The organism is Undibacterium sp. Ren11W, from assembly GCF_049340485.1.
Lineage (GTDB): Bacteria > Pseudomonadota > Gammaproteobacteria > Burkholderiales > Burkholderiaceae_D > Undibacterium.
In genome coordinates this window covers 1-113,523 of the sequence record NZ_JBMPPB010000003.1, presented here as the reverse complement: position 1 = coordinate 113,523, position 113,523 = coordinate 1, and the positions used below count along the sequence as shown (strand labels likewise).

Annotated in this window: 118 protein-coding genes, 2 tRNA genes and 1 pseudogene (1 of these 121 only partly in view); 79 read left to right on the top strand and 42 right to left on the bottom strand. The window is 50.4% G+C overall.

Features of this window, described 5'->3' with window-relative positions; all coding sequences use genetic code 11:
• The 5 genes in view from ACO0K8_RS09280 to ACO0K8_RS09260 are tightly spaced (at most 9 nt apart) and all read left to right on the top strand, a layout consistent with a single transcriptional unit that may run on beyond the window.
• A protein-coding gene (locus tag ACO0K8_RS09280; RefSeq protein WP_422946367.1) for an SURF1 family protein crosses the window boundary here: on the top strand, positions 1-220 show its final stretch. Its footprint begins 464 nt before the window's first position; the window shows 220 of its 684 coding nt (coding positions 465-684); its start codon lies off the left edge, out of view; the stop codon is at positions 218-220.
• Complete coding sequence (locus ACO0K8_RS09275; RefSeq protein WP_422946632.1) at positions 213-797, top strand: SCO family protein; 585 nt, start codon at positions 213-215, stop codon at positions 795-797. Before ACO0K8_RS09280 ends, ACO0K8_RS09275 begins: the two co-directional genes overlap by 8 nt.
• A 9-nt stretch (positions 798-806) precedes the next feature.
• Positions 807-1,868: a COX15/CtaA family protein gene (locus ACO0K8_RS09270; protein ID WP_422946366.1), complete on the top strand. Its 1,062-nt coding sequence runs from the start codon at positions 807-809 to the stop codon at positions 1,866-1,868.
• 6 nt (positions 1,869-1,874) lie between these two features.
• Positions 1,875-2,759: a heme o synthase gene (cyoE, locus tag ACO0K8_RS09265; protein WP_422946365.1), complete on the top strand. Its 885-nt coding sequence runs from the start codon at positions 1,875-1,877 to the stop codon at positions 2,757-2,759.
• 8 nt (positions 2,760-2,767) lie between these two features.
• Positions 2,768-3,355: an SCO family protein gene (locus ACO0K8_RS09260; protein WP_422946631.1), complete on the top strand. Its 588-nt coding sequence runs from the start codon at positions 2,768-2,770 to the stop codon at positions 3,353-3,355.
• 64 nt (positions 3,356-3,419) lie between these two features.
• Here the strand turns inward: ACO0K8_RS09260 and rpoH are convergent, their stop codons facing one another.
• From rpoH to ftsY, 4 genes are all read right to left on the bottom strand, one after another.
• Positions 3,420-4,319 carry an RNA polymerase sigma factor RpoH gene (gene rpoH / locus ACO0K8_RS09255; protein WP_422946364.1) on the bottom strand — a complete coding sequence of 300 codons (900 nt, stop codon included), beginning with the start codon at positions 4,317-4,319 and terminating at the stop codon, positions 3,420-3,422.
• Between the two features lie 261 nt (positions 4,320-4,580).
• Positions 4,581-5,501: a cell division protein FtsX gene (locus ACO0K8_RS09250; protein WP_422946363.1), complete on the bottom strand. Its 921-nt coding sequence runs from the start codon at positions 5,499-5,501 to the stop codon at positions 4,581-4,583.
• Between the two features lie 17 nt (positions 5,502-5,518).
• The gene (locus ACO0K8_RS09245; RefSeq protein WP_422946362.1) at positions 5,519-6,193 is read right to left on the bottom strand and encodes a cell division ATP-binding protein FtsE; all 675 of its coding nucleotides are present in this window, start codon (positions 6,191-6,193) and stop codon (positions 5,519-5,521) included.
• Positions 6,194-6,211: 18 nt separating this feature from the next.
• The gene (ftsY, locus tag ACO0K8_RS09240) at positions 6,212-7,225 is read right to left on the bottom strand and encodes a signal recognition particle-docking protein FtsY (RefSeq protein WP_422946361.1); all 1,014 of its coding nucleotides are present in this window, start codon (positions 7,223-7,225) and stop codon (positions 6,212-6,214) included.
• A 102-nt stretch (positions 7,226-7,327) separates the two neighbouring features.
• Here ftsY and rsmD point away from each other — a divergent pair, with 102 nt between their 5' ends.
• The 3 genes from rsmD to ACO0K8_RS09225 all read left to right on the top strand — a co-directional run bounded on the left by rsmD (position 7,328) and on the right by ACO0K8_RS09225 (position 8,865).
• The gene (rsmD, locus tag ACO0K8_RS09235) at positions 7,328-7,987 is read left to right on the top strand and encodes a 16S rRNA (guanine(966)-N(2))-methyltransferase RsmD (RefSeq protein WP_422946360.1); all 660 of its coding nucleotides are present in this window, start codon (positions 7,328-7,330) and stop codon (positions 7,985-7,987) included.
• Between the two features lie 54 nt (positions 7,988-8,041).
• Complete coding sequence (gene coaD / locus ACO0K8_RS09230; RefSeq protein ID WP_126128040.1) at positions 8,042-8,533, top strand: pantetheine-phosphate adenylyltransferase; 492 nt, start codon at positions 8,042-8,044, stop codon at positions 8,531-8,533.
• Positions 8,534-8,601: 68 nt separating this feature from the next.
• Positions 8,602-8,865, top strand: coding sequence for a YfhL family 4Fe-4S dicluster ferredoxin (locus ACO0K8_RS09225; protein ID WP_422946359.1), 264 nt, complete (start codon positions 8,602-8,604; stop codon positions 8,863-8,865).
• A gap of 3 nt (positions 8,866-8,868) precedes the next feature.
• On the opposite strand, the gene ACO0K8_RS09220 is transcribed toward ACO0K8_RS09225, so the two are convergent.
• Both ACO0K8_RS09220 and ACO0K8_RS09215 read right to left on the bottom strand, forming a co-directional pair.
• Positions 8,869-10,023 (bottom strand): DUF484 family protein, encoded by a 1,155-nt coding sequence (locus tag ACO0K8_RS09220; protein ID WP_422946358.1) that lies wholly within the window; start codon positions 10,021-10,023, stop codon positions 8,869-8,871.
• A gap of 55 nt (positions 10,024-10,078) precedes the next feature.
• Complete coding sequence (locus ACO0K8_RS09215; protein WP_422946357.1) at positions 10,079-10,945, bottom strand: MOSC domain-containing protein; 867 nt, start codon at positions 10,943-10,945, stop codon at positions 10,079-10,081.
• Between the two features lie 562 nt (positions 10,946-11,507).
• Between ACO0K8_RS09215 and ACO0K8_RS09210 the strand changes: the two genes are divergently transcribed.
• From ACO0K8_RS09210 to ACO0K8_RS09175, 8 genes are all read left to right on the top strand, one after another.
• The gene (locus ACO0K8_RS09210) at positions 11,508-12,281 is read left to right on the top strand and encodes an enoyl-CoA hydratase/isomerase family protein (protein ID WP_422946356.1); all 774 of its coding nucleotides are present in this window, start codon (positions 11,508-11,510) and stop codon (positions 12,279-12,281) included.
• A 10-nt stretch (positions 12,282-12,291) separates the two neighbouring features.
• The gene (locus ACO0K8_RS09205; protein ID WP_422946355.1) at positions 12,292-14,103 is read left to right on the top strand and encodes an acyclic terpene utilization AtuA family protein; all 1,812 of its coding nucleotides are present in this window, start codon (positions 12,292-12,294) and stop codon (positions 14,101-14,103) included.
• Positions 14,103-15,272, top strand: coding sequence for an acyl-CoA dehydrogenase family protein (locus ACO0K8_RS09200; RefSeq protein ID WP_422946354.1), 1,170 nt, complete (start codon positions 14,103-14,105; stop codon positions 15,270-15,272). The genes ACO0K8_RS09205 and ACO0K8_RS09200 overlap by 1 nt, the downstream gene beginning before the upstream one ends.
• 57 nt (positions 15,273-15,329) lie before the next feature.
• Positions 15,330-16,205, top strand: coding sequence for an SDR family oxidoreductase (locus tag ACO0K8_RS09195; RefSeq protein WP_422946353.1), 876 nt, complete (start codon positions 15,330-15,332; stop codon positions 16,203-16,205).
• Positions 16,205-17,842 carry an acyl-CoA carboxylase subunit beta gene (locus ACO0K8_RS09190; protein WP_422946352.1) on the top strand — a complete coding sequence of 546 codons (1,638 nt, stop codon included), beginning with the start codon at positions 16,205-16,207 and terminating at the stop codon, positions 17,840-17,842. Before ACO0K8_RS09195 ends, ACO0K8_RS09190 begins: the two co-directional genes overlap by 1 nt.
• Before the next feature lie 50 nt (positions 17,843-17,892).
• Positions 17,893-19,050, top strand: a complete 1,158-nt coding sequence (locus ACO0K8_RS09185; RefSeq protein ID WP_422946351.1) for an acyl-CoA dehydrogenase family protein — start codon at positions 17,893-17,895, stop codon at positions 19,048-19,050.
• Between the two features lie 2 nt (positions 19,051-19,052).
• Positions 19,053-21,068, top strand: coding sequence for an acetyl/propionyl/methylcrotonyl-CoA carboxylase subunit alpha (locus tag ACO0K8_RS09180; RefSeq protein WP_422946350.1), 2,016 nt, complete (start codon positions 19,053-19,055; stop codon positions 21,066-21,068).
• Positions 21,069-21,151: 83 nt separating this feature from the next.
• Positions 21,152-22,768 carry a class I adenylate-forming enzyme family protein gene (locus ACO0K8_RS09175; RefSeq protein ID WP_422946349.1) on the top strand — a complete coding sequence of 539 codons (1,617 nt, stop codon included), beginning with the start codon at positions 21,152-21,154 and terminating at the stop codon, positions 22,766-22,768.
• A 6-nt stretch (positions 22,769-22,774) separates the two neighbouring features.
• Here ACO0K8_RS09175 and ACO0K8_RS09170 read toward each other — a convergent pair whose 3' ends face one another.
• The 4 genes from ACO0K8_RS09170 to ACO0K8_RS09155 all read right to left on the bottom strand — a co-directional run bounded on the left by ACO0K8_RS09170 (position 22,775) and on the right by ACO0K8_RS09155 (position 27,187).
• Entirely contained in the window at positions 22,775-23,455 is a 681-nt protein-coding gene (locus ACO0K8_RS09170; protein WP_422946348.1) for a TetR/AcrR family transcriptional regulator, read from the bottom strand.
• Positions 23,456-23,775: 320 nt separating this feature from the next.
• Entirely contained in the window at positions 23,776-24,312 is a 537-nt protein-coding gene (locus ACO0K8_RS09165) for an RcnB family protein (RefSeq protein ID WP_422946347.1), read from the bottom strand.
• 341 nt (positions 24,313-24,653) lie between these two features.
• A complete protein-coding gene (gene ychF, locus ACO0K8_RS09160; RefSeq protein WP_422946346.1) occupies positions 24,654-25,745 on the bottom strand; it encodes a redox-regulated ATPase YchF in 1,092 nt (363 codons plus the stop codon).
• A 41-nt stretch (positions 25,746-25,786) separates the two neighbouring features.
• Positions 25,787-27,187: an MATE family efflux transporter gene (locus tag ACO0K8_RS09155; RefSeq protein ID WP_422946345.1), complete on the bottom strand. Its 1,401-nt coding sequence runs from the start codon at positions 27,185-27,187 to the stop codon at positions 25,787-25,789.
• A 160-nt stretch (positions 27,188-27,347) separates the two neighbouring features.
• Here ACO0K8_RS09155 and ACO0K8_RS09150 point away from each other — a divergent pair, with 160 nt between their 5' ends.
• From ACO0K8_RS09150 to ACO0K8_RS09130, 5 genes are all read left to right on the top strand, one after another.
• A complete protein-coding gene (locus ACO0K8_RS09150) occupies positions 27,348-28,178 on the top strand; it encodes a type IV pili methyl-accepting chemotaxis transducer N-terminal domain-containing protein (protein ID WP_422946344.1) in 831 nt (276 codons plus the stop codon).
• 176 nt (positions 28,179-28,354) lie between these two features.
• Positions 28,355-29,275: an SPFH domain-containing protein gene (locus ACO0K8_RS09145; protein ID WP_422946343.1), complete on the top strand. Its 921-nt coding sequence runs from the start codon at positions 28,355-28,357 to the stop codon at positions 29,273-29,275.
• A 59-nt stretch (positions 29,276-29,334) separates the two neighbouring features.
• Positions 29,335-29,532 (top strand): hypothetical protein, encoded by a 198-nt coding sequence (locus tag ACO0K8_RS09140; protein ID WP_422946342.1) that lies wholly within the window; start codon positions 29,335-29,337, stop codon positions 29,530-29,532.
• A 56-nt stretch (positions 29,533-29,588) separates the two neighbouring features.
• On the top strand, positions 29,589-29,789 hold the full coding sequence (locus ACO0K8_RS09135) for a hypothetical protein (RefSeq protein WP_422946341.1): 201 nt from the start codon (positions 29,589-29,591) through the stop codon (positions 29,787-29,789).
• A 491-nt stretch (positions 29,790-30,280) separates the two neighbouring features.
• Positions 30,281-30,910, top strand: coding sequence for a PEP-CTERM sorting domain-containing protein (locus ACO0K8_RS09130; protein ID WP_422946340.1), 630 nt, complete (start codon positions 30,281-30,283; stop codon positions 30,908-30,910).
• Positions 30,911-31,133: 223 nt separating this feature from the next.
• On the opposite strand, the gene ACO0K8_RS09125 is transcribed toward ACO0K8_RS09130, so the two are convergent.
• The 4 genes from ACO0K8_RS09125 to uvrA form a co-directional block, all read right to left on the bottom strand.
• The gene (locus ACO0K8_RS09125) at positions 31,134-32,237 is read right to left on the bottom strand and encodes a patatin-like phospholipase family protein (protein ID WP_422946339.1); all 1,104 of its coding nucleotides are present in this window, start codon (positions 32,235-32,237) and stop codon (positions 31,134-31,136) included.
• 21 nt (positions 32,238-32,258) lie between these two features.
• Positions 32,259-32,834: an aminoacyl-tRNA hydrolase gene (pth, locus tag ACO0K8_RS09120; protein WP_422946338.1), complete on the bottom strand. Its 576-nt coding sequence runs from the start codon at positions 32,832-32,834 to the stop codon at positions 32,259-32,261.
• An 11-nt stretch (positions 32,835-32,845) separates the two neighbouring features.
• Positions 32,846-33,055, bottom strand: coding sequence for a hypothetical protein (locus tag ACO0K8_RS09115; protein ID WP_422946337.1), 210 nt, complete (start codon positions 33,053-33,055; stop codon positions 32,846-32,848).
• A 285-nt stretch (positions 33,056-33,340) separates the two neighbouring features.
• Positions 33,341-36,283 carry an excinuclease ABC subunit UvrA gene (uvrA, locus tag ACO0K8_RS09110; RefSeq protein ID WP_422946336.1) on the bottom strand — a complete coding sequence of 981 codons (2,943 nt, stop codon included), beginning with the start codon at positions 36,281-36,283 and terminating at the stop codon, positions 33,341-33,343.
• 237 nt (positions 36,284-36,520) lie between these two features.
• Here uvrA and ACO0K8_RS09105 point away from each other — a divergent pair, with 237 nt between their 5' ends.
• The 30 genes from ACO0K8_RS09105 (at position 36,521) to tatC (ending at position 64,196) form a co-directional block, all read left to right on the top strand.
• On the top strand, positions 36,521-37,702 hold the full coding sequence (locus tag ACO0K8_RS09105) for an MFS transporter (RefSeq protein WP_422946630.1): 1,182 nt from the start codon (positions 36,521-36,523) through the stop codon (positions 37,700-37,702).
• A gap of 49 nt (positions 37,703-37,751) precedes the next feature.
• Positions 37,752-38,240, top strand: coding sequence for a single-stranded DNA-binding protein (ssb, locus tag ACO0K8_RS09100; RefSeq protein WP_304773052.1), 489 nt, complete (start codon positions 37,752-37,754; stop codon positions 38,238-38,240).
• Between the two features lie 327 nt (positions 38,241-38,567).
• Positions 38,568-38,882, top strand: coding sequence for a hypothetical protein (locus ACO0K8_RS09095; RefSeq protein WP_422946335.1), 315 nt, complete (start codon positions 38,568-38,570; stop codon positions 38,880-38,882).
• 435 nt (positions 38,883-39,317) lie between these two features.
• The gene (locus ACO0K8_RS09090; RefSeq protein WP_422946334.1) at positions 39,318-40,010 is read left to right on the top strand and encodes a transposase; all 693 of its coding nucleotides are present in this window, start codon (positions 39,318-39,320) and stop codon (positions 40,008-40,010) included.
• Positions 40,011-40,196: 186 nt separating this feature from the next.
• Entirely contained in the window at positions 40,197-44,885 is a 4,689-nt protein-coding gene (locus tag ACO0K8_RS09085; protein ID WP_422946629.1) for a glutamate synthase-related protein, read from the top strand.
• Positions 44,886-44,983: 98 nt separating this feature from the next.
• Complete coding sequence (locus ACO0K8_RS09080) at positions 44,984-46,447, top strand: glutamate synthase subunit beta (RefSeq protein ID WP_422946333.1); 1,464 nt, start codon at positions 44,984-44,986, stop codon at positions 46,445-46,447.
• Between the two features lie 396 nt (positions 46,448-46,843).
• Positions 46,844-47,647, top strand: coding sequence for an ABC transporter ATP-binding protein (locus ACO0K8_RS09075; protein WP_422946332.1), 804 nt, complete (start codon positions 46,844-46,846; stop codon positions 47,645-47,647).
• On the top strand, positions 47,644-48,414 hold the full coding sequence (mlaE, locus tag ACO0K8_RS09070; protein ID WP_422946331.1) for a lipid asymmetry maintenance ABC transporter permease subunit MlaE: 771 nt from the start codon (positions 47,644-47,646) through the stop codon (positions 48,412-48,414). Before ACO0K8_RS09075 ends, mlaE begins: the two co-directional genes overlap by 4 nt.
• 90 nt (positions 48,415-48,504) lie before the next feature.
• A complete protein-coding gene (mlaD, locus tag ACO0K8_RS09065; protein WP_422946330.1) occupies positions 48,505-48,978 on the top strand; it encodes an outer membrane lipid asymmetry maintenance protein MlaD in 474 nt (157 codons plus the stop codon).
• Positions 48,975-49,787 carry an MlaA family lipoprotein gene (locus tag ACO0K8_RS09060; protein ID WP_422946329.1) on the top strand — a complete coding sequence of 271 codons (813 nt, stop codon included), beginning with the start codon at positions 48,975-48,977 and terminating at the stop codon, positions 49,785-49,787. The genes mlaD and ACO0K8_RS09060 overlap by 4 nt, the downstream gene beginning before the upstream one ends.
• 107 nt (positions 49,788-49,894) lie before the next feature.
• The gene (locus ACO0K8_RS09055; RefSeq protein ID WP_422946328.1) at positions 49,895-50,536 is read left to right on the top strand and encodes an MlaC/ttg2D family ABC transporter substrate-binding protein; all 642 of its coding nucleotides are present in this window, start codon (positions 49,895-49,897) and stop codon (positions 50,534-50,536) included.
• Between the two features lie 12 nt (positions 50,537-50,548).
• On the top strand, positions 50,549-50,824 hold the full coding sequence (locus tag ACO0K8_RS09050) for an STAS domain-containing protein (RefSeq protein WP_422946327.1): 276 nt from the start codon (positions 50,549-50,551) through the stop codon (positions 50,822-50,824).
• A gap of 155 nt (positions 50,825-50,979) precedes the next feature.
• Positions 50,980-51,891, top strand: a complete 912-nt coding sequence (locus ACO0K8_RS09045; RefSeq protein ID WP_422946326.1) for an ABC transporter ATP-binding protein — start codon at positions 50,980-50,982, stop codon at positions 51,889-51,891.
• Positions 51,888-52,643 carry an ABC transporter permease gene (locus ACO0K8_RS09040; protein WP_422946325.1) on the top strand — a complete coding sequence of 252 codons (756 nt, stop codon included), beginning with the start codon at positions 51,888-51,890 and terminating at the stop codon, positions 52,641-52,643. The genes ACO0K8_RS09045 and ACO0K8_RS09040 overlap by 4 nt, the downstream gene beginning before the upstream one ends.
• 61 nt (positions 52,644-52,704) lie before the next feature.
• Entirely contained in the window at positions 52,705-52,938 is a 234-nt protein-coding gene (locus ACO0K8_RS09035; RefSeq protein ID WP_422946324.1) for a BolA family protein, read from the top strand.
• 2 nt (positions 52,939-52,940) lie between these two features.
• A complete protein-coding gene (gene murA, locus ACO0K8_RS09030; protein ID WP_422946323.1) occupies positions 52,941-54,191 on the top strand; it encodes a UDP-N-acetylglucosamine 1-carboxyvinyltransferase in 1,251 nt (416 codons plus the stop codon).
• 6 nt (positions 54,192-54,197) lie between these two features.
• The gene (gene hisG, locus ACO0K8_RS09025) at positions 54,198-54,863 is read left to right on the top strand and encodes an ATP phosphoribosyltransferase (protein ID WP_422946322.1); all 666 of its coding nucleotides are present in this window, start codon (positions 54,198-54,200) and stop codon (positions 54,861-54,863) included.
• On the top strand, positions 54,863-56,212 hold the full coding sequence (gene hisD / locus ACO0K8_RS09020; RefSeq protein WP_422946321.1) for a histidinol dehydrogenase: 1,350 nt from the start codon (positions 54,863-54,865) through the stop codon (positions 56,210-56,212). The genes hisG and hisD overlap by 1 nt, the downstream gene beginning before the upstream one ends.
• Before the next feature lie 171 nt (positions 56,213-56,383).
• Complete coding sequence (locus ACO0K8_RS09015) at positions 56,384-57,400, top strand: DNA-methyltransferase (RefSeq protein ID WP_422946320.1); 1,017 nt, start codon at positions 56,384-56,386, stop codon at positions 57,398-57,400.
• A 23-nt stretch (positions 57,401-57,423) separates the two neighbouring features.
• Entirely contained in the window at positions 57,424-58,494 is a 1,071-nt protein-coding gene (gene hisC / locus ACO0K8_RS09010; RefSeq protein WP_422946319.1) for a histidinol-phosphate transaminase, read from the top strand.
• 47 nt (positions 58,495-58,541) lie between these two features.
• The gene (hisB, locus tag ACO0K8_RS09005) at positions 58,542-59,138 is read left to right on the top strand and encodes an imidazoleglycerol-phosphate dehydratase HisB (RefSeq protein WP_422946318.1); all 597 of its coding nucleotides are present in this window, start codon (positions 58,542-58,544) and stop codon (positions 59,136-59,138) included.
• Positions 59,139-59,171: 33 nt separating this feature from the next.
• Positions 59,172-59,810 carry an imidazole glycerol phosphate synthase subunit HisH gene (gene hisH / locus ACO0K8_RS09000; RefSeq protein WP_422946317.1) on the top strand — a complete coding sequence of 213 codons (639 nt, stop codon included), beginning with the start codon at positions 59,172-59,174 and terminating at the stop codon, positions 59,808-59,810.
• A gap of 61 nt (positions 59,811-59,871) precedes the next feature.
• Positions 59,872-60,663 (top strand): 1-(5-phosphoribosyl)-5-[(5-phosphoribosylamino)methylideneamino]imidazole-4-carboxamide isomerase, encoded by a 792-nt coding sequence (gene hisA / locus ACO0K8_RS08995; protein ID WP_422946316.1) that lies wholly within the window; start codon positions 59,872-59,874, stop codon positions 60,661-60,663.
• A complete protein-coding gene (gene hisF / locus ACO0K8_RS08990) occupies positions 60,660-61,424 on the top strand; it encodes an imidazole glycerol phosphate synthase subunit HisF (protein WP_422946315.1) in 765 nt (254 codons plus the stop codon). Before hisA ends, hisF begins: the two co-directional genes overlap by 4 nt.
• Positions 61,421-61,819: a phosphoribosyl-AMP cyclohydrolase gene (gene hisI / locus ACO0K8_RS08985; RefSeq protein ID WP_422946314.1), complete on the top strand. Its 399-nt coding sequence runs from the start codon at positions 61,421-61,423 to the stop codon at positions 61,817-61,819. The genes hisF and hisI overlap by 4 nt, the downstream gene beginning before the upstream one ends.
• Positions 61,820-61,830: 11 nt before the next feature.
• On the top strand, positions 61,831-62,184 hold the full coding sequence (locus ACO0K8_RS08980; protein WP_422946313.1) for a phosphoribosyl-ATP diphosphatase: 354 nt from the start codon (positions 61,831-61,833) through the stop codon (positions 62,182-62,184).
• A gap of 39 nt (positions 62,185-62,223) precedes the next feature.
• Complete coding sequence (locus ACO0K8_RS08975; RefSeq protein ID WP_422946628.1) at positions 62,224-62,589, top strand: histidine triad nucleotide-binding protein; 366 nt, start codon at positions 62,224-62,226, stop codon at positions 62,587-62,589.
• A 66-nt stretch (positions 62,590-62,655) separates the two neighbouring features.
• Positions 62,656-62,877: a Sec-independent protein translocase subunit TatA gene (tatA, locus tag ACO0K8_RS08970; RefSeq protein WP_422946312.1), complete on the top strand. Its 222-nt coding sequence runs from the start codon at positions 62,656-62,658 to the stop codon at positions 62,875-62,877.
• Positions 62,878-62,898: 21 nt separating this feature from the next.
• The gene (gene tatB, locus ACO0K8_RS08965) at positions 62,899-63,390 is read left to right on the top strand and encodes a Sec-independent protein translocase protein TatB (protein WP_422946311.1); all 492 of its coding nucleotides are present in this window, start codon (positions 62,899-62,901) and stop codon (positions 63,388-63,390) included.
• Between the two features lie 41 nt (positions 63,391-63,431).
• Positions 63,432-64,196: a twin-arginine translocase subunit TatC gene (gene tatC / locus ACO0K8_RS08960; RefSeq protein ID WP_422946310.1), complete on the top strand. Its 765-nt coding sequence runs from the start codon at positions 63,432-63,434 to the stop codon at positions 64,194-64,196.
• Here tatC and ACO0K8_RS08955 read toward each other — a convergent pair.
• A complete protein-coding gene (locus tag ACO0K8_RS08955) occupies positions 64,193-64,867 on the bottom strand; it encodes a DUF2461 domain-containing protein (protein WP_422946309.1) in 675 nt (224 codons plus the stop codon). The genes tatC and ACO0K8_RS08955 overlap by 4 nt on opposite strands.
• A 22-nt stretch (positions 64,868-64,889) precedes the next feature.
• Positions 64,890-66,056 (bottom strand): trypsin-like peptidase domain-containing protein, encoded by a 1,167-nt coding sequence (locus tag ACO0K8_RS08950; protein ID WP_422946308.1) that lies wholly within the window; start codon positions 66,054-66,056, stop codon positions 64,890-64,892.
• Positions 66,057-66,070: 14 nt separating this feature from the next.
• On the opposite strand from ACO0K8_RS08950, the gene ACO0K8_RS08945 reads away from it, so the two are divergent.
• Positions 66,071-66,838 carry a Nif3-like dinuclear metal center hexameric protein gene (locus ACO0K8_RS08945; RefSeq protein WP_422946307.1) on the top strand — a complete coding sequence of 256 codons (768 nt, stop codon included), beginning with the start codon at positions 66,071-66,073 and terminating at the stop codon, positions 66,836-66,838.
• Between the two features lie 46 nt (positions 66,839-66,884).
• Here ACO0K8_RS08945 and mscL read toward each other — a convergent pair whose 3' ends face one another.
• A complete protein-coding gene (gene mscL / locus ACO0K8_RS08940) occupies positions 66,885-67,304 on the bottom strand; it encodes a large conductance mechanosensitive channel protein MscL (RefSeq protein ID WP_422946306.1) in 420 nt (139 codons plus the stop codon).
• 315 nt (positions 67,305-67,619) lie between these two features.
• Here mscL and petA point away from each other — a divergent pair, with 315 nt between their 5' ends.
• From petA to ACO0K8_RS08910, 6 genes are all read left to right on the top strand, one after another.
• Entirely contained in the window at positions 67,620-68,234 is a 615-nt protein-coding gene (petA, locus tag ACO0K8_RS08935; protein WP_422946305.1) for a ubiquinol-cytochrome c reductase iron-sulfur subunit, read from the top strand.
• Positions 68,234-69,646, top strand: a complete 1,413-nt coding sequence (locus ACO0K8_RS08930) for a cytochrome b (protein ID WP_422946627.1) — start codon at positions 68,234-68,236, stop codon at positions 69,644-69,646. The genes petA and ACO0K8_RS08930 overlap by 1 nt, the downstream gene beginning before the upstream one ends.
• 21 nt (positions 69,647-69,667) lie before the next feature.
• Complete coding sequence (locus tag ACO0K8_RS08925; RefSeq protein ID WP_422946304.1) at positions 69,668-70,432, top strand: cytochrome c1; 765 nt, start codon at positions 69,668-69,670, stop codon at positions 70,430-70,432.
• A 96-nt stretch (positions 70,433-70,528) separates the two neighbouring features.
• The gene (locus ACO0K8_RS08920) at positions 70,529-71,140 is read left to right on the top strand and encodes a glutathione S-transferase N-terminal domain-containing protein (RefSeq protein WP_126128087.1); all 612 of its coding nucleotides are present in this window, start codon (positions 70,529-70,531) and stop codon (positions 71,138-71,140) included.
• A 107-nt stretch (positions 71,141-71,247) separates the two neighbouring features.
• Entirely contained in the window at positions 71,248-71,742 is a 495-nt protein-coding gene (locus tag ACO0K8_RS08915) for a ClpXP protease specificity-enhancing factor (protein WP_422946303.1), read from the top strand.
• A 60-nt stretch (positions 71,743-71,802) separates the two neighbouring features.
• Positions 71,803-71,878 (top strand) — tRNA-Thr (locus ACO0K8_RS08910).
• A 509-nt stretch (positions 71,879-72,387) separates the two neighbouring features.
• Here ACO0K8_RS08910 and ACO0K8_RS08905 read toward each other — a convergent pair.
• The 3 genes from ACO0K8_RS08905 to ACO0K8_RS08895 form a co-directional block, all read right to left on the bottom strand.
• Positions 72,388-72,978, bottom strand: coding sequence for a UbiX family flavin prenyltransferase (locus tag ACO0K8_RS08905; RefSeq protein ID WP_422946302.1), 591 nt, complete (start codon positions 72,976-72,978; stop codon positions 72,388-72,390).
• 7 nt (positions 72,979-72,985) lie between these two features.
• The gene (gene grxD / locus ACO0K8_RS08900; RefSeq protein WP_422946301.1) at positions 72,986-73,297 is read right to left on the bottom strand and encodes a Grx4 family monothiol glutaredoxin; all 312 of its coding nucleotides are present in this window, start codon (positions 73,295-73,297) and stop codon (positions 72,986-72,988) included.
• A 339-nt stretch (positions 73,298-73,636) separates the two neighbouring features.
• Positions 73,637-75,997, bottom strand: coding sequence for a Tex family protein (locus ACO0K8_RS08895; protein WP_422946626.1), 2,361 nt, complete (start codon positions 75,995-75,997; stop codon positions 73,637-73,639).
• Between the two features lie 327 nt (positions 75,998-76,324).
• On the opposite strand from ACO0K8_RS08895, the gene ACO0K8_RS08890 reads away from it, so the two are divergent.
• Positions 76,325-76,831, top strand: coding sequence for a hypothetical protein (locus ACO0K8_RS08890; RefSeq protein ID WP_422946300.1), 507 nt, complete (start codon positions 76,325-76,327; stop codon positions 76,829-76,831).
• Positions 76,832-77,730: 899 nt separating this feature from the next.
• Here the strand turns inward: ACO0K8_RS08890 and ACO0K8_RS08885 are convergent.
• From ACO0K8_RS08885 to ACO0K8_RS08830, 12 genes are all read right to left on the bottom strand, one after another.
• Positions 77,731-77,991 (bottom strand): hypothetical protein, encoded by a 261-nt coding sequence (locus ACO0K8_RS08885; RefSeq protein ID WP_422946299.1) that lies wholly within the window; start codon positions 77,989-77,991, stop codon positions 77,731-77,733.
• A gap of 13 nt (positions 77,992-78,004) precedes the next feature.
• Positions 78,005-78,853: a peptide chain release factor N(5)-glutamine methyltransferase gene (gene prmC, locus ACO0K8_RS08880; protein ID WP_422946298.1), complete on the bottom strand. Its 849-nt coding sequence runs from the start codon at positions 78,851-78,853 to the stop codon at positions 78,005-78,007.
• A gap of 8 nt (positions 78,854-78,861) precedes the next feature.
• A complete protein-coding gene (locus ACO0K8_RS08875; protein WP_422946297.1) occupies positions 78,862-79,365 on the bottom strand; it encodes a disulfide bond formation protein B in 504 nt (167 codons plus the stop codon).
• A 248-nt stretch (positions 79,366-79,613) separates the two neighbouring features.
• On the bottom strand, positions 79,614-80,699 hold the full coding sequence (prfA, locus tag ACO0K8_RS08870; protein ID WP_126128100.1) for a peptide chain release factor 1: 1,086 nt from the start codon (positions 80,697-80,699) through the stop codon (positions 79,614-79,616).
• Between the two features lie 169 nt (positions 80,700-80,868).
• On the bottom strand, positions 80,869-82,155 hold the full coding sequence (hemA, locus tag ACO0K8_RS08865) for a glutamyl-tRNA reductase (protein WP_422946296.1): 1,287 nt from the start codon (positions 82,153-82,155) through the stop codon (positions 80,869-80,871).
• A 91-nt stretch (positions 82,156-82,246) separates the two neighbouring features.
• Positions 82,247-84,703, bottom strand: a complete 2,457-nt coding sequence (locus ACO0K8_RS08860; protein ID WP_422946295.1) for a CHASE2 domain-containing protein — start codon at positions 84,701-84,703, stop codon at positions 82,247-82,249.
• Positions 84,704-84,714: 11 nt separating this feature from the next.
• Entirely contained in the window at positions 84,715-86,409 is a 1,695-nt protein-coding gene (locus ACO0K8_RS08855) for a FecR domain-containing protein (protein WP_422946294.1), read from the bottom strand.
• 74 nt (positions 86,410-86,483) lie between these two features.
• A complete protein-coding gene (locus ACO0K8_RS08850; protein WP_422946293.1) occupies positions 86,484-87,176 on the bottom strand; it encodes a response regulator transcription factor in 693 nt (230 codons plus the stop codon).
• A 208-nt stretch (positions 87,177-87,384) separates the two neighbouring features.
• On the bottom strand, positions 87,385-87,648 hold the full coding sequence (gene minE, locus ACO0K8_RS08845) for a cell division topological specificity factor MinE (RefSeq protein ID WP_422946292.1): 264 nt from the start codon (positions 87,646-87,648) through the stop codon (positions 87,385-87,387).
• 1 nt (position 87,649) lies between these two features.
• Complete coding sequence (gene minD / locus ACO0K8_RS08840; protein WP_126128106.1) at positions 87,650-88,465, bottom strand: septum site-determining protein MinD; 816 nt, start codon at positions 88,463-88,465, stop codon at positions 87,650-87,652.
• Positions 88,466-88,529: 64 nt separating this feature from the next.
• Positions 88,530-89,279 carry a septum site-determining protein MinC gene (gene minC / locus ACO0K8_RS08835; protein ID WP_422946291.1) on the bottom strand — a complete coding sequence of 250 codons (750 nt, stop codon included), beginning with the start codon at positions 89,277-89,279 and terminating at the stop codon, positions 88,530-88,532.
• 538 nt (positions 89,280-89,817) lie between these two features.
• Positions 89,818-89,893, bottom strand: a tRNA-Phe gene (locus tag ACO0K8_RS08830).
• Positions 89,894-90,047: 154 nt separating this feature from the next.
• On the opposite strand from ACO0K8_RS08830, the gene ACO0K8_RS08825 reads away from it, so the two are divergent.
• The 5 genes from ACO0K8_RS08825 to ACO0K8_RS08805 all read left to right on the top strand — a co-directional run bounded on the left by ACO0K8_RS08825 (position 90,048) and on the right by ACO0K8_RS08805 (position 95,202).
• Positions 90,048-91,247: an FAD-dependent monooxygenase gene (locus ACO0K8_RS08825; RefSeq protein WP_422946290.1), complete on the top strand. Its 1,200-nt coding sequence runs from the start codon at positions 90,048-90,050 to the stop codon at positions 91,245-91,247.
• A 47-nt stretch (positions 91,248-91,294) separates the two neighbouring features.
• Positions 91,295-92,011, top strand: a complete 717-nt coding sequence (locus ACO0K8_RS08820) for a DsbC family protein (protein WP_422946625.1) — start codon at positions 91,295-91,297, stop codon at positions 92,009-92,011.
• A gap of 21 nt (positions 92,012-92,032) precedes the next feature.
• Positions 92,033-92,644 carry a nucleotidyltransferase family protein gene (locus ACO0K8_RS08815; RefSeq protein ID WP_422946289.1) on the top strand — a complete coding sequence of 204 codons (612 nt, stop codon included), beginning with the start codon at positions 92,033-92,035 and terminating at the stop codon, positions 92,642-92,644.
• A 59-nt stretch (positions 92,645-92,703) separates the two neighbouring features.
• Entirely contained in the window at positions 92,704-93,162 is a 459-nt protein-coding gene (locus ACO0K8_RS08810; RefSeq protein ID WP_422946288.1) for a DUF3429 domain-containing protein, read from the top strand.
• 132 nt (positions 93,163-93,294) lie between these two features.
• Positions 93,295-95,202 carry a M61 family metallopeptidase gene (locus ACO0K8_RS08805; protein WP_422946287.1) on the top strand — a complete coding sequence of 636 codons (1,908 nt, stop codon included), beginning with the start codon at positions 93,295-93,297 and terminating at the stop codon, positions 95,200-95,202.
• A gap of 298 nt (positions 95,203-95,500) precedes the next feature.
• Here the strand turns inward: ACO0K8_RS08805 and trpC are convergent, their stop codons facing one another.
• The 5 genes from trpC to ACO0K8_RS08780 all read right to left on the bottom strand — a co-directional run bounded on the left by trpC (position 95,501) and on the right by ACO0K8_RS08780 (position 100,394).
• Entirely contained in the window at positions 95,501-96,301 is an 801-nt protein-coding gene (gene trpC / locus ACO0K8_RS08800; protein WP_422946286.1) for an indole-3-glycerol phosphate synthase TrpC, read from the bottom strand.
• Between the two features lie 3 nt (positions 96,302-96,304).
• Positions 96,305-97,336, bottom strand: coding sequence for an anthranilate phosphoribosyltransferase (trpD, locus tag ACO0K8_RS08795; RefSeq protein WP_422946285.1), 1,032 nt, complete (start codon positions 97,334-97,336; stop codon positions 96,305-96,307).
• A 2-nt stretch (positions 97,337-97,338) separates the two neighbouring features.
• Complete coding sequence (locus ACO0K8_RS08790) at positions 97,339-97,905, bottom strand: anthranilate synthase component II (protein ID WP_422946284.1); 567 nt, start codon at positions 97,903-97,905, stop codon at positions 97,339-97,341.
• Positions 97,906-99,402 (bottom strand): anthranilate synthase component I, encoded by a 1,497-nt coding sequence (gene trpE / locus ACO0K8_RS08785; protein WP_422946283.1) that lies wholly within the window; start codon positions 99,400-99,402, stop codon positions 97,906-97,908.
• 296 nt (positions 99,403-99,698) lie between these two features.
• Complete coding sequence (locus ACO0K8_RS08780; RefSeq protein ID WP_422946282.1) at positions 99,699-100,394, bottom strand: phosphoglycolate phosphatase; 696 nt, start codon at positions 100,392-100,394, stop codon at positions 99,699-99,701.
• A 634-nt stretch (positions 100,395-101,028) separates the two neighbouring features.
• On the opposite strand from ACO0K8_RS08780, the gene ACO0K8_RS08775 reads away from it, so the two are divergent.
• The 11 genes from ACO0K8_RS08775 (at position 101,029) to ACO0K8_RS08725 (ending at position 106,302) form a co-directional block, all read left to right on the top strand.
• Positions 101,029-101,424, top strand: a complete 396-nt coding sequence (locus ACO0K8_RS08775; RefSeq protein ID WP_422946281.1) for a hypothetical protein — start codon at positions 101,029-101,031, stop codon at positions 101,422-101,424.
• A gap of 72 nt (positions 101,425-101,496) precedes the next feature.
• The gene (locus tag ACO0K8_RS08770; RefSeq protein WP_422946280.1) at positions 101,497-101,982 is read left to right on the top strand and encodes a hypothetical protein; all 486 of its coding nucleotides are present in this window, start codon (positions 101,497-101,499) and stop codon (positions 101,980-101,982) included.
• A 116-nt stretch (positions 101,983-102,098) separates the two neighbouring features.
• On the top strand, positions 102,099-102,503 hold the full coding sequence (locus tag ACO0K8_RS08765; RefSeq protein WP_422946279.1) for a DUF5071 domain-containing protein: 405 nt from the start codon (positions 102,099-102,101) through the stop codon (positions 102,501-102,503).
• A gap of 89 nt (positions 102,504-102,592) precedes the next feature.
• Entirely contained in the window at positions 102,593-103,015 is a 423-nt protein-coding gene (locus ACO0K8_RS08760; protein WP_422946278.1) for a hypothetical protein, read from the top strand.
• Positions 103,016-103,095: 80 nt separating this feature from the next.
• Positions 103,096-103,563 carry a DUF6714 family protein gene (locus ACO0K8_RS08755; RefSeq protein ID WP_422946277.1) on the top strand — a complete coding sequence of 156 codons (468 nt, stop codon included), beginning with the start codon at positions 103,096-103,098 and terminating at the stop codon, positions 103,561-103,563.
• A 132-nt stretch (positions 103,564-103,695) separates the two neighbouring features.
• Positions 103,696-104,175, top strand: a complete 480-nt coding sequence (locus tag ACO0K8_RS08750; protein WP_422946276.1) for a hypothetical protein — start codon at positions 103,696-103,698, stop codon at positions 104,173-104,175.
• Positions 104,176-104,232: 57 nt separating this feature from the next.
• Positions 104,233-104,628, top strand: coding sequence for a hypothetical protein (locus ACO0K8_RS08745; protein WP_422946275.1), 396 nt, complete (start codon positions 104,233-104,235; stop codon positions 104,626-104,628).
• A 92-nt stretch (positions 104,629-104,720) separates the two neighbouring features.
• Positions 104,721-105,095 (top strand): hypothetical protein, encoded by a 375-nt coding sequence (locus ACO0K8_RS08740; protein WP_422946274.1) that lies wholly within the window; start codon positions 104,721-104,723, stop codon positions 105,093-105,095.
• A gap of 101 nt (positions 105,096-105,196) precedes the next feature.
• Positions 105,197-105,601 (top strand): hypothetical protein, encoded by a 405-nt coding sequence (locus ACO0K8_RS08735; RefSeq protein WP_422946273.1) that lies wholly within the window; start codon positions 105,197-105,199, stop codon positions 105,599-105,601.
• Between the two features lie 83 nt (positions 105,602-105,684).
• On the top strand, positions 105,685-105,945 hold the full coding sequence (locus ACO0K8_RS08730; protein ID WP_422946272.1) for a hypothetical protein: 261 nt from the start codon (positions 105,685-105,687) through the stop codon (positions 105,943-105,945).
• A 102-nt stretch (positions 105,946-106,047) separates the two neighbouring features.
• The gene (locus tag ACO0K8_RS08725) at positions 106,048-106,302 is read left to right on the top strand and encodes a hypothetical protein (protein ID WP_422946271.1); all 255 of its coding nucleotides are present in this window, start codon (positions 106,048-106,050) and stop codon (positions 106,300-106,302) included.
• Between the two features lie 21 nt (positions 106,303-106,323).
• Here the strand turns inward: ACO0K8_RS08725 and ACO0K8_RS08720 are convergent.
• From ACO0K8_RS08720 to ACO0K8_RS08705, 4 genes and pseudogenes are all read right to left on the bottom strand, one after another.
• A pseudogene (locus ACO0K8_RS08720) lies at positions 106,324-106,419 on the bottom strand (TMEM175 family protein); the annotation flags it as partial.
• 23 nt (positions 106,420-106,442) lie between these two features.
• Positions 106,443-106,763, bottom strand: a complete 321-nt coding sequence (locus ACO0K8_RS08715) for a c-type cytochrome (protein ID WP_422946270.1) — start codon at positions 106,761-106,763, stop codon at positions 106,443-106,445.
• Between the two features lie 68 nt (positions 106,764-106,831).
• Positions 106,832-107,545 carry a hydrolase gene (locus tag ACO0K8_RS08710; protein ID WP_422946269.1) on the bottom strand — a complete coding sequence of 238 codons (714 nt, stop codon included), beginning with the start codon at positions 107,543-107,545 and terminating at the stop codon, positions 106,832-106,834.
• A 77-nt stretch (positions 107,546-107,622) separates the two neighbouring features.
• A complete protein-coding gene (locus tag ACO0K8_RS08705) occupies positions 107,623-108,324 on the bottom strand; it encodes a pirin family protein (protein WP_422946268.1) in 702 nt (233 codons plus the stop codon).
• Between the two features lie 103 nt (positions 108,325-108,427).
• Between ACO0K8_RS08705 and ACO0K8_RS08700 the strand changes: the two genes are divergently transcribed.
• Positions 108,428-109,366, top strand: a complete 939-nt coding sequence (locus ACO0K8_RS08700) for a LysR substrate-binding domain-containing protein (RefSeq protein ID WP_422946624.1) — start codon at positions 108,428-108,430, stop codon at positions 109,364-109,366.
• Between the two features lie 376 nt (positions 109,367-109,742).
• Here ACO0K8_RS08700 and rpe read toward each other — a convergent pair whose 3' ends face one another.
• The gene (rpe, locus tag ACO0K8_RS08695) at positions 109,743-110,408 is read right to left on the bottom strand and encodes a ribulose-phosphate 3-epimerase (RefSeq protein WP_422946267.1); all 666 of its coding nucleotides are present in this window, start codon (positions 110,406-110,408) and stop codon (positions 109,743-109,745) included.
• Positions 110,409-110,542: 134 nt separating this feature from the next.
• On the opposite strand from rpe, the gene apaG reads away from it, so the two are divergent.
• From apaG to ACO0K8_RS08680, 3 genes are all read left to right on the top strand, one after another.
• Complete coding sequence (gene apaG / locus ACO0K8_RS08690; protein ID WP_422946266.1) at positions 110,543-110,917, top strand: Co2+/Mg2+ efflux protein ApaG; 375 nt, start codon at positions 110,543-110,545, stop codon at positions 110,915-110,917.
• Positions 110,918-111,099: 182 nt separating this feature from the next.
• Positions 111,100-112,293, top strand: coding sequence for a murein transglycosylase A (locus tag ACO0K8_RS08685; protein ID WP_422946265.1), 1,194 nt, complete (start codon positions 111,100-111,102; stop codon positions 112,291-112,293).
• Positions 112,294-112,358: 65 nt separating this feature from the next.
• Positions 112,359-113,135 carry an enoyl-CoA hydratase gene (locus ACO0K8_RS08680; protein WP_422946264.1) on the top strand — a complete coding sequence of 259 codons (777 nt, stop codon included), beginning with the start codon at positions 112,359-112,361 and terminating at the stop codon, positions 113,133-113,135.
• The last annotated feature ends 388 nt before the right edge of the window (positions 113,136-113,523 follow it).

Genomic DNA, 113,523 nt, shown 5'->3' with positions numbered 1-113,523 from the left:
TATTACTGCGCAGGACGTAGCTCAGCAGACTGGTTTAAAGATGTTTGGTTTGGTGCTTGAGCAAACTTCCGTTTCTGTAGACGGTTTGCTGCGCGAATGGCCGCTTCCTTCCGCGGGCGCAGACAAGCACCGTGCTTATGCCTTTCAATGGTATGCGCTGTCTTTAATGGCAGTCATTTTTTTTGTTGTAACAGGATTTCGTCGTGGAAAAAATAGATAAAAGAACTTCTTCAGGTCGTTGGAAATTATTCGCGGTGTTGGCGGTCTGTGCGGCTCCCATGCTTCTGTCCTACCTGACTTATTACGTAATCAAACCTAGTGGCCGTACTAATTACGGAACCATACTTGATCCACGTCTTTATCCCATGCCTAAATTGGGTGGGCTACTGTTGGGTGGCGAGCCAAAAGAGCTCAATGCCTACAGTGGTAAGTGGATCATGCTACAAGTCGATAGCGGCTCCTGCGCCAAATCCTGTGAAAAAAAATTGTACGACATGCGTCAATTGCGCCTGATGCAAGGCAAAGAAATGGAACGGGTGGAGCGTGTCTGGTTGATCACCGATGAACAAGCGGTCGATACGGTTTTGATACGTGCATTTGATGGTACTCGTATGATCAGAGTGGATGTAGCCGCGCTTAAGAAATGGTTGCCTGGCGAAGAAAATACGCAAATCAGCGATCATCTATTTATGATCGATCCGCTTGGAAATCTGATGTTGCGATTTCCTAAAGATGCGGACCCGCAAAAAATGAAAAAAGATATCTCTAAACTATTAAAAGCATCGGCGATAGGTTAGACGCAAATTATGTGGCCGCAACTTTTCATTACTGCGCTTTTAGTCGCCTTGCTACCGCTTTCTTTGGTGTGGGTATCTGATGATGCGAATAAATACCGAAAATTAATTGGAGTCACTTTATTTTTGACTTTGGATTTGATTGTTTTTGGCGCCTTTACACGGCTAACCGATTCCGGTTTGGGATGCCCGGACTGGCCGGGATGCTATGGTCAGGCGAACCCCTTGCAGTCACTGAGTGCGATAAAGTCTGCTCAGATTTTGATGCCTAACGGGCCTGTGACTTTACAAAAAGCCTGGATAGAAATGATACATCGCTATCTGGCCATGTGCGTCGGTGTGCTAATCGTGGCGCAGATGTGCATTGCATGGTGGCGTCGTAGCCGGCTCAAACATACGCCTTGGTTGGCGACAGCTTTATTTCTGTTTGTCTGCTTGCAAGGTGCTTTCGGTGCCTGGACAGTGACGCGTAAGTTGCAACCATTGATCGTCACCACACATTTGTTATTGGGTATGGGATTGTTAGCGTTGCTCACTTGGGCTTGGGTTCGGGAAGGATCCACCATTCTTGAAAAACATATAGCATCAAGTCTTATTAGCATCGCTACGCTCGCACTTTTATTGTTGTTTATACAGATAGCTTTGGGTGGATGGGTAAGCACCAACTATGCTGCTTTGGCTTGCCATGATTACCCACTCTGCAATGGAGCGTTAATTCCTCAGCTAGATTTTGAACACGCTTTTAGTCTGTGGCGACAATTGGGACAAACAGCAAACGGAGAATTTTTACCGTTTTCTGCTTTGGTCGCGATTCAATGGGTGCATCGTAGCTTCGCTTGGTTGGTCGTACTGATCGTACTCTACTTAGTATATCGAGTAAAAAAAATACCTGCTTTACGCGGAATCGGTAAGAGCCTCTTGTTGTTTATTTTTCTGCAGTTGTTGAGCGGTGCCTCCACCGTGTTTTTTTCCTGGCCTTTGTTGATTGCGGTCTTACATAATGCTGGAGCGGCTTTGCTCGTGCTTTTGCTGTGCATGTTAAACTACCGAGTTCGGCACGCAGCAGCCCCCTGATTTTTCATGACAACTTTGAGTATTTCTAATAATCGTCTCGCGCAATATTTGGCGCTGACTAAACCACGCGTCACGCAGCTTGCCGTCTTCTGCGCCGTAATTGGCATGTTTTTAGCAACGCCAGAATTCCCTGATTGGCGCGTCGTGTTTGCAGCGACCATAGGTATTTGGTTGCTTGCAGGCGCAGCGTTTGCCGTCAATTGTCTGATCGAACGTGAGATTGACTCCCGTATGGCTAGGACAGCACGGCGGGCAAGTGCCAGTGGCGAAATAACCGAACCTCAAATTCTAGTGTTTTCCTGTGCCATTGGTGGAGCCGGCATGTGGATTTTATATCAATTCGTGAACCCATTGACGATGTGGCTGACGTTCGCCACTTTTGTTGGCTATGCTCTGATTTATACTATAGTTTTAAAACCAGCAACACCGCAGAATATTGTAATAGGTGGGCTCTCAGGCGCGATGCCGCCGGCATTAGGCTGGGCAGCGATTGCTAATGATGTTCCTATGCAAGCTTGGCTCCTGGTGTTAATTATTTTTATCTGGACTCCACCACATTTTTGGGCCTTGGCCATGTATAGACGCGACGATTATGCAAAGTCTGGCTTGCCTATGTTACCAATTACGCATGGTCTGGAGTTCACGCGCTTTCATGTCTGGCTGTATACCATCGCTTTATTCGCCACGACTATGCTGCCATATGCGGTACATATGAGTGGCCTTATTTATCTTATTAGTGCGGTTATACTTGGAGTGATGTTCCTTTGGTATGCGTGGCGCATTTATCGCCACTACGATGACCTACTCGCGAGAAAGACTTTTACCTTTTCTATCATCTACTTGTCGCTGTTGTTTCTTGCCTTGCTGGTCGATCACTACATTAAATTATAGACGCTATGATGTTTCTACCTCGGCAATTTAAATTGTTTTGTCTGTCTGCTTTATTGCTTGTAGTGGCTTGCTCGAATCCAACTGATAAATTCATTAATACGGATCTAACAGGTTTGGATTACGCAAAAAATTTCGAGTTAACCGACCACAACGGTAAGGCCCGTACTTTGGCCGATTTCAAAGGGAAAGCGGTCGTTATTTTCTTTGGTTACACTCAGTGCCCGGACGTTTGTCCAACCACCATGGTTGAGATGGCTAATGTGATGAAGCAAATGGGGCCGTTGTCTGAAAAAGTACAGGTATTGTTCGTTACCGTCGATCCTGAACGCGATACTCAGGCCTTGCTGGCCGCCTATGTACCAAACTTCGATAAGCGTTTTCTGGGACTATATGGCGACCAGGCCGCAACCGCTAAAGTAGCCAAGGATTTTAAAGTTTTCTATCAAAAAGCACAGGGCAAGACAGCCGACTCCTACACTATGGATCATACTGCTGGCAGTTACGTTTTCGACCCCGAGGGTCGGATTCGTTTATTTGTACGGCATGGACAAGGTGCGGAACCTATCGTGCATGATCTCAAAATATTATTGAAGTAGGATTTAATATGAAAAATAAAAATGGCGCTATCTAAGCGCCATTTTTTATGGATTTACTCACCGCCTATGCGTAGGCGACTAAGGCAGTCTTCATTTTTTTTAATGCGGCACTTTCGATCTGACGGATACGTTCGGCAGAAACCCCATATTCGCTGGCTAATTCGTGCAAAGTTGCGCCTGAACCATCGTCGTTTTGTAACCAGCGCGATTCTATTATGTGGCGCGAGCGAGCATCTAACTTGGATAACGCGGTTTCCAAGCCCTCGCTTTGTAATCTATCATAGCGTTGCGCTTCAATTACATGGGTAGGTTCATCTACTTCTGTTTTGAGATAAGCAATAGGTGCAAATTTATCATCTTCATCATCAGTTTGCGAATCCATTGCAATATCGCGACCGGATAAACGCATTTCCATCTCTATCACTTCCTCGCGTTTCACATCCAATTTTTTTGCGAGCGATTCGATTTGTGCCTGCGACATTGAGTCGAGGCCTTCTTTATGGCTACGCAGATTAAAGAACAGTTTACGTTGTGCTTTAGTTGTCGCGACTTTGACTAGGCGCCAATTTTTCAGGATGTACTCATGCATTTCGGCCTTAATCCAATGCATGGCATACGAGACTAAACGAACACCTTGGTCAGGATCGAAACGTTTAACTGCTTTCATCAAACCAATATTACCTTCTTGGATCAAGTCTGCATGCGGCAGGCCATAACCAAGATAACCACGAGCAATTGATACAACCAAACGTAAGTGCGACATAACCAACTGTTGCGCGGCATTGAGATCATTATTCTCGCGCAATTGTTTGGCCAAATCCATCTCTTGCTCATGTGTCAGCATAGGCAGGCGATTAACTGCAGAAATATAGGCATCTATATTTCCGAGAGTACCGCTAAAACCCAATGCTAGCGCTGTGCTATTTGAAAACGGCGTAATGGTTTGTGTCGATGAATAAGTCATTTTTCCTCCAGATTTGCTGCCAGTCGCTTGCTATTGATAAAGAAAACAGTGCTAAGGGCTATCACTTCAATTTCATATATTAGCACTCTCTGAGCTTGAGTGCTAAGAACCTCTATTTATATTGAATATGGCAGAAAGTACAAATAAATTGTATTGCTTATTGAGCAATTTATTTACTTGATTATAGAAGTTAGAGCCCGTCCATAAGTAAAAGTTTCAGAAATTATTGAGAAAGATCAATTAAATAATTAATTTCAGCTATTAGAAGCTAGAAATTCGGGCGAGTTGACGTCTTACCGAAAAAAACGCACCGAATAAACCTAAGCACATGCTGATTGCTAGTAAGAATAAGCTGGGGATGATGCCTAGAGGTATTAAATGAAATTCAGAAGCGTAGAGTTTAGCAAAATCGGCAATTGCCAAATTCAGTGGTTGCAAAGCCAGTGCAATTAGACACAGGGCTGCGCTGCCTGCCAGTAAGCCAAGCAAGGCACCAGTATAGTAATACGGTTTGTGTATAAAACTATTACTAGCTCCCAACAGGCGGGCAATAGAAATTTCGGCCTGATGTGACATCACTTGCAGGCGGGTAGCGTTAAAAATGACCACAACCACTACTACGCCTAGAGTGCCGCCTAAAAATAACAAGAAGATTTGCAATACCTGCACCAGAGCAGAGAGTCGTTTCACCCATGCAGAGTCAATTTGTACTACATCGACATTTGGCATTGACTTCAGACTTGATACCAGCGCATCGACTTTATCAGTATCCTCATTTGAGAGCGATAAAACATACGCGTCTGGCAAAGGGTTACCACCTAAAGTTGCCAATACCTCAGCCAAGCTGGATGTTTCTTCCATCGCCGCCAAGGCTTTGTCTTTGGTGATGAAACTCAGTTTTGCGGAAACCTTCGCTGTTTTTAAGATCGTCTTGATCGTAAGGGAAAGTGCGGTGGCTTCAGTACGCGGTGTCGCTGGCTGCAAGAAAATGCTGATTTCTGGCTCTATCGATAATTGCGCTGAAACCGGACGGATATTTTCTATCAGCGTCAGCCCCGCTATCGGTAGTGCCAAAGCGATTGCTACTACCAGCGCATTGAATAAAAAATTTCCAGGGCTTGCACGTAAATGTGAAAGCGCGCTTGTGATAGCAGAAATATGTAGGCGTAACCAGCTCGTCATGATGTGTCCTTATCCGGCTAGGCGGCTAATGCCGATGTCCAAGAGTCGCTGATTGCTCCCTTGCTGAGATAAATTACGCGACTGGCTTGTTCGAGCAATTGCTCATCGTGGCTGGAAATAATGCAGGTAACGCCGGCGCTCTGGAATGCCTTCAAGGCGCTTAATACCTTGTTGGCATTATCTTTATCGAGAAAAGCGGTAGGCTCATCAGCCAAAATAATACGAGGGCGATTCACGATTGCACGAGCAATCGCAACACGCTGTTGTTCGCCGCCCGAGAGTGTCAATGGTCGGGCATCTGCTTTGTCGAATAAATTCACTTTTTCCAAGGCGACTTTGGCGCGAATCTCAGCCTCGCTTCTTGCTGCTCCCGCTACGATCAAGGGCAACATCACATTGGCTAACACGCTGCGGTCCAGAAGTAAGCCTTGTCCCTGCAGGATTAAACCCAGTTTGCGTCGGTAAAACGGCAGACTGCTGGCATTGAGCTTACTGACATCTTGTCCATGCACACTAACGATGCCACCGCTAGCGCGTTCAACACCTGCGATTAATTTCAATAAGCTCGACTTTCCGGCGCCCGATGGTCCTGCTAAAAAAATTAATTCACCATCGGCAATCGAGAGTGATATATCGCGCAAGGCATAGACGCCTTGCGTGTACTCCTTGGTCACATGCTGAAATTCGATCATGATCTGGAATGAAGACGGTTAATCAAATAAAGCGTTCACAAATTCTTGCGCATTAAAGGCTTGTAAATCCTCTATCTGTTCGCCTATGCCTATAAAATACACAGGAATGGGATGAATTTTTGCAATTGCGGCCAGCACGCCACCTTTGGCGGTGCCATCGAGTTTGGTGATGATCAGACCAGTTAAATTCAACGCAGCATCAAAAGCCTTTACTTGCGCCAGTGCGTTTTGACCAGTGTTGCCATCGATCACCAGCAGGATCTCTTGCGGGGCGCCATCCATACCTTTGCCTATCACACGCTTGATTTTTTTTAACTCTTCCATCAGGTGTAGCTGGGTAGGTAGGCGACCCGCGGTGTCGACCATCACGACATTGGTGCCGCGCGCCTTGGCAGATGCTACTGCATCAAAGGCTACTGCCGCCGGGTCCCCCGATTCTTGAGAAATTACGGTGATATTATTTCTTTCGCCCCAAATCGTCAGTTGCTCACGTGCCGCAGCGCGAAAGGTGTCGCCGGCCGCCAGTAAGACCGACTGTTGGTGGCTCTGTAAATGCTTGGCCAGTTTGCCTATGGTGGTGGTTTTTCCCGCGCCATTGACACCCGAGATCATCATCACCAGTGGTTGATGTCGGCCCAGTTCTAAAGGTTTTTGTAAAGGGCTGAGTAATTCAAGTAGCAAGGTTTTTAATGCCGTTTTGACTTGCTCGGCTTCGGTCAATTTTTCATCTTTGACCTTTTTCTTGAGCCCCGTCAATAAAAACTGAGTCGCCTCAACGCCAGCATCGGAAATTAACAATGCAGTTTCTAGCTCATCATATAAGTCGTCGTCGATTTTTGCACCGACAAACAAGGTCGTCAGACTAGATGAAGTTTTGGATAAACCGGCCTTGAGACGGCTTAACCACGACGGTTTGTCGAGTGACGATACTGGCGCGGCTAGCGGCTCGGTAGTCGTTAAGATTGTAGCGGGAGTCGCTTCTGGAGTAGAAGTGGACTCATCTTTGGGTTTTTTCTTAAAAAAGCTAAACATCGAGGATTTGGGTAGTTGCAGTGAGTACAGGTTAGAATGCTGCCATTCTAACAGACCCCTGTTGGTAATTTTGACTCACATTCTCAACTAGTTGCTCGCTCTATGAAAACCAACAACAAAAAAACGCCCGTGCCTAGTCGTCCATCACATCAGGTGAGAATCATTGCCGGACGCTGGAAGCGCACGCCCTTGAACGTGATTGTGGCTGAAGGCTTGCGCCCAACCCCGGACCGAGTGCGTGAGACGGTGTTTAATTGGTTGAATTTTTTATTGCCTGGCGGTTGGCAAGATTTAGTTTGTCTGGATTTATTTGCCGGCAGTGGAGCATTAGGTTTTGAGGCGGCCAGCCGAGGCGCTACCCAAGTGACGATGGTCGAATCTCATACGCCGGCGTTTAAACAGTTGGAACAAGTTAAGCAGAAATTAAGCGCCGATGAAGTTGTTTTGTTGCGCGCTGATGCTATAACTGTGGCGACTGGGATGGCTGCCCGTCGGCAAACAGTGGACCTTATTTTTCTTGATCCGCCGTTTGGACTCGGTATATTGCAGAAAATTTTGCCAATTTGTGCGCAATTACTCACGCAAAATGGCTTACTGTATGTCGAGGCTGAACACGCTTTGATGATTGATGGCAATATGCAAGAAGCGCCAGATTATTTGCTCGGTTGGAATGTTTTACGAGCCGATCAAGCGGGGGCTGTACATTATCACATACTGCAACGCAGCAATTTGGCGCATGATTTGCCAGAAAATCAGGCATAATGCCCGCTCGTCGTGGTGCATATTCATATTTGAGTAGTGAATAAGGGAGTAAAGATGGTCACAGCCGTATATCCGGGAACTTTCGATCCACTGACACGTGGACACGAAGATTTGGTGCGTCGCGCCTCGGGTCTGTTTGACACGCTGGTAGTTGGCGTGGCCGACAGCAAAAATAAAAAACCTTTCTTTTCACTGGACGAACGCCTGACGATTGCCAATGAAGTCTTAGGGCATTACCCAAACGTGCGCGTGGAAAGTTTTTCTGGTTTGCTGAAAGATTTTGTGCGCAAAAACGATGCACGCGTGATTGTCCGTGGTTTGCGAGCCGTCTCTGATTTTGAATACGAATTTCAGATGGCGGGTATGAATCGCTATTTATTGCCGGATGTCGAAACCTTGTTTCTGACACCATCTGATCAGTATCAATTTATCTCAGGTACTATCGTGCGTGAGATCGCCATGTTTGGCGGCGATGTATCAAAATTCGTATTTCCTTCCGTAGATAAGTGGCTCAAGCAAAAAGTGGCGGACGCAGAAGGACAATAAGTGCCAGGCGATGGCTTAAGCTGAGCCAAGCTTAGCGGCAGAAATATTTAGAAGTAGCAGGAGGATGTATGGCTTTACTAATTACCGACGATTGCATCAATTGCGATGTATGCGAACCGGAGTGCCCAAATGAAGCGATTTATATGGGCCCTGAAATTTACGAGATCGATCCGAATAAATGTACCGAGTGTGTCGGTCATTACGACGTACCACAATGTAAAGAAGTTTGTCCGGTGAGTTGCATACCGTTTAATCCGGCATGGAGTGAAACACCGGAGCAATTACTTGCCAAGTACGAACGATTGCAGGCAGAAGCAAAAAAACCTGGCTAAGTTTTATTTAGACAGACATACTCGATTGCGGCCTTGTTCTTTCGCATCGTACAAGGCGCGGTCTGCTTTCCATAATAATTCGGCGGCGATGGCATCCGCGTCGCCATGATTTTCGTTTTCGCTGAGGGCGGCGATACCGATAGAAATCGTGCTATTGCAAACACCGCTCATACTCAGGAAAAAAGGTGTGCTGGCAATGCTCAGGCGTATTCTTTCTGCCACTTGCGCCGCAGCTTGCAGATCAGTATTGACCAGTAGCACCACAAACTCTTCACCGCCAAATCGTCCTAAGGTATCGCTCAAGCGTAGTTCAGCCTTGATGCGACTGGCCACTTCTTTTAAAACGTCATCTCCGCTTTGATGGCCATATTGATCATTCACTTGTTTGAAAAAATCGATGTCCAGATACATACAGGCGATACTGTATTGCTGGCGGCGGGCACGTGCGATTTCTTCTAACATTCTGCGTTCTACATTGCGCCGATTGCTGACGTTGGTCAGCGGATCGGTTAGACCTATATACGTCAGACGTTCATGATTGATGACGTTTTCCAGGCAGGTGGCGATGATAAAGCCCATCTGTTGGATAAAATCTGTCGCCATGTTGTCGCTGAAGCGAGTCGCATTAAAACTACCCAGATTGAGGCAACCGATTAGTCGATTTTGTTTAAATAGTGGAACCAGCGCGATGCTCATAGGTTTTTTCGGGCAAGTCGAAAAAAACGATGCATGCTTTTGTGCAGAATAGAGACCTAGCGCGGGTTTTTCCCGGGTATCGGCCGGTAAGGCTAGTTCTGCTTCGTTGGCGACAAACATCAGCCGGGGGAAATCGCTTAATTCAAAACTGAGGTCTTGCAAGATGCCACGTAAATTATTTTGTCTATCGATCAAAGTCAGGCTCACTACATCGAGATCCGAACTGCTGGCGAGGGTACTGAAAATAGTCTCTATCAGTTCGCGAAAGCTACTCGCTCCTATCAATTCCAAATTGAAATTCTGATGACGCGACATGATGGCTTGATTATCATGGGCCTGCTTGAGGAAGCTACGCATTTGCTCACGCAGCACGCGGTTTTCCTGGATTAATTCCTGATTCGCCATAGATAGCACGGTCTCTCCAGGCGATGGTGTCGCTAACTTATCCATAGTGTCGTCCATATGTAGCTGGTATCCAATGCTACATTCAGTGTGAATTGCAGGGCAGCGATCATAATCAAAAGGCCAGCTGTAATTCTAGCGCATCACCGACGGCGATGGTTTGTCCAGCACCTTGCCGGACGATGGTGTTCATGCCAAAAGTTACTGCGCCTTCGAGCAAGGGATTGCTGCGATAGCTTTGCAGGATATCGACAGGATTTGGTCCTACTTCTGCGCTAGCTTGATCTACTGCCGGTATCGGGCAGCGTGGGCAGGGTTTAACCGGTTGCAGCTGGATGCTCTGCTGTGCCGCGTTGGTTTTATGGATGATCAGCACTTCTGCATAATCTTCTTCAAACGCTTCCACACCATCGATCACAATATTCGGTCGAAATCGATCCATGGGCACGGCAGCGCGACCCTGTGCCAGCAATCTTTGATTTAAATCTTCCAATGAGGCACTAGAAATAAGCAGAAGTGGATAACCATCTGAAAACAGAGCCGGTACTTTGATGTCGCCCGTCCACTTGGGGTTGGCACAACGTTGGGACGAGGGATGGCTGCGTACCAGACGGCAGTTAACACCCAGAAAGCGGGTCAGCCAGCTGGCCGCAGTGGCGCCGCAATCATAGGCGGGTACCAGGTCATCCCAGACCTGCACTTGCACAAGAGTGCCGGGTGTTGCCGGTATCAGGCCAATCTCTAGTGCTGGCATATCGGGAGCGTGCAACATCAGTTTTTCGTCAGCCAATTCCGGTTGCAGCAACGCCATTCTGGGGTATTCCCGTTGCGTCAAAAATTGATTATTGCTATCGATCAGCATCCACTCACGATCACGTAGCGTCTGATGCGACAAGCCAGCCTCGGTCAAGGTTGCCGTTTGCAAGGATATGCCGGCACAGGATTTGATTGGATACAGAGTGAGTGCGCTGATGATAGGCATAAACAAAGCGAATAAGAAAAATTTGTGAAGATGACAATCGCCTATCATACCGCGTTATACCCGCGTATGGATATGCGAGAGCGGGCTAAGGTCTGGCGCAAACGCGGTCTCTGCACTCTGGCGCTGCAGCTAGCTTGCCTCAGTTTCCTAACAAAGTTTTACAAATTACTTCAGATAAAACAGGCATTTTTTTGCTGCTGGACAGGGCAATCCCGGTTGTTACGCGTATTCGCTCCGCGCTTTGGACTGCAATATGCTCAGTGCAAGACTAGGTAGAAAATCCGAAAACAACACTCGTCCAACACGCATATTCCATGCGGTCTGCAGGCCAGGCAGGCTGGAAAGCCGCATGGCTATTGCGTGATGGCGATGCCTGCTATTTTTTTTGCGAAGCCCGGTGCCTGTTCGTACATCCCTTCTTATTGCCATCAAACCTATGCCTTAGATGCTTCATTGATTAAATCAATCGTTTGATTTATTATTTGCTGAGCGCCGTATTTTGGGTCGAAATGATAAAAATACGACATCTACTATCTAGGTGAAGCAAAGCATTGGAGACGGTATGAGCAAAGAATTATTCAGCGAGATGCGCGGCCAGGTGTTGTGGCTCACCATCAACCGCGAGCAGCGGCGCAATGCCTTAAATGCGGAGGTGCTGGACGGTATCCGCAGTGCTTTGGCTGACAGCGAAGCTGACCCGGGTGTGCAGGCAATCGTGCTGACCGGCGTTGGTGACAAGGCGTTTTGCGCCGGTGCTGATCTGCAGTCCGGCAGCAGTTTTAGTTTTGATTATTCCGCGCCGCATCAACAGTTTGCCGAACTCTTGCGTCAGGCCCGACATAGCACCACACCTTTGATCGCCCGCGTGAACGGTGCCTGCATGGCCGGCGGCATGGGCTTGTTGGCGATGTGTGATCTGGCGGTGGCTAGTAGCAGCGCGACTTTTGGTTTGCCGGAAGTGAAAGTGGGATTGTTCCCAGCTCAAGTGCTGGCGGTGCTACAACACCAGATCCCGCGCCGCATCTTGAATGAACTTTGCCTCAGCGGCGAAGCGATTTCTGCCGAACAAGCGCAGCAGCTAGGCTTGCTCAATTACGTCGCCGAAGCGGATCAGCTGGATGACAAACTTGCCTGGCTGCTGGCGCGCATCATCAATAAATCTCCGGCCGCGCAGCGCCGTGGTCTATATACACTCAAACAAATCGAGAGTCTGCCATTTGAGCAAGCCATGGCCTTTACAGAAAGCCAGATAGGCTTGTTTGCCCAGACCGCAGACGCGCAAGAAGGGCAACTGGCCTTCCGCGAAAAACGCCCGCCGGTTTGGACCGGACGCTAGAAAGAAATCTATGACAAAACACATGATCGCCATTGGCGGTGCCTCCGGTTTTTGGGGGGATAGCATGACAGGTGCCACGCAACTGGTGGCCTCTGGCAAGATTGATTATCTGGTGTTCGACTACCTAGCCGAACTGACCATGTCCTTGCTGGCATCGGCCAAGCTGAAAAATCAAGAAATGGGTTACGCCACCGATTTTGTCTCGATTGCGATGAAGGCTGTGCTGCAAGACGCCAAGGCGCGCGGCATACGCGTGATCGCGAATGCCGGCGGCGTCAATCCACGCGCTTGCGCGACTGCCTTGCAAGCCCTGGCGAATGAATTGGGCGTTGCCATCAAGATTGCCGTGGTCGAGGGCGACGACGTGCTGCCGCTGTTACCGGCCTTGCGCGCAGAAGACGTACGCGACATGCAAAGCGGCAAAGCCTTACCGGAAAAAATCTTGAGCGCGAACGCCTATCTAGGCGCATTACCGATCAAGCTGGCACTCGATGCCGGTGCGGATGTCGTGATCACCGGGCGTTGCGTCGATAGCGCCGTCACCCTGGGCGCGCTATTGCACGAATTTCACTGGAGCATGGATGACTACGACAAACTGGCGGCTGCAAGCCTGGCCGGGCACATCATAGAATGCGGTTGCCAGGGTGTTGGTGGCCTCCATACCGACTGGGAAAATGTGCCAGACTGGGCGCACAGCGGCTACCCGATAGTTGAATGCCTTCAGGATGGCAGTTTCATCGTCACCAAACCGGATGGCACCGGGGGGCTGGTGACTCCAGCCACCGTCGGCGAACAACTCTTGTACGAAATCGGCGATCCGGCGCGCTATATCTTGCCGGATGTGATTTGCGATTTTACTCAGGTTAGGCTGACACAAGCCGCAGAACATCGCGTGCTGGTCGAGGGCGTGAAGGGCTACGCTGCACCTTCTAGCTATAAAGTCAGCGCCACCTACGCCGACGGTTTTCGCAGTGCCGCGCAACTGACCGTGGTCGGGGTTGATGCCGAACGCAAAGTCAGGCGTACCGCAGAAGCGATACTGGCGCGCACCCGCGAGATATTCACACGCCTGGGTTTGCCTGACTATAGCGCGACCCATATCGAAGTGCTGGGTACAGCCGCGGCCTACGGCGCACATATTGCGCGCGCGCCTTTATTTGAAGCCGTGATGTGGCTGGCAGTCAGCCACACGCACAAGCAGGCGCTAGAGATATTTTCACGCGAAATTGCCCCGGCTGGCACCTCCTGGTCACCGGGCACTACCGGTGCCGGTGGCGGCCGGCCGGGTGTCTCGCCGGCGATCAAGCAGTTCGCTTTTTTAATCGATAAACAGCGCCTGTCTGTGAGCTTTAGTTTGCGGGGAGAGACTGCGCAGGTGGAGCCAATCACCGTGCCGATACCGCGTGGTAGTGATTTGTCTTTGTCTTCATCGATGGTCGTTGAAGAGAATAATACCCAGCTGCCGCAAGGCGACCAAATCACGGTGCCGCTGATCCGTCTGGCCTATGCCCGCAGTGGCGACAAGGGCGATATCTCGAATATCGGTGTGATGGCGCGCCGGGCTGAATATCTGCCGTTGTTGCGCGCGCAATTGACAGTAACCAGTGTCGCCGCCTATCTGGCGCAACTGGTCCAAGGCAAGGTGACGCGCTACGCCTTGCCCGGTATCCATGCGTTTAATTTCGTCTGCGAACAGGCTTTGGGTGGCGGCGGTATGGCTTCCTTGCGCCACGATCCTCTAGGCAAGGGCATGGCGCAAATCCTGCTGGCGATGCCGCTGCAGGTACCTGCTGATTGGTTCGCCGATGAAGGAGCTACATAATGTATCCACAGATGCCGCGTTCGGTTCATTTTACGGCCGAACATGAAAGCTTTCGCGCGACGGTAAAACGTTTCGTCGATACCGAATTACTACCGCATGTCGATGCCTGGGATGAGGCCGAATCGTTTCCGCGTGAGTTATATAAGCGCGCCGCCGAACTGGGTTTGCTGGGTCTGGGTTTTACAGAAGAATATGGTGGCAACGGTACTACTGCGGGCGATCTGTTTTATGAAATCGCCATGATAGAAGAACTCTCGCGCACCGCTTGCGGTGGCCTGATGGCATCGCTGTTCAGCCATACGATAGGCGCGCCGCCGATAGTCGCTGGCGGAAGTGCGGCACTCAAGGCGCGGGTATTGCCCGAGATACTCAGCGGTCAAAAAATCATTGCTCTGGCCGTGACAGAACCTTCGGGCGGCTCGGATGTAGCCAATCTCTGCACCCGCGCAGTGCTGGATGACAGCGGCGCTTTTTATATCGTGAATGGCAGCAAGACCTTCATCACTTCCGGCATGCGCGCCGACTACTTGACGGTCGCGGTGCGTACTGGTGGCGCGGGTGCCAGCGGCGTCTCAGCTTTACTGATAGAGGCTGATACGCCCGGTATTAGCCGCACTCCTTTGAAAAAAATGGGCTGGTGGTGCTCCGATACTGCGCAAATTCATTTTGACAATTGCCGTGTGCCAGTGGCGAATTTGCTAGGTCAGGAAAATCGCGGCTTTGAGATTTTTATGCGCAATTTTAATCACGAACGTCTGGCTCTGGCCTTGCAAGCCTATGGCTTTGCCTGCGTCTGTCTGGATGAAGCCTCGGATTGGGCAAGAGAGCGGATTACTTTCGGCAAGCATCTGGTCGAGCATCAGGTGGTCAGACACAAACTGGTGGCGATGGCGACGCAGATCGAAGCGACCCGTGCCTTGCTGGAAGACCTGGCGGCGCGCTTGCAGCAGGGCCAGCAACCGGTGGCGCAAATCTGCATGCTGAAAAATTTCGCTACCCAGACCATGCAATTTTGTGCCGACCATGCGGTGCAGATATTGGGTGGCATGGGCTATATGCGCGGCACCAAGTCAGAGCGAATTTATCGCGAAGTCAAGGTCTACATGATAGGTGGTGGCGCCGAAGAAGTGTTGAACGATCTGGCGGCACGCCAGTTGGGCTGGGTCTAAATTTAGCCTTAAGCGCGCAAAGCCCTGGCTGAATGCTAAAAAATTTTAGGAGAAGAAATGTATAGTTCCATATTTAGACCCGACCTGTTTCAGGGTAAAACCATGATCGTGACGGGCGGCGGCAGCGGCATAGGTCGCTGTACGGCGCATGAATTGGCGGGCTTGGGCGCCACTGTGCTAATCATCGGGCGCACGCAAGCCAAGCTCGATGCGGTCAGCGAAGAAATTACGGCATTGCGAGGCAAGGTCTTTTCTTACGTCTGTAATATCCGCGACGAAGACAGTGTCAAGAACTTGATCGCCACTATCGTCCGCCAGCATGGCCATATCGATGGGCTAGTAAATAATGCCGGTGGCCAGTTTCCGTCTCCGCTGAAAAATATTTCTCTCAAAGGTTGGGAAGCCGTGTTGCAGACCAATCTGACCGGCGGTTTTCTGATGGCACGCGAATGCTTAAATCAGGCTATGGAAAAAACCGGCGGCACGATCGTGAATATTGTCGCCGATATGTGGGGCGGCATGCCGGGTATGGGGCACTCCGGTGCAGCGCGCGCCGGTATGATCAACTTTACTGAGACTGCCGCGTTTGAATGGGCGCAATACGGAGTGCGCGTGAATGCGGTCGCGCCCGGTTATGTTGCCTCTTCCGGCATGGATGCCTATCCGCCTGAGATGGCCTCCACCATACGCGAATTTCCACGCACTGTGCCTTTGCAGCGCTTTGCCACCGAGGCCGAGATTTCTGCGGCTATCGTGTTTCTCTTGTCCGAGGCGGCCTCCTTCATTACCGGCACTTGTTTGCGCGTGGATGGCGGACGGCCGAATGTGCGCGGCGGCTATCCCATGGCTGAAGTAAAGAATAAGGTGGCGGCCTATGATGGCTTTCATCTGGCCAGCACTCCTAAAGTATTACAAAAACAGGAGACTAAGTAATGGCGATTTTGGCTAGCCGCATCCTTACTCAGAGTGAAGAATATCAGGGCAATCGCGCCGCCTTGCTGGTGCAAATCGCCGCGCTGCGCGCCTTGGAGCAGCGCACTCGAGACAAGTCGGCTGCGTCGCGACCCTTGTTCGAGAAGCGTGGTCAGCTGTTGCCGCGTGAGCGCCTAGGGCGTTTGCTCGATATAGCCGCGCCGTTTTTAGAATTATCGACGCTGGCGGGCTATGGCCTCGATCATCCAGATACTGCCAAATCTATCCCTGGTGCCGGCCTGGTGGCTGGTATAGGTTATGTCAGCGGCGTGCGCGCCATGATCGTCGTTGATGATTCCGGTATCGAGGCCGGTGCGGTGCAGCCTATGGGTATAGAAAAATTCCAGCGTGCGCAAAAAATTACCTACGATCAGAAGCTGCCCTTGATCCATCTGGTCGAATGTGCCGGTGCCAATTTGCTGGCGTATCAGGTCGAGACCTTCATCCATGGCGGCAGCGGCTTTTACTGGCTGGCGCGGCTGTCGGCCGCGGGCTTGCCGGTGATTAGCGTGGTGCATGGTTCCAGCACCGCGGGCGGCGCGTATATGCCGGGCTTGTCCGATTATGTGGTGATGGTACGTGAGCGCGCCAAGGCTTTTTTGGCCGGGCCGCCCTTGCTGAAAGCCGCCACCGGCGAGATCGCGACCGAGGAAGAACTAGGTGGTGCCGAGATGCATGCGAGTATTTCTGGCCTGGCCGAATATCTGGCCGAAGACGATGCCGATGCCTTGCGCATTGCACGCGATGTGGTGGCGGCGCTGGACTGGAATCGCGATCTGCCAGCGCGCATGGCAGGCATGTTAACTTATCAGCCGCCACGTTTTGAGGCGGAAGAATTACTAGGCATTGCCATCCCCGATCACAAGAAACCGCTGGACATGCGCGAGGTGATTGCCCGCATCGTCGATGACTCTGATTTTTTGGAATTTAAACCCGACTACGGTGCCGCTACCGTGACCGGTCACGCCAGCATCTGCGGCATACGCGTAGGCATCATCACAAATAACGGCCCGCTCGATCCGGCCGGGGCGAATAAGGCCACGCATTTTATCCAGCTGTGCTGCCAGTCGGCCACGCCTCTACTGTATTTGCAAAACACCACAGGCTTTATCGTCGGCAAGACCTCAGAGCAAGCCGGCATGATCAAACATGGCTCCAAGATGATACAAGCGATGGCGAATGCCAGCGTGCCGCGCATCACGCTGCATTGCGGCGCTTCTTTCGGGGCTGGCAATTATGGTATGTCGGGACGCGGCTTCATGCCGGATTTTTGTTTCAGCTGGCCCAATGCCAAAACCGCCGTGATGGGCGCGGAGCAAGCCGCCAATACCATGGCGATCGTGATGGAGGGCAGCATGCGGCGCAAGGGGCTAGAGATCGATCAAGCCGCACTCGCCACGATAGAGACCATGCGCACCAAAGTGATAGACACGTTTGAGAAGCAAACCAGCGTGGCCTACACCTCCGCGCGCCTGCTCGACGATGGCGTGATCGACCCGCGCGATACGCGCCAGTTGCTGGCCTGCGTACTTGCGGTATGCGAAGAGGCACGCCGCAGAACTTTGCATCCTATACAGTTTGGCGTAGCACGCGCATAAACGAGAATTTTCTAGCATAAAAACGAACATAAAATTCACAGGAGACCACCATGCAATTCACCCACGAACACCTAGAGCTGCAACGCAATCTGAAACGTTTTATCGATAGCGAAATCAATCCTTTTGTCGATGAATGGGAGGCGGCAGAAATTTTCCCGGCCAAGGAAGTCTTTCGCAAGATGGGCGCACTGGGTTTTCTCGGCATCTCCAAACCTACCGCGTTCGGCGGTCTCGGGCTGGATTATTCCTATTCGGTGGCGATGGCAGAATCTTTAGGTCATATCCATTGCGGCGGTGTGCCGATGGCGATCGGTGTGCAAACCGATATGGCGACACCGGCGCTGGCGCGTTTCGGCTCGGATGCCTTGCGTGAAGAATTTTTGGTGCCTGCGATTGCCGGCGAGATGGTGGCCTGTGTCGGCGTCTCGGAGCCGAATGCAGGTTCCGATGTGGCCGCCATCAAGACCATGGCGCGCAAGGATGGCGGCGACTACGTCATCAACGGCAGCAAGATGTGGATCACGAATAGCCTGCAAGCGGACTGGATGTGCGTGCTGGCGAATACCTCGGATGATCCTGCGCACAGAAATAAGTCGCTGATCATCGTGCCTATGAATAGCAAGGGCGTCTCGGTGGGCAAGAAGATCAAAAAAATCGGCATGAATTCTTCCGATACCGGCCTGATCTATTTTGACGAAGTGCGGGTGCCGCAACGCAACCGCATCGGCGACGAGGGCAAGGGCTTCACTTACCAGATGTTGCAATTCCAGGAAGAACGCATGTGGTGCGCCGCCAGCAATATCCAGTCGCTAAGTAATTGCATCGATGCCACCATAGAGTACGGCAGGGAGCGCAAAATTTTCGGCTCCAGCGTGATCGATAACCAGTGGGTGCATTTTAAGCTGGCCGAACTGAAAACCGAAGTCGAATCCCTGCGTGCGCTGGTGTACCGCGCCTGCGAGCTGTATGTGAACCAGCAAGATGTGACTGAGCTGGCCTCGATGGCCAAGCTAAAAGCCGGCCGGCTGGCACGCATCGTGCCCGACACTTGCATGCAATTTTGGGGCGGCGCCGGTTTTACCTGGGACAACCAGGTGTCGCGCCTGTATCGCGATGGCCGCCTGACTTCGATAGGCGGCGGTGCGGATGAAGTCATGCTCAGCATCATCTGCAAATACATGGATATCCTGCCCGGCAAAAAAGGCTAGCGATGACTGCACCACTCATTTTTGACGCCCCGTTATTTGACACCGTGCTGATCGCTAATCGCGGCGAGATTGCACTGCGTATCATTCGCACCGCCAAGCGCATGGGCTACCGCACCGTCGCCGTGTATTCGGATGCCGATAGTCACGCCCTGCATACGCAGGCAGCTGATCTGGCCGTGTATATCGGGGCTGCGCAGCCGGCCGCTTCTTACCTGAATATCCGCGCAATAATCGCGGCAGCCAAGCAGGCCGGTGCGCAAGCCGTGCATCCTGGCTACGGCTTTTTGGCCGAAAATGCAGAATTTGCCGATGCCTGTCAACAGGCCGGCCTGAATTTTATCGGGCCGTCCGCGCAAGCCATGCTGGCGATGGGAAATAAGGCCGGCGGCAAGCAATGCATGCAAGCGGCCGGCGTGCCTTGCGTGCCCGGTTATCAGGGCGCGGATCAGAGCGATGACCGGATGCAGCGAGAGGCGGCGCTGATCGGCTATCCGCTCATGATCAAGGCGGTTGCTGGCGGTGGCGGCCGTGGCATGCGCAGGGTCGATGCCGCGCCAGACTTTGTCGCCGCTCTGCAGTCGGCGCGCTCAGAAGCCTTGCATGCGTTTTCTGACGCTGGCTTGATACTGGAAAAAGCCATCCTACAGCCGCGCCATATCGAGATACAGATATTTGCCGATGCGCATGGCAATGTGGTGCATCTGGGCGAGCGCGACTGTTCGGTGCAGCGCCGCCATCAAAAACTGATAGAAGAATCGCCGTCGCCGGCCGTCACGCCGGCACTGCGTGCGCGCATGGGCGCGGTAGCGGTAGCGGCCGCCAAGTCTATCGCATATCTGGGGGCTGGCACGCTGGAATTTTTACTCGATCGTGAAGGCAATTTTTACTTCATGGAGATGAATACGCGCCTGCAAGTCGAGCATGCAGTGACCGAAGCCATCATAGGCGTCGATCTGGTCGAGTGGCAATTACGTATCGCCGCCGGCGCGGTGCTGCCGCTGGATCAGGCCCAGATCGACGCCAGACGGGAGCAGGGTGGGCATGCGATCGAGGTGCGTCTGTGTGCCGAAGATACGCAATTAAATTTCTTGCCGCAGAGCGGGCGTATTGCGCTGTGGCAGGCACCGGACGGCGTGCGCTGCGATCACGCCTTGGCCAGCGGCATGCAAGTGTCGCCGTATTACGATTCCATGCTGGCAAAAATTGTCGCACACGGGCGCGACCGCGCCGATGCCTTACGCCAGCTGGCGCAGGCGCTAGATAGCACGGTGTTGCTGGGCTTGAACAGCAACCGACATTTTCTGGCGCGCTGTATCCACCATACCGAATTTGCCGCCGGCGCTGCCACTACCGCGTTTATCGAACAGTATTTTCCGGCTGGGCAAAGACAGGCCGCGCCCGCCGACGTGACGCTGCGCATGATCGCGGCGCTGTTGCTGGCGTGGCGGCGTGTTACTGCCAGCGAACAGCGCTTCCCGGCCGAGCTGCAAGGCTGGAGCAGTAGCGCCGCCTACGCGCAAGAGCTGCATTTTTTGCTCGATGGCAGTGCTGCGCATGCGCAAGTGGCCGCCAGCGGCAGCCGTGCATGGCAAATCACGCTAGCTGTTAGCAACGCAATGATAGAAATACGTAGCGCAGTAGCGGGGCACTTGTGTCTGGAACACCAGGGCAATCTCATGCGGGTCGCGTATGCCTGGCATGGCGAGCATTGCTATTTTCTATTCGATGGCGCAGAACACACAGCGCTTGACACGACCTACGCGGTGCCCGATCGCAAGGCGAGTGTCAGCGATCACGGCCGCATCAGCTCACCGATGAATGGCCGGGTGGTAGCCTTGAAGGTGCAGGCCGGCGATCAGATCAAGGCCGGGCAAACCGTGCTGGTGATAGAGGCGATGAAGATGGAACACAGCGTCGCCGCCAGCGCTGACGGCCAGGTTCAATCCGTGTTTACCGCCATCGGCGAGCAGGTCGCACCGGGGCAGATCTTGATGCAGATACAGGCAGTCGAAAGTTAAAATAATTCTAGGGTGCGGGTCAACGCCAAACGTACCTTATTGGGATACCGCGTTCGCAATCACTACACATAAGGGAGTTGATGATGGAGACCAGCAAGCCCGCAGCACATATCGCAAACTATCAAGAGAATAGTCTGAACCGGATTACCCTGGGCGACACCCTGCATCGCACAGCCCGCAAGTATCCGGATAGCGCCGCCACTATAGAAAACGGACTGCGCACCAGTTATGCCGAGCTCGATGCCGCCAGTAATCAGTTTGCCCACTATTTGCTGGGCAGCGGTTTACACAGCGGTGCCAAGGTGGCGATGCTGTGCAATAACTCGACCCAATTTCTGATCGCCGCTTATGGCATCTTGAAAGCCGGCCTGGTCTGGGTGCCTATCAATACCATGCTGGCGGTCAGCGATGTGCGCTACATCCTGGAACACGCTGAAGCCAGCTGTGTACTGGTGGATGATCAGCTACTCGCCAACCCGGCCTTAGCGGCCTTGTTCAGCGAGATAAAATTGCCATTGGTGCTGTGCACGGTGGGCGGCACGCCTGATACTGTTGATCCCGCTTATCCGACTTTGCCCGGCTGTTTGCAAGGCTGCCCGACGGCCTTGCCGCGAGTGCTGATCCAGGAGCGCGAGCTGGCCTTGATCATGTACACCAGCGGCACCACAGGTCGGCCAAAAGGGGCGATGCATAGCCATCTGTCGGTGTATTCGGCACTCACGTCCAGCATTGCAGAAATGGGCATACAACATAGCGATATTTTTTCCTGCATTTTGCCTATGTTTCACTGCGCCCAGTTCAGCGTGGCGGCATCCTGTATCGTTGCCGGTGCTGCGATGTTGGTGCAAAAAGGTTTTGACCCCACTGCGGTATTGGCTGGCATTGCCAAAGAGCGCGTCACGATAATGTTTGGCTTGCCTCTCATGTATGCGGCCTTGCTGCAACATCCGGCGCGCAGCCAGTACGATTTAAGCTGCCTGCGTCTGTGCCTGTACGCGATGGCTCCGATGACCAAACCCTTGCTGATGAAACTGATAGATGAGATCTGCCCGAATTTTGCGCTAGGCAGCGGCCAGACTGAGATCTTCCCTATGACCATGTACTTCCATCCCGATCAACAACTACAGCGCTTCGGCAATTATTGGGGCTTGCCGACGCCGGTGAATGAGCTGGCGATCATGGACGAATCCGGCCATCTGCTGGCGCACGGCGAGGTCGGCGAGATCGTGCATCGCGGTGCTAATGTGATGCTCGGCTATTACAAAGATCCCGAGGCCACTGCGCAGACCAGACGTTATGGCTGGCACCACACCGGCGATCTTGGCAAGATCGACGCTGACGGCCAGTTATTGTTCATGGACAGGATGAAAGACATGATCAAGACCGGCGGCGAAAACGTCGCCTCGGTCAAGGTAGAAGAAGTCTTGCTGCGCCACCCGGCGGTCGCCAATGCGGCGGTAGTCGGCGTGCCGCATCCGCACTGGGTAGAGGGGATAGCAGCGTTTGTGATGGCAAAACCGGGCATGGAGGTCAGTGCCGAGGATTTACTCGCGCATTGCCGCGCGCATCTGGCTGGCTTTGAAGTACCGAAACACCTGGGCTTAATGGAAAAACTGCCAAGCACCTCTACCGGCAAGATACAAAAACACTTGCTGCGCGCATCGCATCAAGCCTTGTTTACGCCGCCAGACGCGGGGTAAATTTTGCTATTTAGCCGCTGGCGTGCGCAGGATGAACTGGGTCGCCTGCTGCGCCAGCTCTTCTATGCTGACGCCGGCACCGCGTCTAAACCATTGCGCGCTCCAGTTCAGCGCGCCGAAGGTCAGCAGGCGGTCGAACTTGGTCGGCATCGCCCACTCGCCAGAGGCGTGCAGGGCCGCGATCACTTCATCCCAGATCGCCTCATACCTATCTTTCAGCGCGATGATGCGCGCCCGCGAGTGTTGGTCGACCGAGCGCCATTCATACAATAGCACTGTGATGTAATCGTGATCCGGTGCCAGCAAGGTATGCAGGTGCGCCGCCACCAGACGCTCAAACGCCAGCCGTGGCGGTAAATTATGAATCGCGATCGCCTCGATATCGGCCAGCGAAGCGGCCATACCCTGTTCCATCACCGCCACCAGGATTTCATGCTTGCTCTTGAAATGGTAAAACCAGCTGCCAGCCTGTATCCCCACCGCCGCCGCAATATCGCGCACCGTGGTGTTGTCATAGCCTTGGGTGCGAAACAGCAGGGCCGACTTGTCGATGAGTTCCTGACGCCGGCTATCAGCCTCATTCTGCACCGGTCGCCCGCGTTTTTTTGGCGACGCGCTAGCCGCGACTGGTTCTGGTTTAGATGCTGCTGTGGAGGTAATCTGATTTTTCTGTGGCTTTTGTGGCATGGGTGGCGCTGCGCTAGGGTTTCGTCCCAGCGATGGTAACCGCAAAGCGGACATTTTTCAAAGCCGGCTGTGGCAAAACCAAAACAGCAGCTGCCCGCTCACGCATATTCCATGCGCCTTACAGAGGCGATGCCCTGGAAATCCGCATGGAATATGCGCGCCGGGCCAGGCATTTTTTAAAAAATATAAAGCAAAAAAACCTGCGAGCCGCGCAACGCCGCGACGCCGTGGGGGGAAACGCAGCACCACTTTGCCGTTCTAGGCGCGATCACTGCGTCGCAGCCTTAACTATTTTTTGTCGTAAACCCGCCAGGCCGGATTTAATTATTTAACAGTATCTGGGCGATGATACCGCTGACTATCGCGACCAGTACATAATCGCCACCAGTTTGCACCCAATGGTAACCACGCGGTGGCGCACTCAGATGATGGCCGCGCCAATCGTTGACTACATATTGATGGCCGCGATATTCCCGGGGAATACGGCCGCCTCTGCGCATATCGTGCCTGGGGCCTGCGCCGCGCCCACTATAGCCACGTTCATCGTACTGATAAACCTGATAGTTACCGCGGTCATTGCGTCCGCGATCCTCGTAATGACGATCATTATCCGATCGACCGCGATCCTCGTAATGACGATCATTATCCGATCGACCGCGATCCTCGTAATGACGATCATTATCCGATCGACCGCGTTCCTGGTAATGACGATCGTAATCTGATCGATTTTGCTCATTGCGGGCGCGATCGTTATGATCGCCCCGCTCATTCTGTCGCCCATGATCTTGCGCCAAGGCCGAGGTGCCTGTGATTAGCGACATCGCCACGACGGCGGAAATAAATGCGTTCTTGTTCATATCAACTCCTGTAACGGTGAAAATGCGCCCGGTGTCAATCAGCTCCGCCAAAATTTTACTTTGGAAAGATGCTTTAACATAGGTGATTAGACTCGTCTACGCGCGCTGCTACTGTCTGCCAACACACATAGCCAGCGTGATTTTTAGCAAAAACAAGCGGCCGCGGGCTTTGATTGCGAAATGCCCCGGAGCAGCGCATGGGATATGCGTGAGGGCGGCGGTGCTTAGTGGTATTTTGTCGCTGAATAAAAAAAGGCTCCAATATTCAGGAGCCTTTTTTGTCTTGTTGTTGTCTTGTTGTTGTCTTGTTGTTGTCTTGTTTAATGCGCAGGTTTTACGTATTAGACGTTAAACAGGAAATTCAGCACGTCGCCGTCTTTGACTATGTATTCCTTACCTTCGGCGCGCATCTTACCTGCTTCTTTGGCACCGGCTTCGCCCTTGAACTGGATGAAATCGTCAAACGCGATAGTCTGGGCGCGGATGAAGCCGCGTTCGAAATCGGTATGGATTACACCTGCCGCTTGCGGGCCGGTGTCGCCGACGTGGATAGTCCAGGCGCGTACTTCCTTGACACCAGCGGTGAAGTAGGTTTGCAGTCCGAGCAGCTTGTAGGCGGCGCGAATCAGGCGATCCAGACCTGGTTCTTGCATGCCCATATCGGCCAAAAATTCGGCTTTGTCGGCATCTTCCAGATCGGCGATCTCGGATTCTATCGAGGCGCAGATGGCGACGATAGGCGCATTTTGCGTGGCAGCATAGGCGGTCAGCTGATCTAGCAAAGGGTTATTCGTAAAGCCGGTATCGGAGACATTCGCGACATACATGGCTGGTTTGGCGGTGATCAGACACATCGGTTTGATCATGGCCATTTCTTCGGCATCCAGACCCATAGCGCGCACTGGTTTAGCGTCGTTTAAGGCAGGCATGATGCGCTCTAAAATCTCGACCAATTTGGCCGCGTCTTTATCGCCAGAACGGGCTTTTTTGTTTTCACGGTGGATGGCTTTTTCTACTGCGCCCATATCGGCCAGGCACAATTCGGTCTGAATGACTTCGATATCGTCCAGCGGGCTGACTTTGCCGGCCACATGGATCACGTTATCGTCTTCAAAACAGCGCACCACGTTGACGATCGCGTCGGTTTCGCGGATGTGGGCCAGAAATTGATTGCCCAAGCCTTCGCCTTTGGAGGCACCGGCCACCAGACCTGCGATATCGACGAACTCGACGATGGCGTTCTGGATGCGCTCAGGTTTGACGATGGCGGATAACTGCGCCAGACGTGGATCAGGTACTTCGACCACGCCGACATTGGGCTCGATAGTGCAGAAAGGGTAGTTTTCTGCCGGGATGCCTGCTTTAGTCAGTGCATTGAAGAGGGTAGATTTGCCGACGTTAGGCAGGCCGACGATGCCGCATTGGAGACTCATGGTGATCTTTTTAAAAAGGAAACTGCTAGAAAATACGTAAATTAGCCCGCTATTTTACCGGAACTACGCGCAAAGCTGATCTTTCTTAGCGACAGCCTCTGTAAAAAAGCGACTAGCAGCAATGCCGCCACGGTCAGGCCGAACACCAGACCTATCCAGAAACCGGCCGCTGCCATCGGTTGTGATGGTCGCCATGGCATCCAATCCGGCAGCATCCCCAAGCCCAGTGCACAGCCTATCGGCAGGGCGAAACCGTAAAACGCCATCAGGTGTATCAGCATCGGGGTGCGCGTCACCTTGTAGCCGCGGATCGCGCACGAGGCCGAGACTTGGGTGGCGTCGGACAACTGAAAGATGGCGGCAAACAGCAGCAGGCTGGCAGTCATGGCTTGCACCGCGGAGTCCGAGGTGTAGGCGGCCGCGATTTCATGACGGAAAATCGCGATGAAGGCGGCTGATAACACCGCAAAACCCAGCGACAAGCCCACCCCCACCAGGGAGATAAAGCGGGCCTTGACGACATCGCCTTCGCCCAGACTCTGCCCGACCCGTGTGGTCAGCGCTATCCCTATACTGAGTGGCACCATAAATACCAAGGAAGAGAAATTGAGCGCAATCTGATTCGCTGAGACCGGCACAATACCAAAGCGCGCCACCAGTAAACCGACCGCGCAAAAGGCCGAGACTTCAGCAAAATAGGTCACGCCTATCGGCAAGCCTATGCGCAGCATGGAACGTATTTCAGGCCAGTGCGGCGCTTCTTTATGGGTAAATGGAAAGGTCTGTTTATACACTGCTGCATGATGGGTCCACCACAACATCGCGCCCAGCATCAACCACAGGCCCAGGCCAGTGGCAACCGCACAGCCAGTCGCACCGAGTTGCGGCAAGCCCCAGTGGCCGTAGATCAGTAACCAGTTAACGAAAATATTAAAGCTCAGACCGCATAAGGCAATCACCATCACCGGCTTGGTCTGGTTGATGCTGGTGGTGTAACTGTAGAGCGCGCGATACATGGCAAAGGCCGGCATCCCTATACTGATCACGTGCACAAATTGGGCGGCCTTGGCATGCACGCCGGCATCCAGTTGCAGGTAGTTAAACACGAAGGTGGAGAGATTGAGTAACAGGCAAGCCAGTAGGCCGACGCCAGCCGCCATCCACATCGCTTGGCGCATGATGTGCGGGATACGATCAAATTTGGCCGCACCGACTTCGTGCGCCACCACTGCATTAATCGCGATCATGATGCCCATCACGGTGACCAATACGATAGACCAGAGTGAGGCACCGAGCGCGACGGCGGCCAGATCTTCTGCGCTCAGATGGCCGGTCATGGCGACGTCCGCCACCGACATGCCTACCGTGGCGAGCTGGCCTATCAGTACGGGCCAGGCGAGTTGCCAGAGGGCGGCGGCTTCGGTGCGGATTTTGGTTTTCATGCGAGGGGAGGCAAGGGCGAAATAATACTGGACCTGCATCTTAACCGATATGCATTCATTTGGTGCATATCGGCAAATTCACATAGGAACAAGTTTTGCTTATAAGAAAGGAGGGCTTTCATCAGCAGCATGCTTAATTACTAGGTCAACAGGAGTCGCAATGAACCACAGAAACAAACGCGGAGAAAAACGCAGAGAATTTTTAAGATTCAGTATGGTGATGGCAGCCGGTACCTCGCTGATGTCGCTGGCTTTTGCCAAGATCGACGATATCAACGACGCCATCAATAAATCGGGGCGGCAAAGGATGCTCTCGCAGCGCATGGCAAAGGCCTATCTGCAGCTGGGGCAGGGCATCGACATTTACCATTCGCGTAAAATTTTGGCCAGCTCTATCACCACATTTGAGGCCCAGCTAGCCGAACTCAGCGCCTACGCACCGACTGCCGAGAACCGCCAGGTGTTTGCCCTGATGGAGAAAAACTGGATAGACTACAAAAACCAGTTGAGCGGTGCAGTCCCCAATACTACGGCCGCCAAAAATCTGATGTTAATGAGCGATGAGATGCTGATGTTGGCACAGAGCGCCACCGTGCAATTAGAAAAATTTTCGGGCAGCCCTAGTGCCAAACTGGTGAATCTGGCGGGCCGCCAGCGCATGCTATCGCAACGTATGGCGAAATATTATCAAGCGCTGCAATGGGGCGTGGCACCGCCTGATGCCATCGCTAAACTGGAGGCTGCGCGCAAGGACTTTATCGCCGCCATGGATGTACTACAGGGCGCGCCCGCGAATACCGCGCAAATTAAAGATGGCCTGGCGCTGGCACAGCAACAGTGGCTATTTTTTGATAACGCCCTGCACCAGTTCGGAGAAAAGAGCGCGAATCCGCAAGACAAACTGTTATTGCTAAATACAGTGGCCAGCAGCAGCGAGCGGATACTGGAAGTCATGGATAACGTGACTTCTTTATATCAAAAAAACGTCTGATCCTGAACTGGCAGGCCGCCGCTAGCGCCGCAGAGCCTGCTTAACGCGATTTAAAGGGAAGTAAAACTTAGCAAAATAAAATTAAAATTTCCCTTGTATCTTCTGAACAGTGATCCTATAGTGATATCACTTTGATGTCGTTGTTTGCCATGTAGACTCATCCTTCAGGAGATAAAATGAATGCAACTGTAAAGCCCGCAGTGAAAAAATTAGTCCAAGAACGCACACTCAGTTCTATGGACGGTTACCTGATGATAGTCGTCGGATTGGCGCTGATACTCGGTGGCGGCTATGCCATGCTGGTGCTGCTGGCGTCCACCCCCGAGCCAAGTGGCGTGGCGGTATTGCTCAGAGCGCTGACGATGTTGCTGGGCGGTTTCATTCTGTCGGGTATGTACATGCTGCAACCGAATGAAGCGGCCATGCTGTCGCTGTTCGGCCGTTACAAGGGCACCGATCGCAGCGAGGGCCTGCGTTGGACTAATCCGCTTTTCGCCAAGCGCAAACTCAGCCTGCGCGCCCGCACCCTGAATACTCCGCCTTTGAAAGTCAATGACAAGCGCGGTAATCCGGTCGAGATCGGCGCTGCCATCGTCTGGCGCGTAGAAGAAACCGCACTGGCGATCTACAACGTCGACGATTTCGAGCGCTTCGTGAATGTTCAGGCCGAGGCCGCCTTACGCCATCTGGCGTCGCAATACGCGTATGACGACGGCGAGGATTTGCACGAAGGTGAGACCACCCTAAGAGCCGGCATGGAAGTAGTGGCCAATGCCATGCGCATAGAATTGCATAGCCGCTTCGCCGCCGCCGGTATCGATGTGGAAGACGCCAAATTGACGCATCTGGCGTATGCGCAAGAGATCGCCCAAGTCATGCTGCGCCGCCAGCAAGCCGAAGCCATTATCAGTGCCCGCAAGAAGATCGTGCATGGGGCAGTGAGCATGGTAGAAGAAGCGTTGCGCGGCTTATCCGAACGTAAGATCGTTGAGCTCGATGATGAGCGTAAAGCCGCCATGGTCAGTAACCTGCTGGTGGTACTGTGCTCGGATAAAGAGACCCAACCCATCATCAACACCGGTACGCTTTACAACTGATGTGTTTTTTAAAAACCGCTCAGCCATCTCGATGCAAGTTTCAGTAGTAAGGAGTGTTCATGAATAACAATACCCTGATTTTCGTTTTGATACTGTTCGCCATAGTTGGAGTCTACTTAGCTTATCAGCTGTTTAAATATTACAACTCGCCAGAAGGTGAGCGGCATGCACGGATGCGTATGCAGGGCGCATTTGTTCCGCTCAGCAAAGAAGAACTCGAGCAGGACCAGGCGCGAGCTGATGGCAAGCATGAGTAAATCCGTGCATCTATGTATCGATTCGTAAAGAAAAAAGAGAAACGCATAAAAAACTTATGGCCAGCCCAGGTAAAAAATCCTTCCCTTTGCGTATCGATCCAGTCTTATGGGCCGAGATAGAACGCATGGCCGCCCAAGAGCTGCGCAGCGCTAACGCGCAGGTCGAATATCTGCTACGCCAGGCGCTACAACAACGCGGCCGCAAACTGCCCGATGCCGGTGGCACCGACGATTTGGCTAGCTCAAACAAGAAATAGGAATTTTCAAAAGTACCCCGCCAACGCGCATATCCCATGCGCATGGTGGCTGGGTATGCCCGCAAACCCGCATGGGATATGCGTGTTGGGCCAGGCCTGGTTGCAGATTTCGAAATATAAGCTGGGTGGGGGCGTGTTGATTTTGAATACGCTGGCTTCGCCCAGCGCTAGTAACTTATGCCTAGGCCAATTAATAATCTCTGGCAATGGCGAATGCGGGCATAACAAATGTCATAATAAAAATACAAAAATTCCACTTTAGACGATATTTTTCTTATTATTTCAACCAAATTTTCTTTAAAAAAGTGTCGGATTTTTTTACACTTCATGGTCCAAATTTTATTGGCATTTGGAAAGTATGTTTAAAATCAAAGGCTTATAAATTGGCATAATAGTTGCTTAATAGAATGAGACGTCATTTTGCTGCTTTTGGGAAATATTTTGGCATTGATGATGGCAAGGCATACTCCTTAATTAACACTAGGATAATTATGAAATTAACATTTAAAACCCTTGCCAGTATGATCGCATTGGTCGGTGTAACAGGCGTTGTTTCTACGGCATCTGCGACGATGATCACGCATGAAGATGCCGCTGGTAGCTTTAGAACTATCCGTTCTGCAGGTAGTGCACCGATAGGCCGACTGACCGTGGATTCGGTACAAACCCTCACCGGTTTCGGTGTAGACGTCGATATCAACGGCAACAGCGATCTGAATTTTTTGATTTTCAATTCAAATTCTGGCGCTTTGCTGTTTCAATCAGGTCCAAAATCTTTTCTTGATACTGGTGCAGGATATAAGTTTTCCAATGCAATGTCGTTCACCTTGCAAGCCGGAATTACTTATGGCTTGACCGCGATTAGCAATGTTGGAGGAAGTTATTTTGTGGATGGTGCGGCCAATAATATCGGCGCTTTCCATTTCTTGACGGGTAACCAAAATACTACCGGTACTTTTACTTCTATTTCTATGACTACCGGTCAAGCTTGTTGTGACATAGGTACCGCATTAATCGTCGGCCCAGCGGATGCGGCCGCCATACCAGAGCCAAGCAGCGTCTTGCTGTTTGGCGCAGCCTTAACCGGTTTGGCTGCAATACGCAGACGCCGTTCGGTCTAAATATTGCGTCCTTGAGTTAAATAGGGAGGCTGCCGTGTTACGGTATCCTCCCTATTTGCTTATCGAGCCTCAAGGCGTTGCTTAGGCCAATTCAAGGCTGGCGACAAGTTCCACCAAATCCAAAATGCACCCCCGCCAATACGCATATCCCATGCGCCTGGTGGCAGGGCAGGCTCGCCAACCCGCATGGAATATGCGCGCTGGGCTAGGTGCTTTTCGAAAATTAAAAATTGAGCGGCTTGACTATTGCCATGTCAGGTTTCTCTACAAATGCCGCAAACGCTTCGGCTAGTTTTGCGCTGGCGCTGATTGCCAGTTTCCAGTTGCGTATGCGCGCGTCGTGATCTAGTCCGTAGTGGAAAAAGTCGGTGCGATCGGGTAGTTTGGCACGCGGTAAGTTGCGTATGAAACTAGCCGATGGCGACAGCATGATGAGGTTGTCTAGCCAGCTGCTGTGCTCTCCCTTGCTGGCGCGTCGCCATGGCAGGCTCTTGTCTAGCCAGCCGGGGATGATGTGATCGGAAAAATGCGGATACAGCACCAAACCGGCTCCGTGCCTGTCTTGCAGCTGCGCGTAAGGAAAGTGCAGATGGTAGTCGATCATGCCGCCGTCCCAGTAAGTGCCGGCAGGCGTGCCGGCGATCTGGCGTACCGGTTGCATGATCAAAGGTAGGGTGCCGGAGGCCAGCAAGGACGGTAGTAGATTCTCGGCGCTGAGCGCCACAAAATCGGTCTGGAAGGCATCGAAATGATTCGGCATCCAGGCCAGCGTATCGCGGCTGTCGCCGATCACCACGCGTGTCATATGGCGCGCCAGGTGCTTGCGCGCGCCCAGGTTGGCCAACGCGGCGCTGGCAAAGCCTAGCTTAGTGCTCAGTTCGCTTTGTGGCGCCTGCAAGCGGCCACGTCCGCGTACCGCCAGCACATGCAGGCGTTGGCTTGGGTGGCTGATGATTTCTGCTTCGTGAGCGCCGATAAATTCTTGCAGCAGCCGCATAATTTCTTGCGTTACTCTAGCCGGACTCGGTTTGGCTGGATAGCGCTGGCCGCAATACAAATTGGCCAGCCGCTGAAACGCCGCCACCGGATCGGCATGGCACGCCGCTGCCATGCGCCACGAGCCTATTGAGGCACCGAGCAGGCTGCGCTGACGCGGCGCGCTCGGTAGCCACTCGCCAAACAACCACTGGTCCAGCCCTTGCAAAATTAAGCCCTTAGGCCCACCCGCCGCCGCCGGTATCACGGCCACATCTTGGGCCTGCAAACCGTGTTGGCGTAAATGCGCCATGGCGGTTTTTCCTGCTCGGATTTGGAGTGGTGAGCTCATGCTGTTTGGTTGTTTGGTGGACTATTTGTTGGTATGCAGGCGTAGCATGGCCTCGTTGGTATTTCCCTCTACCATCAGCGCGATGATCTGTACACTGCGGGCGATGGCTTCATCGATTAGCGGCTGTTCTTCTTTGCGCGGCCGGTGCAGCACGAAGTCGGCTACGCCTTGCTGTAAATTCAGGGTGCGCGGATGGCCTATGCCTATCCGTAGCCGCCAGTAATCCTGGGTGCCGAGTGCCGCCGTAATGTCTTTGAGGCCGTTATGCCCGCCCGAAGAGCCACCTTTTTTTAGCTTGGCGATGCCCGGGTCGAGATCGAGTTCATCGTGTACCACCAGTACCTGATCGGGCGTTAGTTTGTAAAAGCGGCAGAGTGCACCTACCGATTGACCGGAGCGGTTCATGAAAGTCTGAGGTTGCAGCAACCAGACATCTTCTGAGGCGATCTTGGTTTTGGCGACCAGCGCGTTAAAATTTTTATCGCGTTGCAGACCGCTGCTGGCGAGTTGGTCGACCAGCCAGAAGCCAGCGTTGTGGCGGGTTTGTTCGTATTCAGGGCCAGGATTGCCTAGGCCGACGATGAGACGGATGGACATGGTTTTTTTTACTAATTGACTTGGATGTTGATAAACGTTACGACAGCCACGATGAATACTGCGATGGCGAAAAATGCTACCGCAGTACGATTATGCTGCTTAGTTTGAACCGGTGGGTAGTGACCTGCGCTAAGGATGCGCAGCATGAGCCAGCCCGGCCAATAAAAAATTATTCCAAACAAGAATTCGACAAAAAAATAAAGCAGTAACTCTTCAATCATCGCGTGTTTTAACGGATAGTTCGTTTCGATTTTTTAACATAGAGAGGGCGCTGGTCTCGTCCACTATTGTTGCAATCCTAAAACCTAATGCGCATATTCCATGCGCCTTCTGGCAGCATTTAGGCCTGTAAGCCGCATGGAATATGCGCAGTGGTTTTTTTGCGATTCTAAAAAACTCATTTATAGAGATGCAGACCGCGGCGCCCATCCTCGCAATACGTAGTTATTGCGAGGATGGGCAACAAAGGTATGCGCTCTAGAAATAGGTTTTCAGAATTTCCTTTTTTACTTTTTCTTTTTTAACAGAGGCGCCAGATACTTACCGGTTACGCTGTCTGCATTGGCTGCCACTTGTTCCGGGGTACCGCTGGCGATCACGTAACCGCCGCCTGCGCCGCCTTCCGGCCCCATGTCGACGATCCAGTCGGCGGTCTTGATGACGTCCAGATTGTGTTCGATGATGACTACCGTATTGCCCTGATCGCGCAGTCTGTGTATCACTTTTAACAGCAGATCGATGTCGTGGAAATGCAGACCGGTAGTCGGCTCATCCAAAATGTACAGGGTGCGGCCGGTATCGCGTTTCGACAGTTCCAGTGACAGTTTGACGCGCTGCGCCTCACCGCCTGATAGCGTGGTAGCGCTTTGGCCCAGGCGGATATAACCAAGCCCGACATCGAGCAGAGTGTGCAGTTTGCGTGCGATCAAAGGCACGGGTTTGAAGAATTCGTAAGCGTCTTCCACCGTCATGCCCAGCACTTCATTGATGTTCTTGCCCTTGTACTGCACTTCCAGCGTTTCGCGGTTGTAGCGCTTGCCGTGGCAGGTGTCGCAAGGCACATACACGTCCGGCAAAAAGTGCATCTCGACCTTGATCACGCCATCGCCCTGACAGGCTTCACAGCGCCCGCCCTTGACGTTGAAGGAGAAACGGCCGGCGCTGTAGCCGCGCTCTTTGGCCACCGGCACGGTAGAGAACAGATCGCGGATCGGCGTAAACAAGCCGGTATAAGTGGCCGGATTCGAGCGCGGCGTGCGGCCTATCGGTGCCTGATCGACCGCGATGACTTTATCAAAATGCTCCAGGCCGCTGATGCTTTCAAACGCCGCCGGCTCGGTTTGCGAGCCATATAAATGACGCGAAGCCGCCAGATATAAAGTGTCATTTACCAGCGTCGATTTACCCGAGCCGGAGACGCCTGTGACGCATGTGAGCAAGCCGACCGGCAGTTTCATGGTGACTTTTTTCAGGTTGTTGCCGCTGGCACCGCTGATCACAAATTGCTTTTCCGGATTGAAGGCGGCACGCTTTTCTGGCACCGCGATACCCAGTTCGCCCGACAGGTATTTGGCGGTCAGCGAACGTTCGCTTTTCATGATGTCTTCTAGCGTGCCCTGGGCGATCACTTCACCGCCATGCACACCCGCGCCTATGCCCATGTCGACTACAAAATCGGCGCAGCGTATCGCGTCTTCATCATGCTCGACCACCAGCACGCTATTGCCTATGTCGCGTAAGTGGCGCAGGGTTTCTATCAGTCTGTCGTTGTCGCGCTGATGCAGACCGATAGACGGTTCATCCAGCACATACATGACGCCGGTCAGGCCGGAACCGATTTGCGAAGCCAGCCGTATGCGTTGCGCCTCACCGCCCGAGAGCGTATCGGCGCTGCGGTCTAGCGACAGATAATCGAGACCGACATTATTCAAAAATGTCAGACGTGAGCTGATTTCTTTGATGATGCGGTCGGCAATATCGCGCTTGGCACCGACTAATTTTAATTGTTCAAAAAAGCTTAAGGTCTGGCGCAAAGGCAGGGCGCTGATTTCATAAATCGGCTTCTCCTGATCGCCAGTACCGACTTTCACGTAACGTGCTTCTATGCGCAGGCGCGCACCGTGGCAGGACGGACATTGTTTTTCGTTGATGAATTTGGCCAGCTCTTCTTTTACCGCCATAGAATCGGTTTCGCGGTAGCGTCTTTGCAGATTCACGATCACACCCTCAAACGTGTGTTCCTTGATGACGGTGCGACCTTTTTCATTGATGTAAGTGAAAGGGATGCTTTGCTTGCCGGAGCCATACAAAATCACTTTCTGCGCATCTTCGCTGAGCTGCTCAAACGGCGTGTCAATATCGAATTCGTAGAAGGCCGCCAGATTTGACAGCATCTGGAAATAAAATTGATTGCGCCTATCCCAGCCTTTAACCGCACCGCTGGCCAGCGACAAATTCGGGAAGGCGACGATGCGTTTCGGGTCGAAAAATTCGATATGGCCGAGACCATCACACTCTGGGCAAGCGCCCATAGGGTTGTTGAAAGAAAACAGGCGCGGCTCCAGTTCTTGCAGGCTGTAGCCGCAAGTAGGACAAGCGAATTTATTCGAGAATAGCTGTTCGTGGCCGCTATCCATATCGACGATCAGGGCGCGGCCATTGGCGATGCGCAGCGAAGTCTCGAACGATTCTGCCAGGCGCTGCTTGATTTCTTCTTTGACCTTGACGCGATCGATCACCACGTCTATCGTGTGTTTCTCGGTCTTTTTCAGCTTAGGCAGGTCGTCGACTTCATAAATTCTGGCGTCATGGGTGCCGCTCTGAATTCGAAAACGCACGAAACCCTGGGCCTGCATCTGTTCAAATAGATCGACGTGCTCGCCTTTACGGTTGCTGACCACTGGTGCCAGTATCATCAACTTGGTGTCTTCCGGCATGGCCAGCACGGCATCGACCATTTGCGAGATCGATTGCGCCGCCAAAGGGTTTTCCGGATGATCGGGGCAATACGGCGTACCGACGCGCGCGTACAGCAAGCGCAGGTAATCGTGAATCTCGGTAACGGTGCCGACGGTCGAGCGCGGATTGTGCGAGGTCGCTTTTTGTTCAATAGAAATGGCTGGCGACAGACCCTCGATCAGATCGACATCGGGCTTTTCCATCAATTGCAAAAACTGACGGGCGTAAGCCGACAGCGATTCTACGTAACGGCGCTGGCCTTCCGCATATAAGGTATCAAAGGCCAGCGAAGACTTGCCCGAACCTGAGAGTCCGGTGATCACCACTAACTTATTGCGTGGCAGGTCAAGATTGATGTTCTTTAGATTATGCGTGCGCGCACCACGGATGCGGATCTCATCCTTCTTTTGCACGGGCAAATCGTGCACGCCGAAATCAATTTCAGCCGGCTTGCTGGTCGCTTTAGGGGTCTTGCTTCGAGTTTGTGTCATAGGACTGCTTTCCGCTAGGTGCTGCATATTGATGCATATCACTACATATTCCGTTGTTACCCTGCTTTTCTGAATTCAGGGTGAGCAACCTGCTACTATAACGGTTTTTTGAAATTTGACGCGGGTGACCTGCCTGCTTTGTTTCATGTTTTATCTCTGTATTGTCTTTGTATTATGATAAATGCAACATCTCCAGCTAGCTCTGGCAATGATGAGCCGCTCTCCGCTTCGTCCGGAATGAGTCGCCATGAAATTTTGGCCAGCTCGTCTCTGGCATCGATTTTTGCTTTGCGTATGTTGGGCCTGTTCCTGATTCTGCCGATTTTCGCGCTGCACGCAAAAACTTTGCCGGATGGTGGCAATTTAACACTGGTCGGTTTGGCTATGGGGATTTATGGCCTGAGCCAGGCATGTGCACAGATACCTTTCGGTATCGCTTCGGATAAATTTGGCCGTAAGCGCATTATCGTGATCGGTTTGATCTTGTTTGCGCTGGGCGCTTTGATTGCGGCCGCCTCGCATACCGTGATGGGGATCTTGATCGGTCGTGCAGTGCAGGGCGCAGGTGCGATCTCGGCCGCGCTGACTGCCTTGATCGCCGATTCTACCCGTGAGCAGCACCGCACCAAGGCAATGGCCATGGTGGGCGGCTCTATCGGCATTACTTTCGCGTTGTCGCTGGTGATCGCGCCTGTGCTGTATCAAAGCATAGGCATGAGCGGCATCTTTATATTGACTGCTGTGTTGGCGGTGGCGGCGATCGCTGTGGTTATCTGGGTCACACCGGCAGCGCCGAGCATAGTGCAGGGCGAGAAGATCCCCTTGCGCGTGGTGCTGAAAAATCCAGAATTGATGCGCCTCAATCTAGGTGTGTTCGTCTTGCATCTGAGTCAGGTGGCGATGTTTGTGGTGGTGCCATCGGCTCTGGTGCAATATGCCAATATCCCGCTGGCTTCCCACTGGAAGGTGTATTTGCCGGTAGTTTTCGGTTCCTTTATCGCCATGTTGCCTGCGATTTTTATCGGTGAAAAACAGGGCAAGATGAAACAGGTATTTATATTTGCTATTGCTTTGTTATTACTCGTGCAGTTGGGGTTTTGGCAATTTTTAGATAAGCCAATCGTCCTGATCGCCTTGTTGTTTGCATTTTTTCTGGCGTTTAATATTCTGGAAGCAAGCCAACCGTCTTTGGTCTCGCGTATGGCGCCGCCAGCAGCCAAGGGCGCGGCTTTAGGGGTGTATAACACGATGCAAGCGCTAGGCCTGGCCAGTGGCGGTTTTCTCGGTGGCTGGCTCAATCAGCATGCAGGAGCATCTACTGTGTTTATTGTGAGTGCCGCATTAAGCCTCTTCTGGCTTATAATCGCTGGCAAAATGCCTGAACTGCCGCGCCGCGCTAAAACTGCCGTTGCAGAGTAGGCTTCTACACACTGTTTAATACTGAACCACAGAAATATAGGAGAGTCGCATGGCATCACTCAATAAAGTCCAGATTATTGGCAATCTCGGACGTGATCCGGAAACCCGTTACATGCCTAGCGGCGACGCGATGACCAGCATCACGGTAGCGACTACCGAGAACTGGAAAGACAAGGCGACCGGCGAAAAGAAAGAACAAACGGAATGGCATCGCATTACTTTTTTCGGAAAACTGGCAGAAATCGCCGGTCAATACCTGAAAAAAGGTTCGCAAGTCTACGTAGAAGGTAGTCTGCGTACACGTAAATACACAGATAAAGACGGCGTAGAAAAATACGCAACCGATATCAAGGCCGACACCATGCAAATGCTGGGTAGTCGTCAGGGTATGGGCGGCGGCGCTCCTATGGATGATGAGTCTTACGGTGGCGGCGCGCCATCAGCACCACGCCAAAGCGCAGCACCGGCACCACGTCCGGCACCAGCGGCACGCCCAGCACCGAATTTCTCTGATATGGATGACGATATCCCTTTTTGAGAGTAGTTGCCGAAATACGCTAGACAAAAAGCAGACTTTTTTAAGTCTGCTTTTTTTATTTGCAGGGAAATTTTCCCTCGACTCTTCAGTTGTATCAAGCTTCAATGTGATTTTATTTTTTTAGTAAAAAATCATCACAATATGAATATCCCCTTATTTCTGATGAAAATAAGGCTTTTTTGATACTAATTTAAATAAATAATTTAAAAAAAATCGTATTTTATTTCGTCTTGTGTCAACGGCTCAGTCTATATCTGCGTTTTGGCTAATATAGAATCTTTGCCTGCATACTGCCTCAAGCGAAGATTCCCACAAAGGAGTCTTAAAATGATTTACGAAATTCTGGTTCGCCCATCGTATAGCAAACGTATGACCTCAGATCATTTGGTATGGGTCGAGAGCGACTTGCCTACTCGATCATTTGAAAAGTGGCTGTTTGAGCAATCTCTGATGGATGGTAGTGGTCGCGCGGCAATAGTACGCTGGAGTATAGTGCAGAGCCAAAAACCGGCGCACTTCAAGTTAGCGACACAAGCCAAGGCTTTAATCAGCCGCATCGCTGAATTGATGAGCGGTACGCCGGAAGTTGCGATGTCGCAGCAAGAATTACAATCGAAAAATAAATCGCTGGCCTTGGCCTAATGTTCTGATGGTTTGATGTGTAGTGCGCAATAGCAAGGCGCATAGTGATACACAGGTTTTAGAAAGTCCTTTCGAATTTGCTCCGGAAGGACTTTTTGCGTTAACTTGAAGAAACCTAGGCGTCCATATTGCAACACCGACCAGAATGGCGGCACCACACGCGAATGTTCAATCTCAAAACAGCAGAGTCATGGTCAAGAGCAGTAATCTCGGAAAACCTGCACTGACGCATAAGCCGGTGGTCGTTAAACTAGCAGGGATTGTGAAAAAAGCGGCGGCCAACGAGGATAGTGACAGGTTTTAACAGCCAACGCAGAATTGCCGTGGAGTAAATCCCGGCGGCAACGCTGACTTTAAGTAAGTCGCAGAGCGAAGGCTACAAAAGCCCGGCTTTCTTGTTTTACAATGTCGCAATCCATTTACTGATCGCGACTCATGGCAAGACTTCCACGTCTGGTAGTACCAAATCAACTTCATCTCATTCTTCAAAAAGGTAATGATGGCAAAATCATTTTTGCCGACGATGACGACTGTCATTTTTTTTTAGATCGTCTAAAAGAGGCTAGCAGGCAATTTGAAGTTGCCATCCATGCCTATGTGTTGATGCCTGATCATTTGCATTTACTGGCTACGCCTAAGGATGAGACAGGCTTGAGCAAAATGATGCAATGGATCGGAAGGCACTATGTCCCTTATTTTAATCGTAAGTATCAACGCAGCGGAACTTTGTGGCAAGGTCGATACCGGGCTACTGTGTTAGAGGCGGGTGCCTATTTTTTGTGTTGTTGTTTATATCTTGAAAGTAATCCTGTCCGATCAAAGATTGTGGCAGATGCCAGTGATTTCACTTGGTCAAGTTATCAACATCACATAGGTTTAAAAATAGATCCCATCATTAATGATCATCCGCTTTACTGGGCGCTAGGCAATACGCCGTTTCAACGTGAAGCCGCATATAAGGAGATGATGCAACATGCAATCTCCCCTTTGGACTTAAGCGCAATTACAGCGGCGACTACGATGTCTTGGCCACTAGGTTCAGAGCAGTTTAAGGCCGATATCGCCAAGCTCACCTCTCGGCGGGTAACGCCGTTGAAGCGTGGTCGGCCCCTGAAATTGAGCGTTTAATAGGACGGTAAGGGAGAGCGCTTGTCCATAAATATTATTATTTCGCTTAAATTTACTATGTCCCTAATTTATTTTTACAAAATTCACGATTAATTTAATTTGACACTGACCCTAATTATTCTTGTTGTGTAATCTGCTGCGCTGCACTATTCTACGAAATACCTAATTTCTAAATGGAGCATCATGATGCGAGCGCAAGGCCTGTACGACCCAGCTAATGAACACGACGCCTGCGGTGTAGGCTTTGTGGCGCATATCAAAGGCAAAAAAACTCACGCTATTATTGAACAAGGTTTGCTGATTCTGAAAAATCTTGACCATCGTGGTGCTGTCGGTGCCGATGCCTTGATGGGAGATGGTGCAGGGGTCTTGATACAGATTCCTGATCAGTATTACCGCGAAGAGATGGATAAGCAGGGTGTTAGCTTGCCGCCTCCCGGTGAGTATGGCGTAGGTATGATTTTTTTGCCGAAAGAGCAAGCTTCCCGTTTGGCATGTGAGCAGGAAATCGAACGTGCAGTACGCGCTGAAGGGCAGGTTGTGCTGGGATGGCGTGATGTGCCTGTTGACAGCGAAATGCCGATGTCACCGACCGTACGTGAAAAAGAACCTGTGATTCGCCAGATTTTCATTGGTCGTGGTGCCGATATCATGGTCACCGACGCTTTGGAACGTAAGTTGTATGTGATCCGTAAGTCAGCCGTGCATGCGATTGAAGCTTTAAAGCTGATACACGGTAAAGAATACTTTGTCCCTTCTATGTCGGCGCGTACCATCGTGTACAAAGGTTTGTTGTTGGCTGATCAGGTCGGCGTGTATTACAAAGACTTGCAAGATGAGCGCTGTGTTTCTGCATTGGCACTGGTGCATCAGCGTTTCTCTACTAATACGTTCCCGGAATGGCCGTTGGCCCATCCTTACCGCATGATTGCGCACAACGGCGAGATCAATACCGTTAAGGGTAACTTTAACTGGATGCGCGCGCGCGAAGGCGTGATGAAATCGGCCGTGCTCGGTGACGATTTGCAAAAGCTATACCCATTAATTTTTGAAGGTCAGTCCGATACTGCCAGCTTCGATAACGCTCTGGAATTATTGGTGATGGCCGGCTACCCTATCGCCCAGGCAATGATGATGATGATCCCGGAAGCGTGGGAAAATCACACCATGATGGACGATAACCGTCGTGCCTTCTATGAATACCATGCGGCAATGATGGAGCCGTGGGACGGTCCTGCTGCGATGGCGTTTACCGATGGTCGCCAGATTGGCGGCACCTTGGATAGAAATGGTTTGCGTCCGGCTCGTTATATAGTGACAGACGATGATCTGGTTGTAATGGCTTCTGAGTCTGGTGTTTTGCCTATCCCAGAATCTAAGATTATCAAAAAATGGCGCTTACAACCGGGCAAGATGTTTCTGATCGATCTCGAAGCAGGTCGTATTATCGATGACAAAGAAATCAAAGATACCTACGCCAACGCTAAACCATATAAACAGTGGATTAAATCGGTTCGTATCAAACTCAATGAGCTCAAAGGGGAACAAGATAGTAAATCGGAAACCGCGACACTGCTAGATAGACAGCAGGCGTTTGGTTATACCCAGGAAGATTTGAAATTCTTGATGGCACCGATGGCTGCCAACGGTGAAGAAGCGACCGGCTCTATGGGGAATGATTCATCCCTGGCTGTGATGTCGAATAAGCTCAAGCCTCTGTATAACTACTTCAAGCAATTGTTTGCGCAGGTTACCAATCCACCTATCGATCCTATCCGCGAAGCGATGGTGATGTCGTTGGTGTCGTTTATCGGTCCAAAGCCGAATTTATTAGATACCAATAACATCAACCCACCGATGCGCCTGGAAGTATCGCAACCCGTGCTGGATTTTGACGATATCGCCAAATTGCGTAATATCAGTGCAAATACTGGCGGTAAGTTTAAATCTTACGAGCTGGATATCTGCTATCCAGTTGCCTGGGGTAAGGACGGTATTGAAGCGCGTTTAGCCTCTATTTGCGCTGAAGTCGTTGATGCGGTTAAATCTGGCCACAACATTGTCATCATTACTGATCGCAAAATGGATGCGAACTATGTTGCTATCCCTGCTTTGCTGGCAACTTCCACCGTGCATCAGCATCTGGTCAGCAAAGGCATGCGTACCACAACCGGGCTGGTAGTGGAAACTGGTTCTGCGCGCGAAACCCATCATTTCGCTCTGTTGGCCGGTTATGGCGCTGAAGCGGTCCATCCTTACCTGGCAATGCAAACTTTGGCTGATATGGCGAAAGATTTGCCTGGGGACTTGTCGCCAGAAAAAGCGATCTATAACTACACCAAGGCGGTCGGCAAAGGCTTGATGAAAGTCATGTCCAAGATGGGCATTTCCACCTACATGTCTTACTGTGGTGCGCAGATTTTTGAAGTTATCGGTCTCAACAAGTCTCTGGTCGATAAATATTTTAAAGGCACGGCATCGAATGTTGAAGGGATCGGCGTGTTTGAAGTGGCTGAAGAAGCTTTACGTCTGCATAAACTGGCCTTCGGCAATGATCCTGTGTTGGCTAATGCCCTTGATGCTGGTGGTGAATACGCTTATCGTGTCCGCGGTGAGGACCATATGTGGACTCCGGATGCAATCGCGAAACTGCAGCACTCTACCCGTTCCAATAACTTCAATTCGTATAAAGAATATGCGCAGATCATCAATGATCAATCCAAGCGTCATATGACTTTACGCGGTTTGTTTGAATTCAAAATCGATCCTAGTAAAGCGATACCTTTGGATCAGGTTGAACCGGCAAAAGAGATCGTTAAACGTTTCGCCACTGGTGCGATGTCGCTCGGTTCCATCAGTACTGAAGCGCACGCTACCTTGGCAGTTGCAATGAATCGTATTGGTGGTAAGTCAAACACCGGTGAAGGTGGTGAGGATCCAGCGCGTTATCAGCAAGAACTGAAAGGTATTCCTATCAAGCAGGGTGCTACTTTGGCATCTATGTTGGGCCAAGATGTGGTGCAAGTTGATATTCCATTGATAGCAGGCGATTCCTTACGTTCACGTATCAAGCAAGTGGCATCCGGGCGCTTTGGTGTGACGACAGAGTATTTGATCTCCGCTGATCAAATTCAGATCAAGATGGCGCAAGGTGCCAAGCCAGGTGAGGGGGGACAGTTGCCTGGTCATAAGGTGTCTGACTATATCGCCAAATTGCGTTTCTCGGTTCCTGGAGTGGGCTTGATTTCTCCGCCACCGCATCACGATATTTACTCTATCGAAGATTTGGCGCAGCTGATTCACGATCTGAAAAACGTCAATCCGAAAGCCTCGATTTCTGTGAAATTGGTGTCTGAAGTTGGTGTCGGTACGGTAGCGGCGGGGGTCTCCAAAGCTAAGGCTGATCATCTGGTGATTGCTGGGCACGATGGCGGTACAGGTGCCTCTCCTTTGTCCTCGGTTAAGCATGCCGGTACGCCCTGGGAGTTGGGCTTGTCTGAGACACAGCAAACCTTGGTTTTGAATGGTTTGCGTAGTCGTGTACGGGTACAAGCCGATGGCCAGATGAAGACTGGTCGCGACGTCGCGATTGCCGCTATGCTGGGCGCTGATGAAATTGGCTTTGCTACCGCGCCTTTAGTAGTTGAAGGTTGCATCATGATGCGTAAGTGTCATTTGAATACTTGCCCTGTCGGCGTGGCAACCCAAGATCCAGAATTACGTAAAAAATTCTCGGGTAAGCCTGAGTATGTGGTGAATTATTTCTTCTTCGTCGCGGAAGAAGTGCGCCAGATCATGGCGCAATTAGGTATCCGTACGTATGACGAATTGATAGGCCGGGTTGACCTCCTGGATAAATCCCAGGCGATCACACACTGGAAAGCCAAGGGTCTCGATTTCAGTAAAATTTTCTATCAACCGGAAATGCCGGCGGGCACCGAAATTCGTCATGTCGATGTGCAAGATCACTGCCTGGATAAAGCCTTGGATAATAAGTTGATAGCCCAAGCTAAATCTGCGCTCGAATCCGGAGAAAAAGTGTCCTTCATTTCGCCGATTAAAAATCGTAACCGCACAGTTGGCGCCATGTTGTCGGGCGAAGTGGCAAAGAAATATGGTCACGCTGGTCTACCAGATGACACTATTCATATTCAATTGCAAGGTACGGCTGGTCAATCCGCTGGCGCTTTTCTGGCCCATGGTGTGACTTTAGATCTGGTCGGCGAAGGCAATGATTATGTTGGTAAAGGATTATCTGGTGGTCGCATCATCATCCGTCCAAATACTGAGTTCCGTGGCTGGGCAGTTGATAACATCATCTGCGGCAATACCGTGTTGTATGGCGCAATCTCCGGCGAAGCCTTCATCAATGGCGTTGCGGGCGAACGTTTCGCCGTGCGTAATTCTGGCGCTTTGGCAGTGGTTGAAGGTACCGGCGATCATGGTTGCGAATACATGACTGGCGGCACTGTCGTGGTGTTGGGCGACACCGGACGCAATTTTGCTGCGGGTATGTCTGGCGGTATTGCGTATGTCTATGACCCCGAAGGCGAGTTCGAAGCCAAGTGCAATATGTCTATGGTGACATTGGAGCCAGTTTTAGCAGGTGATGTGCAATTAGCTAGTATCGACAAAGCGATCTGGCATAGTGCATTGCGCGGTGGCGAAGGTGAAACGGATGAGGCGATCTTGCGTAGTTTGTTGGAGCGCCACTTTAAGCACACTGGCAGTACTCGTGCACGTAATTTGCTGGACGATTGGGCGCGTAGCCGTGCCAAATTCGTTAAGGTCTTCCCGACCGAATACAAGCGTGCTTTGGGCGAGATGTATGCTGCCAAACAGCTTGATACCAAGAACGAAAAGGTCGCTGCTTAGAGCTAATCGGCGCATCTGGCGGTTTCGTCAGATGCATAGCTGCTCTGCATTTCAGGAATGAGTGGGCGCATCGCCCGCAACAAAATTGAGGTAGTAAAATGGGTAAAATAACTGGCTTCATGGAATATCAGCGCTTGCAAGAAGCAAGCGAAGCGCCACAAATGCGCAAGAAACATTACAAAGAATTTTCGGTACATTTGACGAATGATCAGGTCAAAGTACAAAGCGCACGTTGCATGGATTGTGGCATTCCGTTTTGTAATAACGGCTGCCCGGTAAATAACATCATCCCCGACTGGAATGATCTAGTCTATAACGGCAACTATAAACTTGCTTTAGATACGCTACACTCAACGAATAATTTCCCTGAGTTTACTGGCCGTATCTGCCCAGCACCTTGCGAATCAGCCTGTACTCTGGGCATTAATGATGACGCGGTTGGCATTAAGTCGATAGAACATTTCATCATCGACAAAGGCTGGGAAAATGGTTGGGTAGTGCCGCAAATCGCCGCCATTAAAACTGGAAAGAAAATCGCGGTGGTTGGCTCTGGTCCTGCTGGTCTGGCGGCGGCGCAGCAACTGGCGCGTGTTGGTCATGACGTCACTGTTTTTGAGAAAAACGATAGAGTTGGTGGTTTGTTACGTTACGGTATTCCAGATTTTAAGATGGAAAAATCGCATATCGATAAACGTGTAATCCAGATGCAAGCGGAAGGGGTCACTTTCCGTACGAGCGTGTTTGTCGGTAAAGATTTTCCTGCAAATATCACCAATTGGGCAAAAGAAACAGTCTCCCCGGAGCAGCTGCAAAAAGACTTTGATGCTGTGATCATCGCTGGAGGTGCTGAAACGCCAAGGGATTTGCCAGTGCCTGGTCGTGAGTTGAAGGGAGTACATTTTGCGATGGATTTCCTGCCTTTGCAAAACAAGGTTAACGCAGGCGATAAAGTGAAAGACCAACTGCTGGCAAGCGGAAAGAATGTCATCGTCATCGGCGGCGGTGATACCGGTTCTGATTGCGTCGGTACATCGAATCGTCATGGCGCTAAATCTGTGGCGCAATTTGAATTAATGCCGCAGCCACCTGAACAAGAAAATAAGCCACTGGTTTGGCCTTACTGGCCGACTAAATTGCGTACTTCTTCTTCGCATGAAGAAGGCTGCGACAGAGATTGGGCGGTCGCGACTAAGCGCCTGGAAGGTAAGGGCGGTAAGGTCGAAAAATTGATCGCGTGCCGAGTTGAATGGAAAGACGGCAAGATGCAAGAAGTGCCGGATTCAGAATTCGAAATGAAAGCTGATCTGGTATTGCTGGCGATGGGTTTCGTTTCTCCGGTGCAGCAAGTTTTGGAGGCCTTTGGCGTTAACATGGATGCGCGCGGGAATGCCAAGGCAACAACCGACGGTGAAGGATGTTATAAAACCAACGTGGCTAATGTGTATGCTGCGGGTGATATGCGACGTGGACAATCGCTGGTGGTCTGGGCAATCCGTGAAGGCCGGCAATGTGCGCGGGAAGTCGATGCTGCGCTGATGGGTGACTCAGTATTGCCACGCTAATTACTTAACGCATCTGCGATTGAAATTTATAGATCTTTATTGCCTTCATTTTGTTTCGCGTTGTAGATTGTTTTGCTTGAGCTGATAGCTGAAAGCCCTTTACTTTTTGTAAGGGGCTTTTTAGTTTTGAGATCAAAAAAGAGCATTTAATGCCAAGCTCGCAATTAAATTTCTGTTAGTTAAATATTTATCTGACTCAAAGTTCATTTATTTTCAAAAAATATTCTGTTTATTTTGAATAATATTAAAAAATTTATTCATTATTCAAATTATTATTCCGTTTTTATTTGGCATTTCAAAATATATTTTTAAGCTTTACTTTCTGATACATGTTCAGGCAAGCTAGCTTTTCTGATCTGGATTACAATCTCACTTTTGCATTTTAAGCTCCCCGTCGTGCCCAATCTCGTCGAAATTCGCGATCTACACTTTAATTATGCTGACCGGCCTATCTTGTCCGGTTTAAATATGGATTTCCCACGTGGTAAAGTCATTGCCGTAATGGGGGGCTCTGGCTCGGGTAAAACAACCATCTTACGATTGATAGGTGGGCAAATTGAGGCACAGCGTGGTGGCGTCAAGGTTGATGCTGTCACGGTAAATGCCAATGATACTAAAGCGATCTATGCTTTACGTCGAAAAATGGGCATGTTATTCCAACATGGGGCATTGTTTACCGATTTAAGTGTTTTTGAGAATGTCGCCTTTCCTTTACGCGAACATACTAATCTGCCAGAAAGTATGATCCAAGATCTGGTCTTGATGAAATTGCATGCGGTTGGTTTGCGCAACGCTGCGCGCCTAAAACCTGCAGAAATCTCTGGGGGAATGGCTAGACGTGTGGCCTTGGCAAGGGCAGTAGCATTGGATCCGCAATTAATTATGTATGACGAACCATTTGCAGGTCTCGATCCGATTTCTATGGGAGTGATTGCCAATTTGATTCGAAACTTAAATGACGCTTTGGGGTCTACATCGATATTGGTATCGCATGATGTGCATGAATCTTTTGCGATAGCCGATTACGTTTACTTCTTATCACAAGGAAAAATCGTCGCTCAAGGGACGCCTGAGCAGATGTCGAATTCCAGTGATCCCTACGTCAAACAATTTGTGCATGCTGAGAGCGATGGTCCTGTACCCTTCCATTACCCAGGTAAAACTCTGGCAGAAGATTTTGGATTGAGTGTCAAACAATGATTATTTCTCGCATTGGACATCAGGTGCGCCAGAGCGCTGAAGACCTTGGATATGCTGCGCGTAGTTTCTTTACTATTTTGTTTAGTGTGTTGGGTTTATGGCGGAGGCCGCGCCTGATTACCGACCAGATACATTTTATTGGTAATTATTCTTTAATTATTATTGCTGTGTCAGGTTTGTTTGTCGGTTTTGTACTTGGTTATCAGGGGTATTACACCTTGAACAAATATGGCTCCGAAGAAGCATTAGGTTTATTGGTCGCCTTGTCTTTGACGCGCGAGTTGGGGCCCGTGGTTACCGCCTTATTGTTTGCTGGACGCGCAGGTACCTCACTGACTGCCGAGATTGGCTTGATGAAGGCTGGTGAGCAGCTGGCAGCTATGGAAATGATGGCAGTGAATCCCATGCAACGCGTGATTGCCCCGCGCTTTGTGGCTGGAGTGATTGCAATGCCGATTTTGACCGCTATTTTTAATGCTATGGGTATCTTTGGCGGTTATCTGGTTGGGGTTAAATTAATTGGTGTAGATGATGGCTCATTTTGGTCACAAATGCAGGCTGGAGTAGATGTATGGCAAGACATTGGTAATGGCGTCATCAAAAGCGTGGTATTTGGATTTGCGGTGACTTTCGTGGCTCTGTTTCAAGGTTACGAAGCACAGCCCACACCAGAAGGTGTTGCCAGAGCAACCACTCGGACCGTGGTCATTTCTTCTTTGTTGGTATTGTGGTTAGACTTTTTGTTGACAGCTTGGATGTTTCAATAGTTGTTAAGTCTGAACATCACTAAACAGAAGATAGTTATTTTTAATTTACCTGTAAATATGTGATATTTGCAGCGTAGTCGAAGGCAAGATATGCAAAAAAAAGCGATGGATTTCTGGGTGGGAATATTTGTATTACTGGGTGCTGCCGCGCTGCTGTTTTTAGCGCTGAAGGCCGGCAATATGAGTACATTTTCTTTTGATACCACCTATGATGTAACTACCCGATTCGATAACATAGGTGGATTAAAACCCAAGGCCGCAGTGAAGAGTGCGGGCGTGGTAGTTGGCAGGGTCAGTGAGATACGATTTGACGATAAAACCTATCAAGCCACGGTCACGTTACGGATGGAAAACCGTTATAAATTTCCTAAAGATAGCTCGGCAAAAATTCTTACGGCCGGCTTGCTAGGTGAGCAGTATATAGGCTTGGAGGCTGGCGGTGATGCAAACAATCTGGTGGCCGGCGACCGCATAAAAATGACACAATCAGCGATAGTTCTGGAAAATTTGATTAGTCAATTTTTATTCAGTAAAGCTGCTGAGGGCAAGGACGAGAGTAAATGAAAAAAGCAAACATGAGCTTAAAGAAGCCGCATCAACAAGCTATGTTGCGCTGGTTAGGGGTATTTGTTTTTAGCTTGCTATTTACTGCTTGTACTAGTGTTGGAAGTATCAAAACTGGAGCCAGCACTACATTAGATACAATTAAGACTGGTGCGGTCAATACCCTCGATAATATCAGTGAAAAAACGAATATAGGAAACAATCCACGCGACCCTTTAGAGGGATTTAATCGCGCGATGTTTAGCTTTAACGAGGGCTTGGATGATTATCTGTTAAAGCCATCGGCTGAATTATATCGTTCTGTATTACCGTCATTCGTGCAAACTGCAATCGGGAATTTTTTTGGTAATGCAGGCGATATATGGACTGCTGCGAATAACTTTATGCAAGGGAATATGACTGATGGCGTTAATGATGTCATGCGCATCGCCTTTAACTCTACATTTGGCCTTGCTGGTTTTATTGATATTGCGTCTGCGGCTGGAATGCCTAAACATCGGGAGGATTTTGGGCAAACCTTGGGACGCTGGGGGATGCCAGCCGGCCCTTACGTTGTCTTGCCATTATTGGGCGCGTCAACTTTGCGCGATACAATAGCGACACCAGTTGATTTTAAAGGAGATTTTTTATTTTCTCAGACCTCTGTGAGTGTACGTAATACCACTACGGTACTGCGTTTTGTCGATAGACGAGCTTCCGTGTTGGACGCAAGTAAGTTAATCGAAGAAGCCGCTTTGGATAAATATGTGTTTATTCGTGACGCCTATTTACAGCGACGTGCCGGTCAAGTTAATCCGGACAAAGACTAAGACGCGACAGCGCTCATGGCTCTTCCGTTTGTCAACCACAATTGAGTACAAGTGGTTAACTGTTCAATATTGTTTTGGCGCGATACGCGCACTATGAAAGTTTTTATATGAAATTATTTTCTCAATTTTTATTTGGTTTCTTGCTTGTTTTGGGTTTTACGGCACATGGTATTGCCGCGGATGAAGCGCCTGATCAGTTGATCAAACGTTTAAGTCAAGAAATTTTAGATACCGCCAAAGCTGACAAAGAGATTCAAGCTGGCAATCAAAAACGTGTTTATGATTTGGTTGAAAGCAAAGTGTTGCCATACATCGATTTTTCTAGAATGACTTCTTTGGCATCGGGAAAAAGTTGGCGTGAAGCCACCCCCGAGCAGCAAAAGCAATTAACCAACGAGTTTCGCACTTTGCTGGTATTTACTTATTCCGGAGCCATTTCCCAAATTAAGGATCAGCGCCTGGAGTTTAAACCTTTTCGCGGTTTGCCAGATGACACCGAAGTCGAAGTGAGAAGTCAGGTCATACAGGCGCGTGGTGAACCTGTGCAATTGAGTTATCGCCTGGCGAAATCGGCAGCGGGTTGGAAAATTTACGATATCAATGTCTTAGGCGCGTGGCTGGTAGAAACTTACAAAGGAAGTTTTTCTGCTGAGATCAGCAAGTCAGGGATAGATGGCTTGATTAAAACTTTGATTGAAAAAAATAAAAAATTGGCAGCGGCAGGGACCACTAAAACTGCTGCGAAATAATCGGAGCGATTCATGTATCTAGCTGAGCAAGAAATTAGCTTGCGTAATGCCGTTCTCGCAACTCAGGCGGGAGTACTGGCGATCAAGGCGGGCGAAACCGAGTTTGATTTATCTAAGTTAAGTATTGCCGATTCTTCGGCAGTAGCAGTCATGCTTAGTTGGCAACGTGCTGCTAGTCAACAAGGTAAAACCTTAGCCTTCCATGCAATCCCCGCCAACCTCAACAGTTTGCTGGCTTTGTATGGCATGTCTGAATTGCTCGGTATATCAAAGCCTCATCAGTCTTAAGAAATTCAATAGAATTTGACGGTAATAAGATCATGCAAACATGATCTTAAAAACCGGCCATCCTGCGCTGAAAAATCCCCTATAATGCAAGGTTTTCGCTGCCTCTGTGGCGATCAACTTACACGCAACTCATACGCACCAAGATACCCCGCCTTATGGCCGCCATAAAAATTACCAATGTTGAAAAACGCTACCAGTCTTTACAAGCGCTAGGTGGCGTCTCGCTTTCTATCGAAGAAGGAGAGTTTTTTGGTTTGCTGGGACCAAATGGTGCCGGTAAAACAACGCTAATTTCGATTATTGCTGGTCTTAATCGGGCTGATTCTGGATCGGTGGCTGTGCAGGGACATGATGTGGTTGCTGACTATCGTGCCGCGCGAAAAAATATCGGCGTAGTACCGCAGGAATTGGTGTTTGATCCATTTTTTACAGTGCGTGAAACTTTACGCATGCAGTCCGGTTATTTTGGCGTTAAAAATAACGATAAATGGATAGACGAGATTATGGAAAATCTCGACTTGAGCAATAAAGCCGACGTGAATATGCGCGCTTTGTCTGGCGGCATGAAACGCCGGGTACTGGTAGCGCAAGCCCTGGTACACAAACCGCCGGTAATCGTGCTCGATGAACCTACCGCTGGCGTTGATGTGGAATTGCGCCAGACTCTGTGGAAGTTTATTGCTCGCCTGAATAAAGAAGGTCACACCGTAGTGCTGACCACCCATTATCTGGAAGAAGCGCAAGCCTTATGTAATCGCGTTGCCATGTTAAAAGCGGGCAAAGTGGTGGCACTTGATAGTATGGCTGGTTTAATCAAGCGTATCTCCGGCGCACAAATGAAGCTCAAGTTAGCGCAAGGGATTTTGCCAGACGTTCTGCGGGCTCTAGCTATCCCTCAGGACGGGCCTCCTGTCGCCAATCAATCAGTTTTACGCATTACCAATTATTCAGAAGTTGAACCTATTTTGGCCGCCTTACGAATTGCAGGTTGCGTGATAGAAGACCTGCAACTGCAGCAGGCCGACTTGGAAGACGTCTTCCTGCAAATTATGGAAGATGGCAAATGAACGGCTTTCAAACCTTATTGTATAAGGAAGTGCTGCGCTTCTGGAAAGTTGCGACACAAACCATTACCGCACCTATCGTCACGGCCTTGTTGTATTTGCTGATTTTCGGACATGTGCTTGAGGCGCATGTGCAAGTCTATCCGGGTGTGAAGTACACGGCTTTCCTTATCCCGGGACTGGTGATGATGAGCGTCCTGCAAAACGCCTTTGCTAATTCCTCTTCATCGCTGATACAGTCAAAAATCACCGGGAATCTGGTGTTTATTTTATTGCCGCCTTTATCACATTGGGAGGTGTTTGGCGCCTATGTGCTGGCTGCGATTGTGCGTGGTTTAACGGTGGGCGCCGGTGTTTTTCTAGTGACTATTTGGATCAGCGACATGAGTTTCATCGCACCTTGGTGGATAGCGATTTTTGCTTTGCTGGGAGCGGCGATGTTAGGCACGATGGGTTTGATCGCCGGCATCTGGGCCGAGAAATTTGATCAGTTGGCGGCGTTCCAGAATTTTTTGATCATGCCCGCCACTTTTTTGTCTGGTGTATTTTATTCTATTCATTCTTTGCCACCATTTTGGCAAAACCTCTCGCGCTTTAATCCGTTCTTTTACATGATAGACGGATTCCGTTATGGCTTTTTTGGTCAGTCCGACGTCAACCCCCTGACTAGCGCCGCTATAGTCAGCGCATTTTTTATCTTGCTAACGACGATCGCAGTGCAAATGCTAAAGAGCGGTTATAAGTTACGACATTAATTTTGCTGCAGCAGGCTAAAATTTTTCTGCGGCATTCCTTATTTTTATTCGAAAGAAAATCGTGTTTCCTACTCCTGAACAAATTAAGACATATATCGCTGCCGGACTTGAGTGCACGCATCTGGAAGTCGAGGGCGATGGCCAGCATTTTAACGCCGTCATCGTCTCGCCAGCATTCGTCGGCAAGCGTTTAATTCAGCGTCATCAGATTGTCTATGCTGCGTTGGGTGATCGTATGCGCGAAGAAATACACGCATTATCGATGAAGACACTGACACCTGAAGAGTTCGCCTAATCATGGATAAATTACTGATCACAGGTGGTTATCGCCTTAACGGTGAGATCAATATTTCTGGCGCCAAAAATGCAGCGCTGCCGATACTTTGCGCAGGATTGCTGACTGCGGACGATGTGGTTTTGCACAACGTACCTGGATTGCAAGATGTAGCGACCATGCTCAAATTGCTGCGTCAGATGGGTTTGTCTGCGACCGAAGAAAACGGTGTTGTGACGCTCAATGGCGGCGCAATCACTAAGCTGGAAGCGCCGTATGAGATGGTAAAAACCATGCGCGCATCGATCCTAGTACTTGGTCCATTGCTGGCGCGTTTTGGTGAGGCAAAAGTGTCTTTGCCGGGCGGTTGCGCCATAGGTTCGCGTCCGGTTGATCAGCATATCAAGGGTTTGCAGGCGATGGGTGCCGAGATCACTATCGAAGCCGGTTATATCCACGCCAAAGCCAAACGCCTTAAAGGCACTCGTGTGGTCACCGATATGATCACCGTGACAGGCACAGAAAATCTGCTGATGGCGGCAACTCTGGCCGATGGCGAAACTGTTCTGGAGAATGCAGCGCGCGAACCGGAAGTCACTGATTTGGCGCATTTGCTGGTAGCGATGGGTGCCAAGATCGAAGGTATAGGCACAGATAGACTGGTGATTCAGGGCGTAGAGCGCTTGCATGGCGCAACTCATGCGGTGATTGCTGACCGTATCGAGACCGCCACATTTTTATGCGCGGTGGCCGCCACCGGTGGCGACATCACTTTGAAAAATACACGTAGCGATATTCTGGATGTCGCGATTGATAAATTGCGCGAAGCCGGCGTGATACTCACCAGTGGGCCAGACTGGATCCGTGCACAAATGGGCGGACGTCCGAAGGCGGTGAGTTTCCGTACTACCGAATATCCGGGCTTTCCTACCGATATGCAGGCGCAATTTATGGCTTTGGATTGTATTGCGCAAGGAGCCAGTCGCGTCACTGAAACTATTTTTGAAAATCGCTTCATGCATGTGCAAGAGATGAATCGTCTTGGCGCGCATATCGAGATCGATGGCCACACCGCCATCGTTACCGGCGTCGATAAACTGGTCGGTGCGCCCGTCATGGCAACAGATCTGCGCGCTTCTGCCTCCTTGGTGATCGCCGCGATGGCGGCCGAGGGCGAGACCCTGATCGACAGGATTTATCATCTGGATCGTGGTTACGACAAAATGGAAGTGAAATTATCTGCCGTTGGTGCCCACATACAAAGAGTGAAATAAGCGATCATGATGACTATGCCACCCAATCAGCAACTGACCCTGGCGCTATCCAAAGGCCGGATTTTTGAAGAAACGCTCCCGCTGCTGGAAGCGGCCGGGATACGTGTCACAGAAGATCCTGAAACGTCACGCAAACTGATTCTAGCCACTAACGATCCGGAAGTGCGCGTGATTATAGTGCGTGCTTCCGATGTGCCTACCTACGTGCAATATGGTGCTGCGGATTTTGGTGTGGCAGGTAAAGATGTTTTGCAAGAGCATGGTGGCGCAGGTTTGTATCAGCCTATCGATCTCAATATTGCCCATTGCCGTATGTCGGTGGCGGTGTCGGTCGGTTTTGATTACGCCACTGCAGTGCGCCAAGGGGCACGTTTGCGGGTGGCGACTAAGTACACCGAAATTGCGCGCGAACATTTCGCCCGTAAAGGGGTGCATGTCGATTTGATTAAGTTGTACGGCTCTATGGAGTTGGCACCCTTAGTTGGTTTATCTGATGCCATCGTCGATCTGGTTAGCACCGGGAATACCCTGCGCGCTAATCATTTGGTTGAAGTCGAACACATTATGGAAATATCTTCGCGTTTGGTGGTGAATCAGGCGGCGTTAAAACTTAAGCGCGAACGTCTGCAACCTATCATCGAAGCATTTGACCGCGCCTCCAAAGGAAAATAATGTCGGATCAAAATAGTCCCAGCCTTGCGCTAGCTCAAATTGCCAGGCTCGATGCTAGCCATGAAAATTTTTCTGCGCAGCTCAGGCAATTGTTGGCGTTTGAGGCCAGCGAAGATGAGGCGATCGATCGTACTGCTGCGCAGATACTCGCCGATGTAAAAAAACGTGGCGATGCAGCGGTGCTGGAGTACACCAATCGTTTTGATCGACTTAGCGCTAGCAGCTTGCAACAACTGGAAATCGGCCAGCCCGAACTGCAGGCGGCGCTGGCCTCTTTAGCACCAGAACGGCGTGCTGCTTTAGAGATGGCAGCGCAGCGTGTGCGGGCCTATCACGAGGTGCAAAAAACAGCATGCGGCTCGGCTGGTTTTAGCTATACCGAAGCGGACGGAACGGTACTGGGGCAAAAAGTGACGCCTTTAGATCGCGTTGGCATTTATGTGCCTGGCGGTAAAGCCGCTTATCCTTCATCGGTCTTGATGAATGCGATTCCGGCCAAGGTGGCGGGCGTAGTGGAAATCATTATGGTGGTACCGACTCCTGACGGCATCAAAAATCCTCTGGTGTTGGCGGCTGCCGCCATCGCCGGAGTCGATCGTGTATTCACCATAGGTGGGGCGCAAGCAGTAGCTGCGCTGGCTTACGGCACAGCGACCATCCCGCAGGTGGATAAAATAGTCGGCCCTGGTAACGCCTATGTCGCAGCCGCCAAACGCCGCGTGTTCGGTACGGTAGGCATAGACATGATCGCTGGTCCTTCTGAGATTTTGGTGATTTGCGATGGCAGTACCGATCCGGACTGGATTGCCATGGATCTGTTTTCGCAAGCCGAGCATGATGAGTTGGCGCAGTCGATATTGCTATGTCCAGACGCTGCCTACCTCGATGCGGTGGCTGCCAGTATCGCTAAGCTGATAGCAAGCATGCCACGAAAAGAGATCATCGCCACCTCGCTGGCCAATCGTGGTGCCCTGATCAAGGTCGCTGATATGCAGCAAGCCTGTGATATTGCCAATAGCATCGCAGCTGAACATCTGGAAATCTCCACTGAAAATCCGCGGCAATGGGCTGAGCAGATACGCCACGCCGGTGCCATGTTCCTGGGACGGTTCTCTTCCGAAGCTTTGGGTGATTATTGCGCCGGCCCGAATCATGTGTTGCCCACTTCACGCACAGCGCGCTTTTCCTCACCTTTAGGGGTGTACGATTTTCAGAAGCGCTCGTCGATGATACACGTCAGCGAACAAGGTGCACAAATTTTAGGCAAGGTCGCGGCTGAATTGGCCTATGGTGAAGGCCTGCAAGCGCATGCACGTAGTGCCGAATACCGTTTGACGTCGTCAAGTTAAAAAGTGAACTAGCCCAGTGCGCATATTCCATGCGGGTTTCCAGCCTATTGCCTCGGAAAGCCGCATGGGATATGCGCCTTGGGCTAGGTACCGTTTGGGTTTTTCATCATGCCAAGGCCGGCCGTATTATTCAAGAGTCCTGCGAACACAGCAGTGCGCTAAAAGGTATCCATGAGCAGCTATATCAATACGATTTTCAATGAAGATGCTGTACTGGGTTTAGCTAGGATACCAGACGGCAGTATTGATTTAATCCTCACTGATCCACCGTATAGTTTGGGTAAGGATTACGGTAACGACTCCGACAAACAAGCCGCGGCCGACTATCTGGCATGGACCGCGCGTTGGATACAGGCGGCCTTGCCGAAATTAAAACCGAACGGCAGTCTGTACATATTTTTGACCTGGCGTTATTCGCCGGAGATTTTTGTGATGCTCAAGCAGCACATGATTATGCTCAATGAAATTATCTGGGACCGACGAGTGCCATCGATGGGGGGCAGTGTCAGAAGTTTTTCATCGGTACATGACACCATAGGTTTTTTCGCCAAGGCCAAAGGACATTACTTCGATCTCGATGCGGTGCGCATCCCTTACGATGCCGCCACCAAAAAAGCCAGGTCTCGCGCTATCTTTGTCGGCGCCAAGTGGCTAGAGCTTGGTTACAATCCCAAGGATTTGTGGAGTGTCTCCAGGATACATAAAGAAAATCCTGAGCGCGCTGATCACCCCACCCAAAAACCTTTAGAGATCATCGAGCGTATGCTGCTGGCATCTTGCCCGCCCGACGGTATCGTTTTGGATCTGTTTATGGGTAGTGGCACTACTGCCGTGGCAGCCAAACGTTGCGGCCGCAATTTTGTCGGTTTTGAATTAAATGCCGACTATTGCGACATTATTCAACGCAGGTTGGCGTCTCCGGAATCGCTAAGGGTAGAGCGCAGCAATCAACCTAGCGAGCCTATCCGGGCCAAAGTTGCTAAAGTTTCCGGACTCGCCAAAGCCAAACGCGGCCGTAAGTCGCTTAAAAAAACAGCCACGTTAAAGAATGCCGCTGCCGCAAAAAAAGCCGTGCAGGTGGATGCGAATGTCAGCAGTAACACAGCGAGTAAACCGATTAAAAAACGAGCGAAGTCTACCCAAGACGCGACCGCCATCGGTCAGTCTATGGCACTTCCTATCATCTAGATATTTTTACAGTGAGTAAGTTTATGTCCTTGATTAAGAATATTTTTCGCCCTGAAGTGTTAGAGTTGGCCGCCTATCATGTGCAGGATGCTGCTGGTTTCGTGAAGCTGGACGCGATGGAAAATCCTTACACCTTAAGTGCAGAGTTGCAGCAAGTGCTGGCCACGCGTTTGGCGCAAGTGGCATTAAATCGCTATCCTGTGCCTAGCTACAGCGGTTTGAAAGCGGCCATCAAACTACAACTTGGCGTACCGCAGAATTACGATCTGGTGCTCGGTAATGGTTCAGATGAATTGATTTCTATGGTCTCGGTGGCCTGCGCTAAACCCGGAGCCAAGGTGCTGGCACCGGTGCCTGGCTTTGTGATGTACGCAATGTCGGCGCGCTTAGCTGGCATGGAGTTCATTGGCGTCCCGTTAAACGCAGATCTGACGTTAGACAGGACGGCGATGTTAGCCGCGATCGTCGAGCATCAACCAGCCATCACTTATTTGGCGTACCCGAATAATCCTACAGGCACTTTGTACGAAGTGGCGGATATCGAGGCAATTTTGCGTGTGGTGGGCGACACCGGAGTGGTTATTCTAGATGAGGCGTATCAACCCTTTTCACCGGTCAGCTTTATGTCGCGCCTGGCAGAATTCGACAATCTGATTGTCATGCGTACCGTGTCGAAGTTGGGTTTGGCGGGTATCCGTCTCGGTTACATGACGGGAAGCCAGGCCTTGCTGGATCAGTTCGAAAAAGTACGTCCGCCCTACAATATCAATGTGTTGACCGAAGCTGCGGCTCAATTCATGCTCGAACAGGTCGCAGTACTCGACGCGCAGGCTGCACAGTTATGCGAGCAACGCGGCGTCTTGGCTGAGGCTTTGGCACGTTTGCCAGGGGTTACGGTTTTTCCGTCTGCGGCAAATTTCCTGCTGATTCGGGTGCCGCAAGCCGAACAAGTATTCGCTAAATTGGTGAAACAAAAAATATTAGTTAAAAATGTAGGTAAAATGCACGTGCTGCTGGAAAATTGTTTGCGTATTACCGTTAGCACAGCAGAAGAAAATTCCCTCTTCCTTGATGCTTTTAGTGCATCATTATGAACGCATCTTTGCAATCAAAGCCCTTATAGCCTCAATAGCCCAAAATTATGCAAGCCCAACGCACCGCACAAGTTACCCGCAACACCAATGAAACGCAGATCCGTGTAGCCATCAATCTCGATGGAACCGGTAAGCAAAAACTCAATACCGGTGTTCCATTTTTAGACCATATGCTCGATCAGATCGCTCGTCATGGCCTGATCGATCTGGAAATCGAAGCGGTTGGTGATCTGCATATCGATGCCCATCATACGGTGGAGGATGTCGGTATCACGCTGGGACAGGCGTTTGCAATCGCGATGGGCGACAAGAAAGGCATACGCCGTTACGGTCATGCTTACGTGCCTCTGGATGAAGCCTTGTCACGCGTGGTGATCGATTTTTCCGGTCGGCCTGGTCTGGAGTTTCATGTACCGTTCAAACGCGCCATGATAGGTTCGTTTGACGTCGATCTGACCCATGAATTTTTCCAGGGTTTTGTCAATCACGCACTGGTCTCCCTGCATATCGATAATTTGCGTGGCGATAATGCACATCATCAATGCGAAACGGTATTTAAAGCTTTCGGCCGCGCTTTGCGTATGGCATCCGAACTCGATGCACGTTCGGTCGGTATCATACCGTCCACTAAAGGCAGCCTTTAATCCTGAAATTCCTTGCTTCGCAAGTAGTCCAATATGAATAAAATTGTTGTTGTCGATTATGGTATGGGCAATCTGCGCTCGGTGGCTCAAGCCCTGCGTGCGGTGGCCCCGGAAGCCAATGTCATCATCTCCGGCGAAGTTGCCGATATCAAGAGCGCCGATCGGCTGGTTTTGCCAGGTCAGGGCGCGATGCCTGACTGCATGAGCAGCTTGCGTGAGTCTGGCGTGCAGGATGCCGTCATGGAAGCGGCGCGTAGCAAACCCTTGTTTGGGGTTTGTGTCGGCGAGCAAATGCTGTTTGATGTCAGTGCCGAAGGTGATACGCCGGGCTTGGGTCTATTGCCAGGCAAGGTTGTTCGTTTCGATTTACGCGGCCAGTTGCAGGCTGACGGTTCACGCTACAAAGTGCCGCAAATGGGATGGAATCGCGTTAAACAAGCCCAGCCGCATGCCTTGTGGCAAGGTATTGACGACGGGGCCTATTTCTATTTTGTGCATAGCTATTTTGCGCAACCTGAGAACTCGTTGCATACCGTCGGTGTTACCGATTACGGAGCCACGTTTGCTTGTGCGGTGGCTCGTGATAATATTTTTGCGACGCAATTTCACCCAGAAAAAAGTTCCGCGGCTGGCTTGCAGTTGTATAAAAATTTCGTTCACTGGAAGCCTTGATCACTAGGTCTTTTTTGTTTTTGTTAAATTCGATTTTTTACCTTTTTCATAGATACTCATCATGCTGCTCATTCCTGCCATCGACCTGAAAGACGGTCACTGCGTACGCCTGAAACAAGGAGACATGGATCAAGCCACTGTCTTCTCTGATGCTCCTGCCGAAATGGCGCGACATTGGCTAATGCAAGGTGCGCGTCGCTTGCATCTGGTGGACCTAAATGGTGCATTTGCCGGTAAACCTGTCAATGAAGCGGCAGTCAAGGCGATTTTGCAAGCCGTGCGTGAGTACGCGGAAGAAACTGGTACTGAAGAAATTCCTGTGCAATTGGGTGGCGGAATACGCGATCTTGATACCATAGAGCGCTATCTGAATGACGGCTTGTCTTACATCATTATAGGTACCGCTGCGGTAAAGAGCCCTGGCTTTTTAGCCGATGCCTGCGCCGCTTTTCCAGGGCAGATTATTGTTGGTATCGATGCCAAGGATGGTAAGGTCGCGACCGATGGCTGGAGCAAGTTATCCGGTCACGATGTCATCGATCTGGCGCAAAAATTTGAAGGCTATGGCGTTGAAGCGATTATCTATACTGATATCGGCCGCGATGGCATGATGGGCGGCGTGAATATCGAGGCCACCGTCAAGCTGGCGCAAGCGGTCAGCATCCCAGTGATCGCGTCGGGTGGCGTACACGTATTGGCCGATGTCGAGGCGCTCTGTGCGGTGCAGGATGAAGGTATATCTGGTGTTATCTGCGGCCGCTCGATTTACGAGGGCACTTTAGATTTGTTGTCGGCGCAGGATAGGGCCGACGAACTGAGTGGCGAATTCGATAGCGAAGAAGATCTCACATGACGCTGGCAAAACGTATTATCCCTTGTCTGGATGTGACCGCAGGCCGAGTCGTCAAGGGCATCAATTTTCAGGAATTGCGCGATGCCGGTGATCCGGTAGAGATCGCCCGGCGCTACGATGCACAAGGTGCCGATGAAATCACTTTTCTCGACATTACGGCCTCCTCAGATGATAGAGATTTAATTCTGCCTATTATAGAAGCGGTGGCTTCCCAGGTGTTCATTCCTTTGACAGTGGGCGGTGGTGTGCGCACTGTGGCTGACGTGCGTCGTCTGCTCAATGCGGGCGCAGATAAAGTCGGCATCAACACTTCTGCGATTACTAATCCGCAACTGGTAGCCGATGCCGCGCACAAATACGGTTCGCAATGTATCGTGGTAGCGATTGATGCCAAGCGGATTGCACCCGGAAAATGGGAAGTGTATACGCATGGCGGTCGTAACGCGACTGGCCTCGATGCGGTCGAATGGGCCTGCAATATAGCGCGTCTTGGTGCCGGAGAAATCCTGCTGACCAGCATGGACAAAGACGGCACGCGATCGGGATTTGATCTTGGCTTGACGCGGGCCGTGTCGGATGCGGTGGATATTCCCGTGATTGCATCCGGTGGGGTCGGCAGTCTGCAAGACTTAGCTGACGGCATCAAGCTGGGCGGTGCAGATGCGGTGCTGGCTGCAAGTATTTTCCATTTTGGTCAGCACACTGTGCAAGAAGCAAAACAGTTTATGGCGGCACAAAGTATTCCTATGAGGTTGGTATGAGTTATAAATGGTTAAACAAAGTGCGCTGGGATGAGTACGGCCTGGTGCCCGTGATCGCGCAAGAGGCTAGCAGCAACGAGGTATTGATGTTCGCCTGGATGAACCGTGACGCTTTGACCAAAACAGTGGAACTAGGCGAGGCTGTTTATTGGAGCCGTTCGCGTAAAAAACTATGGCATAAAGGTGAAGAGTCCGGCCATATACAAAAGGTGCTCGAGATTCGCCTTGATTGCGATGAGGACGTGGTTCTGCTCAAGATTGAACAGATTGATGGTATTGCCTGTCACACCGGACGCCATTCGTGTTTTTTCCAGAAATTCGAAGGCGACGCCAGTGCCGGCGAATGGCTGGCAGTTGAGCCGGTTCTGAAAGACCCGGAAAGTATATATAAGTGAGCGAAACTTCCATGAACATGAGTGAACAAGATATCTTGCAGCGTCTGGCTGACATGATGGAAAGCCGTAAACCGGTCAATGGTGGAAATCCCGAAACCTCGTATGTTGCCAAATTATTCGCAAAAGGCGACGACGCGATTTTAAAAAAAATAGGTGAAGAAGCAACCGAAACTGTCATGGCAGCGAAAGATGCGCGGGTTTCCGGTGATGCTACTAAACTATTATATGAATGTGCGGATCTGTGGTTTCACACGCTTGTCATGTTGGCGCAATATAATCTTACTCCCCAGCAAGTGCTAATGGAATTAGCGCGACGCGAGGGGCTTTCCGGATTAGATGAAAAAGCGGCTCGAAAAGACGCCTAGACTATCCTGATGAGTTAAATAGCAATGATAGAGGTTAATGTGGAAAACTGTATTTTCTGTAAAATTGTTGCCAAGCAAATTCCCTCTGATGCCATTTATGAAGATGAGGATTTACTGGCATTTAAGGATATTCATCCGGCAGCACCAGTGCATTTTTTGATTATTCCTAAGTTGCATCTGGCTACCTTGGCCGATGCTAAACCTGAACATGCGGAATTGCTGGGTAAAATGCTAGAGTTGGCACCTAAACTGGCGCAGCAACAAGGTTGTGGTGTAACAAAAAATGCTGACGGCGGCCACATTGGTGGGTATAAAACCTTGATCAATACGGGGCCGGACGGCGGCCAAGAGGTGTATCATCTGCACATGCATGTGATTGGTGGGTCTAAGCGAAATCGCGATTAGATTTTCATTGATACTAGTTGGCGGTAAATATTATGACGAGGGCGAGGCCCTCATATTGGAGAAATCATGGGTTCATTTAGTATTTGGCATTGGTTGATCGTACTGGTAATTGTCATGCTGGTTTTTGGCACCAAAAAGTTGGGCAATATCGGTGGTGATCTAGGTAAGGCTGTCAAAGGCTTCAAAGACGGCGTTAAGGGCGAAGAAGATAAAGCCGCTACGGAAGCAAAACAAGTTGCCGATAAAGTGACGGTTGATGTCGAAGCCAAGGAAAAAACCAAGCTGTAAGCGGCTGGTAAATATCGATTTATGATAGATCTCGGACTCAGCAAGATGGCGCTGATCGGCGTAGTTGCGCTGGTGGTGATAGGCCCTAAAGACTTACCTAAGGTTGCCCGCATGGCTGGCTCCCTGTTTGGTCGCGCGCAACGTTATATTAATGAAGTGAAATCTGAAGTGAGTCGCGAGATAGAACTCGATGAATTACGCAAGATGCACAAAGATGCACAAGATGCAGTGCAAGACGTGGAGCAGTCGATAGGGCAATCCATCGCACAAACAGAGAGTGACCTGAACGCTGCCTGGCATGGTGACGATACTGGCTCCTCGCTAGCTAGTTTGCCGGCAGATGATGCAATAGCAATTAAATCCAAAAATTTTCGTCGTAAAAAACTGGCGCGTAGCTCAGCCATTCCACTTTGGTATAAAAGTCGAAATGGCCAGCGTGCCCATGTGATATCGGGTTCGGCAAGAATGGCTCGGCACAGGGCGAAACCTCAATCACCGGCAAGTTTTTTCTAAATGTATTCTCAATACAATTCCTCATTCATTACAGGCCGTGCATGACCGATACAAATTTGCAGGGGGCGGCTGATAGCTTTATTTCACATTTGGTTGAATTGCGCGATCGTTTGGTAAAGGCATCGATAGGAATTGCGCTTGTTTGCGCGGGCTTATTTGCCTGGCCAGGACCTTCTGCCATTTATGACATTTTAGCGCAGCCTATGATCGCCTCTTTGCCAGTCGGTGCGAAGATGATCGCAACTGGCGTCATCTCACCGTTTCTGGTGCCTATGAAGGTTACCCTATTGGTGGCTTTCATGCTGGCCCTGCCCTGGGTGTTATATCAGGCATGGGCATTTGTGGCTCCTGGCTTGTATACCCATGAAAAGCGTTTGGTCGCACCTTTAGTGATTTCTTCCTCGCTACTTTTTATGTCTGGCGTCGCGTTTTGTTATTTCTTTGTGTTCGGTCGGGTATTTAAGTTTATCAATGAATTTGCCCCAACCTCGATCACGGTCGCCCCAGATATAGAAAATTATCTCGATTTTATTATGTCCATGTGTCTGGCGTTTGGCATGACTTTTGAAGTGCCTATTGTAGTCGTGGTCCTGGTACGCATGGGTTTGGTGCCTTTGGAAAAACTCAAAGCGATACGCTCTTATGTGATTGTCGGTGCCTTTGTGATTGCAGCTATCGTGACCCCGCCGGATATCGTTAGTCAGTTCTCATTGGCGATACCTATGTGCTTATTGTATGAATTGGGATTATTGGTTGCCCCGATTTTTGTCAAGGCAACTCAGGCTCCTGACGAAATTATTGATTAATCGCTGGCGCAGCGTAGCCAGGTGACCAGCGGAAGGGCACTTTTAAAGCCCTTTAGCAAAATTGTCTGTATTTGTTCGGCATCCATGCCATTGATCGAGCATTCGGTCCAAACCATAAAATTTTTCAGTTTAAGCTGTTCTATATGTGGATGGTCCGGGTCGTAACCTTTGGGTGGCCGGATTAATTTCCCCTCTTCCTGTAAGGTCCCAAAAATTTCTTTAAGTCCCTTGTCCTTAAGGAGCTTGGAGAATCCCTTAGGATCGGCCAAGATATGATTTCGAATGGCCTTTAATCTGTCCGACGGCGGCATATATTCCCCAACCGCAAAAAATAAGCGGCCATTGCCATCAAGCTGAAAATAGTACGCAGGACCACCGCCTTCGCTGGGTTTTTTGCGTCCGCTAGGTAGTATAGATGCCGAAAAATTAGTTTTATACGGCGACTTATCTTTTCCAAAACGTACGTCTCTATTAATGCGAAAAAGAGCTTTTTTGGCTTCGCAACCGGCAATGACAGTATCAAAGCGACTCACTTGCGTGATTAACTGACTGACAAACTCCAAAAATTCTGCGCGCAGGATATCGTAGCGTGGCTTGTTCATGACAAACCATGCGCGATTATTACTCTCGGATAATTCAAATAAAAAACGACTTAAATCACGGACGTGCATAGAAAAATTCCTAACTAAGTTTTTATTCTTCGCGTTTAACTGATGGTCGCTTGCCGATTAAGATATCGAAGCTAGATACCGACGTTCGCCTTAATACACTAAATTTCACCTTGGTATTCGGTTTCAATTGAGCGATTATGTTGAGAATTTCTGTTTTATTACTTACTGATTTCCCTTCTATGCCTGTAAGTATGTCGCCTGGGCGTATGCCGGCCTTGTCGGCCGGCCCGCCTCGTACCACGCCAGCCACTATCGCACCGGATGCCTCCTTGATATTAAAACTCTCTGCCATCTCCGGCGTGATGTCTTGCGGTTCAACGCCTATCCAACCCCGTACCACTTGACCATCGGCGATAATCGCTTCCATCACCGTTTTGATGGTCGACACAGGAATTGCGAAACCTATGCCGAGCGAGCCGCCATTGCGCGAATAAATTGCCGAATTGATGCCGAGCAGATTTCCGTTAATATCGACCAGTGCACCACCTGAATTACCTGGGTTGACTGCCGCATCGGTTTGTATAAAATTCTCATAGGTATTGATGCCAACATCGTTGCGACCTAACGCTGAGACTATGCCCATCGTGACAGTTTGGCCAACCCCAAATGGATTGCCAATCGCCAGCACTACGTCGCCGACAAAGGCTTGTTCTGAATGCCCTAAAGTAATGGCCGGTAAATTATCTAGTTCGATTTTTATTACTGCCAGATCGGTTTCGGGATCGGTGCCTACTACTTTGGCGTTGGCCTGGCGTCCATCTGCTAAAGATACCGAAATTTCATCTGCCTCTTCGATCACATGGTTATTGGTTAGAATGTAACCTTGAGAACTAACAATGACCCCGGAGCCTAAGCTAGACTGGCGCTCTGTCTGCGGGCTCTGTTGATCACCAAAGAAGCGTTTGAGAAATGGATCATTGAGTAAGGGATTATTTGCCTGACGCGCCCCCTTCGCTGTATTGATATTGACCACGGATGGCATGGCACGTTTTGCCGCCTCGCGATACGAGAACTGCGTAGTAGCTCCATTTATCGGAGCCTCTTGCATACTCACGCTAGAAGTTAAGTTTAATTTATGAGTCGAGTTCAATACTTGATTCGACCAATTGGGCTTTAAGGTGCTGAGAATAAACCATAGCGCCAAACCAACGGTAGCAGTTTGGGCAAACAATAACCATAAACGACGCATAGAAAGATTTGAGTATGAAAGAAATATCGGTGAATAGGGACGTGCTCGCAAAATATCTGGATGCAAAATTAGAAACGGCACGTTACCGTGATTATTGCCCAAATGGGCTGCAGGTGGAAGGGCGTGCGGAGATTAAACTGATACTTAGTGGTGTAACGGCGAGTTTGGCGTTGCTGGAACGAGCAGTGGAGTTAAAGGCGGATGCTATTTTGGTGCATCACGGCTATTTTTGGCGCGGGGAGGATATGCGTGTCGTCGGCCAAAAACAGCGTCGCTTGAAACTCTTGCTGGAAAATGATATCTCTCTGTTCGCCTATCATCTTCCTTTGGATATGCATCCAGAACTCGGGAATAACGCTCAGCTAGCCAGGCAACTGGAGATCGACGCGAGTTCTCGTTTTGGCGACGATGATCTGGGTTGGCTCGGCAAGATGTCAGATCCTGAAATTAAAACGGTAGGTGATTTGGCCTGTCATATAGAGAAAAAATTGGGGCGCAAACCTATGCTGATAGGTGATGCCGCGCAATTGATAGATCAGGTCGCCTGGTGTAGTGGTGCGGCGCAGAATCTATTTGATAAGGCAATCGTTGCAGGGGCATCGGTATATTTGAGTGGTGAAATCTCTGAGCCTACCGTACATTTGGCGCGCGAGTCTGGTACTGTCTATCTGTCCTGCGGTCATCACGCAACTGAACGTTACGGGGTTGCGGCCTTGGGAGAGTACCTCTCGCAACACTTTGGATGCGGGCATCAGTTTGTCGATATTGATAATCCTGTTTAAATAAAAAAACCGCCGATTTTTTACCAGGCGGTTTTTTTATGAAAGTCTATTTTCTTAAAGCATCACGAATTTCACGTAGTAACACCACATCTTCCGGAGTTGCAACTTCTGCGACCGCGGCTACAGGCTCATCTTTTTTCATTTTATTGAACAGGCGCACCATTTGAAAAATGATGAAAGCCAAAATGATGAAATTGAGAGCGATAGTGATGAAATTTCCATATGCCAATACTGCGCCGGCTTTTTTTGCTTCAGCTAAGGCTAAGCCGCTTGCTTGCCCGTTTAAGCCCAAGTAATAACTGGAGAAATCCAAGCCGCCAAAAATTTTTCCGACGACCGGCATCACAATATCCGCCACCAGAGAGTCGACAATTTTTCCGAAAGCAGCACCGATGATGACACCGACCGCCAAATCGACTACATTGCCTTTGGACGCGAAGTCCTTAAATTCTTGCATCATGCTCATGAAAATTCCTTAGTAAAGTGGTAAATATAGTCCTTGGAAAACGCCAATATAATAATGCCTAAGTGCTATTAATCTGATGATAGTTGCGTAAATCTTTGTTAAATGGGATCTATTTGTTTTGTTCTTAACATGCTTATCTCGCGCGCAAAGATAGTAATTTTTCCGATAATTGACAAAATACCAGAAAAATCACACTAGTTTGCCTGTCTGATCATCTTTTCCTTTAAAACCATACTCAGCTACTTTATAATTTAAGGTTGTTAGAAGTGGGGTTGCGCTTCGTCAAGTTTTGATTTTTGATAGATTGGGGTTGGTATGAGTATCGAAAAGCAGGTCGATTCTGGCCGTCGCGGTTTGCTCGTCGCCACGTGCGCAGCGGGTGGCGTAGCTGGTTTGGCAACCGCAGGTGCGTTGGTAAGCACTTTTCAGCCGTCTGAACGCGCAAAAGCTGCAGGCGCGCCGGTAGAAGCTGATATCTCGGATTTGAAGCCGGGAGAAATGAAAGTATTCGAATGGCGCGGTAAGCCCGTCTGGATACTCAAGCGTACGCCTGAGATGATGGCTAGCTTGGCAAAGACAGAAGATAAGGTGGCCGATCCAGAATCGAAAAAACCTTACACCATGGCTATGCCAGAATATTGCGACAAACAAAGTCGTGCTCGTAAAGAGCATAACGATGTGTTGATCACAGTTGGTATTTGTTCACATCTGGGTTGCTCGCCTAGTTCAAAATTCGCCGCTGGAGCGCAACCATCTTTGCCTGATGATTGGGCCGGTGGTTTCTTGTGCCCATGTCATGGCTCGACTTTTGATTTGGCTGGTCGCGTTTATAAAAATAAACCTGCGCCACAAAATCTGGATGTTCCCCGTCATATGTACTTGTCGGACACTAAAATCCTCATCGGTAAAGATGAGAAAGGCGAGGCTTAATCATGGCATTTGTTGAGAAAAAATTACCTGCAGACGCTCCTGTCGTTGACAAAGCGCTCAATTGGGTAGACTCCCGTTTCCCGCTGACTAAGCTGTGGAACGATCAATGGGGTCAATACTACGCACCAAAAAACTTTAATTTCTGGTATATCTTTGGCTCATTGGCGATGTTGGTGCTGGTGATACAGATAGTTACCGGTATTTTTCTGGTGATGCATTACAAGCCGGATGCCACGCTGGCGTTTGCTTCGGTTGAGTACATCATGCGTGATGTACCTTGGGGTTGGTTGGTGCGCTATATGCACTCGACTGGCGCCTCGGCCTTCTTCATTATTATTTATCTGCATATGACCCGTGCCTTGTTGTACGGTTCGTATCGTAAACCACGTGAATTGATCTGGTTGTTTGGTTTTGCGATTTTCCTTTGTCTGATGGCAGAAGCATTTTTTGGTTACCTGCTGCCTTGGGGCCAAATGTCTTACTGGGGCGCACAAGTTATCGTTAACTTGTTCGGTGCTATCCCTTTCATCGGTCCAGATCTGTCCTTGTGGATACGTGGTGATTACGTCGTCAGTGATGCAACGCTTAACCGTTTCTTCGCTTTCCATGTGATAGCAATTCCTTTGGTGTTGTTAGGTTTGGTTGCTGCACATTTGATCGCTTTGCATGAGGTCGGTTCGAATAATCCAGACGGTATTGAAGTGAAAGAAAATTTGGGTCCAGACGGCCATCCTTTGGATAGCGTTCCTTCCCATCCTTACTATACTTTCCACGATATTTTTGGCGTGACTGTGTTTCTGGTAATTTTCAGTGCCGTGGTGTTCTTTGCGCCTGAAATGGGCGGCTATTTCTTGGAATATAATAATTTCATTCCAGCCGATTCTTTGAAGACGCCTCCGCATATCGCTCCAACATGGTATTTCACGCCGTTTTATTCTATTTTGCGTGCAACTACAACTGAGTTCATGTATGTAGTGATGGCGGGTATTGTTGCCTATGTAGGCTTGATTTTCATGACGACTAAGTTGCCATCGAAAATCAAAATGGCGATTGCTGGTATTGCTTTGCTGGCCTTGGCAGGCATGATGCCTGGTGCGCTGGATGCTAAATTCTGGGGCGTGGTCTTATTCGGTTCCTCTGTGATGATCCTGGGTGCTTTGCCTTGGTTGGATCAGTCGCCGGTGAAATCGATACGCTACCGTCCACAATGGCATAAATACGTTTTGATCGTATTTGGTATCTGTTTCGTGGCTTTGGGTTATTTGGGTGTGCAAGCACCGTCACCTGAAAAAGAGCGTGTCTCACAAGTTTGTACCGTGATTTATTTCGGTTTCTTCTTGTTGATGCCATGGTGGAGCGCGATGGGCACATTTAAGCCTGTGCCAAAACGCGTGACATTTTCAGCACACTAAGCGCTCAAAGGAATAATCAGCATGAAATTATTTAAAAAATTGATCGCCGCCCTGGCCCTGGTCCCAGCTTTTGCATTGGCAAATACCGGCGGCTTCCCTTTGGATCACGCAGAAGATCGCGGTACCAATATGGCCGCTTTGCAGAATGGCGCTAAGCTGTTCGTCAACTACTGCCTGAACTGTCACTCGGCATCCGCCATGCGTTACAACCGTTTGAAAGATATCGGTTTAACGGAAGAGCAAATTAAGGAAAACCTTCTCTTTACCGGCGAAAAAGTCGGTGATTTGATGAAAACTTCCCTTGCTCCTAAAGATGCTAAGGCATGGTTTGGTGCAGTTCCACCAGATTTATCGGTGATCGCACGTGCCAAGGCTTCTAGTGCTGGCTCTGGCGCAGATTGGATTTATACCTATCTGCGTACCTACTACAAAGACGAAAATCGTCCGACTGGCTGGAATAACATGGTGTTCCCAGATGTCGGTATGCCGCATGCTTTGTGGGAACTGCAAGGTGTGCGCACTGCCAAGTTTGTGGAAGAAAAAGACCATCATGATGAGTCCAAAGTCGTGCATAAGTTTGCCGGATTTGAGAAAGTCACTGACGGTAAAATGACTGCCACTGAGTATGATAGTGCGGTCACGGACCTCGTTGCCTACCTGCAATGGATGGGGGAGCCTGCGCAAAACACACGTAAAAAATTAGGTGTGGTGGTGTTGTTGTTCTTGTCATTCCTTAGCTTTTTGGCATGGCGTCTGAATGCATCCTACTGGAAAGAAGTAAAGTAAATAAGTCGTCCGCCACCTAGTTTGGCGGATGTGTCATCCCAGGGTGAGGTGCGCAAAATAGGCGCCTCACCCTAATCGTTTTTAAGGAACTGTAAAATGATGGTTCTCTACTCGGGTACAACTTGCCCATTCTCACAACGTTGCCGTCTGGTTTTGTTCGAAAAAGGCATGGATTTTGAAATTCGTGACGTTGATCTGTTCAATAAGCCAGAAGATATTTCGACCATGAACCCGTATGGTCAGGTGCCTATTCTGGTTGAACGTGAATTGATTTTGTACGAATCAAACATCATTAACGAATACATTGATGAGCGTTTTCCACATCCGCAATTGATGCCAGCCGATCCTTTGCAACGCGCCCGTGCCCGTCTGATGTTGTTCAATTTTGAAAAAGAATTGTTCGTACATGTGCATACTTTAGAGAATGAGAAATCCTCCTCTTCATCCAAGTTGCAAGACAAGGCCAGAGCGGAAATTCGCGATCGCCTGACTCAATTAGCGCCTTTATTTGTCAAAAATAAATACATGCTGGGCGATGAATTTTCGATGCTCGATGTAGCTGTCGCGCCTTTGTTATGGCGTCTCGACCATTATGGTATTGAGTTGTCCAAAACAGCGGCACCTCTGATGAAATACGCCGAGCGTATCTTCTCCCGCCCAGCGTATATCGAAGCATTGACGCCGTCTGAAAAAGTAATGCGTCGTTAATCTGCTCTGATCGTTCTACCACAAGGCTGACATTTTACATTTGTCAGCCTTGTTGTTTTTGAACTCAAGGTCTATTCTTCAAACACCTTCCAAGAAATTTATCTCTTATGTCTGCCAGTTCCACTAAACCTTATTTCATGCGCGCCATTTATGAATGGTGCACCGATAATGGCTTTACGCCTTATCTGGCGGTTAAAGTATCTGGCGCCACCCGAGTCCCTATGGAATTTGTCCGCAATGGTGAAATCGTCTTAAATATCAGCTTTGGTGCCACTAGCGGACTGAAGATGGATAATGTTGCGGTGGCCTTTAATGCGCGTTTCGGTGGTGTATCCAGAGAAATTTACGTTCCAATAGAAAATGTCAGGGCCGTCTATGCCAGTGAAAACGGCGAGGGCATGGCTTTCGATACCGACGTAGTCGAGTCGGCCGAAACATTGGTGCCGATCGCACCAGAACCCGTGCAAGAGGCTAGCAGACCTAGTCTGGGTTTGGCGGCAGTGAGTAGCAAGCCGAGTGCGGTAGAAACTAAGGGCGATGCCAAGTCAGCGAGTGAGCCGCAAAAAAAGTTTGAAAAACCCACACTCAAAATAATAAAGTAGTCTATAATATTGTTCTTCAAAGGCTGATTAAGAAATTAATGAGTTGAAGAAAATAGTTTTGCCGACTTAGCTCATTTGGTAGAGCAGTTGACTTGTAATCATCAGGTGGCCAGTTCGATTCCGGCAGTCGGCACCAAGAATTAGCAGTAAGATAAAAGGCTTAGAGATTTCGATCTCTAAGCCTTTTGTTTTGTCTGTTTGCTTTTCATCTTCATGTCACCACCATGTAAGCTGATTTGCTTGATACCTAGCGACAGTAGGCTAAATAGGTATGAGACGGGTGTCGCAACTAAGTCAAGGCAGTTAGTTCGTTAGAAATGACATGAGACTTAAGTTGCTGGGGCTATGCGCGTGTTGGTGGCGCTAATGAATGGACTCACACGTCAAACTGCACCCCAGCATCATGCCGCCATTACTGGCACTCCATAAATTTCGGCGCTATCCGCTTGACCTAAACAGCGCCGCTGAGTGGCCGTCGTGTTTTAGCTAGTGTCGCTCATGCAGTGTCACGTAATCGACGAGGTGGCTCAATGCGGCTTAACTGGGGTCAAGCGCAACGCGATGGCTTGTTTGATGGTAATTAGGCCGGAAGGCGCTATGCTTTTATTTGCTACTTATTCGCTACTTACTCGGTACGGAAATCGCTCAGCTATCTTTCAAGCCATTCCAACGCGGTGTCAGGTGATGCGGCAAGGCGAACAGATCTAACACGCGGCCTACCGTATGATCGACCATTTCCTCGATAGATTGTGGCTTGTGATAGAAGCCGGGCAGAGGAGGGAAGATGATGCCGCCCATTTCTGTAACGGATGTCATATTGCGCAGATGCGCCAGATTAAACGGGGTTTCCCTGACCATTAGCACCAGGCGGCGGCGCTCTTTCAAGACTACATCGGCGGCACGCGTGATTAGATTGTCGGATAGGCCGTTGGCGACTGCTGCCAGGGTTTTCATTGAGCACGGCGCAATGACCATGCCGTCCGATTGAAACGAGCCGCTGGCGATACTGGCGCCAACATCGCGCACATTGTGAACCACATCGGCTAAGGCCTCGACATCTTTGCGATTGAAGTCCAGCTCCTGGTGTAGATTGAGCACGCCCGCTTCTGAAATCAGCAGGTGACTCTGTACATTAGGTAATTCACGCAGCGCTTGTAGCAGACGCACTCCGTAGATGACGCCAGTCGCGCCGGTGATGGCGACGATTAGCTTACGGGGTGCGTGTGCTGCGCTCATGCTGAACTTAGGCTTTCAGCAAAGCTTGCATTTCGCCGCTTTCAAACATTTCATTCATGATGTCAGAGCCGCCTATGAATTCGCCTTTGACGTATAACTGAGGAATCGTTGGCCAGTTGGAGAAATCCTTGATGCCCTGACGTACAGCAGCATCTTCCAGCACATTGATGGTGACCAGATTTTCTACGCCACAGCTTTTGATGATTTGTATGGCGCGGCCAGAAAAACCGCATTGTGGGAATTGCGCAGTGCCTTTCATGAACAGCACTACAGGGTTAGTGCTAACAGTTTCTTTGATCCAGCTTTGTACGTCGCTCATGGTAAGTCCTCGGTGGTTGTATGGCGCCATTATAAAGGAAATAGGACTTGCACAAAACCGCTCCAGCGTTGTTGCACTCGCCTTGCTGTACTAGCGTACTGTCTGCGGCGGTGCGCCTAGCTGGAGCGGTTTTGTGCAAGTCCTCGCAAGCGGGGAAAACGCTCATGCCCGTCCCTGTTGCTTTCCATTGCTGAAATATCCACATACTCCCCCTAGGTATTTTTCGTTTACGCATATGCAGTATGCGCAAACAGCCTCTTTATTTAAGAAATAGGGGGAGTATATGGCTCTTTGCAGCGTTAGCTGGCTTATTCTCAATGTGATTAAGCTAGCCCTGCATCAGGAACGTAGCTTGGCGAAGGCTGATGCCATCGCATTATTGCTAGGTGCCGGAGCAGAACTCTGCCGATTTTGCTGCGCGTTGTGTTGATTGAGGCGCTTGGCATCGTCGCGATTGGCGCGCTGCTCAGGCTGGCTGCCTGGCTGCGGCGCACTATCGGTGAGGCGCATGGTGAGGGCGATACGCTTGCGCTTCTCATCCACTTCCAGCACTTTCACTTTCACTACCTGGCCGGCTTTAACCACCGTGTGCGGATCTTTGACGAAAGTGTTCGACAGGGCCGAGATATGCACCAAACCATCCTGATGCACGCCGATATCGACAAAGGCACCGAAAGCGGCGACGTTGGTGACCACGCCTTCCAAAATCATATCGGGACGCAGATCGCGAATCTCTTCGACGCCGTCTTTAAAGGTGGCCGTAGTAAATTCAGGGCGCGGATCGCGGCCTGGTTTTTCCAGTTCTTTGAGAATATCGCTGATGGTCGGTATGCCGAATTTCTCGTCGGCGTATTTGGCCGGACTCAGCGATTTCAACAGACGTTCGTCGCCAATCACGCTGCCCACATCTTTTTTGATATCCGCCAGAATTTTTTCTACCAGCGGATACGATTCTGGATGGACCGCCGAAGCGTCCAGCGGATTGCTGCCCTTCATGACGCGCAAGAAGCCTGCGGCCTGCTCAAAAGTCTTGTCACCGAGACGCGGAACCGAACGCAGCTCGGCACGCGAAGTAAACATTCCCTTGGCATCGCGGAACGCAACGATGCTGTTCGCCACGCTCGAAGACAGGCCGGAAACCCGCGCCAGCAAAGGGGCAGAAGCAGTATTCACGTCGACACCGACCGCATTCACGCAATCCTCGACCACCGCATCGAGTGATCTGGCGAGCTGAGATTGGCCGACATCGTGCTGGTATTGGCCAACGCCGATAGACTTAGGATCGATCTTCACCAGTTCAGCCAGCGGGTCTTGCAGACGGCGGGCGATCGAGACTGCGCCGCGTATCGTCACATCCAGATCAGGCAATTCTTTCGAGGCAAATTCAGACGCCGAATACACCGAGGCCCCGGCTTCCGACACCACGATCTTGGTGAGATTGAGTTCAGGTTTGAGCTTGATCAGATCTTGCGCCAACTTATCGGTCTCGCGCGAGGCGGTGCCGTTACCGATAGAAATCAAAGCCACATTGTGCTTGGCGGCCAGCGCTGCCAACACGTGCAGTGAGCCATCCCAATCATTGCGCGGCTGGTGCGGGTAAATGGTGGTGTAATCGACCACCTTACCGGTGGCATCGACCACCGCCACTTTACAGCCGGTGCGCAGGCCAGGATCAAGACCCATCGTCGCGCGTGGGCCAGCCGGTGCGGCCAGCAGCAGCGCTTTTAGATTCAGCGCAAACACATTGATCGCTTCCACTTCGGCCTTCTCGCGCAGATTGCTCATCAGCTCGGTATCGAGATGCATGAAAACCTTGACGCGCCAGCTCCAGCGCACCGTGTCGGCCAGCCATTTATCGGCCGCGCGGCCAGTATTTTTGACGCCAAAACGCGCCGCAATCCGGCTCTCGCAAGGATTTAGCGGCGCATCCCATTTTGGTTTTTCTTCTTCAGTGTCGAGGCGCAAAGCCACCGTCAACATCTCTTCACGCCGCCCCCTGAAGATCGCCAAAGCGCGGTGCGAAGGAATCGTGCCCAGAGTTTCTGAGTAAGCGAAATAATCGCTGAACTTGGCGCCCGCTTCTTCCTTGCCTGGCACCACGATGGATTCAACGATACCGTGATCGAGCAAATATTCGCGCAGCGCTTGCAGCAAAGTGGCATCTTCGGCAAAGCGTTCCATCAAAATCTGGCGCGCACCATCGAGCGCCGCCTTGGTGTCTGGCACGCCGGGATTCTCGCCGCTGTCGGTGCTGAAGGCCGGTTTGAGATACAGCGCAGCTTGTACTTCAGGCTCTAAGGTCGGGTCGGCCAGCAAGCCATCGGCCAGTGGCAACAGACCGGCTTCCAGCGCGATCTGCGCCTTGGTGCGACGTTTTTGTTTGTAGGGCAGGTACAAGTCTTCGAGGCGGGTCTTGTCTTCGGCATGCGTGATGGCATCGAGCAAGACTGGCGTCATTTTGTTTTGCTCCTCGATAGAGCTGATGATGGCGGCGCGCCGTGCTTCCAGTTCGCGCAGATAGCGCAGCCGCTCTTCCAGTAAACGTAGCTGGATATCGTCCAGCCCGCCGGTCGCTTCTTTACGATAGCGCGAGATAAACGGTACCGTCGCGCCCTCGTCGAGCAAGGCAATAGCGGCGGCAACCTGCACCGGTTTGGCAGCAAGTTCTAGGGCAAGACGTTGTTCTATCGAAGGCAGCATAAAAATATTCAAAGAGAAATTAAAAACAAGTGGCAGATGATACGCAATCTGTGCGATTGCGCCAGTCTTGACAGATACGCAGACTAGGGGATGGGCTTTGGATTATTGTTGATTATAGGGAGTATCGGTAGTAATCCCGTGTTTGCGCAATAGTGACGTGCGTAATGATCTGGTGATGGGTGATACACCTGGGGAGTATATTTATCGTGTGGAAATGTAAATTCTGCGAAATTGGCTGGATTGGGACGGCGGATACGGGTTGAATGTTTTGTTAAATTGAAAATTATCTGGTATTTTGGGGTTTGGAAAAAACACCTTAAGCGCTAAATGAAAATTATTCTTACTTTGTTCATTTGTTTGTTTTCATCGCCGGCATTGTCGGATCAGTTTTACTTGACTGTCGGACTGGAGTGCAACGAGAAAAAGACTGAACTGATGGTCTGGTTTAACGGTGCTTGGAATGAAAAAGGTGAAGCCGCGATTACAGCGCTCACTGTTAATCAGTGGAATCCAAGAGATCTTGTTTCATTCGTGCAAGATGCGGATGGTAAATATGCGATTACACCCACGCTTGTAAAGACAAGCTGCCAACTAAAAAACCATCATTATAAAATCGAAATTTCCCCTTTACTTGCGCCTAGGTTCCATCCAGAAGGACATTGTGCTTCAAGAATTGGTGCAGTCGTTACAATTTTGGAAGGGGAAAAAACGTTAGTGAGGAAAGGGGTGGATGCCTGCACTCAGTCAGGTACCGTGCCGACGTTGATTAAAATAAATCCTAAGCATAGGCTTAGTTATACCGAAGTTCCGGCTGAAATTTTTTATGCGAATTGAGTAAGTGATGAGCGCGTATCTGTTTGTGTGTGTATTTCCCGCATGGATATGTACGTTAACGAATACGGTTTTTATTTACTATAGCGAGCCGATGAATGATCGTCTGTCGTTGCAGTGAGATTGCCGGCCGGTGGTAGACCGGCGGCTACTCCCTTTTCTTGCTTCGCCAAGAAACGGAAGCAAAAGAAGGCGACGCAAAGTCGCTGCCCTGCGGGTGCCCAATTATGCAGGTCATAAAATGGGAAAAGTTCGAAACTCGCTACGCTCAAACACGAACCTTTCTAATCCATTTTCTGCCCCGCACAATTGGCAGCGCCACATGCGAATTCTAGTCAAAAGCAGAGTCAACAACCAAGTCAAAAGCCAATTCAAAAGTCAAGTCAAAAGCAAGGTCACAACCTAATTCAAAAGCAAGGTCAAAACCCAAGTCAAAAGCAGCGGATTGCGGTAATTCGAAGCGCTTTGATGTTGCGTGTGCGCAGGAACGGCTGCCGCACTACGGATGTGTTGACCTTCGCTTTCCGCATGTGGCGCTGCCGCTTGTGCATGGCAGAAAATGGATTAGAAATGAAGCTGTCTGAGCCGCAGGCGAGTTTGCTTCATTTCCCATTTTTTGACCTGCACAGGCGGGCACCCGTAAGGGCAGCGACTTTGCGGTCGCCTTCTTTTGCTTACATTTTCTTGGCGAAGCAAGGAAAGTAAGTAGCTACCGGGCTACCCCCGGTCGGCAATCGTACAGTAACGACGGAAATAAAAACAAAACCAGCCACAGCAAGCCAAAAACAGCATGCCGCCACTGCGCATATCCCATGCGCTTCTTCAAGCACATAGGCCTGCGAGCCGCATGGAATATGCGCAGTGGCAGGGCGGTATTTGAATCCCGGAAATACTACTTAGCTTTACTGCAGATATATTCCCGGTCGGTTAATTTCCATCAGCGCTTCTGGTTTGGCGGGGGTGGTGAAGCCGTAACGTTGGTAGAGGTCGCGGGCGAAGGCGATTTGCTTGCCGTTCTGGTCAAAACCGCCGAAGCACAGTGAGTGCTGCAGCGAGCGCTCTACCGTTGCCAAGGGGATGCCGATTGCCCAGGTGCTTGCTGTGGACAAAAAATGGTGGATCATGGGGATGTCCATGAGCGCCAGGTCGGTACTGATCTGCATGCAGCTCTCCTGTTTATTTTTTGCCACCGCTCACGCGCAAGATGCCCGCCAGATCGGGCCAGCTCTGCACTTCGCTAAATCCTGCTGCGCTCAGTAAGGTTTGTACTTGTTCGGCCTGGTGGTAGCCATGCTCCATCAGTAGCCAGCCGTCGTCGTCCAGATAGCTGGGTGCACCATCTATGATGCGGCGATAGGCGCTTAGGCCATCGGCATGATCGGTCAATGCATCGATAGGTTCAAAGCGCAGGTCGCCTTGGCTCAGATGCTGGTCGTCTTTCACGATGTAGGGCGGGTTGCTGACGATGGTGGTAAAGCGGCTTGTGGGGCTCACCGTGAGTGCGCTATACCAGTCGCTCTGAAATAATTGCAGGGTAGCGGGCGCTAGATGGCGTGCCGCATTTTTGGCGGCGATGGCCAGTGCGGCCGGACTGATGTCGAGCGCAGTGACTTCTAAATCGGGTCGTTGTTGCGCCACGCTGATGGCGATTGCGCCTGAGCCTGTGCCCAGATCGAGCAGGCGGCTGGCCTTGGGTGCATACTGCAAGGCCAGTTCTACCAATAACTCAGTATCGGGCCGCGGGATCAACACATCGGGCGTGACATAAAAATCCAGGCCAAAAAATTCACGTTGACCGAGGATGTAGGCCATAGGTTCGCCCTGCACGCGACGCGCAATCAGGGCATAGAGTTGCTGTGCCTGCTCGCTGCTGAGCATTGTTTCGGAGCGGGTAATCAATTGCACCCGGCTCAAGCCTAGCGCATGCATCAAGAGCATGCGGGTTTCCAATAATTCTAAGGGCGAGTCAGACTGACATTGCGCGATTGTTGCACCTGCTTGCAGCCAACTCAGTATATTCGGCATGCTCGGCATCAATGCCCTTTGCCGAACAGTTCACGCGCTTTCTTTTTGCTGAACAGCAGTACCCCGAGTACCAGCGCAAAAATCAGGAACCAGATCAAGGCCCAGGCCGGGATAGAGAGACCGAAGATGGGGGGGTAAGGTGTGTCGCACAGGCCGTCGGCCTTGAGTAATACTGGCAATACGTCGGCCAAGATGATTTTATTCAGGCCGGTTTCCAGAGGGTCCATGCCGCAAGATACTTCAGGATTAAAGAGTATCCAGACGTGTTTGGCGGCGGCGCCTATGCCGAATAACGCTGAGCCAAAACCGAGAGCGAAACCTAGACGTCTAACCGCCCGCGGTAAGGCTAGCGCGATCAGACAGCTTAGACCGATCGCGATGAAGGCGTAGCGCTGTAAGACACAATATGGGCAAGGCAGCATTTTTTCGACCAGCTGCAAATACAGGGCGACCAGCAGCAGTCCCAGGCAAAGGAGGGCGGTGGTGATAAGAGCAATTTTTGTACGGTTCATGGGCTGCCAATAGAATTGATTTGCGGCTAGACGGGGCAGTCGCGTGTGGCTGCTCTCTTAGCTATCTTGCTTATGATACTAGAAAATGTTTTTGGTTCCACATGCTTTTTAACAATACGGCGCTAAATAGTCCCCGGAACGCCGCATATACTGACCCCTAGTATCAGATATGCCAACGCCATTGCGCACGTTCTATATGCGCAATGGCGTTTGAATTTTACATACTCCCCAATAATCGTCAATATTACTTAATTATTATCGTCCGCCAGAGCTGCCAGTAATTCGGCCTGATGTTCGGCCACCAGCGCGTTAGTCAGATCGGAAAGTTCACCATCCATGATGAAATCGAGTTTGTATAAAGTCAGGTTGATGCGGTGATCGGTCATGCGTCCCTGCGGGAAGTTATAGGTGCGGATACGCTCGCTGCGGTCGCCCGAACCGATCAGGCTCTTACGGGTGGCCGCTTCCTTGGCTTGCTTCTCACGCATTTGGCCATCCATGATGCGGGTGGCCAGCACGCGCATTGCTTGTGCTTTATTTTGATGCTGGCTACGACCATCCTGACATTCGACCACGATGCCGGTCGGGATATGGGTGAGGCGTACCGCTGAATCGGTTTTGTTAATATGTTGACCACCGGCACCGGAGGCGCGGAAGGTATCGATACGCAAATCCGAGTTATTGATGATGACGTCGGCCAGTTCATCGGCTTCCGGCATCACCGCTACGGTACAGGCCGAGGTGTGGATGCGGCCCTGAGTCTCGGTAGTCGGCACGCGTTGCACGCGATGGCCGCCCGATTCAAATTTGAGTTTGGAGTAAGCGCCGGGGCCGGCGATACGCACGATCGCCTCTTTATAGCCACCCAGTTCAGACGGCGACTCCGACATCATTTCTATCTGCCAGCGGTTGCGTTCGGCAAAGCGGGTGTACATGCGCAGCAAGTCGCCGGCAAACAAGGCGGCCTCGTCGCCACCGGTACCGGCACGTATCTCTAGCAAAATATTGCGTTCGTCGTTAGGGTCTTTCGGCAATAGCATTTTTTGCAGATCGACTTGCAAATCTTCCATGCGCTGTTTGGCATCGTTGATCTCTTCTTGCGCGAACTCTTTCATCTCAGGATCGGCCAGCATCTCTTGCGCCGAAGCTATGTCGGCCTGCGCTTGCTGGTAGTTTTGATACAGCGCCACCAGCGGTTCGAGTTCGGCATTTTCGCGCGTGAGTTTGCGATAATTGTCCATATCCTTGGTGACGTCTTCTTGCATCAGCAATTGGCTGACTTCGACCAGGCGCTCGGCCAATTGATCGAGTTTGGAAAGCATAGATGGTTTCATGTGATGACCTTGTACTTGTAATTGTCGGCAGTAGCCATGGGCAAATCGCTTTGCGTATGGCTGCTACTGAGATTGTTGCGGTATTGAGTGATGGCAGACTGGCTGCTCAGATAAGTCAACGGCGGCCTGCGGCAATAGGGCGCCAGATGTGGCGGCAAGCTCAGGCTAGCTAACGCCTGGTGCGGAACAGTTGCGGTAATAAAGTTGCCAGGCGGGCGCGTTCATCGCCGCTGGCTTGGCGTAAGGCTTGCTGCGGGCCGTGCAAAAATTTGGCGGTGATGCCTTTGGAGAGTGCCTCAAGTACGGCATCGATATCGTCGCCGCGCGCCAACATCTTGCGCGCCCGTTCCAGCTCTAGCAGGCGCATGGCTTCGCTGTTTTCATGCAAATCCTGGATCACTGGCACCATCACGCGACCATCCACCCAATGCATGAAGGATTGCACGCGGGTTTCTATGATGGCTTCGGCTTGCGCTACCGCAGCCTGGCGGTTTTCCATGCCGGTTTGCACCACGCTGCCGAGATCGTCAACGGTGTACAAGTAGACGTCACCTAGTTGTGCCACTTCTGGTTCTATATCGCGCGGCACCGCCAGATCGACCATGAAAATGGGGCGATGGCGACGCGTTTTGACGGCGCGTTCAACCAGACCGAGACCGATGATGGGCAGCGACGATGCGGTGCAAGAGACGATGATGTCGAACTGGTGCAGGCATTGTGGCAGTTCTGCCAGACGGATTGCCTTGCCATCGAAGCGATGCGCCAGCGCTTCGCCGCGCTCTAAAGTACGATTCGCAATCGTCAGGCTTTTGGGGTTTTGCGCAGCAAAATGGGTAGCGCACAGCTCTATCATTTCGCCGGCGCCGATAAACAGCACGTGCTGTTCTGAAATTTTGTCAAAAATGCGTTGCGATAAACGCACTGCCGCCGCTGCCATAGAGACGCTATGCGCACCGATCTCGGTGGTGCTGCGCACTTCTTTGGCGACCGCGAAGGTGCGTTGGAATAACTGGTGCAGATAAGTGCCCAGGCCGCCAGCGGCATCGGCCTGACGTACTGCATCTTTCATCTGGCCCAGAATCTGCGGCTCGCCCAGGACCATAGAATCTAATCCGGAGGCGACACGGAAAGCGTGTCTTACCGCATTGTCTTGCGGCAGCGTGTACAGATGGTGACGAAGTTCTGAGTAGGGCAGCTTGTGGAAATCCGCCAAAAAATGCGCTGTAGCATCAATGGAGTTCTCTACCCCGCTGACGGCATACAATTCGGTACGGTTGCAGGTCGATAAAATCGCCGCTTCCGGCCCAAAATGATTGTTGGTACTGCTGTCAACGCGGCCAAACCAGGAGCGTGCAGCCACAACCGCCTGACCTATCTGATCAGGTGAGAAGGCGACTTTTTCGCGTAAAGACAGCGGTGCAGTCGTGTGATTGAGGCCAACGGCAAGTAGTTGCATAGACTTGAGAATGTATATCAGCCTGCATTATACAGCCTAGCCAGGCCCTGGATTCCGGCAAAAAGTAAGACTTGCGCAAGATCAAGGGTGATCAAATGCTAAAAGCCGGCAATTTTAAGACAAAAGTGCTGCCTTCACCGGGTACGCTCTGGAAATCTATCTGCCCATGATGCCTATCCATGACCTTTTTGATAAACACCATACCCAGGCCGACACCATCATTTTTCGGCTGTTCTTTGTGCTTAAAGCGCTGAAACCGTTGAAATAACCGACTTTGATCGGTGCGTGCGATTCCGTAACCCTGATCGGCTACGGTGCAAATGACATGCGCATCGATCATGCCGGTTTGATAATTCAAAGAGCAAGTAATGCTGGTGTCGCTAGGACTATATTTGATCGCATTTGAGAGTAAATTGGTCAGCACCCGCGTCATCAGGCTACGATCGATACGCACCGGATAGTTGGCCTCAGGGATCTGGGTATGGATGCGTATATTTTTCTCTTTTGCCAGACTCCACATCTCATCGCAGGCGTCGATCAGCACATCTTGAAAATCCATGTCTTCTAAGCGGTAATCCTGGGCTTCGGCACGCGCCAGTTGCACGAAATTATCCGCCAGACCCAAGGTGATACGCGAGGCTTTTTCTATGCGGTTTAAGAAATCTGCTTGCGGCAAAGCGGTTTGCGGATCGTGCTGCAATTCCAGTAGCGCCAGGATAGAGGCTTGCGGTGCCCGCATGTCATGCGAGATAAAGTGCAGCGTCTCATCGCGACTGCGCTCGGCGGCGCGGATCGCCGAGATGTCGATCAGACTGATAATCCAACCGCTTAATTCACGCTGGCCGGTATAGCAGGGCGCGCTCTTAATCAAGAGATCACGTTCTTTAGTATCAACAATCTCTACCCCTTTGCTCATGCTGCTCTGGTGTTGCAGATCGATTAAATTCCACCAGCTAAAAACTATATTCGGGGTCTCTTCCATGGCAGCCGGAGTACTCATTTTGCTAAATAAATACGGCAGCATGGCGTCTTGTATCTTGGGCTGGCCTATGCTGGCAAAATACAGCATGGCGGCCGGGTTCGAGAGCAGGATATTGCCGTCTACGGTGGTAACGATGGTGGCGTCCGGCAAACTATTTAAGCTGTCGCTGACAAACTGGCGTAAGTCTCTTACCCGGCGCGCAGCATTGCGCATCGCCTGTATGCTCTGCTCTAGGCTATCTTGTAGCGGCGCGGTTAAGGATGGCTGAGTGTCATCGGGATCGTTGGCTGCATCAATTTTCAATTCCGGGAGTAAATGCGGCTCCTGATCGAGCAGGATAAACTCTTCGCCCAGATAGCGTATCGCCGCTTCCAGACGGCGCCAGCTCCAAAGCGGATAAGCCAGCAGCAAGCCGCACAAGGCGCTGGATGGTGGCAGCCAGTAACCCAGACGCAGCGCGATAAAACTGCTAAGCAAGACTAACAAGAATAGACCAGCCGTCAGGCTCAATGCGCGGCGCGGTGAAGCAAATAAATATCCTAGTAAGGCCAGAGCTACTGGTATGAGTGCATACAGCAGGGTTTGCCAGAGTGGCGCCAAAGCGATGGCGCGTTGGTCGAGCAAACTGGCAAGGATATTGGCATTGATTTCTATCCCTGAGATGGCACCTTCGTTGGCCGATACCGGGGTGCTAAAGGAATCTGCCATGCCAACCGCGCTGGAACCTATCAGTATGTATTTATTCCGAAAAAAATCGGCAGGAACTTCGCCTCGTAATACCGTCACATAAGGCACAGAAGTAAAGTGACCGCTACTGCCGTAATACGGAATATGCATCTGGTAATCGCGTTGCCAGGCATCGCTCAGGGGGCTGCTTCGATCTGAATCTGATAAACGCTGGCCAGGCAGCGAAGCCGTGGCAGTGGCCTCTGCTGCCAAAGGATTGGCAATGTCGCGCATCGCTAGTGCAAAATGCGGCCACCATACGCCGTGCATGCCTTCTTGCAAAAAGACACTGCGCGCCATCCCGTCTTTATCCAGCTCAAGATGGATGTGTGCCAGTTGTCGTGCTGCTTTGCTCAATATGGGTAGTGGCTGAGCGGCACTCAGACCTTGACCGGCGCTAGTTGAGACCAGTGGCAGCACCACTTTATTGCTAGCGGCAATTGCCGCGGCCAGACTGACGTCGCCATTTTGTAAGCCATCCGAGGATAGATTTTCGGATTCGGAGAATAGAATATCGAGACCGATGGCGGCCGGATTGGCGGCGTTGAGTTGCTTGAGTAGTTCGGCATGTCGTAGCCGTGGCCATGGCCACTTGCCCAGTTCGGCCAAGCTATAGTCATCAATCGCGACAATGATGATGTCATCGCGCGCCGGATGCGGGTTCAGGCGCATGAATCTATCGTATAGACTTTGATCTAAAGTGCCTAGTGTTTTGCTCCACTGCAAACCAGTAATCAAGAGCAGCAAGACGACACTGATGAAGATCCACTCGCGTAAAGCAAGTCGCCTCGATGCTGCGTTGCTATTTTCTGTGCTTACGTTGCTTGCCGTGCTGCTCATGAAGTGATCGATTAAAAATTCGGTCTTGCTACAGCGCCGCCAATATCAATGGGCTCACCGTTACCGCTTACCCAGCGCGTAAAAATTTCGACTTTTTGCGTCGCCGAAAAAGCGCCGACATATCCATCGGCATCGGTCGCCTTGACGCGGATAAAATACAGACCGGATGGGGGGCGAGGAATGCTGATTTCTGGCTGGCTCAACTGCTGCGATAAATACAGGACACTGAAGCTGGCATCGCTAGCGATTTCGAGCAGAAAATTTTGACCTGGCTCAGAAGGCCAGTTTAGGGACAGTGCATTGGCGCCGGTATCTGTGACGGCATTCATCGCTTGCGCTGGCATGTAGCTAAAGGTCTGGGTATCGCTGTAGGGGCCTTGGTCTAGCTTGCCATTTTTTTGCGCCAAGCTTGCGATGCGCCAGAAATAGCTGCCATGTTTTAATGTGCTGGCTGTGTATTGGCTCGCCTTGATCTCGCTTTGATCGATCAAGATCTGTTTAAACTCCGCATCGCTAGCAACTTGCAGGTGATAGCCCAGCGCATCGCTGGCTTCGGTCCAGGAAAAATTTACAGTCTCGGCCCGCAGTTTTGCTTTTGGTGCCACCGTGAACGGAGGTTCTGGACGCGCCTTGAGAGTGAACGGGAAGATATTAGGTAAGCCTTCAAGCCCGGCTGCATCGAAGGCGGTTACGCGGCTAAAGTAATTGCCATCCATCAGGCCATCGACTTTGTAAGCGGTATCGACGACACGGCCCTCGGCTATGATGTTTTGTGCTTGCGCATCGGTTGCGATTTGCATCCTATAACCGTGCGCCATTTCCATTTTGCTGACAGCTAATTGTACGGTAGGCTTTTCTTGTAACTGGTAGCCGTTCTCTAGTGTCGGAGCCGGTAACAAAGCGACCGCTTTTCCTAGTCCCGTCTGGTTGATGATATTACCCTGACCGCTTGCTAGCAATAAGGCGTTTGGTTTTTCTGTTTTGCCGACTGCAACAGCGCCGGACAGAACTTCACTGGCGATACCGTTGTCGTTGATGCCAACCCGAAAGTGAGTGCCACGTACGCCGGCAATCGCCAGCGGTGAAGTGACTTCGAAACGTCCCTTATTGCTCACCAGTGTGGAAACTCTTGACTCCACGCGACCTTGCTGCAAGCGCACTTCGGTGCGCGGGCTTTTCGTGTATTTGGCCATTCTCAGCTTGGCTAATAACACCTGGCTATTTGAGGGGATAGAGATGCGCGATTCATCCGGTAATGCCAGGCTCAAGAAGCCATTTTTACTGGTGGTGATCACACTACTTTCGCTTAGCACATCACCCAAGGCAAGCGGTGCTTCTGTGCCATTCTTATTTTTACTCGAGACCTGCCCGGCAAGGGCCACCACCTTGGCCTGGCTTGCTTCTTCTGGTAACAGCTCTAGCGGAATTAAGATGGCAGAACCTATAGGGATGGCTCGGTCATTGGCTATTTTGTTACGCTTACCTAGCAAAGTCGCATTGCTGGCATTGTCGGTGTAGCGTTTGGCGATGCTGCTTAAAGTGTCGCCATCCAATGCGAAATAGGTCATGTCGGGCGGCGTATTGCTGATACTGCCAGGTTCCCCGCTGATTTTAGCGGCTTCAGTGTTGGCGCAGACACTGAGAAATAATGCGATGGATGCAGAAAAAAAACCTAATGACAATCGAGATGATAAGGCGAGGCTCATGCGGACTTCCAAAAAATTGACTGGGCTAGCAGCCCGCGTAACAGGCTTGTTTCTACGATCGTCATGCAGAAAATTTACTCTGCAACGACTTGCTCTAGGCGATACCCATAGCTGTACACTGGAGCCAGGCGATAGCCGTTTTCGGGACGCAGATTGAGTTTGCTACGTACCCGTGAAATATGGGTATCCATAGTACGTGAGGGGATATCGATATCACGTGACCAGACCGCCTCTAAAATATAAGCGCGTGACAAAGGACGACCGAGATTATTAAATAAGAGCAAAGCCAGATCGAACTCTTTTTGCGTCATCTCTACCGGCTCATCGTTGACACTTACGCGGCTGGCGCGGGTTTCAAATTGATAAATACCGAATTGCACGATTTCTGCCGCGTTTTGCGTCGGATAGGCGCGGCGTAACAGAGCATGCACGCGTGCCACCAGTTCGCCACGTCGTATCGGCTTGATCATATAGTCATCCGCGCCTGCGGCCAAGCCGGCAATGATGTCGTCTTCGCCCGAGCGGCTAGTCATAAACAGCACCGGCAATGTTGGCGACAGCTTCTCTCTGACCCAATGCAAAACTTCGGTACCGCTTAAGTCGGGTACTTGCCAGTCGAGTATCAGCAGATCAAAACTCTCCCGCCGTAACTGATGCAGCATTTCTTTGCCGCTGGTGAAAGGGTGGCAGACGTGGCCTGCTGCTGTCAAAATTGTACAAGCCAATTCTAATATACTATTGTCATCATCAAGAATGGCGATACGCATAAGGGGACTCGGGTAGATGCTGATTAAGAAAGTGAATCTGCGTTGGTTTTGCGATATTTACCAGCGTTCTCTGTACATCGCTGCGTAAGCGAGAGTAAATAGCCTGGTATAACAGTGCTCACGCAGTTTTTGCAGGAGGCACTGACTAATCTTGTTGTCATATTACATTGAGGAGTCAGAGCTGGGACCCAGCTTCTGCCTCAACACTTTAGCTACGCAGTTCTACGTCAGGCAAAATAACATTGACGTCCAAGACTTCCAGATTGCCCTGTTTATCCAGAGAAACCTTGATGTCATCAGGATTGACCTTGGTATATTTTGCAATAACAGCAATCAATTCTTCGCGCAAAGCGGGTAAAAAATCGTAACCATCGCGCCCGGTACGTTCGCGGGCGATGATAATTTGCAGACGTTCTTTTGCCGCATTCGCACTTTTTGGTTTAGGTGCAAACAAAAAAGAGAGCAATGCCATCTTACTTACCTCCGAAAATTCGTTGCAGCAATCCCGGCTTTTCGTAGGCGACAAAGCGCAGAGGTATTTCTTCACCCAGGAAGCGTGACACCACGTCTTCATAGGCGTCAGAGACGTCTGTGCCCTTCATGTGAATAGCTGGATTGCCATGGTTGGATGCGTGCAGTACCGCTTCTGATTCAGGTATCACCCCGATCAGCGGAATTCGCAAAATTTCTTGAACATCAGTGTAAGACAGCATCTCGCCAGCCTCTACGCGTTTTGGCGAGTAGCGGGTAATCAGCAGATGCTCTTTGACTGGTTCGCCACCCGCTTGGGCGCGTTTCGATTTGGCCTGAATGATGCCCAGGATGCGGTCTGAATCGCGCACTGAAGACACCTCTGGATTGGTTACCACGATGGCCTCGTCGGCAAAGGTCAATGCCATCACGGCACCGCGCTCGATACCTGCCGGTGAATCGCAAACGATGTATTCAAAATCCATTTTGATCAGATCATTGAGTACGCGCTCCACACCTTCTTCTGTCAGTGCGTCTTTGTCACGCGTCTGCGACGCTGGCAGAATAAATAAGTTATCGCAATGTTTGTCTTTAATCAGCGCCTGATTCAGGGTTGCTTCACCACTGATGACGTTGACCAGGTCATACACCACACGGCGCTCACAGCCCATGATCAAATCGAGATTGCGCAGACCGACGTCAAAATCTAGTACGGCTGTCTTGTGGCCGCGCATCGCCAGGCCTGAAGAAAAACTCGCGCTAGAAGTGGTTTTCCCCACTCCGCCTTTACCGGACGTTACAACGATAATTCTTGCCACAAAGAGCTCCTTTAGCTGTGCTGGAAATACCAGGAATTGGGATTACTGAGAACCTAATAAATACTTAAGCTGCTGATTTCATGGATGATACTTCAATACTGTCACCAATTAGCTTGATTTGTACCGGATGTTGTGCCGGAAGCTCAGGGAAACCGTTCTCGAAGGTGCGGTAAATCCCGGCTATCGATACCAGTTCCGGCTCCATCGTCAGTGCGTAAATACGTGCATTGGTGTTGCCACTCGCACCAGCTAAGGCGCGGCCACGTAAAGGCGCATAAATATGGATACTGCCATCGGCAATTACTTCTGCGCCATTGTTCACCGCAGCGGTAATAATCAGATCGGCACCGCGCGCATAAATGCGCTGACCGGCACGTACCGGAGTATCGATCACCATTGCCGCTACATTACTTATCTGGAGTTGGGGAGCCAGGGTGGGCGCGCTAGGTTTGGGTTCTTCTTTCGCTGTGGGCAGCGGCGCTTCTTCGTTGCGCAACTTGCTGACTGCATCGATGATCAGGCCGTACCCGCGTATATTCGCTTGGTCTTCCGGGCGTGCATTGCGCACTGCAACAACATTCAAGCCAAAGGACTTGAACAGGGCGCATACCTTGGGCCAGTCAAATTTTTCTTGTGAGACGGCCTCGATATCGAGGATGGCAAATTCGTCCTCAAAGAAATCTGGAGTGCCGGCCGTGATGTCCTTTAATGCCAGTTCAAGTTCTGGGATCGTCGCCTTGGTCAGAATAATTGCTACTGCTACAACTGTGGCTATCTTTATTTCTACGGATTTGCGCGTCTGACTGTTTTGCATAAATGGCGAAATGAAAAAATGAAACAAAGTTAATACAAATCTATTTCCAAAAAACGGAGCAGATAGCGCGAAAAGGGCAATCGTACCAATTGATGAGCAAGAATGCAAAAGAAAGAAGCAGTGAGTGTTAGAACGTGCAAATAGACAATATCCGTGTGGAAATAAAATCGCAGTTTTAAGATGTTTTATCATGCTCTTAAGCAAAAAAAGGAGACTGACGTGATAAAAACTAGTTCGCCCATGATGGCATGTCCAATCATGGGCGAATCTAAAAGAGAATTTGGACGGCGAGTTTGTGCGATGTAAATCGCGCAAAACACACCTGGCTACCGTCATGCATATCGGTTGCATGTACAGCAGATGAAAAGATGATACACAATCTATATGACGCAGACATGACAAATATCAAATAAGTATGATGTGCGCGTGGTGCTGTGTATTAATCGGCAGTGTACGCTCTGTCGCTGTATCAAAAAATTTAGACGAAAAAAATGCCTGCATGAATAAACGTGCAGGCATTTTTTCTACTACTAGTTCTTGGTGGCCCGGGGCGGAATCGAACCACCGACACAAGGATTTTCAATCCTCTGCTCTACCGACTGAGCTACCAGGCCAAGACGAAGAATTATAGTGAAGTATTCGGTAAAATGCAAATGTTTTCGCTACTTGACCTGAAAAATTGGCAAAACGCTGTGCGCTAGGATGCTAAATCTGGTGCTGCTGGCGCTGCCGTATAATGGCCCATCCTTATTGCAGATTTAAATAATCATGGCTACACAAAATAATCACAGTGATGTTTGCATCGTCGGCAATGGCGCGGTGGGTAAGGCGGCGGCTTTAGGCTTGTCGCAGGCTGGTTTGCGGGTTTGTTTATTAGGTGCGCCAGTCACTGTAGCGCCGATAAGTGATGCGTCTAGCTGGGATGTGCGGGTGTTTGCCTTAAATCATGTGGCGCACGATTTATTGACTAGCTTAAAAGTGTGGGATGCGATGGATCTGGCGCGGGTCGCACCGGTTAGCGCGATGCAGGTGATCGATGCGCGCGAGTCGAGTGCTGCGCAGCTCGATTTTGATGCGTACGGCGCGCATATCGATGAGTTGGCCTGGATCGTGGAAGACCGCAATTTAAATCAGGCGCTCGATACTGCGTTGAAATTTGCCCAGAATTTGACGCAAGTTCAAGGGCGGGCTGTGCGCTTCGAGGTCGCTGATACTCAGGCCACGGTCACATTGGAAAGCGGCGATACTTTGTCGGCTTCATTGATGATAGGTGCTGACGGCGCACAATCCTGGTTGCGTGGTCAATGCGATATAGGGCTCGATTATCGCTCTTACGGGCAGCGTGGCGTGGTGACTAATTTTGCTTGCGAAAAACCGCATCAGGGCGTGGCGCATCAGTGGTTCGTCGAAAATTTGGGCATTATCGCGCTGCTGCCTTTGCCGGGTAATCAGGTGTCACTGGTGTGGTCTGCTCCAGATGCATTGGCTGCGGATTTATTGCGCGAGCCCTTGACTAGTCTGGCGCAACGTTTGTCGGTGTATTGCGCAGATGCTTTGGGCGCGTTGACTCCCTTGCAGCCGGAGTCGATAAAGGCCTTTCCCTTACAACTATTGCGCCCGCATGCGATGATAGCGCCGCGGGTTGCCCTGATCGGTGATGCTGCGCATGTGGTCCATCCGCTGGCGGGACATGGTATGAATCTCGGTTTTGGCGATGTCACTAGTTTACTTAGTCAGATTACCGCACGTGAGTCGCACCGGGATTGCGGCGATGCCCGTGTGCTCAGTCGCTATAGCAGAGCCAGACGTGAAGAGGTGGCTTTGATGCAGATGACTACCGATGGTCTGGCCCGCTTGTTTGGCAGCGATTTGGCACCGCTTCGTCTTGCCCGTAGTTTGGGAATGAACTTACTTAATCGTCTGCCTGTCTTAAAAAGAAAACTGATCTCGCAAGCCATGGGCAAATAAGCCGACTCAGTGCCAGGCCCCATTTATCTAGGAAAACCATGAAACGTATGACACTTAAAAACATCTCGGCCGCGCTAGGCTTGCTGGCTACTTCTCTGGTATTGGCGCAGACGCCTCAGGAAGCGGCGGTAAAAAAATTGGTGGAGCCTCGCCTGGGCGAAGGTACTAAAGTTGATTCAGTGACCAAAACCCCGTATGCCGGTTTATATGAGGTGCGGGTTGGCAGCGATGTCTTATATACAGATGAGAAGGCTCAATACTTATTCTTGGGTAATGTGATCGATGCGCAGACTTCTACCGATCTAACCAAGCTACGTACTGATGAATTAAGTAAAGTGAAGTTTTCTGATTTACCTTTGGACATCGCATTAAAAAGCGTGACTGGTAACGGCAAGCGCGTCATCGCGATTTTTGAAGATCCTAACTGCGGCTATTGCAAGCGTTTTCGCAAGACCTTGCAAGGCGTAGAAAATCTGACTGTGTACACCTTCGTCTACAATATTTTGTCGGAAGACTCTTTGGTTAAATCGAAAAATATTTGGTGCTCTACAGATAAGAACAAGGCCTGGGATGACTGGATGTTGAATGGTAAAGCGGCACCGACTGCCATCGGTAATTGCTCTATGCCTAACGATAAAATTTTGGCTTTGGGTAAAAAACTGCGCGTCACCGGTACGCCTACTATTATCTTCACCGATGGATCACGTTTGCCAGGTGCGGTTGATGTGAAGGCGCTAGAAACCAAATTCGCCTCGTTGAAATAAACGCCCTCGTTCGCTGACGTGATGCGTGCGAACAATTTATGGTGTGGGATCTTGCTGGCAGCTGGCAGCGGACGACGTTTTGATGCCAGCGGCCAAAGCAATAAGCTAATGCAAGCGCTGCCATCGGGCATTACGGTGGCTGCCAGTAGTGCTAAGCACCTACTCGCCGTCTTATCGCGTAGTGTGGCGGTGGTCGCCGAGCATACGCCAGCATTGGCAACACAACTGGCTGAGTTGGGTTGTGATATCTGTGTTTGCTCGCCACCAAGCGCTGTCTCATCGCAAGGAATGTCTCATTCTTTGCAGTGTGGCTTAATACACTCGCCTGCGGATTGCGCTGGCTGGATCATCGCCCTGGCCGATATGCCCTATGTTAACACCGAGACCATCGCCGCCTTAGTGCGCACCATGCAGAGTGGCGCTGGGATAGCCGTGCCTGTGTATCAGGGACGACGTGGCAATCCGGTTGGCTTTTCGCGGGAATATCTACCGCAATTGCTGGCCTTGCGTGGTGATCAGGGCGCGCGCAGCTTGCTAAAAATTTATCCGGTGTCCGAGGTGGCGGTGAATGATGCCGGGATATTTCAAGATATCGACCTGCCGCAAGATTTAATCGCCAGCATGAATATCTAATTCAGGCGTTTCCTCTTAAAATAGCGGTTTTGTAAATTTGTGTACGCGCTTACTCTCTTATGAATCAACTTGATCAGCAGCTGGCCAATCGTCTGGGCTTTTTCGGCCTGGTTCCCTTCGTATTTTTGACGCTCGCATGCTGGATCGTGCACCCCGATTGGCTGGGTTATTTCATTAAAGGCCAACTCTCATACGGCATTGCTATCCTGTCGTTTTTGGGTGGCTTGCACTGGGGTCTGGCTTTGCTGTCGGGGCCGCGTCCGGCCGGTGAAATCAAGCAAAGCCTGTTGTGGGGCGTTACACCCAGCATCATCGCTTGGTGCTCGATGACCATGATCAGTATGGGGATAGGTTTTCTGGTGCAGATTTTAGGTTTCGTGATTGCCTATCAGGTCGATAAGCGTCTGTATGCGCGTTATGAGTTGCCGGCCTGGTTTCTGGTGCTGCGCCTGCGTCTGACTCGCGTGGTGGTGTCTGCGCTGGCGCTGACTTTCATTGCTGCGAATGTACGTGCTTAAAAATATCAGTGAGCGCAGAACTTAGGCGAAAACCTCAGGTCTCAAATTGAGGCGTGCTGGGCGCATAGTCTTGCGCCAAGTAGTTAAGCAGCTCAACAATTAAAACAAACAAAATAAAAACGAGACAAGAGCATGAAAATCATCTCCAAAGCAGCTTCTAAAAAAACTGTGCGGGTCGCGGCCGTCAAACCAGGTCAGCACAGTATTCACTACAGTATCGTCCCTAAAGATTTAGCAGGCCATCTGTTTCAGGTGACGCTGCAGATCAGCCAGCCCGATCCGGCCGGGCAAAACTTGTGTTTGCCAGCCTGGATACCGGGTAGCTACATGGTGCGTGAATTTGCCCGCAACATCGTCAGTATCAGTGCTAGTTGCGAGGGTAAGCGCGTCAAGCTAAACAAACTCGATAAACACAGTTGGCAAGCTGCGCCCTGCCAAGGCGCTTTAAGTATTAGCTACGAAGTGTATGCCTGGGATTTGTCGGTACGCACCGCGCATCTGGATCAAAGCCATGCTTTTTTTAATGGCACCAGCGTCTTTTTGCAGGTGCTAGGCCAAGAGATGGCCTCGCATGTGGTGGATATTCAACGCCCTTTAGATGTTGCCTGCAAGAGCTGGCGCGTCGCCACTAGTTTGCCAGAGCTAAAAGCTAAGCGTTACGGCTTCGGCACTTACATCGCGGAAAATTATGATGCCCTGATCGATCATCCGGTAGAGATGGGTGACTTCGTATTAGCGACATTTGAGGCGCACGGCGTCCCGCATGATTTTGTGGTCAGTGGCCGCGTCCCTAATCTGGACATGGAGCGCATCGTTGCCGACCTGAAAAAAATCTGCGAGAGCCAGATCGCTTTCTTCGAGCCAGCCAGCAAACGGGCGCCTATGGATCGTTATGTGTTCCTGACGATGGTGGTCGGCGACGGCTATGGCGGCCTCGAGCATAGAGCATCGACCGCCCTGATCTGCAATCGCAACGATATGCCGCTCAAACATCAGAGTGAGATGAGCGATGGCTATCGCAGCTTTTTAGGTTTGTGCAGCCATGAATATTTTCACACGTGGAACGTCAAGCGCATCAAGCCGGCCGCCTTTGCGCATTACGATTTAAGTCAGGAAAATTACACCAGCCTGCTGTGGCTGTTCGAAGGGTTTACCAGTTATTACGATGACTTAATGTTAGTCAGATCTGGCCTGATAGCCGAGTCTAGTTATTTTAGCTTGCTCTCGAAAACCGTTAACGGCGTACTGCGTGGCACGGGTCGGAATAAGCAAAGCGTGGCCGAGTCTAGCTTCGACGCCTGGACTAAATATTATCGCCAGGATGAGAATTCTCCGAATGCCATCGTCAGTTATTACACCAAGGGTTCGCTGGTAGCGCTGGCGCTGGATCTGACTATCCGGGCCGAGACCGCCGGTGAAAAATCTCTGGACGATGTGATGCGCGCACTGTGGCAGCAATACGGCCGTGACTTTTACCAGTTAGCCTTAAGCGGTCAGCAGCAAGGTTTGGCCGAAGATGAAATTGTGTCCCTGATAGAGCAAGCGACGGGCGTGAAAACTCAGCGCTTCGTGGATAAATATGTGCGCGGTACCGAAGATATTCCGTTGGCTAAACTGTATGCCGAGTTTGGTGTGACGATCAAGGATGAGCGCAATACTGGCAAGACCGGCAAGGCCAGTCTGGGTGTGCGAGTAGTCAAAGACGGTGCCGATTGTAAACTGGCGAACGTTTTTGAAAGCCGTGCCGCCCATCAGGCTGGTTTGTCGGCCGGCGATATGCTCATTGCGATCAACGGCTTGCGCGTCACTGCCGTCGATGCGCGCGATGGTTTGGCCACTGCGGTGGGACGCTATACGGTGGGTGAGACTGTGCAAATCCACGCCTTCCGCCGCGATGAATTGCTGACACTGCAAGCGACTTTGCAAAGCGACGATGTACCTGCGTTGAAATTGACGCTGACAGAAAAATCGAAAGCCCCGCTGCTGGCGCTGCGACCATCACTGGTCGTGAGTAAGAAGTCACGCAAGGCTGGCGTTTAAAATCTTAAAACACAACACGCAATGTTAATGCGGCTGCTGGCAGAGAAATGGCCTGAGAGGCGCATAAACATTGCGTGTTTGGTTTTCAAAATTGCCTAATTTCGGAAAGAAGGTCTTAGCCGCAGATCTTCCAGGCGAATAATCGAGATTTCTCGGCGTACTCTGCGCCTATGCGGCAAAAAGCTTTTTGTTTCTCATATTTTAAAAATTTCAAAACCCCTTACGCAATATCCATGCGGCCTACAGCACGAAAAGCTCTGTAAACCCGCATAAACATTGCGCATGCTATTTTGAAATATTAGAAAAATAGCTTCTGCATTTCCATGCCTGGGTTTTCGGCGCGCATGAACGCCTCACCGACCAGGAAGCCGTGTACATTGGCTGCGCGCATGCGCGTGACGTCGTCCACGCCCATAATGCCCGATTCGGTAATCACCAGTTTCTCGCTAGGGATGCGTGGCAGCAGACCTAGGGTGGTATCGAGCGTCACCTCAAACGTGCGCAGGTTGCGGTTATTGATACCCAATAAGGCAGTCTTGAGTTTCAAGGCGGCGTCCAGCTCAGCTGCGTTATGCACTTCGACCAGCACGCTCATGCCTAGCTCGTGGGCGCAGGCTTCCAGTTCGGCCATCAAGCCGTGATCCAAGGCCGCTACGATCAGCAAAATCGCATCCGCTCCCCAGTTACGTGCCTGATAGATCTGGTAAGGATCGATCATGAAATCCTTGCGTAAGGCCGGGATGTCGCAAGCTGCACGCGCCTGTTGCAGATACTCGGGCGCGCCCTGGAAGAACTGCACATCGGTCAGCACCGAGAGGCAAGCGGCACCATGTTGCGCATAGCTGGCGGCGATCTCGGCAGGACGGAAATCGGCGCGCAAGATGCCTTTGGAGGGCGAGGCTTTTTTGATTTCGGCAATCACCGCGGCCTGGCCTGCCGCAATTTTACTGCGCAAGCTGGTTTCAAAACCCCGTATGCTTAGTTGCGCTTCGCGGTTGCCTTCGACTTCGCTGCGCAGGCTGCTATATGACTGGTATTTTTTTGCGGCTGCAACTTCGTCTTTTTTGACCTCGAGAATTTTATTCAGAATATCGGACATCGTCTATTTCCCTAATTGCTGAGTGACCAGGATGAACTGTTCCAGCTTGGCCAGTGCCGCGCCGGAGCTGATCGCCGCTTGCGCTTTTTTAACGCCGTCGGCAATCGAGCTGGCAACGCCTGCGCCATACAGTGCCGCACCTGCGTTGAGACTGACAATGTCGGTGGCGGGACCGGCAACATTATTCATCACGTCGAGAATTTTTTGTTTCGACTCTTCCGCGCCAGATACTTTCAGGTTGCGGTTCGAGACCATTTGTAGGCCAAAATCTTCAGGGTGGATATCGTATTCGCGGATTTCGCCGTTCACTAGTTCGCCCACCATGGTCGGCGCGCCTAGCGAGACTTCGTCCATGTTGTCACGACCCCAGACCACCAGCGCATGTTGCGCGCCCAGCCTTTGTAATACACGTACCTGAATACCGACTAAATCCGGATGGAACACTCCCATCAAAATATTCGGTGCGCCAGCCGGATTGGTCAAAGGTCCCAGAATATTAAAGATGGTGCGCACGCCTAGCTCTTTACGCACTGGTGCCGCATGTTTCATAGCGGCGTGATGATTAGGTGCGAACATGAAACCTATGCCAGTTTGGGCAATCGACTGGGCGATTTGCTCTGGCTTGAGGTTGATGTTGACACCCAGTGATTCCAGCACATCGGCGCTACCAGACGATGATGAAACGCTGCGACCACCATGTTTGGCGACCCGTGCGCCGGCGGCTGCGGTGACAAACATCGAGGCGGTAGAAATATTAAACGTATGCGCACCGTCACCACCAGTGCCGACGATGTCGATCAGGTTGGTGGTGTTAGCCATTGGCACCTTGGTCGATAGTTCACGCATGACTTGAGCGGCGGCCGTGATCTCGCCTATGCTTTCTTTCTTGACGCGCAAACCGACGGTGAGGGCGGCGATCATCACTGGCGACATTTCTCCGCCCATGATCTTGCGAAACAGCGACAGCATTTCATCGTGAAATATTTCGCGATGTTCGATCAGGCGCGACAGGGCTTCTTGCTGAGAGATGGTCATGATTATTTTCCGGTCAAAAAGTTCTTGAGCAAGGCATGCCCATGTTCAGACAATATCGATTCAGGGTGAAATTGCACACCCTGCAAATTGAAAGTTTTATGCCGCACACCCATGATTTCGCCGTCCTCGGTCCAGGCCGTCACTTCCAGGCAATCGGGCAAGCTGGAGCGTTCTATCGCCAGAGAGTGATAACGGGTAACGATATAAGGACTAGGCAAGTCTTTGAAAACGCCGACCCCGGTATGCGCGATCGGTGAAGTTTTTCCATGCATGACTTGCTTGGCCCGTATGACTTTGCCGCCGAAGGCAGCAGCGATACTCTGGTGCCCTAGGCAGACGCCTAAAATCGGAATCTCGCCAGAAAAACGCTTGAGCACCGGCACCGAAATCCCCGCTTCCAACGGCGTGCAAGGGCCAGGCGAGATGCAGATGTGATCGGGCTTTAAGGCGGCGATTTCATCGAGCGTGATCTCATCGTTGCGGTAGGTACGTACATCCTCACCCAACTCGGCAAAATACTGCACCAGGTTGTAAGTGAAGGAATCGTAGTTGTCTATCATTAATAACATTTAAATCTCCCCATCCAGGCCATCTTGCACTTGTTCCGCTGCCCGCAATACCGCGCGCGCCTTGTTTTCGGTTTCTTGCCATTCCATTTCAGGCACAGAGTCGGCCACGATGCCCGCTGCGGCCTGTACATACAACATGCCGTCTTTGAGTACACCGGTGCGTATTGCAATCGCCAGATCCATTTCGCCGCCAAACGACAAATAGCCACAGGCACCGCCATAGATGCCGCGCTTGGTCGGCTCGAGTTGATCAATCAGTTCCATCGCACGCACTTTCGGCGCACCGGACAAAGTGCCGGCCGGGAAGGTCGCTTTGAGTACGTCGAGATTGGATAAATTCGGCTGCAAGATGCCTTCGACGTTAGAGACGATATGCTGTACGTGCGAGTATTTTTCTATCACCATCTGATCGGTCACCTTGACGCTACCGGTCTGGGCGATGCGGCCGATGTCGTTGCGCGCCAGATCGATCAGCATCACGTGTTCGGCGATTTCTTTAGGATCAGCCAATAGTTCGACTGCTAATTGCGCATCGCTTTCCGGTGTGGCGCCGCGTGGGCGGGTGCCGGCCAGCGGACGTATCGTGACCTTCTTGTTACCATCATTGAGCGTTTCGTTGCGCACTAAAATTTCCGGTGAGGCACCGATGATTTGCATATCGCCAAAATTGTAGAAATACATGTAAGGCGAAGGATTCAGTGAGCGTAAGGCGCGATACAAAGACAGAGGCGAATCGACATAAGGTTTCTTGATGCGTTGACCAATTTGCACCTGCATCAAGTCACCTGCCATGATGTATTCCTTGGCTTTGGCGACGGCGTCCAGATAATCGGTTTTGTTAAAATCGCGGATGCTGTCGGTACGTACCGAGGCCGAAGTCACCGGCGCATCGACGCTACGGCGCAGCATGCTGCGTAATTCTTTGAGGCGCTGGCGTGCTTTCGACCAGGCTTCTGGCTGAGTAGTGTCGGCATATACGATTAGATACAGTTTGCCGGAAACATTGTCGATCACCGCTAACTCTTCGGTCAGCAGTAATTGAATATCGGGCAGACCCAAATCATCTTTGGGGGCGCTATTGGCCAAGCGCTTTTCTACATAACGTACCGCATCGTAGCCAAAATAGCCGGCCAGGCCGCCGCAAAAGCGCGGCAAACCCGGGCGCAAGGCAACCTTGAAGCGCGACTGAAATTCAGCGATGAAATCGAGCGGATTGCCTTCCACCGTTTCGGTCACGACGCCATGCTTCACGACCGCGGTACGCATGCCGTAGCTGCGCATCAGGGTGTGGGCTGGCAAGCCGATAAACGAGTAGCGGCCGAAGCGTTCGCCTCCCATCACCGATTCTAGCAAGAAGCTATTTTTGCCGCCGTTCTGGTTTTGCGCCAGTTTTAGATACAGGGTCAGTGGCGTTTCCAGATCGGCTAAGGCTTCCGCGATCATGGGGATACGGTTGTAGCCTTGCGCGGCCAGCGATTTAAATTCGAGTTCGGTCATTGTGTGCTTTCAGCCGTCATGGAAACGGAACCTGTACATTCAGGTTCCAGCTTATACGGGTAAGACAGGGTAAAAAAACATGCAAACTAGCGCGAGGATGTGCGTAATCTGCCTGGCAAAGTATCAGTTATGCCAGCGTCGCCAAAGCCAGGCCTCAAACGTGCCTGGTATCATTGCGGGATGTTTTTTATCGGAGAACATTCTGGGATATTGAACGTAAGTTTGCTAGTGGAGGGTAAGTACTAGTTTGTAATTTGTAATCTATAGGTAAAAACAGAGAGAAATCATCGCGCCTATCAGCGTCTGATTAAACGTGCTGCTTCTAACAAGGAAGCAACTATACCATCGCTTTCGACAGTTTGTATAGCCTCGCCGTGATTGTAGCCGTAGGGCACTAACAACACCGGGCAGTGCGCCGCTCTGGCAGCCTGCGCATCATTCGATGAGTCACCTATTGCCAGCACCTTGGCCGGAGCTAAATCAAAATCGGCACACACTTGCAGCAAGGCTATCGGGTCGGGTTTCTTACGGCTAAACGAGTCGCCGCCATATACCACCTCAAAATACGCAGACAGCCCTTTCTTCTCCATCAGCGGCAGTGCAAAGGCGAGCGGCTTATTGGTGACGCAGGCCAGGCGTAAGCCGCTTGCCTGCATGGCTTGCAATCCCGTTATGACATCCGGGTAGAGCGTGCTGAAATCGCCATTGATGCTGAGATAGTGACGCTGATAGGATGCCATCGCAGCGTCGAAGTGTTGCGTTATCTGTTCTGCCGAAAAATCGAGTGCTAATACCCGTTCGATCAGGTTTTCAGAGCCTTTGCCGACAAACTGCTTAATAGTGGCGAGCTCAATCGCGGCCAGCGCAAATTCGTCGCGCATGCGGTTGATGGCCACTAAAAAATCGGGAGCGGTGTCTAACATGGTTCCGTCCAGATCGATGATGACTGCCTGGATAATAGTGTGGTATGCATTAATAGAGTCGGTAATCATGGAATAGAGTCGATAAAATTTCTAGTATTTTAAGGGATGACAGTTTAATAGAGTCGGTAATTGAAAGATTGGGCTATTTGCATCAAGCAGACCACTGATTGGCGTAGATAATCACCAGAGAATTTAAAGCGTTGATCTACCTTTATAGGATCAACTGATTCGCCGCCATTAGAAGACGGTTTTTAAATGATGAGTGACTGCCCGGTAAATATCAGTTTGCAGCCATTGATGTTTTGTCGTGTTTACCTGAAGCGTGCCCATAGTTGCGCGGTCAGCATTTTATAGCGCATGTGCAAGAGCAATTTGCGCCTTTAGACGATGGCGCACACCGTGAAAGCGGATGTACCATCGAATCCAGTAGACATAAGCTTCGTCGGTGCGTAAACTACAGTGCTTATCACGAAGACAATTTTTAACGCCGGTAAGCAACTTTGGGTGTTTGGAACTCGTATCGGAAATGAGATGAAGTGTGTCAATGGAAGCTATCTGCCTTTCCTGGTTATTTAGTACTGAATATAAATACAGTACATCGTGGAAAGCGTTACAGAACAACAGTTACCATCGGATTTTCTCGCCAAGATAGGCGGACAGACCGCCAGGTTAGGCAGAATTTTTTTTCACCCTATTTGAAGTTATGCATATGCTCTCTGAGTCCGAAACTCGCCAGTTGCTCATCGACTCCTACCACTCGTCGCCGGAGGCAGATCGACGCATATCTGAGGCGCTAGCCTCGCAGGAGTTTGTCGCCCTTCTTCTACATATTGCGGTTGACGCCGATGACTACCAAGGCGATGCCCCAATGACTGCGGCCTATTTTCTTTCGCAAGCCAGTGTAGTGCTTCTTCAACCGCATGAAGAAAAGCTTCTTGCGCTTTTAGAAACCGCTGACGGGTATGCCGGGAGTGTGGCACTAGCTCTTGGGCGGATTCAGTCGCCGAGTGCAAAAGCCACAATCGAGCAACGTTTGGCGGAAGGTTGGTGGTCGGAACATCTGTACAAAGAAGCATTGTCTTGCTATGGCAATGCATAACACTTCGGTCAAGAGGGACGCTCCGCCGGCAAGCCGGCTCCGCGCCCCTTACCTTCAACATTAGGCAACAACATGGCATTTATACTCTCCAATGATAAAGCTGATGATGCAACTGGTAGCTTTCAACGCTATCAGGAATATCTTTCTTCTGTGAAAAGTAAATTTCCGAGTTCAGCCTATCAGCTAGCCACATCGGACTGGTACTTTAATTTTAACGACCATCGTTGTCCTCATGATGCTTGGCTAGAGACATTTACATTATCTGAGTCATCTTCTGGTAAACGAAATGAAGTGAGAACTTTGTCACTGAAAGTTCGCCTTCTTGGTGCTTATCATGATGGCTACGTCGAGCTTCATTATCCAAAGGTGTTTGGCTATCAACTAAACATTGAACATGGCGAGGGGGGCCACCGTGATTGGCGTTATGATGAGTTTCGGCTATCTGAAAATGGAAATCTAATTCATGAGATTGAGTGGTGTGGCTTTAAAGAAACAGGTATGTGGGTTATTGAAGCATCAGATGTTGAGTTTCATTGGTTTCCCAGCAATGTCGCCTAACCCGGCGCTCAAGAGGGACGCTTCGCCGAGAAGCGCGGCTCTGCTCGCGTTACGTTATCCCTTTGGACACCTTGGGGATTTTACCCAACCTACACGGAATATAGCCGTGCGCCGTTATGTCTCTTAATCTAATAAACCATCTCCCCGTCGATAAGCATGATACTGCGAGGGCGGAAGCATTGGTTGCTCTTGGATATCCGGCAATTTCGCCGGTTTTGCCGGATTTACTAGAATGCATACAAGATGGTAACTGGCCGGTTGCACGCGTAATTTTGCCATTCCTAAAGAACGTTGGCGCGCCACTTGCATCACATGTACGAACGATATTTCAAGGAAACGACGATACTTGGAAGTATTTTGTACTTTACTTTCTTGTCGGTGAATGCAAAGAGTTAGCGACAGAGCTAGTGGTTGACCTTAAGCGTTTGGTGAACTGTCCTACTGCTAGAGAAGTAGGTGAAGAGTTAGATATCGGGGCGAAAGAAATACTCGATAAATTTTCTCTGAATACGGTGACATAACCGAATGCTCGATCGGACTGGCCGTCATACGGCTCAGTATTCTATAAATTTGTGAGTGTTCATCCGCTCACCGCTGCGTTAGGGGTTATATGGGGCCGTTCTCCGAAGGTTGGACTGAAGCAGATGTTGAAGCTGTTATCGCGCGCGGAAATCCCGACGAACTTCTCTATGTTCCGATCGTTGTCGGAATGAATGCCGCCGACTTTGACCGAGAATGGGCGGAGCGTATCTGTATCGCTTTAGCCTCGCACTCGCATTTCAATGTCCGAGGAAATGCAATACTTGGGTTTGGGCACATTGCCAGAACTTGCCGTACTCTGAACACAGAGCAGATAGTTCCACTCATTTCCAGTGCTCTTAGCGATCCCAACGAATATGTTCGTGACCACGCTGACAATGCAGCCTGTGATCTTCAAGTCTATCTGGGTGTCCGTGTTCCAGGATACGATACGGCAAAGACCGAGGAAGTTTATGAAGCTATTATTGAGCTACAAAGAAGCAATGGCCTCTAACAGGATGATCGATTGGACTGGCCGTGACGTGGTTCAGTATTTATTAATTTTGTGTGCGGCCAGCCGTTCACCGTTGCGTTATGCCTCAATCTAAAAGCGAGACTCAGTTTATCAACGAAATGTATCTCGCATTTAGGGATGCGCGTCAACCGTCGGTCGATGAGATTACGTTGCACAGGTGCATAGAGTGCGATGATATCCGCGACACGTTCGAGCCTTACTCCGTTCGAAATGTCCCAGATGAAAAGGTAGAATGGTTGGCTCGTTCGCTTTGTTTTTTGAGTCCGATCACGCTACGCTATTATTTACCACGGTGCATTGAATTTGATATTATCAATCCCAATTCTTGGGTGGGTGACAGCATCATCGTTTTCATTCGCGTACAAAACGTAAGTGACCCATACTGGGCCGAGCGACATGACGAATTTTCTCAGAATGAAAGAGAAATCGTCTCGGAGTACCTCGAAATTTTGCAAGCTCGGAATGATGCCAACATTGATGATGAACAATTGACGTTGGCACTAGAGATTTGGGAAGGTAAGGCATAACATGACGCTCGACAAGGAAGCTGCGCAAATTATCGTTTCGACGATCAGCATTTTTTCAACTAATTGCTCTTCGGTTTTTGTGCGTCATGTGCAGTCCCGGTCAGCTCAACTCAACGTTAGGCATCCGAAGACATGAACACAGATGCCACTGCTCTCCTCCTTGAGCGAACTGCCGGTCCACCAGTACTTGCCGCCCTGAAGGAATTGTTGGCACGCGATACTTTGCTATTGGAGATTGACGCCAACGAACGCTCCATTGCCTACCGATTGGCAATGTATCTTCAGGCCCAACTTCCGGAGCTGAACGTCGACTGCGAGTACAACCGAGACGGAATCGACCCGAAGAAGATACAGCATCTTGGTCTTTATCCAGACGACGACGACACGGAAGCAAAGACGGTCTTTCCTGACATCATTGCCCACCTCCGCAATACAACTACCAACTACCTTGTCATCGAGTTGAAGAAGTCCACGAATACCACAGACAGATTGGTTGACTTCGCAAAATTGCGTGGCTACAAGAAGAACCTAGGCTTCCAGTTCGCTCTGTTCCTTGAGCTTGCGACTGGAGGCCAAGCCGATGTTTCCTCTGTAGTGTGGGTGGATGCCTAACCATTCGTCCCACCGGACTGCCTTCGGCAGCCGATGAACTCAAACGTTAGATTTTGTATGAGCGACATCGAACAAATTTCCGTGAGAATCAACAGAGACAGCGTACATCCTGGAGATGACCTTGATTCTCACGGGACAACAATAAATATACCGGCACAAAGCACAGTCATTAATTTATTGGATGCGATTCGAAAATCCAATTTTCTACCTGGTATCGCAGGTGGAGAGGCTACATGGATAATTGATTGTTCAGGTGCTCCGAATGGAAACCTTGGAGTCTTAGCGCAACAGTGGAATGCGCCTAAACTTACAGTTCCTGAAGAGACTGGTGTTGCACAATTATTCTTGGATGGTACGATTGGCTTATATTTTCAGTACTGGTGCCAATCAGATCCTGACGTAGTTTTTTCATGCGTTCGCGCTGGTAAAGAACCTCCAGACAAATTCAGATGAAACAATCTAACATTACAATCGATTGGACTGGCTGCGATGCGGCTGTGTTCTTTATTAATTTATGGGAGGACATCCTCTCATTTCAGCGTTAAATGTCAATCAACTTGAAATGTAGCTGCATCCAACGGAATCCATTAGTCGAAATTACAGATGGATACCATAGCTTTACTGATACGCTCAATACTATTGAATTTGGTAATTGGGTAAAACTCATGCAATGTTCAGAATGTTTGCAGTATTGGAAGTTGGATGAGTGGGACAAATATCAAACGCTCTATGCCGTGAAAATCCAGAATAAAGATAATTGGGAAAAATACGATGGAACATCACTCATTAAGGCACGCATAATTCAAAATCGTGGCGGACTAGAGAGTGTTCAGTGTTTGTGGGAAAATTGCGGTCTTAATGCTGTTCGAGCTAGTGCGTATTGTGTTGATCATCTCTATGATAATGGCGCAAGGTCATAAGGCATTTAATATTACGGTCGGCGGGGAATCGCCGCGATCTGTTTCAGTATTTTTTTATTTATTGGTGGTAGCGATCCCGACACCTCAACGTTAAATTGCAAATGAGATACTTGGTTCTGCGAGCGTTTTTCATCGGGCTAGCTATTTTTGCTGTGAGCCATGCAATTTACTATGTCCTTAAGATTTCGGAACACCTCAACGACGGATTAGGATTGTTTTTTATTTTGCTCGGTCCGTTTTCCGGTTCCGTGCTAATCGCAATTCTTGCTCCTCGATTTAAATTCGCGATGGGCGTGTTTTTGTCTGTTCCGGCCTCTCTTCTGATGGGCATGTGCAGCACAATTGCAATTGAACTGGGCGTCACACCTCTGAGTGAATATCAGGGTGTGAATAGGGTGATTTCTTTCGCACTGATGAACTTCCCCTTTGTATTGGGTTTTTGCGCACTCGGCGCGGCACTTGGTTGTATTGTTTCTTATAAGACTGCGAAAAGACTGCGGACTTGAAGGTACGCTTAGTGCAATTTAACTTGTCATTCGACGCCGACGCACAAGTGCGCAGGTCAACGTAGCGTTAAGCATAAAACTAAATGAGACCATTAGAGCGAATCGACGAAATTTCCGAGCTCATTAAAGAGATTTGGAATGAAGACCCAGATATGAGATACATGCAGTTAATCTACGTATTGCAATCGAGCTTTTCTCAGAAAAATAAGGCCGTTGGAAAAGTAGTTGAACGCATGGATGAAACCTACTTAAGAATAGGATTTGATCTATTTAATACCGAAGACGAAGAGTTTAAAATTTTCCTTGAAAACTATTTATTTGACCGAAGAAAACTTAATGTTTAACAGTTCAATCGACAGAGAATCGCCAATCACTATTTCACTTAAATTTATGACCGTCGTGGCGATCTTGTCAGTTCGGCGTAGGGGATCAATGAAGGCACGCTCATGAGTCTTTGGACGCTACGCATCGGTATTGCGCTCGCTATCGTCGGACTGGCTCTGTTGTCGCCGCTTGGCGATTTTCTGCCCATTAACTTTTGGCCGAGTTTGGAGAGTTTGTTCAAGTCTGGGTCAAGGCCGACTGACCCATTGTTCTATCAAGTCGTTCCTGGAGAACAAAGCAAAGCGCTTGAATTCGGACTCGTCGTGATCGGCTTGGCGCTGGTCGGGGCATCGTTATATGTTCGGCATCGCAAGTGAAGTTGATGCCCAATCTTACACTTGCAGCGCCGCGATATTTTCACCGTGAGGCACTTTCAACTCCAATACCATGATGATGGCAAGAACAGCATCGCTGAACGCTTTGAGACGATTTTTTTCATTGGCTACTAGCTTTTCGCTTACTTATTCGGTGTCTGCATAAATTCGATGGCCCTTAGGATCTCCCCGCGCGACAGCTCAGTGTGCCCCCCTTTTGGCGGCATTGCGCCGACTCCTTTGATGGCATTGTCCGCAGCGGCGTCGATTCCCTTAAGCAATCGCTTACGCCATTCTGCCGTATCGCCTGCTTTGGGTGCGCTCACCAAGACATTTTCTGGTGCGTGACATGCGCTGCATACTGCAATATATACCGCTCGGCCGTCTTCACTTGCTACGCTTGCGTTCGAAAATGCCAGGACTAAAGACAGGGCTAACACATTGTTGGAATGTTTAAAGAACATGATGATCTCTTTTCAATGAGATGGCGTACGCGACGCCATCTCATTAATTAACTAGTTAATTAAGTAAACTATTTTCCTTCCTTGGCATGAAACATCTCTTGAGCGTAGATGAGTCCCAAACCATAGCCACCTGCGTGTTCGGTGGCGACCTTAACGACCGCCTGATATGTTTCGCCACGCGCCCAATCACGCTGCAATTCAAGCATGTACTGCAACCAAGTGATCGGGTGGGCACCGGCTTGCACCAGACGCTGAACAGCCATGTCGTGCGCCTCTTTGCTCACCCCGCCGGAAGCATCAGTCACGATATAGACATCGTAGCCTTCGTCAATCGCGGACAAAACCGGTTCGACTAAGCACACCTCGGTCCACAGTGCCGCCATCACCAATTTCTTGCGGCCTATTTTCTTGACCTCGTCGGTCACGCGTTGATCTTCCCAGGTGTTCATCGTGCTCCTATCGATGGCCCTCTGGTTGGGAAATACCGCTTGAAGTTCAGGGAACAGCGGTCCACTGAAAGACTTCGCGGCAACCGTGGTGAGTATGGTCGGAACCTTGAAAACACTTGCCGCCTTTGCCAACCCGGTGACGTTGTTGCGAAGTTCTGCGATATCTATGGAACGCGTTGCAAAGGCCATTTGCGGCTGGTGGTCGATCAAGATCAGCGCATGGTTTTGCGGCGTCAAGAGTTTTTCCGATGGCTGACCTGCCTGAGCAGGTGTGAAGGCCGAGAATGTGATCAGCAATGGTAGAGCCAGGTTGAGTAGGATTCTTAATTTCATGATTATTTCTTCCTTTTGGTGGTGGAGGGATACCTTAGTTAGAGCTTGGTGCGGCGACAACGCTAGAAAAACGGACCTCAAGCGGCCAGGTCAAACACCAGTACTTCCGCATCGTTAGCCTGATCAATCGTGATCAGGCTTTCCGATTGGAGCAGGAGCGCATCTCCTGCGCTGAGGTGCAGGCCATTGATTTGAAGCTCGCCACGGACCAGATGCACATAGGCTTTGCGTTCTGGGTCCAATGCCAGTTTCGCGGACTCGTTGCCGTCAAATAGACCCGCATAGAGTTTGGCATCGGCATGTATCACGACCGACTCTTGCGCGCCATCGGGCGAGGCTATTAGCCTCAACTTTCCGCGTTTTTGCTGGTCAGGAATCGTCCTTTGCTCGTAACTCGGTGCTATGCCGCTTACGTTAGGCATAATCCAGATCTGTAAAAAGTGAGTGCTCTGACCTTCAGCGTGATTGAATTCGCTGTGCGTCACGCCTGTACCAGCACTCATACGCTGTACGTCGCCAGGTGGAATGCCTTTGATATTGCCCATGCTGTCCTGATGCGCAAGCTGTCCCGATATAACGTAACTGATGATTTCCATGTCACGGTGGCCATGTTTGCCAAAGCCGGCGCCTGGCGCAATCCTGTCTTCGTTGATGACGCGCAAGTTACCCCAGTTGATGTGCGCTGGGTCGTTATAACCGGCAAATGAAAATGAGTGGTAGCTTTGCAGCCAACCGTGGTTTGCGTAACCGCGATCCTGGGCTTTACGAATTGTGATCATGTGATCCTCCTTGTTGATAGCGATATTGTGCGTTTTATTGTTTGCTTGCAGGTACTGTCAATTTGATGGCATCATTCAAATAATTTGAATGAATAGGTTTCTGATGCCGACCGCCCGTAATGTACTGACCCCTGATGCGCTCGAGATGCTAGAGATAATTGCAAGGACGGGCAGCTTTGCTGCAGCCGCCCGCGCAATTCATATGGTGCCGAGCGCCCTGACCTATCGAGTGCGGCAGATTGAAGACGCACTCGATGTCCTGTTGTTCGATCGAAGCTCGCGGCAGGCGCGCCTGACGGACGCTGGTAAAGAACTACTGCGCGAGGGCGCACGTCTGTTGGCCGACGTTGATGCCGTTGCTAACCGCATCAAACGGGTGGCAACTGGTTGGGAGCCGCAGTTCACGATTGCAATGGATAGCATCATCGTTCGCTCGACGATGATGGAACTTTGCGAGTCATTTTTCGCGCTGAAACCGCCGACCAGTCTGAAGCTACGAAGCGAGACCCTGTCTGGCACGCTTGAAGTGCTGGCATCAGGCCAGGCCGATCTGGCGATAGGCGTGGTGGTACAGGCCGGTTGCTATTCTGACCTGCAGCGAGAGCCACTAGGTAGTGTGCACTTCGTCTTTGCGGTATCGTCTAACCACCCGCTGGCACACGCGATTGAACCTTTGACTGATGCAGATCTGCGTCCCTATCGGGCGGTGGCACTTGCCGACTCGATAAAGCGCGGCGGTGGACTGACAATTAGCTTATTACCCGGTCAAGATGTTATGACCGTTCCAGACATGCCAGCGAAGCTCGATGCGCAGCTCAGGGGTTTGGGCGTAGGCTTTCTTCCGACATGTCTGGCGCAGCCCTACATCGATACCGAGCGGTTGGTCGTGAAGAAAACGGAGCAGTCTGAGCGACGGCTCCAATATTGTTATGTGTGGCGCAAGAGTGGAAAGGGAGGCGAGGGGCGAGCACTACGTTGGTGGCTTGATCAGTTACAAAATCCCGTGACACGGGCTGCATTATTGGAAGAGAAGCGCTATTAAGACTCATTGCCAGCACTGACTAACTGCTGGTAAGGTCAAGAGTGGCTGAGCACTCATCTGTCTGGGCTTACTGGCTTTATCTACGATCGTAGAACTTATTTACGGCAGGATGGGCACGGGACTAGGGTTGGCGTTTTTGCCAACGCCCATAAGTGGTGTTGGAGGGGGAATAATTGAAAAATGGAGTACGCAGTATTTATGCGCCTTCTGGCACCAAAATGCCTTGGGAGGCGCATAGATACTGCGGATAGACCAAAGGGCGTGTCGCGGCATTGCAAATTTTTTCGATACCGACGTAGTGCTCCTGTTTACGCCATGCGCGACATCCAGATTAACTGGTTTTGATAAGCGCTCTAAAAAATAATGCGGTGGGGGGTTAAACTTTCGCCAACTCGCTGCGCATGGCATTGATCACCGCCGTATAATCTGGCTTGCCGAAAATAGCCGAGCCAGCGACGAAGGTATCGGCACCCGCCGCGGCGATTTCTGCGATGTTGTCGATTTTTACGCCGCCGTCGACTTGTAGCATGATGTCGCGACCGCTAGCATCGATCAGCTTGCGAACTGCTGCGATTTTTTTCAAAGTGTGGGGGATGAAGGACTGGCCGCCAAAGCCAGGATTGACCGACATCAGCAAGATCAGATCGAGTTTATCCATGACATGCTCGAGTATGTGCAGCGGTGTTGCTGGATTCAACACCAGTCCGGCTTTGCAGCCGTGTTCGCGTATCAGTTGCAGGGTACGGTCTATGTGTTCCGAGCCTTCCGGATGAAAGCTGATGATGTTGGCACCGGCTTTGGCAAAATCAGGGATGATGCGGTCTACCGGTTTGACCATTAGATGCACGTCGATAGGCACTTGTACATGCGGGCGTATCGCCTCGCAGACCAAAGGCCCTATCGTTAAATTGGGAACATAATGGTTGTCCATGACGTCAAAGTGGATCATGTCTGCGCCAGCGGCGACGACATTGCGTACTTCTTCACCTAGACGGGCGAAGTCGGCGGATAAGATGCTGGGAGCGATGCGGTAAGTGGTCATGGTAGAGTTGCTTTAATGTGAATAAACGTAAATTGGCGATTGCGCTATTTTACTCCTGCACGCATACGCTAGCTCTTGTAAGATGCTGGCTAAACATCAGCGTAGCAATTTTGAGAATAACGAGGAATAGCAAGATGGCAGCGTATCAAATAGAAGTAGCAGTAGCGACCCAATATTTGGCAGAGCAATCGGACCCGGATAATGGTAACTATGTATTCGCCTACACCATTACCATCACCAACACAGGAACGGTAGCGGCGCAATTGATTTCGCGGCATTGGATTATTACCGATGCGAATAATCAAGTGCAAGAAGTTAAGGGACTGGGAGTAGTCGGACATCAACCGCTGTTGCAGGCAGAGCAGGGCTTTGAATACAGTAGTGGCAGTTCCTTGAAAACTCAGCACGGTAGCATGCAGGGATCTTACTTTTTTGTCGCTGAAGATGGACACCGATTTGAGGTGCAAATTCCAGAGTTCGTGCTTTCTTTGCCGCGCACTCTACATTGAGGGCGGCTAGCATCTCTAATTAATATTAGTGAGCAGTGTCGTTTTTGTTTTCTACAGTGTTTAATTTTGTTGGTGCTTGTTCGGGTTTGCGGCCCGAAAACATAGTCCACCAAACAATGAAAACGAACAAAAGTGTTGCGCCACAAGCTTCTAATGCCAATAACCACATTATTTTTACTCCTATGTTGATACAAATTTCTCAAGCGAGGATTTTACTCCTTGCCAGTCTCTTTGGTGCGCTGGCTGGCTGTACCAGTGTTTCCTTAGATAAGGCTCCTGTTAAAACGCCCGTCGTAGCGCCAACTGTCCCCGTTACTTCCGGTACGCCTAAATGGGCGGAGTTGTACAAACCTGTGAGTTTCGCTTCTCTGCCTGGTTGGCGTCAAGACCAGTTGACTGAGCTTTGGCCAGCTTTTATGGCTTCGTGTTCTGCGATCAAGAATAAGCCAGAGTGGAAAGAACCGTGTGCCATCGCTAAAGACCTGGACGCTAAAGACAATAACGCGATCCTGGATTTTTTTGAGGCATTTTTTACGCCGCATCAAGTCGTTAATGCCGATGGCGGCAATGAGGGGCTGATCACAGGCTACTACGAGCCGCTGCTGCGCGGAGCGCGTCAACGTGGCGGCGCTTTCCAGACGCCACTGTATCGCACACCGCCCGATTTGCTGACGATAGATTTAGCCAGTGTGTATCCTGATCTGAAACATATGCGTCTGCGCGGCCGTCTGGTTGGGAATAAAGTTGTTCCGTATGCCTCGCGTGCCGATATGTTGCCGGCGGTGGCTGGTAAAGAATTGGTTTGGGTCGATGATGCGATCGATGCCTTCTTTCTGCAGATACAGGGTTCTGGGCGCGTCTATCTAGCGGACAGTAATGAAACTATCAGGCTGGCGTATGCCGATCAAAATGGCCATCCGTATAAATCCATAGGTCGCTATTTAGTCGATAAGGGCGAGTTAAAGCTGGAGCAGGCTTCGGCGCAAGGGATAAAGGAATGGCTCAATAATAATCCAGCGCGCCAGGATGAATTGTTGAATGCGAACCCTAGCGCGGTATTTTTCAAAGAAGAAAAAATCCTCAATCCAGCCATTGGACCTAAGGGGGCTTTGGGTGTTCCCTTGACTGGCCAGCGCTCGATCGCAATTGATCCTCAGTTTCTTCCCTTGGGCGTGCCGGTGTTCTTATCCACCACCCAACCTAATAGTAGTACTAGCCTACAAAAATTGATGATGGCGCAAGATACAGGTGGCGCTATTCGCGGCGCGGTACGCGCAGATTTTTTTTGGGGCTTTGGGAATCTGGCCGGCGAATCTGCCGGGCGCATGAAGCAAAAAGGTGCTCTCTGGGTGTTGTTGCCTAAGTCGCCTGGTTAATCATTAGGTCGATGTAAGTTTTATTATTGATTCGTTTGTAAAAACTTAAACTCTGGAGTTTGAAGATGGAATACCAAAATATTATTGTAGAAACGAAAGACAAAGTCGGCGTTATTACCTTAAATCGCCCTAAGGCTTTGAATGCACTTAACGACCAGTTAATGGATGAGTTGGGCTTTGCGCTCAAATCTTTCGATAAAGACGAGGCGATTGCCTGTATCGTGATTACTGGCAGTGAAAAAGCCTTTGCCGCGGGCGCAGATATAGGTGCGATGGCCAACTATACATATATGGATGCCTATAAGAATGATTACATCACGCGCAACTGGGAGCAAATCCGCCAGATACGCAAACCAGTAATCGCTGCGGTGGCCGGTTATGCTCTCGGCGGCGGTTGTGAGTTGGCAATGATGTGTGATTTTATTATTGCCGCTGAAAATGCAAAGTTTGGTCAGCCAGAAATTAAACTAGGTACTTTGCCCGGCGCTGGTGGTACGCAGCGTTTGCCGCGCGCCATCTCCAAATCGAAAGCTATGGATATGTGCCTGACCGCACGCATGATGGATGCGGTTGAGGCTGAACGTGCTGGTTTGGTCTCGCGTATTGTCCCTTTGGATAAATTAATGGAAGAGACCATGGCTGCCGCAACGACAATTGCAGCGATGTCTTTGCCTATCGTCATGATGATTAAAGATTCTGTGAACCGCGCTTTCGAAACGAGTCTGGCAGAAGGTATTAATTTCGAGCGACGTCTATTTCACAGTAGCTTTGCGACTGAAGATCAGAAAGAAGGCATGCAGGCTTTCATGGAAAAACGTCCAGCAAATTTTTCAAATAAGTAAGTTTATAAATGATTTAAACAAAAGCTTGCCAAGCAAGAGCAAGCTTTGCTATAGTTCGCCTCCCGCTCAAGAGCGGGGCGAAATGAAGAAAGTAAGGCAGGCAAAGCAATCCCTGGTTTGAATTAAGAAACACAGTAAATTCAAACGCTAGTAAAACAAGGGGTTGACGAGCAGAAGGAAATGCCGCATAATCTCATCTCTCTGCTGCCTACAAACAAAACGCTTTGTAGCAATCTGGCAGAAAAGCAACGCAGTCGGTGTAAATCGATAGTGAAGCGAAAAATACAGAATAGTGATCTTTAACAATTAACAGTCAATAAATGTGGGCACTTGATAAAGAGCGCGGCTAATTACTTCGGTAGTTAGTTAAACTTAAAAAATATCAAAT

Coding starts and splice junctions, on each gene's coding strand:
- ACO0K8_RS09270 (WP_422946366.1), top strand. CDS start 807: ATGTGGCCGCAACTTTTCATTACTGCGCTTTTAGTCGCCTTGCTACCG.
- cyoE (WP_422946365.1), top strand. CDS start 1,875: ATGACAACTTTGAGTATTTCTAATAATCGTCTCGCGCAATATTTGGCG.
- ACO0K8_RS09260 (WP_422946631.1), top strand. CDS start 2,768: ATGTTTCTACCTCGGCAATTTAAATTGTTTTGTCTGTCTGCTTTATTG.
- rpoH (WP_422946364.1), bottom strand. CDS start 4,319: ATGACTTATTCATCGACACAAACCATTACGCCGTTTTCAAATAGCACA.
- ACO0K8_RS09250 (WP_422946363.1), bottom strand. CDS start 5,501: ATGACGAGCTGGTTACGCCTACATATTTCTGCTATCACAAGCGCGCTT.
- ACO0K8_RS09245 (WP_422946362.1), bottom strand. CDS start 6,193: ATGATCGAATTTCAGCATGTGACCAAGGAGTACACGCAAGGCGTCTAT.
- ftsY (WP_422946361.1), bottom strand. CDS start 7,225: ATGTTTAGCTTTTTTAAGAAAAAACCCAAAGATGAGTCCACTTCTACT.
- rsmD (WP_422946360.1), top strand. CDS start 7,328: ATGAAAACCAACAACAAAAAAACGCCCGTGCCTAGTCGTCCATCACAT.
- coaD (WP_126128040.1), top strand. CDS start 8,042: ATGGTCACAGCCGTATATCCGGGAACTTTCGATCCACTGACACGTGGA.
- ACO0K8_RS09225 (WP_422946359.1), top strand. CDS start 8,602: ATGGCTTTACTAATTACCGACGATTGCATCAATTGCGATGTATGCGAA.
- ACO0K8_RS09220 (WP_422946358.1), bottom strand. CDS start 10,023: ATGGACGACACTATGGATAAGTTAGCGACACCATCGCCTGGAGAGACC.
- ACO0K8_RS09215 (WP_422946357.1), bottom strand. CDS start 10,945: ATGCCTATCATCAGCGCACTCACTCTGTATCCAATCAAATCCTGTGCC.
- ACO0K8_RS09210 (WP_422946356.1), top strand. CDS start 11,508: ATGAGCAAAGAATTATTCAGCGAGATGCGCGGCCAGGTGTTGTGGCTC.
- ACO0K8_RS09205 (WP_422946355.1), top strand. CDS start 12,292: ATGACAAAACACATGATCGCCATTGGCGGTGCCTCCGGTTTTTGGGGG.
- ACO0K8_RS09200 (WP_422946354.1), top strand. CDS start 14,103: ATGTATCCACAGATGCCGCGTTCGGTTCATTTTACGGCCGAACATGAA.
- ACO0K8_RS09195 (WP_422946353.1), top strand. CDS start 15,330: ATGTATAGTTCCATATTTAGACCCGACCTGTTTCAGGGTAAAACCATG.
- ACO0K8_RS09190 (WP_422946352.1), top strand. CDS start 16,205: ATGGCGATTTTGGCTAGCCGCATCCTTACTCAGAGTGAAGAATATCAG.
- ACO0K8_RS09185 (WP_422946351.1), top strand. CDS start 17,893: ATGCAATTCACCCACGAACACCTAGAGCTGCAACGCAATCTGAAACGT.
- ACO0K8_RS09180 (WP_422946350.1), top strand. CDS start 19,053: ATGACTGCACCACTCATTTTTGACGCCCCGTTATTTGACACCGTGCTG.
- ACO0K8_RS09175 (WP_422946349.1), top strand. CDS start 21,152: ATGGAGACCAGCAAGCCCGCAGCACATATCGCAAACTATCAAGAGAAT.
- ACO0K8_RS09170 (WP_422946348.1), bottom strand. CDS start 23,455: ATGCCACAAAAGCCACAGAAAAATCAGATTACCTCCACAGCAGCATCT.
- ACO0K8_RS09165 (WP_422946347.1), bottom strand. CDS start 24,312: ATGAACAAGAACGCATTTATTTCCGCCGTCGTGGCGATGTCGCTAATC.
- ychF (WP_422946346.1), bottom strand. CDS start 25,745: ATGAGTCTCCAATGCGGCATCGTCGGCCTGCCTAACGTCGGCAAATCT.
- ACO0K8_RS09155 (WP_422946345.1), bottom strand. CDS start 27,187: ATGAAAACCAAAATCCGCACCGAAGCCGCCGCCCTCTGGCAACTCGCC.
- ACO0K8_RS09150 (WP_422946344.1), top strand. CDS start 27,348: ATGAACCACAGAAACAAACGCGGAGAAAAACGCAGAGAATTTTTAAGA.
- ACO0K8_RS09145 (WP_422946343.1), top strand. CDS start 28,355: ATGAATGCAACTGTAAAGCCCGCAGTGAAAAAATTAGTCCAAGAACGC.
- ACO0K8_RS09140 (WP_422946342.1), top strand. CDS start 29,335: ATGAATAACAATACCCTGATTTTCGTTTTGATACTGTTCGCCATAGTT.
- ACO0K8_RS09135 (WP_422946341.1), top strand. CDS start 29,589: ATGGCCAGCCCAGGTAAAAAATCCTTCCCTTTGCGTATCGATCCAGTC.
- ACO0K8_RS09130 (WP_422946340.1), top strand. CDS start 30,281: ATGAAATTAACATTTAAAACCCTTGCCAGTATGATCGCATTGGTCGGT.
- ACO0K8_RS09125 (WP_422946339.1), bottom strand. CDS start 32,237: ATGAGCTCACCACTCCAAATCCGAGCAGGAAAAACCGCCATGGCGCAT.
- pth (WP_422946338.1), bottom strand. CDS start 32,834: ATGTCCATCCGTCTCATCGTCGGCCTAGGCAATCCTGGCCCTGAATAC.
- ACO0K8_RS09115 (WP_422946337.1), bottom strand. CDS start 33,055: ATGATTGAAGAGTTACTGCTTTATTTTTTTGTCGAATTCTTGTTTGGA.
- uvrA (WP_422946336.1), bottom strand. CDS start 36,283: ATGACACAAACTCGAAGCAAGACCCCTAAAGCGACCAGCAAGCCGGCT.
- ACO0K8_RS09105 (WP_422946630.1), top strand. CDS start 36,521: ATGAGTCGCCATGAAATTTTGGCCAGCTCGTCTCTGGCATCGATTTTT.
- ssb (WP_304773052.1), top strand. CDS start 37,752: ATGGCATCACTCAATAAAGTCCAGATTATTGGCAATCTCGGACGTGAT.
- ACO0K8_RS09095 (WP_422946335.1), top strand. CDS start 38,568: ATGATTTACGAAATTCTGGTTCGCCCATCGTATAGCAAACGTATGACC.
- ACO0K8_RS09090 (WP_422946334.1), top strand. CDS start 39,318: ATGGCAAGACTTCCACGTCTGGTAGTACCAAATCAACTTCATCTCATT.
- ACO0K8_RS09085 (WP_422946629.1), top strand. CDS start 40,197: ATGCGAGCGCAAGGCCTGTACGACCCAGCTAATGAACACGACGCCTGC.
- ACO0K8_RS09080 (WP_422946333.1), top strand. CDS start 44,984: ATGGGTAAAATAACTGGCTTCATGGAATATCAGCGCTTGCAAGAAGCA.
- mlaE (WP_422946331.1), top strand. CDS start 47,644: ATGATTATTTCTCGCATTGGACATCAGGTGCGCCAGAGCGCTGAAGAC.
- mlaD (WP_422946330.1), top strand. CDS start 48,505: ATGCAAAAAAAAGCGATGGATTTCTGGGTGGGAATATTTGTATTACTG.
- ACO0K8_RS09060 (WP_422946329.1), top strand. CDS start 48,975: ATGAAAAAAGCAAACATGAGCTTAAAGAAGCCGCATCAACAAGCTATG.
- ACO0K8_RS09055 (WP_422946328.1), top strand. CDS start 49,895: ATGAAATTATTTTCTCAATTTTTATTTGGTTTCTTGCTTGTTTTGGGT.
- ACO0K8_RS09050 (WP_422946327.1), top strand. CDS start 50,549: ATGTATCTAGCTGAGCAAGAAATTAGCTTGCGTAATGCCGTTCTCGCA.
- ACO0K8_RS09045 (WP_422946326.1), top strand. CDS start 50,980: ATGGCCGCCATAAAAATTACCAATGTTGAAAAACGCTACCAGTCTTTA.
- ACO0K8_RS09040 (WP_422946325.1), top strand. CDS start 51,888: ATGAACGGCTTTCAAACCTTATTGTATAAGGAAGTGCTGCGCTTCTGG.
- murA (WP_422946323.1), top strand. CDS start 52,941: ATGGATAAATTACTGATCACAGGTGGTTATCGCCTTAACGGTGAGATC.
- hisG (WP_422946322.1), top strand. CDS start 54,198: ATGATGACTATGCCACCCAATCAGCAACTGACCCTGGCGCTATCCAAA.
- hisD (WP_422946321.1), top strand. CDS start 54,863: ATGTCGGATCAAAATAGTCCCAGCCTTGCGCTAGCTCAAATTGCCAGG.
- ACO0K8_RS09015 (WP_422946320.1), top strand. CDS start 56,384: ATGAGCAGCTATATCAATACGATTTTCAATGAAGATGCTGTACTGGGT.
- hisC (WP_422946319.1), top strand. CDS start 57,424: ATGTCCTTGATTAAGAATATTTTTCGCCCTGAAGTGTTAGAGTTGGCC.
- hisB (WP_422946318.1), top strand. CDS start 58,542: ATGCAAGCCCAACGCACCGCACAAGTTACCCGCAACACCAATGAAACG.
- hisH (WP_422946317.1), top strand. CDS start 59,172: ATGAATAAAATTGTTGTTGTCGATTATGGTATGGGCAATCTGCGCTCG.
- hisA (WP_422946316.1), top strand. CDS start 59,872: ATGCTGCTCATTCCTGCCATCGACCTGAAAGACGGTCACTGCGTACGC.
- hisF (WP_422946315.1), top strand. CDS start 60,660: ATGACGCTGGCAAAACGTATTATCCCTTGTCTGGATGTGACCGCAGGC.
- hisI (WP_422946314.1), top strand. CDS start 61,421: ATGAGTTATAAATGGTTAAACAAAGTGCGCTGGGATGAGTACGGCCTG.
- ACO0K8_RS08980 (WP_422946313.1), top strand. CDS start 61,831: ATGAACATGAGTGAACAAGATATCTTGCAGCGTCTGGCTGACATGATG.
- tatA (WP_422946312.1), top strand. CDS start 62,656: ATGGGTTCATTTAGTATTTGGCATTGGTTGATCGTACTGGTAATTGTC.
- tatB (WP_422946311.1), top strand. CDS start 62,899: ATGATAGATCTCGGACTCAGCAAGATGGCGCTGATCGGCGTAGTTGCG.
- tatC (WP_422946310.1), top strand. CDS start 63,432: ATGACCGATACAAATTTGCAGGGGGCGGCTGATAGCTTTATTTCACAT.
- ACO0K8_RS08955 (WP_422946309.1), bottom strand. CDS start 64,867: ATGCACGTCCGTGATTTAAGTCGTTTTTTATTTGAATTATCCGAGAGT.
- ACO0K8_RS08950 (WP_422946308.1), bottom strand. CDS start 66,056: ATGCGTCGTTTATGGTTATTGTTTGCCCAAACTGCTACCGTTGGTTTG.
- ACO0K8_RS08945 (WP_422946307.1), top strand. CDS start 66,071: ATGAAAGAAATATCGGTGAATAGGGACGTGCTCGCAAAATATCTGGAT.
- mscL (WP_422946306.1), bottom strand. CDS start 67,304: ATGAGCATGATGCAAGAATTTAAGGACTTCGCGTCCAAAGGCAATGTA.
- petA (WP_422946305.1), top strand. CDS start 67,620: ATGAGTATCGAAAAGCAGGTCGATTCTGGCCGTCGCGGTTTGCTCGTC.
- ACO0K8_RS08925 (WP_422946304.1), top strand. CDS start 69,668: ATGAAATTATTTAAAAAATTGATCGCCGCCCTGGCCCTGGTCCCAGCT.
- ACO0K8_RS08920 (WP_126128087.1), top strand. CDS start 70,529: ATGATGGTTCTCTACTCGGGTACAACTTGCCCATTCTCACAACGTTGC.
- ACO0K8_RS08915 (WP_422946303.1), top strand. CDS start 71,248: ATGTCTGCCAGTTCCACTAAACCTTATTTCATGCGCGCCATTTATGAA.
- ACO0K8_RS08905 (WP_422946302.1), bottom strand. CDS start 72,978: ATGAGCGCAGCACACGCACCCCGTAAGCTAATCGTCGCCATCACCGGC.
- grxD (WP_422946301.1), bottom strand. CDS start 73,297: ATGAGCGACGTACAAAGCTGGATCAAAGAAACTGTTAGCACTAACCCT.
- ACO0K8_RS08895 (WP_422946626.1), bottom strand. CDS start 75,997: ATGCTGCCTTCGATAGAACAACGTCTTGCCCTAGAACTTGCTGCCAAA.
- ACO0K8_RS08890 (WP_422946300.1), top strand. CDS start 76,325: ATGAAAATTATTCTTACTTTGTTCATTTGTTTGTTTTCATCGCCGGCA.
- ACO0K8_RS08885 (WP_422946299.1), bottom strand. CDS start 77,991: ATGCAGATCAGTACCGACCTGGCGCTCATGGACATCCCCATGATCCAC.
- prmC (WP_422946298.1), bottom strand. CDS start 78,853: ATGCCGAATATACTGAGTTGGCTGCAAGCAGGTGCAACAATCGCGCAA.
- ACO0K8_RS08875 (WP_422946297.1), bottom strand. CDS start 79,365: ATGAACCGTACAAAAATTGCTCTTATCACCACCGCCCTCCTTTGCCTG.
- prfA (WP_126128100.1), bottom strand. CDS start 80,699: ATGAAACCATCTATGCTTTCCAAACTCGATCAATTGGCCGAGCGCCTG.
- hemA (WP_422946296.1), bottom strand. CDS start 82,155: ATGCAACTACTTGCCGTTGGCCTCAATCACACGACTGCACCGCTGTCT.
- ACO0K8_RS08860 (WP_422946295.1), bottom strand. CDS start 84,703: ATGAGCAGCACGGCAAGCAACGTAAGCACAGAAAATAGCAACGCAGCA.
- ACO0K8_RS08855 (WP_422946294.1), bottom strand. CDS start 86,409: ATGAGCCTCGCCTTATCATCTCGATTGTCATTAGGTTTTTTTTCTGCA.
- ACO0K8_RS08850 (WP_422946293.1), bottom strand. CDS start 87,176: ATGCGTATCGCCATTCTTGATGATGACAATAGTATATTAGAATTGGCT.
- minE (WP_422946292.1), bottom strand. CDS start 87,648: ATGGCATTGCTCTCTTTTTTGTTTGCACCTAAACCAAAAAGTGCGAAT.
- minC (WP_422946291.1), bottom strand. CDS start 89,279: ATGCAAAACAGTCAGACGCGCAAATCCGTAGAAATAAAGATAGCCACA.
- ACO0K8_RS08825 (WP_422946290.1), top strand. CDS start 90,048: ATGGCTACACAAAATAATCACAGTGATGTTTGCATCGTCGGCAATGGC.
- ACO0K8_RS08820 (WP_422946625.1), top strand. CDS start 91,295: ATGACACTTAAAAACATCTCGGCCGCGCTAGGCTTGCTGGCTACTTCT.
- ACO0K8_RS08815 (WP_422946289.1), top strand. CDS start 92,033: ATGCGTGCGAACAATTTATGGTGTGGGATCTTGCTGGCAGCTGGCAGC.
- ACO0K8_RS08810 (WP_422946288.1), top strand. CDS start 92,704: ATGAATCAACTTGATCAGCAGCTGGCCAATCGTCTGGGCTTTTTCGGC.
- ACO0K8_RS08805 (WP_422946287.1), top strand. CDS start 93,295: ATGAAAATCATCTCCAAAGCAGCTTCTAAAAAAACTGTGCGGGTCGCG.
- trpC (WP_422946286.1), bottom strand. CDS start 96,301: ATGTCCGATATTCTGAATAAAATTCTCGAGGTCAAAAAAGACGAAGTT.
- trpD (WP_422946285.1), bottom strand. CDS start 97,336: ATGACCATCTCTCAGCAAGAAGCCCTGTCGCGCCTGATCGAACATCGC.
- ACO0K8_RS08790 (WP_422946284.1), bottom strand. CDS start 97,905: ATGTTATTAATGATAGACAACTACGATTCCTTCACTTACAACCTGGTG.
- trpE (WP_422946283.1), bottom strand. CDS start 99,402: ATGACCGAACTCGAATTTAAATCGCTGGCCGCGCAAGGCTACAACCGT.
- ACO0K8_RS08780 (WP_422946282.1), bottom strand. CDS start 100,394: ATGATTACCGACTCTATTAATGCATACCACACTATTATCCAGGCAGTC.
- ACO0K8_RS08775 (WP_422946281.1), top strand. CDS start 101,029: ATGCATATGCTCTCTGAGTCCGAAACTCGCCAGTTGCTCATCGACTCC.
- ACO0K8_RS08770 (WP_422946280.1), top strand. CDS start 101,497: ATGGCATTTATACTCTCCAATGATAAAGCTGATGATGCAACTGGTAGC.
- ACO0K8_RS08765 (WP_422946279.1), top strand. CDS start 102,099: ATGTCTCTTAATCTAATAAACCATCTCCCCGTCGATAAGCATGATACT.
- ACO0K8_RS08760 (WP_422946278.1), top strand. CDS start 102,593: ATGGGGCCGTTCTCCGAAGGTTGGACTGAAGCAGATGTTGAAGCTGTT.
- ACO0K8_RS08755 (WP_422946277.1), top strand. CDS start 103,096: ATGCCTCAATCTAAAAGCGAGACTCAGTTTATCAACGAAATGTATCTC.
- ACO0K8_RS08750 (WP_422946276.1), top strand. CDS start 103,696: ATGAACACAGATGCCACTGCTCTCCTCCTTGAGCGAACTGCCGGTCCA.
- ACO0K8_RS08745 (WP_422946275.1), top strand. CDS start 104,233: ATGAGCGACATCGAACAAATTTCCGTGAGAATCAACAGAGACAGCGTA.
- ACO0K8_RS08740 (WP_422946274.1), top strand. CDS start 104,721: ATGTCAATCAACTTGAAATGTAGCTGCATCCAACGGAATCCATTAGTC.
- ACO0K8_RS08735 (WP_422946273.1), top strand. CDS start 105,197: ATGAGATACTTGGTTCTGCGAGCGTTTTTCATCGGGCTAGCTATTTTT.
- ACO0K8_RS08730 (WP_422946272.1), top strand. CDS start 105,685: ATGAGACCATTAGAGCGAATCGACGAAATTTCCGAGCTCATTAAAGAG.
- ACO0K8_RS08725 (WP_422946271.1), top strand. CDS start 106,048: ATGAGTCTTTGGACGCTACGCATCGGTATTGCGCTCGCTATCGTCGGA.
- ACO0K8_RS08715 (WP_422946270.1), bottom strand. CDS start 106,763: ATGTTCTTTAAACATTCCAACAATGTGTTAGCCCTGTCTTTAGTCCTG.
- ACO0K8_RS08710 (WP_422946269.1), bottom strand. CDS start 107,545: ATGAAATTAAGAATCCTACTCAACCTGGCTCTACCATTGCTGATCACA.
- ACO0K8_RS08705 (WP_422946268.1), bottom strand. CDS start 108,324: ATGATCACAATTCGTAAAGCCCAGGATCGCGGTTACGCAAACCACGGT.
- ACO0K8_RS08700 (WP_422946624.1), top strand. CDS start 108,428: ATGCCGACCGCCCGTAATGTACTGACCCCTGATGCGCTCGAGATGCTA.
- rpe (WP_422946267.1), bottom strand. CDS start 110,408: ATGACCACTTACCGCATCGCTCCCAGCATCTTATCCGCCGACTTCGCC.
- apaG (WP_422946266.1), top strand. CDS start 110,543: ATGGCAGCGTATCAAATAGAAGTAGCAGTAGCGACCCAATATTTGGCA.
- ACO0K8_RS08685 (WP_422946265.1), top strand. CDS start 111,100: ATGTTGATACAAATTTCTCAAGCGAGGATTTTACTCCTTGCCAGTCTC.
- ACO0K8_RS08680 (WP_422946264.1), top strand. CDS start 112,359: ATGGAATACCAAAATATTATTGTAGAAACGAAAGACAAAGTCGGCGTT.